Genomic DNA, 112441 nt, shown 5'->3' with positions numbered 1-112441 from the left:
GATGCAATTTATTGCGATGATGCCGCCGAAAAGGTGATAGAACTTATAGAGCGGGGAAAAGCAGAGACTTTTGTATTAAGGAGCAATTGCAAGGATAATTGGAGATCGTGTGCAGAATTATTGGGGATGTCCTTGCCAGAAAGCCTGCAAAGCAACGACATAATATATGAAAGATTACAGATTGAATCAGTAGTAGCATCAGTTTCGAATAAGGAAGGTATTGCTAGGCAGAGACGCTCTGCGATTCGGACGATTTGCGAAGCATGGAATTTATAACGTCTATAAATTATGGAAGAAGAAAGCTGCCTGGGAACAGGCAGCTATTTATTTTGGTCCAGCTCCACAAGGAAAGCATTCGGGAATAATATTGCAAGGGAAGCATCTGTGAATAATCCATCGCAGAGACACAAAGGAAAGCTTCCGTGAATGAGCATCGCAGGGACAGAGATGGAAGCATCTGTGAATAATCATCGCAGAGACAGGCGAGTTTGGCCTGTCGCGAGCCGTTCTTTGCTTGTCACGAAGGAGCTTCCGCTTTAGCTCTTCCAGATTTGCTGGATCTGAGGGTAGACTTTAGATATAACAGGTTTTAGTTTTTCAGCTGAATCAGCCAGCTTATCGATAACATCTAAAAGAAGGGCGTAATCAATTGAATTTTTGCTGTGAGTACCATTAAGGATCTCGAAAAGAGGATTCTCCTGTCCTTTTTCAGGTTCGGGGTTTCTTCTCGCTCCGAACATCATTTTTGAAAAGCGATCTTCCTTTTCCGTCAGTTTCTCATCCATTTTAGACCTCCTTTCAAAACAGCTCTCTCCATATTAATAATATGTTGCAGTGGAGTAAGTGGATGGACAAATGCGGAGAAACATAGGATTTACACGTTAATCTGCCTATATGTGTTAGAGGAAGATAAATCTAAGCTTCACTTTGCCTATTGCCAATATCAATTTGAATTGATAAAATTAGTACCAAGTCATAATAATTGATAATAGTATATGGATAATTTTTATAATAAGGAGTTGGCCGCCATGCGAGCTGGCATTATTGGAATAGGTAAATATGTTCCCGAAACAGTTGTTACAAACTTTGACCTTGAGAAAAGGATGGACACATCGGACGAGTGGATCCGTACCCGGACAGGAATTGAGGAAAGGCGGATTGCCGATGCCTCAATCAATACTTCGGACATGGCTTATCAAGCGGCGCTTCAGGCGTTGGAGACGGCAGGAGTAACGGCGGAGGAGATTGATATGATCCTGGTCGCAACGGTGACACCTGACAGGCCGTTCCCTTCAGTAGCTTGCATGCTCCAGGAAAAGCTTGGCGCAAAGAAAGCTGCTGCCATGGATGTTAGCGCTGCTTGTGCGGGATTCATGTACGGCATCATTACAGGAAAGCAATTTATTGAAACAGGTGTCTATAAGCACGTATTAGTAGTTGGCGTAGAAAAGCTTTCAAAAATTGTTGATTGGGAAGACCGCAATACAGCCGTCCTCTTTGGTGATGGAGCTGGGGCTGTTGTGCTTGGACCGGTAAGCGGGGACAGAGGAATCCTGTCCTTTGAATTGGGAGCAGACGGTACCGGTGGGAAACACCTTTATCAGGAAGAAAACATCATTATGAATGGCCGGGAAGTATTCAAATTTGCTGTTCGCCAAATGGGCGAGAGCAGTCTGAATGTCGTGAAAAAAGCAGGGTTGACGAAGGAAGATGTCGACTATCTTGTCCCTCATCAGGCAAATATCCGGATTATTGAGGCAGCACGCCAGCGGCTTGAATTGCCAGTTGAAAAAGTGTCCTATACAATTAATAAATACGGGAATACATCTGCAGCATCGATTCCCATCTCGATTGTAGATGACATTGCGGCAGGCAAGATCAAGGATGATGATATCGTAGTTATGGTCGGATTTGGCGGAGGCCTCACCTGGGGTGCAATCGCGATAAGATGGGGAAAATAAAACCTTTACAATAGTGTAGAGGTATTTTTCCAAGGATTTAGATTCAAATCAAATAATTAGGGCAGCTTGCCCTTTTAAGAAGAAACCACTGTAAAGGAGTTGTCTCTTGAATGGCAAATCGTAGGGTAGTTGTAACAGGTATTGGCGCAGTGACGCCGCTTGGCCTCGATGCGGAAACCACATGGAAGAATATTGTTGCCGGTAAATCCGGTGTTGGGCCTCTTACAAGGGTGAACGCAGATGAATATCCAGCCAAGGTTGCCGCACAGATTAATGATTTCAATCCGGAAAGCTACATGGAGAAAAAAGAAGCAAGGAAAATGGATCGTTTCACACAATATGCCATTGCAGCCTCGAAAATGGCAGTTGTAGATTCCGGACTGTCGATTGTGGATGAAAACGCACATCGAATTGGCGTTTGGATAGGCTCCGGTATAGGTGGAATGGAGACTTTTGAAACACAGTTCGAAATCTTTCAGAACCGGGGTTATAAGAGGGTCAGCCCGTTTTTCGTACCAATGATGATTCCTGACATGGCTGCAGGCCAAGTATCCATTATGCTTGGTGCAAAAGGCTTTAACTCCTGTACGGTAACAGCGTGTGCAACCGGGACGAACTCGATTGGCGATGCGTTTAAGGTCATCCAGCGCGGCGATGCAGATGCCATGATTACCGGGGGAACAGAAGCTCCAATCACAAAAATGGCTGTTGCTGGTTTCTGTGCAAACACAGCATTATCAACTAATCCGGATCCAGGAACTGCTAGCCGTCCGTTTGATAAAAACAGGGATGGCTTTGTAATGGGAGAAGGAGCAGGCATCCTCGTACTTGAGGAGCTAGAGCATGCAAAGGCGCGAGGAGCAAAAATTTATGCCGAAATCGTCGGGTACGGTGCAACCGGGGATGCGTATCATATTACGGCCCCTGCTCCTGGTGGAGAAGGCGGCGTGCGGGCAATGAAGATGGCTATTGAAGATGCCGGCTTGAAGCCTGAAGAAATTGATTATATAAATGCTCATGGAACTAGCACTGAGTATAACGATAAATACGAATCATTGGCAATCAAAGAAGTGTTTGGACCACATGCATATAATCTGGCTGTCAGCTCGACAAAGTCGATGACAGGACATCTTTTAGGTGCCGCTGGCGGTGTTGAGGCTATCTTTACAGTTCTTGCAATGAGGGATTCAGTGCTTCCTCCGACCATCAATTACGAAACGCCTGACCCGGAATGCGATCTTGATTATGTCCCGAATGAAGCCAGGACAAAGGAAATCAAGGCGGCAATCAGCAATTCACTTGGATTTGGCGGTCATAATGCAACACTTGCTTTTAAAAAATATGAGTAACAAAAGGCTTTAATAAGATAAACCCTGTGGGGTAGAAACCTGAAAAAGGTGTCTATTCTACAGGGTTTTTTATATTTAAACGTATATATATAGCTTAAACTTAAGTTTTTCTGTAATTTCGCTACAGGTACTTCGCTTTCCACGGGTGGCCTGGGAGCTAGTTCAGCTTCAGCGCCTAGCCCCTCGAGGTCGCTTCAGTCCTTCAGGTGAAGTCAAAAAACGACTTCTCCTTCAGGCCCCCCACAAGAGTATGCTTCGGAAGCTTAAGCATCGCTCGAAGAAAATGCGTAGTTTGCATTTTCGAGGAGCGCTTGTCGGGGCTGACCAAGGCGCTAACGCATTTCATTCTCCTCGTCGTTTTGCTCCTGCGGGGGTCTCCCACTGACCTTTTCTCCCGCTAGGACGTTGAATAACCTTCAGCGAAAAGACATCGCAGGAGAAAATGCGTCTTTTGCATTTTCGAACGAGTCTTCGTGCCTTCCGCTTCAATCAATAAAACGCCTAAGCTTCTAAAATTTTTTAGTTTAACTTATATAGATTAATCACTTTTGGCACTCGTACTGCCTTTCCTGGTTTTCAAGGTTTTCTCAACATAAAGATAGAAAAGCAGTGTAAAGGGCAGCACCCCTAAATAGACGGCAAGCGAATACACCGTATTCCAGTGGATATAGGTGAATACCCCTAATTTTGTAAGCAGAAATTCAAGTGCCGATCCTGTAAGGGACCAGGCGAGTAAATAAAGAATTAGCCCATAGCCCCTGGGTTTATAGAAATCATAAATGTAAATAAAGAGATATCCAAATGCAGGATATACCCCATAAAGAAGAAGATCGAAGTATTCAAAATGGACGCTGTCATTAATGTTGTAAAAATTGTACGGGGCTACCGCAATCGTATGATCGAATAATTTCGGGAAAGAAATACTGATCAGTACAATTAGCGGGATTGAAGCATAAGGAAGCCGCTTCGGAAGTCCTGCAAAAATGGCAATATTAAAGCCAATGGCGAAAAGGATGAACCATTCATTCTTATCAAAGTGTTCCGGTGGGTACAATAACATCTTACAACCCCCGCATATATTTCTTTCTATACAAATACCAAACACCAATTGTCAATCCAATCGTGAATATCCATTCCAGTATTGAATACCCCCACTTATACCCCTTTGAATAAAGAACTCCTATTTCAATAAAAAGGTACACAAGGAGAGTCATTACGAACACATTCACAAGTGCTATCGCAATTTTGGCAGCAATTGATTTAAAACGTAATGAAAAATCAATAAAATGAATGATTACTAAAGGATACAGCAAAAACCGCTTTAGAAAATGAATGCTAAATTCTTGAACATTTCTTGAAATGGCCAAGCGCTCAACATTCACTGTCAAAATAGATGAAATGGAATGAGTAATCAACCAGACAATCATCCAAATAACCATCATTTCAAGAATATGAAGTCTTCTTTTGACTGCAAAGGTATAAATTAAAAGTACATTCAGAATAGAAATGAATATAGCTAGTTTCATTCAATCACCACTTTTGAAAGTGCCCTAGTTGAACTAGTTTTCCCGAGTGTCCAATAAATATGAATCAAAGGCAAAGGGGCAGGAACCGTATAATGGCCATACACTGTTAAAAAACACAGTGGAGGAACAAAGATGGGAGTAATCAATACAAATGAGTGGCATGAAGAAAACGGGAATGACCTCAGTAAAATCTTAACCAAGCTTCAAGGCTATTTTCCGGGTGTGGAGCGTGAAAGGATTTATAGGGAACTAGCCTATTTTGGCATGTTTGGTAGAAATACCGGCATCAAGCGTGATCTTTCCAGGCTAATCGAAAGAAAAGAGATCTGGGAGTGGACAAGGGAGTTGATAAATACCTATAAGGAAGAATGGAATGGTCCAGATATCCCCGTTTTCATTTTTCCGATTGCTAGAAGCAATTCACTCTTCAAAAAAGACACCCTCCGGAAGTCCGGAGTTGCATACAAGGATAAGCTTTTCCTATTCCTGCCGTCTGATATTGGGAAAAAAGAATTAAGGGCACTTTTTGTTCATGAGTATCATCATGTTTGCAGGATGAATCGAACAGAAGAGGAGATTGAAGAAAATACACTTCTTGAATCGATGGTGATGGAAGGGCTCGCTGAATATACAGTTTTAGCGGAATGTGGCAAGGAATTTATTGCTGAATGGTGCCATAAATATCCGGAAAAAACACTGGAGTCTTTGTGGAAAGAATTTTTTCGGGATAATCTTGAAGTCAAAAAAACAAAAAGAACACATGATAAACTTCTATTCGGCGGGGGAAGAATTCCTGCCCTTGCCGGCTACTCAATTGGATTTTGGCTGGTCCAAAACTATTATCACAAATGTAAATTTGACGTAAAAAGTTCATTGAAAATTAAAAAAAATCTTTTTTTAAATAATATTAAAAGCTAAAAAAAGGGAGTAATCCCACTCCTGCCAACGGTGTAAACAATTTCCAAGGGGTAAATAGGAAAATTTAAAAAAATCTTGCAATTGTAACAATTTTGTAATAGTATTTTATTTAAATATAGTGAATTGGCAGAATAATTGAAAAGTAAGAGGGTGTCGTATGAGCGCGAAAATTTCCCAACAAGGTGGAGCACCATTACTGGAAGTAAAGAATTTGGAAACAGCCTTCGATATCGATGGTACATTTTATAATGCGGTTGATGGTGTGTCCTTTAAGGTCAAGCCCCGGCAGATTGTCGGAGTAGTAGGTGAGTCGGGCTGCGGTAAATCCGTTATGAGCCTTTCGATTATGAAGCTTCTTCCAAAGGGAATCGGTAAGATAAATGCCGGAGAAATCATTTTTGATGGCATCAACATAGAAAAGCTGAACGAGAATGAAGTGAACAAAATCCGCGGAAAAGATATCTCGATGATCTTCCAGGAGCCAATGACTTCTCTTAATCCCGTTTTTACAATTGGTTATCAAATTCAGGAAGTTCTTTTTAATCATCAAAAAATTGATAAAAAAGAAGCTCGCCTTAAATCTATTGCACTTTTAAAAAGTGTAGGCATTTCCCGTCCAGAGAAAATTGTGGATGAATATCCTCACCAGTTGTCTGGCGGTATGAGACAGCGCGTCATGATAGCGATGGCAATTGCCTGCCAGCCTAAGCTTTTGATTGCTGATGAGCCTACCACAGCCCTAGACGTTACGGTCCAGGCACAAATTCTTGAACTGCTTAAGGAAATTCAGGAAGTAAATGATATGTCGGTCATCCTGATTACACATGACCTTGGTGTCGTTGCTGAAATGTGTGACGAAGTAATCGTCATGTATGCCGGAAGGATAGTGGAGCGTACTGATGTGGAAACGCTTTTTTATAACCCACAACATCCATACACCACACTTCTTCTCGGAGCTATTCCGAAGATGGAAGATGAATCTGAACGATTAAGCACAATAAGCGGTATCGTCCCTTCACTGACTAACATGAAGAAAAATGGCTGCCGATTTGCAAACCGCTGCCCGATGGCGATGCCGGAGTGCCAAACAGTCACTCCAAAACTTGCCGATACCGGCGGCGGGCATGATGTTGCCTGCCTGCTCTTCGAAACATCAAGACCCAAGGAAGGAGTGGCTAACCGATGAGCGGTACATTGACTGCGGATGTAAACCGAATACATAGGTCTCCCAGCGGGGAAAATTTGCTCGAAATTAAGAATCTCAAAACCTACTATCCTGTCAAGGGCGGATTTTTCAGAAGGACTGTTGGTAACGTAAAGGCAGTCGACGATATATCCTTTGAAATTAAAAAAGGTGAAACCCTCGGACTCGTTGGCGAATCCGGTTGCGGGAAATCCACAGCTGGCCGCACCATCCTCAGGCTCTTAAAGCCTACGGATGGAAAAATCCTTTTTGAGGGAAAGGATATTACAAATGTTACTGGAAAATCACTTCGCGAAATCCGCAAAGATTTGCAAATGGTCTTCCAGGACCCCTATGCATCTCTAAACCCGATGCAAATGGTAGGTGACATTATCGCCGAACCAATCTATAACTTTACGAAAAAACCGAAGGAAGAGCTGAAAAGAGAGGTCATGGACCTTCTTGGAAAGGTTGGCCTTCCGGAAGATGCGTATTACAAGTACGCTCACGAATTTTCAGGCGGCCAAAGGCAAAGAATCGGGATTGCGAGGGCCCTGGCTCTCCGCCCTAAACTTATTATCGCCGATGAGCCAGTGTCAGCTCTTGATGTATCCGTTCAATCCCAGGTCCTGAACTTGCTGAAAGACCTGCAGGAGGAATTTGATCTTACTTTCCTGTTCATCGCCCATGATTTAAGTGTCGTCAAGCATATGAGCGACCGTATCGGGGTTATGTACCTGGGGAACATGGTTGAAATTGCGGACAAGGACAGCTTGTATGCCGAGCCGCTTCATCCATATACCCAGGCATTAATATCCGCAATCCCAAGTCCTGACCCAAGGAAGAAAAAGGATCGGATTATCCTGAAAGGCGATGTGCCAAGCCCATTGAATCCTCCAACCGGATGCCCGTTCCACCCGCGCTGTCCGATGGCAATGGAGCAATGTTCCGTTACAAAACCGGAATTAAAGGAGGTGAAGCCAGCGCACCGAGTGGCTTGCCACCTGTACTAGATAGGAGAATGGCGCAAGCGCCCGATTTGCAGCTTAACTGCTATCGAGCTTTACAAATTTTATAAAACACGGCTAAGCCGCGTTTTAAATGCGCCCAACTATACATATCCCGGGCGCTTGCAGTGCAAATACTTAACTGGGGGGAAAGAAATGAAGAAGAATTGGTTATGGCTGTCTGCTCTGGTCCTTGTTTTATCAATGTTCTTGGCAGCATGCAGCGGAGGAGAAAAGGCTAACAACGACAAAAAGCCACAGGGCGGAGATGGAAAAGATACTGAGGAGTCTAAGCCGAAAGATGGCGGCACACTCAATTACTCACTTGACTCAGCTCCAGAAGGCAAGTTCAATATCAACTTCTATGGCACACAGACTGATGCTTATGTAATTGATTTCTTCGATGAAAACTTGATCGACTTTGATGAAAACCTGAAGCCACAGCCACACATCGCTTCTTGGGAAACATCTGATAACAAAGTCTACAAGTTCAAAATCAAAGAAGGCGTAAAATGGCATAACGGTGAAGAACTAAAGATTCAGGACTGGGAATTCGCAATCAAAGTTCTTGCTGACAAGGACTATGAAGGCCCGCGTTATGTTAACGTCCAAACTGTAGTAGGTGTTCCTGAATACAAAGATGGCAAAGCAGACTCCATTTCCGGTATCAAAATCATCAACGACTACGAAATGGAAGTTACTTTTGACAAAGCCCGTGTAAACAACCTTGAGAACTTCTGGACATACGCAATGTCCCGTAAAGAATTCGAAGGCGTAGCAGTAAAAGATATGATGAAGTCTGAGCAAGTACGTACTAAGCCAGTTGGTCTTGGACCATTCAAAGTTACAAAAGTTGTACCAGGCGAGTCCGTCGAGCTTGAGCGCTTTGATGATTATTTCCTAGGCAAGCCTCATATCGAAAAGGTTGTCATGAAGGTTATCGATCCTTCCCTGACTGTCGGGGAACTCCAGAACGGCACTCTTGACATGACTTCGTTCCACCCAAGCATCATCGATCAAGTCTCTGCACTTGATACAGTAAATGTTGTGAAATACCCAGGCCTTTCCTACTACTATGTTGGCTTTAAACTTGGTAACTGGGATGGCAAGAAAAACGTTATGAACGAGCCTAAGTATGCTGATAAGGCACTTCGCCAGGCAATGTACTATGCAATCAACCGTGAAGAGTGGGTTAAAGCATTCTTCTATGGCGTAGGTAAGCCGGTTAACCGCCCAATCCCTACAAGCCACTGGATTGCAGCTGACAACAGCGAGCTTGAGCAATATGCATTTGATCCAGAAAAAGCAAAGCAAATCCTTGAAGATGCTGGCTGGAAAGATGTTGATGGAGACGGATTCCGTGAAGATCCAAAAGGCAAGAAATTCGAAGTAAGCTTCGCGCACTATGCAACTCAAAACCCTACTTTTGAAGCTCGTGCTAAAGCATTGACTCAGTACTGGGAAGCAGTTGGTTTGAAGTCCAAGCTTACTATGACTGATGCTACACTGTACTACGACATGCTTGAAAAGTCTGATAAGAAAATGGAAGTATTCTTCGGCGGCTGGTCTACAGGTGCGGATCCAGATCCATCCGGCCTTTGGAAAACAGATGCACTTTGGAACTACCCACGCTGGTCTAGTGCAGAAGGCGACAAGTTACTTGAAGACGCTCTAGATGTATCAATTGTTGGAACAGACCAGGAAAAGCGTAAAGACCTTTATGTTCAGTGGCAAAAACACTTCATGGATGAGCTTCCTGCACTTCCAATCGCTGAACTCGAAGAAGTTGTAGCCCTTAACAAGCGTGTACAAGGCGTTAAATACGATGTTTCCGGTTCTAACCGTCCACACGAATGGTGGCTGGAGCAATAAAAGAAGTAATATCATTAGTGAGGCATCTGCATCCCTGATGGTTTGGAAAACCGCTGTAAGCTGCAGCGGGAACCAATTATAGTACGAATTATGTGAAGGACAGCTGGCTTCCACCTAAGCCTAAGGGCAGTGGTGGGAGCCAATATGTCCTTTATGAAGGTTAAAAAGCGCGGCTAAAGGCGCAGCTTAGGTAAGGAGAATGCATATGTTGAAATATTCGCTCCGAAGACTGTTGGGCATGCTCCCAATGTTACTCCTTATCTCCATTGTTGTATTCACACTTGCAAAATTAATGCCAGGTGATGGTCTCAGTGGAGAAATTGACCCAAACAACACGGACCCGCAATATATTGAAGAAATGCGGCAGAAACTGGGCTATTATGACCCGCTACCAGTTCAGTACTTCAACTGGATTTCAGACTTTGTCCAGGGCGACTTCGGGCAATCGACCCGTTTTAAGATACCGGTTGCGGATGTAATCATGGAGAAAGTGCCAAATACCCTTATGCTTGGGGGTACGGCGATTCTTATAACTTATATTCTGGCATTTATAATGGGGACATTTTCCGGAAGAAAACCGTACACTCTAGGGGATAACCTGATTGCCGGGGCTAATTATCTGGGTCTCTCGATACCTTCATTCATTGCCGGTGTATTCGCGATCTATATTTTTTCATTCTCGCTTAACTGGTTTCCGTCAAACGGATCTGTAGATATTACTATTGATGATGGAACCTTGGATTATTATCTAAGCAAACTTCATCATGTTATACTTCCTGCACTTGTTCTAGGTTTACTCAGTACAGCCAGCTATACCCAGTTCTTGCGCAATGACATTATTGAAAATAGCCGCAAGGATTATGTTAGGACAGCCAGGGCAAAAGGAACACCGGAAAAAAAGATATACAATGTACATATTCTCCGGAACTCCATTATTCCTTTGATTACTTTCCTGGGTTTTGATATTGTTGCTATCATCAGTGGAGCTATTATTACAGAAACAATCTTTACCTATCCCGGAATTGGCCAGCTGTTCCTTCAGTCAGTAAGGACAAATGACTATCCGCTCATGATGGCGCTGACTATGCTATTTTCATTCCTGACATTGATTGGCAACTTAGTAGCGGACATCCTGTATGGCGTAGTCGATCCGAGAATCAGGCTGGATTAGGGGGGAACAAATAATGGAAATTGCAACTCAAAAAGACACAGAAGTAAACGTAGCGCCCCCTAAGAGAAGCTTGTCTCCGTTGGCGCTCGCTCGTAAGAAGTTCCTGAAGAACAAATTGGCAATGACCAGTCTTATTTTCCTGCTTATTGTTTCAATTGTGTCGTTTTTGGCACCATATATTACAACTGCAGATATTACGAGGATCAACATTGGTGAAATGTCCTTGAAACCTTCCGCCGACCACTGGCTGGGAACAGACAAAAGCGGCAGAGATGTATTCACTAGACTGCTATACGGCGGGCGTATATCCTTAATGGTAGGAATATCATGTACTATTTTTGTAGTTTTTCTTGGGACACTGGTTGGTTCAATTGCCGGCTACTTCGGCGGCTCAATTGATAATTTGTTAATGAGGTTTACAGATTTCGTTTTAAACTTCCCATTCCTCGTATTTGTTATTGTTTTAAACGCTATCCTTATGGGAGTTGTATCCGGTGTCTGGGTATTAATTGGCACAATCAGCCTTCTTAGCTGGGGCGGTGTTGCAAGGATAGTCCGAAGTAAGATTCTTGCTGAAAAGGAAAACGAATATATAATTGCAGCAGTATCAATAGGGTGTTCACCGTTTAAGGTTATAACGAAACATCTTTTACCGAATGTCATGTCGACAATCATTGTACAGGCTACCATCCTGTTTGCGAGTATGATTGTTGCTGAGACAGGGCTCAGCTACCTTGGATTCGGGGTACCGCAAGAAACTCCAAGCTGGGGAAATATGCTTTCAAGTGCAAATGAACCAGATGTGCTTCAAGGAAAGCTTTGGATCTGGGTACCGCCAGCTTTGATTATTACCATGACAATTCTATCAATTAACTTCATTGGAGAAGGATTGAAGGACGCATTTAACCCTAAATCACGCAGATAAAATCTACCATGCCTACATGGTAGATTTTTTTGTGTCTTGTTTTGGGTTAATTAATTATCAAATCTAGTCAAAAGGTATCAAATGATGCCTTCCTTTAGTTTTTATTGAAACTCATAAATTTTCATAGTGTGACATATCCATTAAGAAAGGACAGGCCGGCTTAGTTTTAAAAAGGGGACATGCCATGGTCATGAGGGCAATTTTTTGGGGAGTTGGATTTGGTCTTGCGGTATCAGGGGGAATAAGTATCATTGCCTATTTAAATGTGTTAGCTGTGGGAGTAAACTATGGCGGCTATCTAGAATATATTATACAGCGTCCAGATTGTTATCTGTTTCCTATTGGAATCTTAATCATAACCTTGAGCATATTTTGGCCGTCCACCCTAAAGGAGTAAATGGAATTTGAGTGTTTCATAATCAGGATTACTCTTGACTAAATAGGAAGGCCTAAATAAGAAAACTGAAATTGATAAGTGGAAAGAAAGGAATAATTTGACTTACGGCTGCCTATACTGATTGACAAATGGATTCTTGAAGTGAGGGGTCGAACAATGCTATATCTTCATGATGTCTGGGTAAACTGGTTTGAAGGCGAGGAAAATGGCTACAATGTTTGCCATTTTCATGAGTGGAGAAAAGATGATGGAGTTGAATTACTTGACCAGGTGCCCCTTTTAAAAGTTGAACCAGTCCTTTTTCATTACATTGAAAATGACCTGGCACCACTGCCTCAACAGCTCCTTGATGATGTATTCCAAAAAGCTTACTTAAGGAAGAATCACGAGCGCATCCAGCTGGAATACTGCTTCATTGTTACAGATGGAAACGAAATTCTAGTCGTTGATACGATAGGGTATAATATACCTGTCAGAAAAAGCAGATTAATTCCCAGACAAGAGCAGCTAGTATATGAAATGGTTGAAAATCATGATTCTTTCCGGTATTCCTTTAAAAAGGAGCAGGGTGTAAAGGAGTTTCATATTCTTTCCCCTGAACCCGAGCTGATGACTGGCCTAACACGTAAGGAACGTCAGCTTAAACAATTGCTATTTATGGCACTGGACCAGCTCCAATCGTCAGGGAACGATGCGGAGGTAAGATATTGGTATACAGAATGGTGTCCTGAACAATATAATGTGATACAGAGTTTGACATTCGATGAGGCCTGGAGACAGCTTTTCGCAAATGTGAAGCAGGGGTGGAGTGAAAAGCATGAACATTTTTGCGAAAACCTGATTAAAGGGCAACCTTTCTTTGAGAAGCTCTGGGAAATGGAAACCGGACCTAAAGTCAATTAAGAAGGTAATTTAATTATTGAAACCGGTTACGTTTCTTCTATTATATAGTCGAAATTTTGTAACCCGAAATATTTAAAAAGGCATTCAACCCAAATCAAGGGAGTGAATGCCTTTTTACTTGGAATTGAGTAGCTTAGGCTTAGCGTCTTTTTCTGCCGAGGCCCATCGCATTTTCCATTTTCTTAAGCATTTTTGTGGCAGTTCTATTTGCTTTTTCTGCGCCTCGGTCGAGGATATCATCAAGTTCCGAGGATTCCATTAACTGATTATATCTATCCTGAATCGGTTTAAGTATACCAACTACCACCTCAGCCAAATCTGCCTTAAATTCGCCATAGCCTTTGCCCTCATAAGCATTTTCGAGTTCAGCAATTGTTTTTCCGCCAAGAATAGAGTAAATAGTCAACAGGTTGGAAACGCCTGGCTTGTTTTCCTTGTCAAAGCGAACAATGCCTTCTGAATCGGTTACAGCGCTTTTTACTTTTTTCTCAATTTGTTTTGGTTCGTCCAGGATGGAAATGAACGATTTTGTGTTTGGGTCGGATTTACTCATTTTTTTGGTTGGATCCTGCAGGGACATAATCTTTGCACCGACTTTAGGAATCCGAACCTCAGGAATGGTAAAGATTTCATTGTACTTCTTATTGAATCGTTCTGCGAGGTCCCTTGTTAGTTCAAGATGCTGTTTCTGATCTTCGCCGACAGGAACCAAATCGGATCTATAGAGGAGAATATCAGCTACCATAAGCGGAGGATAAGTAAGCAATCCTGCCGAAACAGCGTCCTTGCCAGCTGATTTATCCTTAAATTGGGTCATCCGTTCTAGCTCACCAATGTAGGACACGCATTGCATCATCCAACCAGCCTGAGCATGTGCGGGCACTTCGGATTGAATGAACAATGTCGCCCGTTCAGGATCCAGGCCGACTGCCAGATACAGTGCAGCAAGGCTTCTAATATTTTTCCGGAGCTCCATCCGATCCTGAGGTACAGTAATTGCATGTTGGTCAACAATACAAAAATAACAATTGTATTCTTCCTGCAGCTCGACGAATTGCTTTAAAGCTCCAATATAATTCCCAAGAGTAATCGTTCCACTAGGCTGAATCCCTGAGAAAATGGTTTTCATAAATCAAGCCTCCTTATCTTTTTATCAAATGGGTACGTCTAGCTCCAGCGCCTACGCGTGCGCAAACTTCAGGTCTCCTCCCTACGATAAGTCATACACGAATGCTCATTCGCTCTTCGTGATTCCTTTATCCCACCTTAAATGTCAGTAAGCCCCCTTCGTGGCAACTGACACTAAAGGTCCGATTGCTTCATCTAACCATCAGTGGAAATTCACCACTGATGGAAGATCCATCGTATCTCAGTCGAAGCCCCTCCATTTTGTACGGCGATGATCGAGGCGCTTGCGCTTTTGCAATAAAAAAAGACCATTCCTCCCCATGTAGATAGGGACGAATGGTCCGTGGTGCCACCCTAATTGCTTGTTCAAGCCGCTTAGTCCCCTTGGTAAAGGGGAGCCAATCTAACGTCTGGCATACGCCGGGACATACTTGCTGTTTCCTTCCCGGGGCTCAAAAGTCCATTCCAAAAGCCTGGCTGTTTGTTCGCACCACCCACAAACTCTCTGAAAGCCTACGGCAAATGTACTATTCTTTCTCATTGCATTTATCATTATCATTTTAAAATTTAAATTTATTATAAGTATTCTTTTTTTGATTATCAAGTTCTCTAGCATTTACAAGTAAAATAAAATCAAACTTCCTAGCATAAAGAGCAAATTAACCACGCCAAGCTGTGCAAACGGTGAAATATTTAAATTGATAAGCTCTGAAAGCTGCGGTTTATCTGCTTTTGATTGCTCTTCGCTTTTTTCTTCTTTGGTAAAAAGAGTCCTGAATGAATGAAACACCGTGTCAAAGAATCCCGAGTGGATGGTATAAAACAGCAGGGAGAGGAAAACCATGGTTCCGGACAGATAAAAGGATATATTTATATAATAAAGCAATGTGATTTTTTTATAAAAAATAAAAGAAAGCATAAAGATAAAACCTTGGCAAATTAAGAAGGCAGAAACCATTTTTTTGCTGAAAATGTGCACTTTTTCTCATCCTTTAATCATTTGCATTAAAAAATACATAGTAAAATCATATTTCAAAGTATAACACATTAAATTATTGCGTGAAAAATATTAGCTTATCTTTAAAGCCCAAAAATTTCTTGTAAAAAAAGATTGTACATTTTATTAAATTTTTATATAATTAGTTTTGAAAGTTTTCAGAAAAATTACAAAAGGGGGAACTTCTTTGAAAAAGTCAAAATGGACACTGCTTTTAGTTTTAAGTCTAGCATTCTCTCTCCTTTTAACCGCATGTAGCGGTGGTGGAGAAACCGCAAATGAAGGAGACAAGGACAAGGACAAGCCAGCTGAGCAGGATGTCCCACAGGAACTTAGGATGTTGGATTCTTCTGAAATCCCAACAATGGATACTGTGCTTGCTGAAGGTTCAACAAGCTTTACTTACATCAACAACGTTGGTGAAGGCCTTTACCGCCTTGATCAAAACCACAAGCCGGTACCAGCATTGTCTGACGGTGAGCCAAAAGTGAATGAGGACAAAACTGTATTCACTTTCACACTACGTGATACAAAATGGTCTAACGGAGACCCTGTAACAGCACATGACTTCGTGTTCGCGTGGCAGCGTGCAATTGATCCGAAGACCGCTTCCCCATACGGTCCATATATGATGGGTGGAAAAATTAAAAACGCTGAAAAAATTACTCAAGCAGCAGCAGACAAGAAGCCTTATGATGTCACTGAACTTGGTGTAAAGGCTCTTGATGATAAAACTCTTGAAGTAACACTTGAAAAGCCGGTTGTATACTGGGAAGACCTTTTTGCTTTCCCAACATTCTATCCGCAAAACAAAAAGTTCTTTGAAGAAAAAGGCGAAGCATACGCTAGCAATGCCGAAAACCTTCTTTACAACGGTCCGTTCAAAATGACTAAATGGGATGGAACCGAAGCAACTGAGTGGGTACTTGAAAAGAACCCTGACTACTGGAATGCTGACAGCGTAAAGCTTGAGAAGATCACTGTTAACGTTGTTAAAGATTCCAACGCAGCAGTAAATGCTTTCGAAGCAGATGAAACTGACATGACAGGTCTTCTATCTACTGACATTGTTCCTTCTTATGAAGGCGATGACCGTATGGTAAGCTGGCTTGAGCCGACTGTATTCTGGATCAAATTGAACCAGAAGAATAAAGCACTTGCTAACGAGAATATCCGTAGGGCGATTGCAACTGGATTCAATAAGGAAGACCTGACTGCAAGCATCCTGAATAATGGTTCAATTCCTGCAGACTACATTGTTCCAAAGGATTTTGTTGAGCATGATGGAAAAGACTTCCGTGACAAGCATCCTCAATTGATTTCCTTCAACGCTGAAGAAGCGAAGAAGTCTTGGGAAGCTGGACTGAAAGAACTTGGTGTGGACAAACTTGAATTAAGGTACCTTGGTGGGGATACTGAAGCTGCCAAGAAGACTGATGCATATATCAAGAACCAGCTGGAAACAAACCTTCCTGGTTTGACTATCAAGCTTGAAAGTGTACCATTTGCAGTCCGCCTTGAGCGCGACAATTCAATGGACTATGATCTTCAATTCGCAGGCTGGGGACCAGACTACGGTAACGCTCTTTCCTTTACGGATCTTTGGATCACAAATGGAGGAAGCAACCGTATGGGCTACTCCAACCCTAAATACGATGAGTTGATTAAAAAGGCTCAAGGTGAACTTGCTACAGATCCTGCAGCCAACTTTGAAGCACAGCAAGAAGCTGAAAGAATCATGCTTGAGGAAGATGCAGGTATTGCTCCTGTTTACCAGCGCGCAGCTAATATCCTTCTGAATCCTAAAGTTAAAGGTCTTTCTATCTACAATTACGGCCCAGATTACTCATTCCAATGGGTTACAATTGAAGGGGAATAAATAAATAATAATAGTTTCTAATTTAGAATTGCATACTATTTCTAAAGCGGAAAAGAGAGTATATAAATTGATATACTCTCTTTTTCCCTGTATAAAAGTTATCGAAAAATAGGGAAAATTTATAGGAGGTGTACAAATGGCGAAATATTTACTAAGAAGGGTATTTTATATGTTTATCACCCTCTTCATCATCGCATCATTAACATTTTTCTTAATGAAAATAATTCCTGGAACTCCTTTCGCCAGCGCTGCAAAATTACCCCCCGCACAATTGGAAATTATGAAGGCAAAGTACGGCTTGGATCAGCCAGTGCCAGTCCAGTATGCTAGATACATGTGGAACCTGGTTCAAGGCGACCTTGGAATTTCATTCCAATTCAGCAATACACCTGTTAGCGATTTAATGTTCAAACGTATTGGTCCATCTGCCCAACTAGGTCTCCAGGCAATGGTGGTTGGGGCGATAATAGGACTGTTACTTGGTGTTATTTCTGCACTCCGTCAAAATACTTGGATCGATTATAGCTCCACTTTTGTTGCGGTAGTTGGTAAGTCTATTCCTAACTTCGTTTTTGCCGGTTTGCTGCAATATTTTGTTGGTGTTAAATTAGGATGGTTTCCGGTCCTTTTCTGGAAGGGGCCTGAATACACCGTGCTGCCTACGATTGCACTTTCCATGTTCCCAATTGCTATTACTGCAAGATTCGTAAGGACGGAAATGATTGATGTACTGGGCTCGGATTATATTACGCTAGCGAGAGCAAAAGGGGCTAGTTATGGCCAAATCATTTTCAAGCATGCCTTAAGGAATGCTCTTATTCCGTTGGTAACTGTACTCGGTCCGCTAGCAGTTTCACTAATGACTGGATCACTCGTTATTGAAAAAATATTTGCAATCCCAGGACTTGGTGAACAATTTGTCAAAGCAGTAACGCTTAACGATTATCCTGTTATTATGGGTACGACAATACTATTTGCTTTCTTATTTGTAATTGTCATACTTGTGGTTGATATTCTGTACGGAATTATTGACCCTCGCATCAGGCTGTCGGGAGGGAAAAAATAATGTCTAACCATGAAATTCATATTCCAAAGGAAAAGTTCCAGCCAGCAGTTATTGATGCTTCAAAAGGTGAAGAAATTAATAGGCCAAGCCTAAGCTTTTGGCAAGATGCCTGGCTTCGGATAAGGAAAAATAAAGCTGCTCTAATAAGCATCGTGGTCATGGCTATTATTATCATTATGGCTTTTATTGGCCCTCTTATTAGTGGAAAAGAGTACGATACACAAAATGTAAGGCACAACAATTTACCTCCAAGGGTACAAGTATTGGAAAATATAAGCTGGCTTCCTTTTGATGGTGTAAAAGAAAATAAAGCCGGTAAGGAAATCAATGTATATGAGCAGAAAAAGGTCGATGAATATTACTGGTTTGGAACAGATGCACTCGGTCGGGACCTATTCTCCCGAGTATGGAAAGGAACCCAGATTTCCTTATATATCGCTCTCCTTGCTGCTGCAATTGATATGGTTATAGGGGTTGCATACGGAGCAATTTCAGGTTATTTTGGCGGACGACTTGATAACATCATGCAGAGGATTACCGAAGTTCTTATCGGTATACCATTCCTTGTTGTTGTTATACTGATGATATTAGTTATGGAACCCGGTATCCTATCAATTACCATTGCATTGACAGTCACAGGATGGGTAGGGATGGCACGTGTGGTCAGGGCTCAAGTCCTGAAGCTAAAGGAACAAGAATACGTCCTGGCTTCAAAAACACTTGGAAATTCCCATATGAAAATCATTTTTAAACATTTATTGCCAAACCTGGCTGGAGTCATAATTATAAATACAATGTTCACAATTCCAAATGCAATTTTCTCTGAAGCCTTCTTAAGTTTTATTGGTTTAGGCTTACAGGACCCGCATGCGTCATTGGGAACATTAATTGATGAAGGATTTAAAGTGATTCGTCTACATCCACATGAAATGATTGTGCCGGCCATTATAATAAGTGTCATTATGATCGCATTCAACATGTTGGCAGACGGTTTAAGGGATGCGCTTGATCCAAAAATGCGCGATTAAAAGGGTAGGTGAATTTAAATGGATAAAGTACTTGAAGTAAAGGATTTAAGTATTTCTTTTCATACATTTGGCGGTGAAGTCCAGGCAATCCGCGGAGTAAGTTTTGATTTGAAACGCGGTGAAACTCTTGCCATTGTTGGTGAGTCGGGTTCAGGGAAATCGGTCACGACAAAAGCAATTATGAGTCTCTTACCAGCAGGGAATTCAGAAATCAAAAGTGGACAAATACTATTTGATGGTAAAGACTTGGTAAAATTAAGTGATAAGAAAATGCAAAATATCAGGGGGAAGGATATCTCGATGATTTTTCAGGATCCGATGACATCCTTGAACCCTACCATGACAGTTGGTAAGCAAATCATGGAACCACTGATCAAACACCAGAAAATGAGTAAGGGTGCTGCAAGGGAGAGGGCACTTCAACTTCTTCAGCTGGTTGGTATTCCGAAGCCAGAACAAAGGGTTAAGCAATACCCGCACCAGTTCTCAGGCGGTATGAGACAAAGGGTAGTTATTGCCATTGCATTGGCCTGTAATCCTAAAGTGCTAATAGCTGATGAACCAACAACAGCTCTTGACGTTACCATACAGGCTCAAATTCTTGAATTGATGAAAGACTTGCAAAATAAGATTGACACTTCCATAATCTTTATTACACACGACCTTGGTGTAGTTGCAAATGTTGCAGACCGGGTTGCGGTTATGTATGGAGGAAAAATTGTAGAAGTCGGAACCGTTGATGAGGTATTTTACAACCCGCAGCATCCATATACTTGGGGATTAATCAGTTCAATGCCAAGCTTGGATGCGAAGGATGAGGAATTATACGCTATTCCCGGGACACCGCCTAATCTTTTGAATCCTCCAAAGGGTGATGCATTTGCCCCTAGGAATGAATATGCAATGCAAATAGATTTAGAAGAGCAGCCCCCAATGTTTAAAGTATCGGATACACATTATGCTGCTACTTGGTTATTGCATCCGGATGCTCCTAAGGTAGAACCGCCAGCTGCAGTAAAAATGCGAATGAAAAAATTCATGCGTTAAAAATGGTGGAGAGGAGGAAAAGGTATGGAAAATAAGGAAAAGCTTTTAGAAATCAGCAATTTAAAGCAATATTTTAATGTTGGTAAGCCAAATGAAGTAAAGGCAATTGATGGCATCTCATTTGATATTTATAAAGGGGAAACCCTAGGTCTTGTAGGTGAATCCGGATGTGGGAAGTCAACTACGGGGCGAACGATTATAAGACTGTATGATAAGACCGATGGTATCATTAAATTTAAAGGCGAAGACGTCCACAACAAAAAGTCACGAAATGAACTTAAGAAGTTCAATCGCAGTATTCAAATGATTTTTCAGGACCCTTACGCTTCATTAAACCCGAAAATGAAGGTTGCGGATGTTATAGCAGAAGGTATTGACATCCATGGCCTTGCCAAGAATAGAAAAGAACGAATGGAGCGGGTTTACACCCTGCTTGAAACAGTAGGCCTAAACAAGGAGCACGCGAACCGCTATCCACACGAATTCTCGGGTGGGCAGAGACAAAGGATTGGTATCGCTCGTGCATTGGCTGTTCAACCTGAATTCATTATTGCGGATGAACCTATCTCCGCACTCGATGTGTCAATCCAGGCTCAGGTTGTCAATCTTTTGAAAAAGCTGCAGCGTGAAAAAGGGCTGACGTATTTGTTTATTGCCCACGACCTTTCAATGGTTAAATATATCAGTGATAGGATTGGTGTTATGTACTTCGGGAAGCTGGTTGAATTGGCACCGGCGGAGGATTTGTATAAAAATCCGCTTCACCCATATACTCAATCTCTGTTATCTGCAATTCCACTTCCAGACCCGGATAGTGAGCGTACACGAAAGCGTAAAACGTATAATCCAAGTGTTCATGATTATGATGACAACGAGCAGGTGGAAATGCGCGAAGTAGCTCCTGGCCACTACGTCCTTTGCTCCGAAAAGGAATTCCAGCAATACAAAGCACAGTATAAATAAGCTATAAACAAAGGCTCCTGAATGAATCAGGAGCCACCTTTTTTGGATAAAAAAAACTGCAGGCCCAATGGGGGTCTTCTGCAGCTTTCATTTATAATTATTTCCTTTTGCCGCCCACTTGCTTCCAGCCCTTTTGATTACCGGCTATCTGGTCAACAAACTCATTCTTTTTTCCTCTTGCAAATAAGCTAGTACCAATTCCATTGGTTAAGACACCCATGACAGCTGTAATTCCAACAATAAGGATTGTGACCATTGCAAAATCGAGTAAATATTCTCCCATCCTTCTTCCCCTGCCCCTCCTGATTGTATAATAGCTATGTATCTACCTTCTATTTTAAAAGAAAGCTAACATTATTAAAAGGAAAACAACAGGTTCTAGAGATGAAATTTATTTTCTCTTACCCGGCTGCTAGAAACATTGGAATTCCCTCAGATGCTTTAACATTAAGCCCAAGGGCATCCGTGAGTTTTTCAATTAAAAAAATTCATTGAGAAAAAAAGTTTAACAAAAAATGTTTTAAACTTGAAAAAAAGGGTAAAAGTTTATATCTTTAAATATTTTGCCGCAATACGTACATAAAGAGGTAAAATTATTCGAATCTTATATCGATTTAAGGGGAGATGAGGGAAAATTAAAGATTAAGATTTTAAAAAAGTGAAACTTTTTCTGCTCTAAATCGTCTATAAGAAGGTATGAACCTAAAGTTGAAATGAATACAAAAAACTATATCGTTTTAATCTGTCATATTGTATAATAAATAATATAAATTCCTTATTTATAATTATTTTAATTTATTACTATAAAAATAGTAATTTCTTATACCACCATATAGATGGTCTTAAATCTGAAGGAGTGTGAAAAAACAATGGTAACGCTATACACTTCACCGAGCTGCACATCATGTAGGAAAGCAAAATCATGGTTGGAAGAGCATGAGATTCCGTACAAAGAAAGGAATATCTTCTCTGAACCATTATCAATCGATGAAATTAAGGAAATCCTTCGAATGACTGAAGATGGGACAGATGAGATCATCTCAACTCGCTCGAAAACATTCCAGAAGCTTGATGTCAACCTTGAAGCCATGCCTCTGCAGAACCTGTTTGAATTAATTAAGGAAAATCCGGGTTTGCTTCGCCGCCCGATTATCCTGGATGAAAAAAGGCTGCAGGTAGGCTATAACGAGGATGAAATCCGCCGCTTCCTTCCACGGAAGGTCCGCACCTTCCAACTTCGGGAAGCTCAAAAGCTTGTCAATTAGAATATACCTTGAAACCCCCATGAAAGTGGGGGTTTTTTTGTTTAAAATTTAATGGTTTTTCCAATTAAATTTTATTGTATTGCAACCAAGCCTTTGCTAAACTAGAAGGAAACTTAAAAAGCCAGCATACTGAATCCGCTTTCTATATATGGAGATTCTTACTCACTTACATTTATAGTGCAGGTGATAAATTGGACTCTTAAATGTAGGCAGTGTTATAGAAAGTTGTTGTTTTTTAACAGAATGGATTGAAGCGGAAGGCGTGAAGACTCGTTCGAAAATGCAAAAAGCGCATTTTCTCCTGCGGTGCTTTTTCAGGATGATTATTCAATGTCCTACGGGAGAAAAGGTCAGTGGAAGACCCCGCAGGCGCTTGCGCCGAGGAGGCTCCCAGGCCGCCCGTGGAAAGCGAAGCGCCTGCAGCGGAAAACTACAGGAAATGGTTCTGTATGACTGTGCTAAGGGCATATGCTCATTTTTCAAGAATTGGTATCTTTTGTTTCCCTAATTCCCTTGATTGTCATAAAATAAAGGTACAAGGCTGTACAAAGAATAAACAGTCTTCATATGGGTAATAGATAAGCAATACCGTCTGCATGGGGGTAATCAGTCCCTTCACTCTTGCTGCCGGAAGGGAGAGTTAAATATGGAGATAGAACGTATTAACGAAAATACAGTCAAGTTTTATATTTCGTATATTGATATAGAAGAGCGTGGTTTCGATCGCGAGGAAATCTGGTACAACCGGGAACGCAGCGAGGAACTTTTCTGGGAAATGATGGACGAAATCCATCAGGAAGAAGAGTTCACTGTCGAAGGCCCGCTTTGGATACAGGTTCAAGCGCTTGATAAAGGGCTCGAAGTTTTGGTCACAAAGGCACAAATGTCCAAGGACGGACAAAAGTTTGAATTGCCGATTCCTCATGAAAAAGTGAAGGACCTGCCAATAGATGATCAACTCGAAGATATCCTTGAACAACATTTCACTCCAGGGGATGAAGATGGGTTTGGCGAAGAGGAAGGCATGGATTTCCTTCTTTCATTCAGAGACTTTGAGGACATCATCCAGCTTTCAAAACGGGGCGGTTTGGATGAAATTGATACAAAACTGTTCCATTATGAAAACAAGTATTATTTATACATCGAATTCCCGGAAGGAAAATTTGAGGAGGATAAAATTGACGACCTGCTCAGCATTCTCCTGGAATATGGGGAGGAGAGCCAGCTAACCATTCATCGATTAGAGGAATACGGGAAAGAAGTTATCAATCAAAATGTCTTTGCCGAATTGCGCAAGTATTTTTAATTACTAGCCGACCCAGGTCCATCAGGCTCTGAGGCCGGCTTTTTTTATGTGGTTTTGAATGGGTTTTTTAAAAAATGCAGTGGATTTCCTCTTCTATTAGGGGAGTTGAATTCCCGTAAGGACTAATTAATTCATTTATATAGAAACTTTTCTCAACTGAAGAACGTATTGTAGGATAACGGCGGTGATAAGAATTGAAGAACACAGTAAGAATTATCGTTTTTGCTTTAATCTTGTCAGGCGGCATCTACCTGTTCAAGGATTACCTTAAATGGGATATTTTTGGTATTATAAGCGTTTTATTCTCGTTATCTGTCATTTTTATAGGTCTTGTTATCTTCCTGGAAAATAGGCATCCTACCCAGACCATTACCTGGCTGGTCGTCCTTGGCAGCCTGCCTCTTCTCGGATTCATTTTTTATATCCTATTTGGAAGGAATTACAAAAAGGAACGAATGTACCGTAAAAAGTATATCCTTGATAAGCAGGTATATCTGACAGTTGAGGGCGAAGTTGTCCCTGAGCCTAATAAAACCCCTTCAGAATTTGTTGGGCAGCAGCATAGGCTGGTTTCACTTGCACAAAAGCTTGGGAACACCCCCATCTCGTTTACAACTGAAACGAAAACGTTGGCAAATGGAGAAGAAACATTCGGCCACATCCTTAGGGAATTAAAAAAAGCAAAACATCATATCCACCTTGAGTATTATATACTCCGGGACGATGAAATTGGCAAAGAAATAAAGGCTGTACTTGCGAAGAAAGCACGCGAAGGTGTCAAGGTAAGGGTAATGTACGATGATGTAGGATCATGGAGGCTGTCAAAGAAATATATCAATAGCTTGAAAAAGGCTGGCGTTGAAATTGTAGCCTTCGGGCCGGTAAAGCTTCCTTTCCTGAGCAGTAAATTCAACTTCAGAAACCACCGGAAAATTATTGTGATTGATGGAATTGTCGGCTTTGTCGGCGGCCTGAATATTGGCGATGAGTATCTGGGCCGGGTCAAGAAAATCGGTTTTTGGCGAGATACGCATTTAATGCTGAAAGGGGAAGCGGTAAGAAGCCTTCAGCTCATCTTTGCACAGGATTGGTACTATATGACCAATCACAGTCTTCTAACCGAGGAATACCTTCCACATGTTAAAGGAAGCAGATTCCACGGTGGCGTTCATTTAATAGCGGGAGGACCGGATAATGAACATACGACAATCAAGAATATGCTATTCTCGATGATTACCGCTGCAGAAAAATCAGTCTGGATTGCCTCGCCTTACTTCATTCCGGATGAAGATATTTTTTCTGCCCTGAAGATTGCTGCGTTGAGCGGAATTGATGTCCGGATTCTTGTGCCGGATAAACCTGATAAATGGATTGTTTTCCATGCATCACGTTCCTACTTTCCAGAGATGCTTGAAGCTGGCGTGAAGGTGTATGAGTATAAGCGGGGCTTTATGCATAGTAAAATAGTCATTGTTGATGGCGAGCTAGCTTCGATTGGAACTTCCAATATGGATATGAGGAGCTTCCATCTGAACTTCGAGGTAAATGCCTTCCTTTATCGTACAGAGAGTACAAGGAAGCTGGTAGCTGAATATGAGAATGATATTAAGGAATCAAAAAAGCTGGAACTCAACAGCTTCAATCAGCGCCACTTCGGAAACAGACTTCTTGAATCGACCTCAAGGCTCCTCTCACCGCTGCTTTAGTTGTTAGTTGGGGGAGGCTTATTAAGGCTATTAAGGCGTGGTACACTGTTCCTTTTATAAATGAATATTGAGTTATTACCGAAAACCCAGCCGCTTACAAAGCAAACGGCTGGGTATTTTATTAATTTTGAAGATGCTTACTGTTTCACACATTTAAAAAGTTTTACCATATAAAAGGAGTTGGCCCACGGAAAGAGAATTTAATATAGAGAAAGAAAAAGGAGGAGATAGCATGTGCTGACCGCAAAATTGAAAAACGGCCAGACCCTTTGCCTTGCCCATGGCTATAGCAGGGAAGCGTTGAAACAGCTTCGGGACGATGAGGAATTTCTTTGTCCTTCCTGCGGAGAGCAAGTCATCCTGAAATTAGGAACAAAAAGGATTTTTCACTTTTCGCATCTCAAGGACGGTTGCGAGGAGAGCAAGTATGACAGAGAATCTGAGTACCATCTGGCAGGAAAGCTTGCACTCTTCAACTGGCTCAGACGTCAGGGCATACCAGCAGCAGTCGAACAATATGACCCTTACATCCGTCAGCGCCCCGATATTACCTTTCTCCATCAAAACCGTCATTACGCCCTCGAATTTCAATGCAGTACAATTCCGGAAGAATGTTTTATTAAAAGAACACAGGGATATGAGAGCAGGGGATATATCCCGCTTTGGATTCTTGGTGCGACCCATCTGCCGAAATATTCCGGAAAGACAGTCCAGCTTTCAGGCTTCCATTATTTATTTTATCGGGACGCACTTAATGGGCCCGGCTTTATTCCTTTTTTCTGTCCAGATACAGGGAGGTTCACCCTGTTGCACAGTATATCCCCATACTCAACTTCAAAAGCGTTCGCATCGAAGGCACAGATTCATTTGAATCGCGCCCGTCTCAGAGATGCTCTAATTCCTCCATCATTACAACAGGTTCCTGGATCCCTATGGAGGCGAAAGCTTGTGCAGAGCAAGTTGTTAATTGGCGCAAACCCGGCAACAATCCACACCAAATTCCTCAATGATCTGTACACAGCAGGAAAGAATTTGTTCCTGCTCCCACCACAAATTGGCCAGCCTGGTTTCTTTTCTGTTTCAGTTACTGCATTCCCAATCATTTGGCAAACCTATCTTTTTATAGATCTTCTTTTTAAAAAAACACCAGGCAGTTTTGTGACGGTCGAGGAAATCGTTCAAAGTTTAGAAAAGCGTTGTGCCCGGGGAGATATCCGGTTGCGCGTGCTGCCGCTTGCTAAAGATATGACATTGGGAGCGTTGGCTTATGAATACTTGTCGCGTCTCGCCGCGCTGGGTTTTCTTGTACATAAACAAGACGGCGTCTTCCTTTTACAAAAAGAAATGCTCTTTCCTGGATCAACAGCGGAACAAATGGCGATGGAAGATGAATTTTACCGGAGGAATACCTGAAATTTCAAGCTTGGGGAATAATAGAGATGAAAATTTGTTATTCAAATTAATTGCAGGAATTTTTTAAAAAAGCGAGAATAGTATTAATGGTATTACTTCGAAAGTCGAAATGTCGAATGGAGGATGAATTATGACGAATGAATCTACGGTAAAAAAATTGCCAGCGAGAAGTGAGGTTGCTGTTGAGGAGACATGGCGCCTTGAAGATATTTTTGCATCGGATGATGAGTGGGAAAAGGAATTCCAAGATGTTAAGGCGCTGATTCCCGGCGTGGCGGCACATCGCGGCAAGCTGGGTGAGAGTGCTGAAAGTTTGTATACCGCATTAAAGGAGCAGGACCAGTTGCTGGAAAGGCTTGGCAGGCTGTATACATATGCGCATATGCGTTATGATCAGGATACAAGCAACTCCTTCTATCAGGGTCTTGATGACAGGATGAAGGCACTGTATTCCCAGGCAGCAAGCCAGTTGGCTTATATTGTTCCTGAAATCCTGGCGGTTGACGTTGAAAAGATCAATGGCTTCCTGGAAGAAAAGCCGGAGCTGAAGCTGTATGAACATGCCCTTGAGGAAATCAATCTGCAGCGGCCGCATGTTTTGAGCGCGGAGCAGGAGGCACTGCTTGCTGAAGCCGGCGAAGTGATGGGGGCATCTTCAAGTATATTTGGTTCACTTAATAATGCAGACCTTGAATTCCCTGCAATCAAGGATGAAAACGGCGAGGAAGTCGAAGTAACCCACGGCCGCTATTCGCGTTTCCTGGAAAGCGCTGACCCGCGTGTCCGCCATGATGCCTTCAAGGCTGTCTACGATACGTATGGGAAGTTCCGCAATACATTTGCTTCGACGCTTGGGGCACAGGTTAAGAAGGATAACTTCTATGCCCGGGTGAGGAAATACGATTCTGCCCGCCATGCTGCGCTTGCGGCTAATAACATTCCTGAAAGTGTCTATGATAATCTGGTGGGTACTGTCAATGACAATCTCAATTTGCTGCACCGCTATGTGAAGCTGCGCAAAAAGGTGCTCGGTGTTGATGATTTGCATATGTATGATCTTTATACTCCGCTTGTTAAGGATGTTAAGATGGACGTCTCCTATGACGAAGCACGCGAGTATGTGTTAAACGGGCTTGCACCGCTTGGTGAGGAATATCAAAACATCTTGAAGGAAGGCTTCGAGAACCGCTGGGTTGATGTCCACGAAAACAAAGGGAAACGGAGCGGAGCGTATTCGTCAGGTGCATATGGCACAAACCCATACATCCTGATGAACTGGCAAAACAATGTCAACAATCTGTTCACGCTTGCCCACGAATTCGGGCATTCGGTCCACAGCTATTATACAAGGAAGAACCAGCCGTATCCGTATGGAAATTACAGCATTTTCGTTGCCGAGGTAGCTTCTACATGCAACGAAGCGCTGCTCAATGACTATTTGTTAAAAACAATTGACGATGAGCAAAAGCGGTTGTACCTGCTGAACCACTTCCTGGAAGGCTTCAGGGGCACGGTGTTCCGCCAGACAATGTTTGCCGAGTTTGAGCATCATATCCATGCCAAGGCCCAGAACAATGAGCCGCTGACAGCCGAGTCATTGACAAAGGATTACTATGAGCTGAACAAGAAATACTTCGGCGGCAAGGATATTACGATTGATGAGGAAATCGGGCTTGAGTGGTCCAGGATCCCGCATTTCTATTACAACTATTATGTATACCAGTATGCGACTGGCTACAGTGCTGCTACTGCGCTCAGCAAGCAAATTCTTGAGGAAGGCGAGCCGGCTGTTAAGCGTTATCTGGACTTCCTGAAGGCAGGCAGCTCCGATTATCCAATCGAAGTACTCAAGAAGGCGGGCGTCGATATGACCAGCCCAGAGCCTGTCAAAGGTGCCTGCAAGGTATTTGAAGAGAAGCTGAATGAAATGGAACAGCTGCTAAGCTAACGGATCTGAGGACCGTTACAACACATGAAGATGGGGCGCTATTTAATAAAAACATAAAAATGCTTGGACATGTCCAAGCATTTTTATGTTTATTAAAAGAGAACAGAATATTTCTTGCCGTTTTATTTCTCTGCTTCAAAATTAAATAAGTTGGCAAGCTGGATTAGTTCCTCGCTGTTTCCTTGCTTTTCATCGTATAATCCAGAATTTGATAGGTAGTAAACATATTTCTTGGTGACAATATACAACTCAGTAACGCCGTACTCTGTTGTGGGTTCGTAAAGTACAGCCCGCTGCCCAGCAACACTTACTTCTTTAACATTATGACCATAAAGGGGGGAGTCTGGCAAAAATCCTTTAATTCTTTGTTCCACTGACCCGCTTATATGCATTCAAAAAGGTTTCCTGGGTTAGGTCCTCTGATTGTTGATAGTCTTTTGTAAGCATAAAGATGTATTTGAATATCGTTTGATGATAATGGTCAAACCAATCTTTTATTTCGTCCTCAACCATTCTTTTCTCCCCCATTTTGGAATCCTACTGTTTAGACGTTTGAAATCAAAAAGGGTTCTGGTTTTTTGTAAATAAATTCTATTTCAACTATAAAAAAGACTGCCCTATTGGCAGCCGCTTTTCTTCGTTGTGATACGGTTCACCTTAATGCATCAAATGAGGAGATAGAGATAAAAACACTCTCTTTAAATAAGTTGAGTAACCAGCCGAAGTAAAATAAGCGGAGATTTTCCGGTTAAATGGTGAATGGAGTTCGTATCGGTGAGAATAAGGGGAGGTTTTCCGGTTATACAAAGTAAAAGCCCCCATTTTCATATGTTTTGAGTCAATAGACGGAATCTCTCCGTCTATTTAAGCGATTTTAAATGCTTTTCACTAATTAAGCGGAATCCTTCCGTCTATTTATCAGCTCGAGGGCTTAACCTGATTCCTCAACCCAAAAAGAAGCACTCGAAAACGGAACCCTTTGTTAAAAACCCCGGAAGCGGCGGCGGTGATTAAACATTGATATGAGAAAGAAGATAGAGATAAACAGAAGGGGGGCGCTGATTAGAAAGGGAAAAATATTCATAAGCCCAAGGAAATTCAGAAATAGGGAAAAGATAAATAATAGGATAAGGATCGCCAGCTTGAATCCGTTCATCTCAAAGCCTCCAATATGTAAGCATTATTTTTAATTTATTGTCCAAGTTGTCAATTCATGAACGAGCAAGTAGAAATTTTTTAAATATCAAAAAGTATATCTTTTCTTTGAGAACTGTCTAGCTCCACAGGGAAGGCTTCGGCAGCATAGGCTTCGCACGAAATTACGCGATAGCGTAATGAGGAGCGCCTAGCGCATAGTGTACTTCGGTCCCCTCGTTACGATAAGTCAACATCGATTCGCTTGAGCTCATCGTGTTTCCTTTATCTCCTTCGAGGCCCTCCACAAGGAAGGCTTCGGCAGCATCAGCATCGCACGAAGAAAAAGTGATAGCTTTTTCGAGGAGTCCATACGGCGCTTCCGCTTTTCCTGTTGTCAACTATCGTGCTCCTCTGAAATCGCTTACTGGAAAGGCTTGGTCGGAGAATATGACAATTATGTGAAAAAAGGCACATTCATATTGAAAAAGTACAGCTACCCATGATATATTTTATACGTGAAGTTGATCACAACAAACATATACCCCTTTGTTTGAACCGTGAAAAATTTCTCCCATCCCCTTTGTTCGTATTTTATAGAAAAATGCCCTGCCGCAGCGGGGCATTTTTCATTTTCATGAAGAAAATGATATAAGAAAAAGGCCATCCCGATTCACAGCCGGGATGGCCTTTTGGTGTGGAAAATAATATGTGTCTATTGATTTACATACTTCCAGAACGTTCCGTACTTCACAGGTATTTGCTCAACTTTTTGTTTTAAGAGCAATTTTTTCATTTCGCGGTCGACCTGGGGGATCGACAGGTCATAAACGACAGCGATTTCCTTTGAGGCAACCAGACGGAAAAACTTCATGAAGGTTTCCAATGGCGGCGGAGGGGATTGCTGTGGCACCTCGGGAAGCATTTCCTGAAGTACCTGGACATACACTTCATAAGGATAATATCCGGCAATCTTGATGCCTTCCTCATCGGAGTTCTGATTAAAGAAAACCAGGGTAGGACTCTCCTCGACTTCCATTTCAGCTGTGATCTTTAAATCCTGCTGAAATGCCTTTGCTGCTGTTTCGGAATGGATATCCGTTATAAATTCCTCGACATCAAGTCCGACGGTACGAGCGACCTCCTTCAGGACATCGAAATTCGAGATGTTCTGTTTTTCGAGGAAAAGCACTTCCTGAAGCCTTCTCAGAAACCTGGCGCCGGGTTTTCTTCCTTGAAGTTCTGCTGCCTTGATGGCAATGGATGCAATATATGGGGAGATAACGGGATTCTCGTGCCATAGGGTTGCATCACATGACATACCGGAGCGGCTGGCGGTTTTTTCCCAGAGCTGGGCAATGCTTTCGAATTTCTTCTTTTTACCCATATTCAGCATGGTAAGCTTTCCGCTTAAGACAGTCTTCATTGAAAAATAACGTCCATATTCAATTTGCAGTTTTTTTATAATCGGCTCCATTGCCCAGCACTCCGGGCATAGAGGATCGATAAATATATAAATTTCGAGCGGTTTCTTCTCAGTGCCGTGGCAATGATGGGGTAATTGGCTGTTCATGAAGCGTTTATCGTATTCCATCATGCCTGCTCACCTATAGTTTCTTCGCCGTCAGGCGTATTGATCATGTGCTGGGCTGTCAGCGTAAGCCGGGCGTAAAAGTCCTCCCGCAACGGACCTTCCAGGCCAACTTTATCCATTGCCTGGCTCATGCAGGAAAGCCAGGCGCGGGCACGTGTAGGAGTTATTGGAAAAGGCAAATGCCTTGCGCGCATCATTGGGTGTCCATGTTCCTCAGTATAAAGGGGTGGCCCTCCGAGATACTGGGTCAGGAATTGCTTTTGTTTTCTGGCAGTTTCAGTTAAATCATCTGGAAATATAGGGGCAAGATCAGGATGCTGTCTCACGAGTCCATAAAATGCATCTACAAGCCGATGCAATGTTTCTTTTCCGAGGGCCTCATAAGGCACAGGCATTTTCCCGGTCATGTTGACAACTCCTTTGAATTGCTTGTTTTCATATCTATCCACTGTTTCTATGTGGAATGTCTCTTTATTTTAGCAATGCCCTATTTATATCTCAAATAAATCGCTCTGTAAAAGGAAACACCCTGCCATTTTTGGCTTTAACTTGATAATTGAATTCTTCTTTTATCTGAATTTCCGTTTCATATATGGATGATACAAAGGTAATCATCGAGGGACACTATTTAAAGTTTCACGAGGCAGGCTTTTGACGTCTGCTTAACCTTAAATTATGATGGCTCGTACTGATGGCTTCTTTTAATTGCTTTCAGTCTCAAGTGTAAGCTTTCTTTTATAAAACCGGCGGATTTTATTAAGGGTCTCCCGTTTAGGAATTCCAAGCTGCTTCAAAAGAGCATAAAAGACTTCCTTCCCCTGATGATAATCCTCCACTTCATATTCCAGTTCATAATCCTCTGTACCTAGATAGCTGCTATGATCGAGTACGAGCAGTCCTTCTTTATACTGAGTTTCTGCACGCGATGTTTCCAGTGTGCCAAAATAGGCAAGTTCTTCAAATTGTATCCCGAGCTTTTCAATTTCTGACTGAATCTGTCCCTCGGGGAGCTTGCCAAGATTGATAGCATCATCAAATTCCTTTTCTGAAAGACGCTGATGTGTTTCGAGCAAACCATCTCCATATGGCTGCTTTAAGGTCAGCACTCGCTTACCGTCCTTTTCCCGGATGCGGAGGGCTGAACCTGCATCTTTTAGCCGGAATAAGGATGTGTCAAAATAATGATTGGCCTGATGTTTAAAGTCGGATAGGCCCAGCTTGAATTCCTGGGCAACCTTGTTGAATTCATCTTTTTCCACTATATTCTTAAATTCAATCTCAATATTCTGTTCCATGCGTACACCTGCTTTTCTAATTGCTTATCATTCATTATCCTTTGTTTTTTTGGTTGATGCAATTTTTGGGAGATTGGCTGTGAGTATGCTAAAATAGTGAATTGATAGATGGAGGTTGATTTCGTGAAAACAAAACTTACTGTAACGAATGCAAAGCTTATTCAAGAGGAACTTGTCCTCGAGACTGCTGAAGGAATTGAGGGCCTCGTGCCAAGAGGTCAGATGCTTGTCGATTCAGACAATTTATCGTTTATTTATTTAATGGAAAAGGATGAGGAATATACATACATAAGCCTGCCAGAACAGCTGTGGGGAGAATTAAAACAGGGCTTTGGACAGCAGCTTAAAGTATATTTGCAATTTGAAGGAAGCCGGGTGGAAATGGAAAATTTCTATTCGGAGCTTGAATACCTTATTGAAAACATTAAAGGAAATGGGAATTACGGCGATGAAATGGTGTCACGGGTAGAAAGCATATTCTAAAACATGCGGCAACGCCAGCGCAGCAGCACACGGGGCTGCCCCGCTTTCATGCTTGGGGGGGACAGAAGGAATGAAGAATTGGGAAACGTTCCTCGCACCATATAAACAGGCTGTTGAGGAGTTGAAGATTAAGTTAAAAGGGATGAGAAGCCAGTTTCATCTGGACACCAGCCATTCCCCAATCGAATTTGTGACTGGCAGGGTTAAGCCGATTGCGAGCATTCTTGACAAAGCGAATCAGAAAGGCATTCCGCTTGAAAGATTGGAAGAGGAAATGCAGGATATTGCTGGGCTCAGGCTTATGTGCCAGTTTGTTGATGATATTCGGACAGTCGTCCAGCTTCTCCGCAACCGGAATGATTTTGAGATTGTTGAGGAACGCGATTATATTTCTCATGAAAAAACGAGCGGCTACCGCTCCTATCATGTTGTTATCCGTTATCCGGTCCAAACCATCCATGGGGAAAAGAATATTCTTGCTGAAATTCAAATCAGGACACTGGCAATGAATTTCTGGGCAACCATCGAGCATTCATTGAACTATAAATATAAGGGCCAATTCCCTGAAGATATTAAAAACAGGCTGCAGCGCGCGGCAGAAGCGGCTTTCCGCCTTGATGAGGAGATGTCGCTCATCCGCGGGGAAATTCAGGAGGCCCAGGCTTTTTTTACAAGAAAAAAAGAAAGCCAACAGGATAAAAAAGGGCAATCCTGATCCCCGGCTTGGAAAGGGCAAGTGGAATGTCAAAGTTGAGGAGTATCTGATTATGAAATTTGCGATTACGACAAAGGGAGACCAGAAATCGAATACATTAATGCATAAGATGAGGACGTACCTGCTCGATTTTGACCTTGTTTATGACGAGGACCAGCCGGATATCGTCATTTCGATTGGCGGCGACGGTACGCTGCTTTACGCTTTTCACCGCTACAGCAGCCGGCTGTCCAAAACATCGTTTGTTGGCGTCCATACGGGCCACCTTGGCTTTTATGCGGACTGGGTGCCGGAGGAAATCGAGAAGCTCGTCATTGCGATTGCGAAGACGCCGTACCAGGTTGTGGAATATCCGCTTCTTGAAGTGATTATCCGCTACCAGCATGGCGGCAAGGAATCAAGATACCTTGCACTCAATGAATCAACTGTAAAGGGACTTGAAGGAACGCTTGTCATGGATGTTGATATTCGCGGCCAGCATTTCGAACGGTTCCGGGGCGACGGGCTATGCGTATCGACACCTTCAGGAAGTACCGCCTATAACAAGGCGCTTGGCGGAGCAATCATTCATCCGTCCATTGAAGCACTGCAGCTTACTGAAATGGCGTCTATTAACAACCGTGTGTTCAGAACGGTTGGTTCGCCGCTTATTCTACCTGCGCATCATACGTGCATGCTAAAGCCAGTCAACCGCACCGATTTTGAAGTGACAATTGACCACTTGACGATGCTTCACAAGGAAGTCAAGTCGATTCAATTCCGGGTACCGGAGGAGAAAATCCGCTTTGCGCGCTTCCGGCCATTCCCCTTCTGGAAACGCGTCCATGACTCGTTCATTTCAGATTCGGATTAAATGCTAACAACGAAACAGAGGGTAAACATATGGCTACTGGCCGCTTTAAATTAACCTGGACCATCACAGCCAAAGATACTGGCAAGTTGATCAAGGAATTTTTGAAAGAAAATGAGGTCAGTTCGGCTTCGCTGACAGACATCAAATTCAGGGGAGGCTCCATCCTAGTTGATGAAAGGGAAGTAAATGTCCTTTACCGGCTCATCGAGGGTGATACGCTTGATGTGTATTTCCCACTCGAAGAACCAGCCGAGGGGATGGAGGGCGAAGATATCCCGATTGAGATCTTATTTGAGGATGAGTATTTACTGGTCGTCAACAAGCCGGCCGGTATGAACACGATTCCTTCTAGAGAGCATCCGTCGGGCAGCTTGGCCAATGCGTTAATCGGCTATTATCGTTCTATTGGGCTTGCTGCGACAACCCATATTGTCACAAGGCTTGACCGGGACACCTCGGGGATAGTCCTGGTTGCCAAGCATCGCCATGCCCATCATCTCTTCAGTAAGCTTCAAAAGGCAGGCGGGGTAAAGAGGACATACGAAGCGTTAGCGCAAGGGATTCTTTTAGAAAAAGAAGGCACGATTATTGCTCCGATTGGCCGAAAGTCGAGCAGCATCATAGAACGGGAAGTCCGCAACGACGGGCAATATGCAGCTACTCATTATAAGGTGGTAAAGGAAGTCGATCACGATTTCTCCCATCTTGAGCTAAAGCTTGAAACAGGGCGGACTCATCAAATCCGTGTCCATATGTCTCATCTTGGCCATCCGCTGCTAGGCGACAGCCTGTACGGAGGAACTGTTGAAAAGATTGGGAGGCAGGCACTTCATTGCCGACAAATCAGCTTTTGGCATCCATTCCACCATGAACAAATGAGCTTTCAGGCAAGCATGCCTCATGATATGGCTATATTGCTTGAATAAGAAAATCCGGCTGGGGTTCCAGCCGGATTTTTAACTTTATTAAGGTATTTGAAGACCAATCAGCACCCGAACATAACCTACAGAAATCAGAAGATAGGCTGGCAAAACGATTTAGAAAAAATGTCCAAAGCGTTTTTTAAAAAAAGCACAGTGTCATTCAATCTTCCGGAATTTCTCAGCCAAATACGGCATGGAAGACGGGACTGAAATAAGCTCCATTTCCGGATACCTGAGCGCGGTCAGCTTTCCACCGAATACTGCCCCGGTATCAATATTATACGTATTGTTTAGGATTCTCGGCTCGCTTACTGGTGTATGCCCATAGACAATGACCGCTTTTCCATTGTATTTTGCAGCCCAGTCTCGACGAACCGGTGAGCCATCCGGATGTTTTTCCCCAGTTATATCTCCATAGAGAACAAATGTCTTAACTTTAGAGCCAGTCTTGCCTATATAATCCGCCCTGATTCCGGCGTGGGCAATCACAAGCTTGCCTCCATCGAGGACAAGGTGAAGCTGGCTTCGCTCATAAAGTTCAATAAACCTGTTCCGTGCCTGGTTTTGGGCAGACTTATCGAGCGCCTCAAATTCAGCAACCGTAGTCTCGAGGCCATGCGACACTTGCACCTTGTTGCCTAAGTAGTAGCGGTATAGCTTGTTGCAGTGATTTCCGGGCACATAATATGCCTCGTTCCGCTCAACAACGAGACGCCAAACCAGATCAGCTGTTTTCAGCGACTCTGACCCCCTGTCTGTAAGGTCACCAACAAATCCCAGCCTCCGCCCATCCGGATGCACGGGCACACCTTCAACCCACTGATAACCCAGCTTTTCAGTCAGCTCAACAAACTCCTGGTAACATCCATGTATATCCCCTATGATATCAATACTCATTTGTAGTCCTCCGAAAATAACAAATCTTCCTATAGTTTACCGCATTTTAATGATAAGTCATTCATGGGAGGAGAAGTATGCGTGCAATTAGAGGAGGGGGTCTAGAGCGCCTATGTTACTTAATGTATAGCTTGCTGCTTGATTTTGACACATAGAGAGCGCCTAAGTTACCTAACGGGTTGCCTACAGCTTGGTTTAGTTACATAGAGAACAGCTATGTGATCATTACCCTGCTGAACCTTCAGAGTGGTCACAAACGGGCCATTGTGATAATTTTAAAACCATTGGGCTTCAATTGAGTCATGTATAAACCCTTTAGCACCTCCTTAAACTACTACGTTCATAGTGAATATGACATTTGTCATCTCCAATACTTTTCTTTTTAGAAGAACTAGTGTACAATTAGTACCAACTACTAATAACTTGTATTAATAGGGGGATTTTCTCACAATGTCAATATCACTTAAAGGGAACACATATGTAGTCATGGGAGTTGCCAACAAACGCAGCATTGCTTGGGGCATTGCCCGCTCTCTTCATAACGCGGGAGCGCGCCTTATCTTTACTTACGCTGGAGAACGCCTTGGCGATTCCGTGCGCGAACTTGCTAATTCACTTGAGGCAGAAGGGACAATGGTCCTACCATGCGATATTACCTCTGACGAAGAAATCAAGCGCTGCTTCGATACAATTCGCGCGGAAGTCGGCACCATCCATGGCATCGCTCACTGCATCGCTTTTGCCAACAAAGAAGAATTGACTGGCGAATACCTGAACACAACACGAGATGGTTTCTTGCTTGCACAAAACATCTCCGCCTACTCCTTGACTGCGGTTGTAAAGGAAGCACGCGACATGATCGTTGATGGCGGCAGTATCGTGACAATGACCTATCTTGGCGGCGAACGCGCAATCACTAACTACAACGTAATGGGTGTAGCCAAAGCATCACTTGAAGCAAGCGTCAAGTACCTGGCTCGTGACTTGGGTGCACAAAACATCCGAATCAACTCAATCTCTGCTGGTCCAATTCGCACACTATCTGCAAAGGGCATCAGTGACTTTAACCTCATCCTCAAGGAAATCGAGGAAAAAGCACCGCTCCACCGCGCCACAACAACTGAAGAAGTCGGCGACACCGCTGTATTCCTTTTCAGCAACATGTCCCGCGGCATAACCGGTGAAAACATCCATTGTGACTCTGGATACCACATTCTCTAATATGATCAAAACCTGCCTTTTTCCAGAAGGGCAGGTTTTTTTATACGCCAGCTCTACAAGGAAAGCTTCGGCAGCATTAACATCGCACGAAGAAAAAGCGATAGCTTTTTCGAGGAGCGCCTACGCGTGCGCAAACTTCAGGCCTCCTCCCTACGATAAGTCATCATCGAATCGCTATCGCTCTTCGTGATTCCTTTATCCCAGTCGAAGTCCCTCCATTTTGTACGGCGATGACCAAGGCACTTGCGCTCTGTTGTGAAAAATGGGCCGATACTCTTCGGCTTTTAACGCTTAAGTATGTCCCTGCATACACATGGTTAGTAGAGATTTGCCCAAAAACGAAACGAGGGATGAGGATGGATAAACAGAAGAATGCCAAACCATTGCTATATATCGTACAGCCTGAGTTCACGAACGGTTCCTTGCGCATGCAGGAACGGTTTTTGTGGAGGAGAAGGTTTACTGAAAAGGAGGAAGACCCGACTAATCCAACTTCAGTTAATACAGAGGATAGGGATCTGCGCGGATCCATCCTAAAAGATACACTTTACGGGGAGGTTGCACCAACTGCCACTCGGGAGGAGCAACAAATTATCAAAATAAAACAGGAACCGATTTTACAGAAAGACGCTCCCGCCAACGAACACGATGCTATCACTCATGAGGAGCACCCTATCTCACAAATTGAACCAGGGAAGAAAAAACAAAATTTGATAGAAATGTTTCTAAAACAACTAGAAGAGACCAGTGTCAAGCCATCGATTTCTAAAGAAAACCACTCAGAACAGCCGGAAAAGACTCCTGTTCAGACTAAATTGGATAAGGAGATATGGCAAACAGTAAACAGCCTGGCCAGGTATCCTCATTTCCTTGAAAAGCCGATTGTAAAAGCGATAGTAGCAGGTGAGCCGCTGACCTTCCAGATTTACAGCAAACGAGGCAGCGAATTATTTATTAAAATAAATGGCCGGAATGGGAAAATTAACCTTGGAGATATTTCGGAAATAGAGGTCCTTGATTAAAAGAGAAGGGAGTTGCATTCATGCAGCTCCTTTTAAATGTAACTTGGTAGTCAAAATTGGCCATGAGTTAGCATAAATATGAAAGACTGCAAAAAAAAGACTGTTTCATTTAACGAAACAGTCTGCAAAATTTTTAATCGAATAAGTTTTGCGGGAAGACGCAGGATACGCCGCAGAAGCAGTTAAGGTCAATTGTGATGCATACACCGGTACGCTTAAGCTTATGTGCCTTCTCGAGGTCTTTCACACAGTCAAATGTGTCATCATCATGTTCATGCTTGGATCCTGATCCTCCTGAGGATTTAACCTTTTTCAGGATTTCAAGCGTTGCACAGCAAGTGTCTGGATCCACATCTACTACCCTGAACACACACCCGGTTACGACTTCAAATGGGTGACTATTGCTTCCGCTTCTTTTCACCCCAACAGCCTTGAACGGTTCGCATGTGCTTTTGCAAACCAGAATGACTGGAATAGTGTCATTCATATTGTTCTGTACTCCTTCAACCAGCTCGTGAATAGCCCTTTCGCATCCAAATTCACAATCGTCATCTTCTCTAATTGGATTTACTTTATCCTGGGCTTTCACGATTGCGAGCAGGGTATCACACACACAGTTGCTTGTGAAGAACTCTGAACCACAACTCATGGATTTTCCTCCTTTAGGTAGATAATTATTTGCATTATCAGAGTATGTATGGAGGAGCTTTATGGGTTGGGCCAAAAGCCCAATTTTAGTTATTTTAATCAGGGATACAAGCCTATTAGGCAAAGAAAAGGAGTATGAATATGGGAGATTTTACGATTGAGGTTCTGTTCATCATAGGGCTGGCTTCCTTCCGGCTGACAAGAGTTATTGTATTTGACAAAATAGCTGAATTTATCAGGGCCCCTTTCCTTGAAGAGATTATAGAAGGGGATGAGGTGTATACCATTCCAAAAAAAGGTCCGATCCGCAGCTTGATCGGCGAACTGCTTAGCTGCTATTGGTGCACAGGAGTGTGGGTAAGCGCTGGGCTTCTGGCAGTATATACTTATATACCGTCAATTGGAGTGGCCATTATCCTCATTTTCGCGGCAGCGGCAATAGCCAGTATAATCGAAACAATAATAGGAAGGCTGCTAGGCGACTGAATTAAACAACATTTCTCCTCCTACATATAGTAAAAGAGTAGAATCTTTAAGTCGAGAGGGGAATTTAACATGGATGCGTGGAAACAATATAAAGGAAAAGAGCAGCAACAGGCTGAGCAACAACAAACAGGGCCAACTGAACCAAAGAAAAGAAGGGGATGCGGATGTGGCGGGGGAAGACGGAAACGCCGCAAACGGGGATATGGTGCATAGCAGGGAAAGCTGCCTTCCGGTACGCTTTCTTTTTTTTGGAAAAAAGAAGAAGTTAGCCTGAAAACAAAGCAATACTGCATAACAGCCATATTTTCCTTTTCAAGCTGAAAAGCATAAAAACCCCCTTTGTGCAAACAATAAAAGAACAAATGGGAATAAGCAGGAAGGGTAAGGATCATGAAAAAATTAATGTTTCTTATTATGGGAGTCACATTGCTTCTCGGTGCTTGTGGAGCAAATGAAGGAAGCAGCCGTCTGGCTTTGATGAACAAGACAAATCCGGATCCAGTACATACAGCGGATAACGGTTCAAAGGTTTCTGAAAAAAGTGTGGAAAAGGATGTTGAAGCGCTGCCGGAATTATATGATGTTGCCGTCATCAAAGGAAAGAAGGACTTTCTCGTTGCCTACAAGGTTAAGCATTTGCAGCGTTTCAGGATGAAGGAAATCGAAAAAAAATTGTCTGATAAGCTCGAAAAAAAATACCCAAATGAAAAATTTACAGTTTCAAGTGATTACAAAATATTCCTTGAGGCAACACGGCTGCAAGAAAGGATAAAATCCGGCAAATACAATGACAAGGCTGCGGAAAAGCGCCTGCAGGAGATTATTGAGCTACAAAAAGAGAAAACGTGAGGAGGAATTGGGATGGCCGACAAGAAAAGTGCCGAACAGGAAAAGTATAAGCAGCTTCAGAAAAAGCATGAATTGAAAAGGCCTGTGCTCAAAAATTGCATCAAGGCATTTTGGGTAGGAGGGGTCATTTGTATGATCGGGCAGGCCTTAACCTATTTTTATATTTATTATTTTGATTTTACGGAACAAACCGCGAGCAATCCAACAGTTGCAACAATGGTTTTCTTATCGATGCTCTTGACAGGCTTTGGGGTCTATGATCATCTTGGCCAATACGCGGGTGCGGGTAGTGCTGTTCCTGTAACTGGATTTGGAAATGCGGTCATTTCCGCTGCAATTGAGCACAGAACGGAAGGCTGGGTTCTTGGTGTGGGCGGTAACATGTTCAAACTGGCCGGGTCGGTCATTTTGTTTGGTGTTTTTTCGGCCTTTGTCGTAGCTTTGATTAAAACCTTGCTAACCATGTGGGGGGTTATCTGATGCTTAAGGGCAAACAGACTTGGCTATTCGAAAACCGTCCGGAAATACGCTCTACTGGTGTGACAGGCGGGCCGTTTGAGGCTGCGGGAAATCTGGCGGAAGACTTTGATATTCTTCATGATGATTTGTGGTTGGGGGAAGATTCCTATGAAAAAGCCCATCGAGTACTTATGGACAACGCCATTGATGTTGCCCTCAAAAAGGGCGATGTAAGTGGCAGTGAGGTCCAATTTTTATTGGCTGGCGATCTTATCAACCAAATAACTCCGACAAGCTTTGCGGCAAGGACTGCACAGATTCCCTATTTTGGTCTGTTCGGTGCCTGCTCGACTTCAATGGAAGGATTGGCATTGTCGGCCTTTATTATTAATTACGGCGGAGCTGACTACATATTGACTGGTGCAACAAGCCACAATTCTGCTGTAGAAAAGCAATTCAGGTATCCGACCGAGTATGGGGGCCAGAAGCCTCCAACAGCACAATGGACAATCACTGGATCAGGTGTTGCACTTTTACAGAAGAATGAGGGAAAGGGTAAGCTTCCGTACGTTACCTCTGCCACAATAGGAAAAGTTGTCGACATGGGGCTCTCCGACCCATTCAACATGGGTGGGGCGATGGCCCCTGCTGCAGCGGATACAATTACAGCTCATTTTGTGGATACTGGAAGGGATCCATCCTATTATGACTTAATCGTCACAGGCGACCTTGCGAAAATAGGCAGGAGCGCAGCCATGGACCTTCTTTCACAAAAGGGCTATAAGCTTGAGGACCAAAAATTCAGGGATTGCGGTTTAATGATTTATAAAGATGACCAGCCAGTCCAGGCCGGGGGAAGTGGTGCGGGCTGTTCTGCGGTGGTTACTTACGGACATCTGTTAAATGAAATGAAAAAAGGCACTTACAGCCGCATCCTCGTAGTAGCAACTGGGGCGCTTCTGTCGCCGCTAACCTTTCAACAGAAAGAAACGATTCCATGTATCGCGCATGCGGTTTCCATTGAAATGGATGGGAGGGAATAGGATGCTTGCCATGTTCTTTTGGGCCTTTGTTGTAGGCGGAGCAATTTGTGTCCTTGGACAGCTAATAATCGATATTGGAAAAGTAACACCAGGGCATATGCTCAGCGCAATGGTCGTCATTGGCGCAATTCTTGATGGTTTTGGCCTTTATGAGCCGTTCATGGATTTTGCAGGTGCCGGAGCATCGGTCCCCATCACCAGCTTTGGAAACTCGCTTGTCCACGGGGCCCTTCAGGAAGCCGAACAGCACGGGCTTGTTGGAGTTCTGACGGGAATGTTCGAGGTAACTAGTTCTGGGATTTCCGCGGCAATCATTTTCGGTTTCATCGGGGCATTGATTTTCAAGCCAAAGGGATAAGCAAAAGTTTTTCCTGGCTGGGAGAGGGCCTATACACTTTTTCTTCCCTTCACATACATTAATGGTGAAACAAGAAAAGTGAGGTGACACGGTATGTGCTTCGGTGGTTACGGATACGGAGGCGGCTACGGCGGTGGCGGTGGCTACGGATCAACTTTTGTTTTAATCGTTGTATTGTTCATTCTATTGATTATCGTTGGAGCTTCCTTCTATTAAGATAGAAGATAAAGGCCTGGCCGGGAAATGCCCCGGCTCGGCCTTTTTCCGTTTTGCTTTAAAGTTTCTTCACCAATTCCTTGCTCCTTCATACTATAAGAGTAGCCTATAAAGGAGCGTGACAATTGAATGGATAACGGATTTTTTAAAAACCTTGAAAAAAAGACCGGCGTGAACATGAAGGATATTTTTGATCTTGCCGCGTCCCTGCAAAATGCGAATTTTAAGGACGAAAGAACAGTCCGCAGCGTCATCCAGCGCGTTTCCAAAATTGCCAACAAACCGGTTAACAAAGAAACCGAGGACAAAATCGTTCAGTCGATCGTCAAGGATGGAAAGCAGCTTGATTTCAATACCCTCTCGAACATGCTGAATAAAAAATAGGAAAAGTCCGGCCTCAACTCCCCCTGGGCCGGACTTTTTGCGTATTCTTGGTAACAGAGAAGCCTTATCAGTGGCCGACGGATTGAGGAATAATGTTTTTCTAGACGATACTTGTCATCCCAATCACGGTTTCGTCGAGTAAATCCATTTTTCTAGACGGAACTCGCAATACCGAATACGGTTTTCGTCGAGTAAACCCCTTTTTCTCGACGTAACTCGCAATCCCGAACGCGGTTTCGTCGAGTAAATCCAATTTTTCTAGACGGAACTCATCCTCCAAGCACACTAACCTTAAGTAAATCATTTTCTGGACGGAGCCTCGAATGGAAGAGAGGTTAAATTTTGAAAAAAATGCTTCGCATTGCATAATTTAACTAACAGCCTTTTAAAAATGAAGATAATATCAGGGGGAAGCGGATGGAAATCAGAAGGACTAAACTGGATGATAGAGAGGCAATGAACCAATTTTTCCGGACTGTCATCACAGATACGTTTGAAAAAAACGGGATAAGTGAGCTTGTTTATGATATGGAAGAGGAAATAGAAACCAAGAAAGCGTACCTTGAAGCGGATTTAACTAGTGACGGAGCCGATCGGCATTTCCTGATTGCCGTGGAGAAAAGTACTATAATCGGTACTATTGAATATGGGCCTTCGAGCAATTTAATCAATGAACTCACCAATGGTACACTAAATCAACTAGTGGAAGTTGGAACGGTTTTTGTCCATCCTGATTACCAGGGTAAAGGTATAGGAAACAGTCTGTTGGAAGCAATAATGAAACACCTGAAAAACATAGGGCTAACGGAGTTCTGGCTGGACAGCGGGTATGGAAGTGCCCAGCAAATTTGGAAAAGGAAGTTTGGTCTTCCTGATTATTGGCAGAAGGACTATTGGGGAGAAGGGCATGACCATATGGTTTGGAGAATAACTTTCAAGGAGTGGTTCGATGCAAGATAGTGTAATAGACATCATGCAAAAAAGACAGTCAATACGGACATTCAGTACAGATCGAGTAGAAGAAAAGCATATCCAAAGTATACTGGAATACATAGACAGTGACCGGAGCTTCAGTGGCCCTTTTGGCAAAACAGGCAGGACTGAATTCGTTAGGGTGACCAATAACGTTACCGATAAAGGGCTTAAAGTAGGTACATATGGATTTATAAAAAACCCGCGCGCTTATCTAGTTGGAATCTGTAAAAATGAAAAAGACGATTTAATCGACTTTGGCTATTGTTTTCATAAACTCGTCCTCCATGTATGCGGACTGGGCATGGGGACCTGCTGGATGGGCGGGACGTTCAGCCGGAACTCCTTTGAAAAGGAGCTGTCAATATCATCGGAAGAGTTCATCCCTTGTGTGACGCCAATCGGCTATCCAAAGGAAAAGCAGCGTTTTTTTGATAAAGCTGTACGAGCTGTGGTCAAAGCAGATAACAAAAAGCCATGGGATAAATTATTCTTTGATGGCGGCTTGAAAACGCCTCTAAATAGGGAACAGGCCGGTTTATTCGAAACACCAATTGAAATGGTCAGGTTGGGCCCGTCTGCCTCCAACAAGCAGCCATGGAGAATCGCTGTTTCGGAGGACCGGAAGACATGCCATTTCTATATTGAGCATACACCCAACTATAGTACATCACTTGGTTATGACATGCAGCTTCTCGATATGGGCATTGCGATGTGCCAGTTTGAGCTAGCCTGCAAAGAATTGCAAATTAAGGGCAAATGGGTGAAAGAACAACCTGGTTTTAATGTTCCGAATGGGCAAATAGAATACATCGTTAGCTGGAAGAGTTCCAACTAAACACAAAAGGGCACCCTGCGTTAATACAGGCGTGCCCTTCTCTTTTTATTTCTTCAAATCATTCCTCACTGGAGTCAAGAACCGGGTCGGATGAGCACTCCGGTTCCGACGCATCGACGGAACTGAGATATATAGCCGTTCCATCGCTCGGGTAATCGCGACGTAAAAGAGGCGCCTTTCCTCTTCGAGTGGAGCGGAATCCCCATTTCGAAGGCTTTCTAAAGCATAGTCATGAGGCAGGCTTCCATCGACAGCACCAATAATATAGACGGTTTTATATTCAAGGCCTTTGGCGCGGTGAATGGTGCTCAAGGTAATCGAACTTGCGAAATGCTTGCTGAGGCTCTTAATTTCCTTGTTCATGGCTGTCATGTGGTCCGCATGTTCAAGCAGGGCATGAATATTCCCAAAGCTCTTAGCGGCAACTTTAAGGTCTTTGACATCATCCGAACCTTTTTCGAGCTTGTTGCCTTCACTGCCGCGTTTCTTAAGATAGTCAAGGAACCCAAGATCTTTTTCAATCCGCTCGATCGCAGTGAATGGAGAGATACCCTTCATTCCTTTAATTGCAGTTACTGCAGTTTTGAGTTTTTTCATCTGAAAGGCATGTGCCGTTTTTACCTTGCCTAGCGCCTCAAGCGCACTGCAATCATCAAGGATGCTGGCTGCCTTTATGTCATTTAGAACCTCCTGCTTTAAAAACAGGGCAGGAAGGATGGCCGCGACGGCCCCGATATCATCTTCATCCACCGCAAGCTTGAGAAACCCAAGAACGGTTTTAACTGTGCGCCTTTCGTAAAAAGACTCCGCATCCTGCTCGATTCTGAACGGCAGATTTGAGGAAGCAAGCCTTTCAAAAACCGCCCGCGATCCGGCATGTGTCCTGTAAAGGATGGCAAATTCACTTGGGTCGGAACCAGAAGCAATTTTCTCTTGAATATCCGTCACAATCATCGTGGCCTCTTCTTCCTCATCATGAGGGAAGAAGACGACTGGCGGAAGTCCGATAGACATATTTGCGGCCATTTCTTTCCTTCGCCGTTTTTTATTATAGGAAATAATCCTGTTTGCAGCAGCAACGATTTCATGTGAGGATCGGTAATTTTGATTGAGCAGAATCAGCCTTGTTCCAGGAAAGTCACTTTCAAAATTAAGCAGGAATTCCGGGGAGCTTCCTCGGAACGAATAGATTGTCTGGTCATCATCGCCAACTGCACAAACATTTTTTGATCGGGCAGATAGCATCTTGATTAACTCATACTGGACTTTGTTAATATCCTGAAACTCATCAATCAGGAAATAATGAAAACGTTCCTGGTACATTTGAAGGATTTCCGGTCTAGACTGGAATAGCTCATGGCAGCCGGTCAGCATATCATCAAAATCGAACAAGCCTTGAATCTGCTTGAATTGCTCATAGCGTTCATAAAGGAGCAATGCTGTTTCTTCCCAGTCGGACTCAGCCTTGACATCCTTTGGCGAAAGTAGCGAATTTTTCCAAAAGCCGATTTGCTGGAGTGCCAGGTCATAAGCATAATCCTTTTCGGAAAAGCCGAGTTCCCGGCCGGCGTCTTTAACGATTTTTTCGCGCTGCCATTCCTTCTTCAACAGCTTGTCCTGCCGCCATTTCCCGCCATCGGCATGCATAAGGATCCGGTAAAAGATACTGTGGAATGTCCCTGAAACTAGCTTTGAGAGTCTTTCGCTCCTCATGTTTGGATACCGAAGCAGACGCGATTTCATTTCCTGGGCGGCTTTTGTCGTAAAGGTAACCAGCATGATTTCAGAAGGATCGATCCCGCCAACGTCCATCATATAAGCAGTTCTAGCCGTCAGTACACGTGTCTTTCCGCTCCCAGCTCCTGCAAGGACGAGAATTGGCCCTTCGGTTTGCGTGACAGCAGCCGCCTGATTTCCATCAAGAGTGAATCCTTCCGCTTCTAGAAGCTTTAAGTAGTCGGGAGGATTCTCGAGTGTTGGGATGGTTTCCACCTTTGATCTGGTGCTGATTGCCAGGGCTTGCGCGGCCTGGTAGCCAATTGTGGCAGTTGCTGTTCCGATTGCCCGGCCTTTTGGGAGCCTGAAGCCATGTGACTGTGTCTCTCCAGTATGGCTGGCTTCATGAACGGCTGGAGCCTCCGGGCATTCTTTTGCAGGATGATATATATGATAAAAATGCGGTTCCTTTTCTATTCCGAGATAGAGTCGAACCGGCTCAAGGCAGGAAGGGCAAGACAACTGGCCATTCCTGCCTGAAAGATAATAATGCTGATAACGGTCACGTCCAAGTGTATCCAAATGGACTGTGCTATTTTGGAAGAGCGCTGATTTCATAACATATCCCCATATCTAGTAAAAAGTACACAATCACTATCATACCAGAGAACAGGAACACCCGAAAGTTTCGAATTTCCCAGTTCTATATCAATATGGGGGAAAAACTGATACTTCTATCTAAACAAATAATGAGAAATTCCAACTTTGAATAACCCTCCAAATGGATTAGTCGGATAGGTGGGGAATGAGATTAATGAAGCATCCACAAAAAGGCTTTTACTAGACGGAAACTGTGTAGACGGAGCGAGATTCGTCTAGTAAAAGAGATTTTCTCGACGGAATTAAGGTCGTCACAGTGAGATTCGTCTAGTAAAAGAGCTTTACTCGACGGAACTAGGATCGTCACAGTGAGATTTGTCTAGAAAAAAGGTTTACAGGACGGAACTAGGATCGTCACAGTGAGATTTGTCTAGAAAAAAGGTTTACTAGACGGAACTAGAATTAATCTTAGGTGGAATCTAATATCAGTAAGAGTCGGCATTTCAGGTAACGTGAATCAAAAAAACTCCAGCCTTGTTGGACAGGCTAGAGCTTTTTGCTAGATTGTTTTCATCATCGTTTTATGAGGGATACCGGCATCCAGGAATCCTTCGGATATGACTTCATAGCCGAGCCTGGAATAGAACGGGATAGCGTGAACCTGGGCATCCAGTTTTAGCTTCGATACACCCTGGCTTTTAGCATATTCCTCGATTTTATTCATAATTGCAGACCCGGCTCCTGTACCACGGGCCTCCTGCAACACGCAAATTCGCTGTACCTTCCCATAGCCATCGATCACCCGAAATCGCCCCGCTCCAACAGGCTTTGTCCCATCATAAAGGACAAAATGAGCGCATACGTCCTCGTACTGATCGATTTCTTCCTCTTCCGGAACATGTTGTTCCTCAATAAAAACCGTTCTTCTGACGGAAAAGGCATCTTGCCTTTCCTTTTCACTGCTGACTAAAACGACATCCATCTTCTATTCTGCTTCCTTTCCTAACCGGAATGTTTCATAAACTGTCCACTGTCCGTTCTCTAGCTGATAGAGCAGATGGAAACGATCAACTTCTTCTTCATGAGTGATACCTTGCATTTTTACTGAGTTATATACATCTGAATGTTCAGCATCTGAAAGCTTCTGGCCAATAGTAATGTGCGGGACAAACGCAAATTGCGTCCCTGGAGCGCCGGTGATTTCGTTCAATCCTTTATGGAGGGCTTCAATTTTTTCATCAGGCTCTATTTTTACATAGATAACATTGTTAACAGGATGAAAGGAGCTAATCTTGGATGTCCTGATTGTGAACGGGTTGTGCTGCCGTGAAGTATCGCGAAGATTTACAGCCAGTGAATCCGCCTCTTCTTCTGAAGCCTCGAACGCATCGACCAGTGTAAGGTGTGGGGCAATCAAGGCATAATGAGGGTCATACCGCTTGCGGTATTGATTTACCCAATCCTGAAGCTTTTTAGATGGAAAAAGTACAACTCCGAATCTCATACGACCTACCTCCAAGATCCATGAAGCTTCATTTAGCCCATGGTATTTGTCTTTCTGAATATTATAGCAAATGTACCATGGAAAATATAATTTCAAGCAGCTTTTTACAAAAGTTAAATAATTTTCCCAACATATAACTGTTTTCATTGCATCATAAGTGTTTTTCATCCGTTGGTAAAAAGCATATTTTTGCCACCGCCTCTCCCTTTTCTATTTTCGCAATCTCCTATAAACCGAAAGACCTAAATGGTATATTTGGACATTTTATCGTCTTTAGAGTCACTTTCTCGTCCTTACAATCACTGTTTTAATGATTAAAATATATGTGGTAGTGAATTCTGAATTTTCTCTCAAGCGGCTTATTTTGTTTTTAGTGGAGGTGAACACAACTTATTGAAAGCGCATACATTGAATTTCCTATTTTAACTGTTAATTCAGCATAGCTTATTGCAAGAATGGAATTTGATGTTTGTAAAATACATTGGAGGTGGATTAGGAATGCGTGGAACAAAACGCTTTTCCCTAAAATTTATACTAGCTTTTACGTTATTCGTATTGGTATTTGCTCCTTTGAATCAGGCCGCAGGTAATGATTTTCTATTTCCTGTATATTCACAACCAGAGGAAATTGGTTTTCCCTTAAGTGGTGGTACAACGATTTATGATGGTGCTGTTGGGATTGAAGATGGACATTATGTCATGTACACAACATCGAAAGGTATTCCAGCTCAGTTTAGTGTAATTGATCTCGAGACCAAGGAAACGGTACGTACGCTCTTAATGGAAGGGGCGAATGACTCTTGGCATCATGAAGTTGCACCTGATGGAACCGTGTATGTAGCAGGTGGTCCATATCTTTGGGGATATTCACCAGAAACGAAAGAAATTACTTCTCTTGCTAAAATCCCTGAAGCCTCCTTGTGGGCTTTAGCAGTTGATGAAGATAATAATGCTTATATTGGCACCTACCCTAATGGGAAGGTATTCAAATATGAGAAAGCTACCGGACAATTACATGACTATGGAAAAATGATCGGCGAAATAAGTCAGGAATATGTTCGTTCCATGGATTATCATAATGGTTTTATTTATGCTGGTACGGGTCATGACAAGCTTATGAAACTGAACGTCGAAACAGGTGAAAAAGTAGACATTGCCGATGAATTAAATGAAACCGGTTTTGTTTATGACTTAAATATCGTAGATAACCGATATATTTTTGCTAGATACTCTGTTTCAAAGAATATGTATGTCTACGATATCCAACAAGAAAAATGGTTAGATGTCGTATTAACAAATGTTACAGGTTTACACGTGGCTGATTCGCTTGAAAGCAATGTTTATTTTGTAGCTGACAGTAAGCTAAAATATGTAAATCTTGAAACATTACAAGTTCATGAAACAAAAATGGGATATGGAAGTGGCCTTCGCGGTGCAGACTGGGTAGAAATAAAAGGTGACCCGAATCTTCCAGGAAAAAGTCTTGCCACGATCACGTTTTCTGGTGATGTCGTATTTTTTAATATCGAGACAGAAAAGGTTGTAAATTATCCAAAAATGGTTCCCCCAACAGCAAATGTCACAAATAAATTTTTCGCCTATTCAGAGGATAAAATCTATATGAGTGGTATGACGGGAGCTGTAGGTGCCGTATATAACCCGCTAACAAATGAAATTAAGAATATTTCTTTAGGTCAAGCTGATGTTATGCACGAAATGGATGGAAAAATGTATTTTGGTCTATATCCTGAAGGCAGCGTGCAAGTTATTGATCCAGAGGTAAATCCATATCAAGCACCTACCAAACTATTTGTAATTGGTGAAGAACAGGAAAGACTCCATTCGATGACATCTGGAAATGGTAAACTATTTGTTGGCAGTATCCCAACATATGGTAAATTAGGCGGAGCTCTCACTGTCTTTGATGGGAAAACTCATAAAGTTTTTAGGAATATTGTTCAAGACCAGAGTGTAAACGATATTGTATTTAAAGACGGAAAAGTCTATGGATCTACTTCCATTACTGGTGGTTTAGGAAGTACTCCGACTGCAGAAGAAGCAAAATTATTTGTCTTTGATGTAGAGACTGAACAAAAGACAAAAGAGGTTTCACTCAATATTGACGGTCTGGATAAGCCAACACACATCGGACAATTGAAAGTGGGATATTATGATGACTATATTTGGGGAGCTTCCTCAGGTTTTGTTTTTGCATTGGATCCTGAAACACTTGAAGTCGTAAAAAGTGTCAATTTGGATCCTAACCCTGCAATTGGTGCCTGGAATAACGTACATCTAGAATGGTCAGAAGATGGATACTTATATGCCAATGCTGGTAACAAATTATTCGTTATTGATCCAATTACATTAGCATTTAAACATATTACAAACACAATTACATTTACACTAGGAAAAGACGGGAACATTTACTATGCCCCTATTGAAAATCGTACAAAGTTATTTAAAATCGAAGTAACCAGCAACAATAAAGGTATTGAACTAGATAAAATAGAGGCAAAAATTGAAGCCATGAATAACAACAATTTACTTGAAAATAGCCAATATAAACAAGCAACCAACCAAATCAAGCAAGCTCGACACTTTGAACAAAAAGGTGAACTGGACAAAACAAAGCGTCATCTAGACAAACTAAAAGAACATATCGAAAAGTGGGATATTGACCAAGAGTTGAAAGAATATTTATTGAGATAGCTGTCCAGCCGTGTCCCACCATATTATTTAGATGATGTTGGATAAATCGCAAATAATTAAAGCCGATTTTCCCTAAGATTTTGGAAAATCGGCTTTTATGTTCATTTATCGTTTGCAATTCCATTCTACATCTATAGGTTTAATCCATCCGTTTTACTCGCACAAGCACAAACTATCCACAACGTAAGGTAAAGTTACCTATAATGAAGTCTTAATAAAATCATTTTTTCTCATTTTTTTCTAAAGTGCTGTTCCGTCTATCTATTCTTTTCCGTAAAAATCAATTGTTAGAATAAAGATTTCAGCCCATCGTGAAGCCCCGGCTGCCAGTACTTCCATGTGTGTCCGCCGTCGATTTCCTTATACATATGGTTGATGGACTTTCCAGACAGGGCAGCTTTCAATTCGCGGTTTGGAGTTAGAAAATCAGCAATTTTTCCATTCGGAAGCTCAGCGGCATCTTCTTCCTTGCCGATGGTATGATAGATGTCCAGAGTGAGATTGTTATTAAAATCCCCGGCTGTCTTAAGGACACTTTCATTTACATAAGGAGATTGCAGAAGCACCTTGCCGAACGTGTTCGGATAAGCCAGTGCCGCCATTAGAGATACCGTGCCAGCGAGCGAATCACCCCCGAGTGCCCTGGTCGAACCCATTTGCAAGGTCGGGAATTCCCTGTCAAGGTATGGAGCAAGCTCATGGGCAAGGAAGCGTATGTAAGCACGATGCTTTTCGCCTTCCGGGTGATACTTGCTGCGGCGATCTTCCACATCTTTATACGGAATGCCAATAATAATAAGATTTTCAATTTCTTTTTTTGCTAAAAGTTCATCTGTTATTTTCCCAATCCTGCCGAGCCTGAAATAATCATGGCCATCCTGGACAATTAGCAATGAATATTTGTAGAGGTGTGAGAAGGTGGCTGGCAAATGAATAAGCAGCTTCACTTCCTCGTTTAATGCGGCGCTTTCAATAAGCACCTCCTGAACTGTTCCGCGTGGGTATTCCATGGGATTTTCCTCCGTCTTCTTAGTAGCATCGGCTAACCGTTCAGACGGCGTCATTTAGTCCAGGCTAGCCTATAACACTCGCATTTTACCATATGATGTATAAAAAAGCAGTTCAAAAAGGTTTCACAGTGAAACAGGATTAGCAATGTTATAATAGTGTTATTGTGAGAACGGAGGAGACTTGAATTTGACTAGAGTAAATAGCAAAATTGTAACCGCTGCAGCACGAAATTCTTTGTGTGACCGCGGTGTTTCTATCGAAGCAATAGCAACGATTGTATATGAAATGCAGATTCCTTACCATGAAGGCCTGACGATTGCCGAGTGTATTGATAGTGTTGAAAAGGTACTGTTAAAACGGGAAATTCAGCACGCCATCCTAGTAGGTGTTGAACTGGATATGCTTGCGGAGCAGAAAAAACTGTCTCAACCGTTACAGTCAATTATTGAGAATGATGAAGGCCTTTTCGGAATTGATGAGACGATTGCCTTTGGTGCTGCGTTAGGATATGGAAGTATTGCTGTCACAACGTTTGGCCACCTGGATAAGAACAAAATTGGCATTATCAAGGAGCTTGACACCAAGAATGGCACGGGTGTACATACGTTCCTTGATGACATCGTAGCCTCCATTGCAGCAACTGCGGCATCGAGGCTAGCTCACCATAAGCGCGACCAGGAAGAGGCCCTTGAGGAACTGGCTGAGGTTGAATTAATCGTTTAAGAAAGTCCCATGGCTTCTGGGGCTAAAGTTGTTCTTCAAAATGGTTGCAGTTGAATAAAAAATACACTATAGTCCAATTAAAGCCATATTATTACTATTAATGTAAAAAAGATAGGGGATACCAATACGGACATGGACAAGCTGACTGAAGTTTCCCGTTATATTCATGAAAATGCAAAAGACTTGGCCAACAGGATAGTTGAGTTTAATCTCGAAAAACTTGATTTTGAAGTGCCCGAGGAAATTGTAACCAAATCAATTTCCTATCAAGAGGACTTTCTTGTATTCCTATCGCAGGCAATCACCTATAAAAATGAAGAAGAAGTAGCGAAGGGATTCATTGATTGGAACGAAGCACATGCACAGCGCGAAGAAACGGTGCTTTTGGACAAAGTTTCGAGTCTTATCAAACCATACCCTGAGATCAGACGTCTTTTTACAGAAATCATGTATGAAATCAGCGGGAATCATGGGGTATCGCTAGAAGAGTTCAAACTCATCATATCAAGGATGAATTATGCTTTTGATATAAGCCTGACAGAATCCATCATATTTTATGAGGAATATCGAACCGAGATAGCTACAAAAAACCGGAAGGAATTTCTCGAGCTGTCCGCACCAATTGTACCTGTCCAAAATGGACTCGCGGTTTTGCCGCTGATAGGGACGATCGATTCTGAGCGCGCGGAGCATTTAATGAAAAATGTCATTCCTAAATTTCCGCAGCTTAGAGTAAATGAACTGATTCTCGACTTTTCCGGTGTTGCAAATATTGATGTGGATGCGGCGGAGCATGTTTTTAATATCCATAAGGTCCTTGAATTGCTAGGCATAAAAGCGATCATTACTGGACTGAGGCCCCAGCTGGCGAGGGACATCATTTCAAGAGGCATTAATTTCAATTCTATCAGGACATATTCTACTGTGCAGCAGGCACTGGTTGATTTAAAGAAAGATAAATTTGAATGATAAAAGGACAGAGCGTAACTTCTTAGCTCTGTCCTTTTTTACGCCTAGCTTTTCTCCCCAAGGCGCTTCCGCTTCTGTTCAATTAAACCAATAGGTCCTTATGTTCACCTTTGCCAAGGACATGCTTTGCATAGGAGCATTGAGCATCTATGCGTTTATTTTCCGTCCGTGCAAACTCGGCAATCCGGTTAACCAGTTCCTTGCCTAGGCCCTTGCCGTTATGCGACTCATTTACATTTGTATGAGTGACAGTGATGACACCGTTCTCCTGCGGAACATATTCAATCGTTGCGACTTTCTCGCCGCCTTCTTCAATGTAAAACTCATTATTTCCTGATTTGACTTCAGCCATTGCAAACAGCTCCTTTCTCTCCTATAACGTACCCTATTTTCCTTACAAGTTAACGTTATCACCATAGGTTGGATCAAGGCAAATCCTACTTATTAAAAAAAAGATAATCCCCCGCCACTTCCGGCAAGGGATGATTATCCAATATCTCAACTGACGCGTCTTGGTTTTTCCGGCATGGCAGAAAGGATATTTTCAAGTTTAAATGTTCGCATTTTCCTTCGCAGCAGGCAAAAAGCGTAGACATCATTGCCTTTGACCCCGCGGATAATCATTTTCCGCTGTGTCAGCTCATTTTTCTTTGACAAGTAAATGACTTCAAGAGGCATATTTTCTTTCATCGAACGGAGAAGCATTCCATTCATATCACACACCTTCTTTCTATTCCTATTATACGCGAACAAACGTTCTATATTCATTCATTTTGCTTGAAAAAATGAATTTTTTTCAACATATAAATTTAATGACCCCTTCTGTAGCCAGTTGCCAATTCAAGTGTGTTTGGCCCAAATAGTCGATTAAAGCAACATTATTGAAACACATATCAGCCATCTTATTGGAGAAGCTAAAAAAAAAAGGAGGTTTGAAGGTGAAAAAGTTTTTCTTGATCTTTACACTGGCTTTTTTATTGTTTTCAATCACAGGCTGTGGCAATGATGAACGGCCGGAGGAAGGCGAAAAAATTGAAGACGTCGAGGAAGAAGACGAAATCGGTGATGGCGAAGTGGATGATGAATAATCGAAAGGAGTGCGGTGGCACTCCTTTTAATTATTTTTATACAAAAAGATGTTTAGGTCTCCTTTTTTATCAAGAGTTGCGAGAAGAACGTCATTCACGTTAACTCCATAAAGCTGTTTAAGCCTGTCAACAACCCAGTCCTTATCCCTTGATGCTTGCTGAAGTTCTTCATTATTGAAACGTCCCTCCATAATAATTGTTCGTGGAAGGTCGAAGGGATCTAATTCCATTTTGTAATGAGCAGGGGTAAGTGGCTGATAGTGTGGGTCAACAAAAAAAGATATCTTCCCATCAGCCTCCCAAATCGACAATGCAACTTTCTTGATAGAGTCGATTTGACGCTCGCGCATTTCCTCAAGCAGTACATCCAAGGAAATTCTGGCTTTCTTCATACCGGAATAAATAATTTCGCCGTTCTCTACAATGGTAATTGGAGCATTGTTGATCATTTTCCGAAATCGAGGGGACTTGAGGATCCCGTAAATTCCCATAACGTAAAGAATGACTAGGACAATTGTTGTAACTACAGCCCCTTTCATGCCAAGACCTGGGTCGGAGAGGGGATGGGCAATGATATCGCCAATGACTAGCGCAATGACAAAGTCAAGCAGCCTTAGTTGGGAGATGGCACGCTGGCCCAAAACCTTTGCGATAATAATTAAAAAGAGGAAACCAATTACTGCCCGAAGCACCCATTGGAAAGCCGTAAGAGTTTCCTGGCCATGCAAAAATTCCATAACAAGCACATCCTCCACTATGATGCTTACACTAGCATTGCCTAGTTCAGGGGGATTCAAACAGCCTTGTTGAGCGATTAGGATAAACGGACTGATTGGCTTATATAATGGGTATGGATGAGGTGAGGTGAGGATTGTGAAAAGCAGCAGCCGGACAAAGCAAATTGTTGCAGGGCTGATATCGGGATTCGTTCTGGGGCTATTCCTTAAAGCAGCAGAGGCATTCACTGGGGCAAAGGTGTATATTCTCCTTTTAAACGTTGACTATGTTCCTTTTCTTAATCGTTTAGTCCTCCCTGAGGCAGTGGAGTTTGGGATTCATTTGCTTATATCCATCATAGTCAGCACGGCTCTTGGATCGAGGCGTCGAAGTAAAGAGTTTTACATTATTGCTGGAATGGTGATTGGAATTGTCTTATATCCAACCACACTATTGTCAGACCGAACACCAGGACTGTTAGATTTCCAGGCTATTTTTTATTGGCTGGTGGGTCATGGGATATATGGGTATACATTAAGCATTTTTAATGCAAAAAATAAACATCAAGCTGCCTAGATGAAGGTGGCTTTTTTGTCTCTGTATAGGTAATAAGTATGAAACTATGCATGATTTTGGGTGGAGAATAGGAAATTCCCCCTATTGTGATAAGTTTTCTAAGTTATTAAAATACTAAATGAAGTATAAAAATACATAGTTTTGATTGGTTATACAAAACGGGGAGGTAAGGACATGAAAAAGAAAACGGTTGTGGCCAGTTTACTGACTGCAAGTTTGCTTGCAGCAGTGCCTATTAGCGCACCGCTTGCTAGCCCGGTCAAATGGGTGAATGTTAATGTAAATGAGGAGCAGGACGGGAGCAAATTTAACAACGAAAACTATGATTTTATGAAGTTCTCTGAGGTTGGCAAAAAGCTCGATGAAATTTCAAAGCTGTCAAATCGTGTAAAGGTCGAAGTAAAGGGCGTATCTTCTAAAGGCTATCCATTGTATGTAGTTACGATTGCAGACCCACAAGCGCAGGGGAAGTTTGGGAAAATCCAGTCTCTGAGGAAGCAAATGTTCAAGAATCCCCAAAAGGCACAGGATTGGATTGCTGCAAATCCTGACTTTAAGGTTCCTGTAATGATAAATGGATCGATTCACGGAACAGAGTTTGTCGGCACCGATGCAGTCATGCAGCTGATTGAACGGTTCGCAACCGAAAATGATTCGGTAACAAAAGATATTCTGGCCACCAACATTTTAATCTTCAACGTTGTCCAGAATCCGGACGGCAGGGTAGATGCAACCCGGTTTAACGGTGAAGGCATTGACTTAAACCGCGATTTCATTACTCAGTCGCAGCCAGAAACGAAGGAAACCGTCGCCCTGCTGAAAGAATGGAACCCGATGGTGTTCCTTGATACCCATGGCTATGTGAAAAATTATGGGCCTAACCTGCAAGGCCTGATTGAACCTTGTACGCCTCCGCATAATCCAAACTATGAATATGACTTATATCAAAAATGGGCATTTGGACAAGCCGAGGCAATGGAGGCCGAAATCCTCTCCAATAAATCGGAGTACAGCGGCAATCTATACAAGAGTATGGAAGGCGCGTATATCCCGCAGCGCGATGATGCTGCCGGCTGGGATGATTATCCGCCAGTTTTTACGCCAATGTATGCGATGTATCATGGTGCTTATGGACATACACTTGAAGCACCAACCAATGATGAAGACGGCGTCCGTTGGATGTACGATGCAATCATGGGTGCTTTGGAATTTGCCACTGAAAATAAACAGGAAATGATTGCAGACCAAATCGAAATGTTTAAGCGTGGCATCAACTTCGACCATCCTTATCACGAAGAAGGTCATTTCCCTAATGCCTACATCCTGCCGGTCGATGAAAAAGATCCGACGGTAACAGAAAAAGCAGTCCAGCACTTGATTAACAACGACATTGAAGTTGTAAAAGCTTCGAAGCCATTTACGGCAGGCGGCAAGTCCTATCAAAAAGGAACGTACATCGTCCAGATGGATCAGGCAAAAGCGGGCCTTGCAAATACGATGCTTTGGGATGGAGAAGATATCTCTAACGACACACCAGCCATGTACGATATTTCAGCATGGAGCCTTCCGGAGCTATGGGGCTTTACAGCCGACCCGGTTCATGAAGAGGTTAAGGTTGTTTCTTCGAAGGTCAACCAAGTTGCAAGCCAGGGAGCGGTTTCTGGAAAAGGGCCTTTCTTAATTCCGAATAGCTCAGTGAAGGCGGTAAAACTTGTTAATGACTTGTTGAAGCAAGGTGTTGAGATTAAGCGTGATGCAGAAGGCAATTTTTATACGGATGCTTCAGCAAACACGATTTCAGCTGCAGTCAAGGAATCAGGGTTTCAAGTCAGTTCAGCCAGTTTCCCTGCTGATGCAGAAACAATCGAAAATCTGAATGTAGCAATCCTTAAGGATGGCGGAATGGGTAAAGCACAATCACATTCCGGTACTAAACTAGCGTTGAAGCGTCTTGGCTTTGGCGTAACCGAGTTAACACCAGTCGAAGTTGCCAAAACAGGTTTATCCGGATTTGATGTTTTTGTCTACAGCGGCACGGAAAGCTTGATTTCTACAAATCTAAGTGCGGCAAATAAAGAATTTGGCTTTGAAAATGCTGAACAGTTGGAAACCTTTAAAGCAAATCTAAACAACTTCCTTTCCAATGGCGGAAAGTACATCGCGGTTGGTGCAGGTGCATCAAGAGCAACAAAGACGCTTGGATTAACTGATAACACTATCAATACAGGCGGGGGCAACAGTAACGGTATTGTAAAAGTTGATTATGATGGAACTGGATTGACAGCCGGGTACAGCCAGGACGATATTGGCTTTGTTTACCGCCCAGCCTGGTATACAGTTTCAGGCAATGATGAAGTTGCGGCAACCTTTGACAATAATCAGGACTTCTTCTTAGCAGGGCACTGGAGGAATCGTCCCGATGTGTCAGGCCAGCCAGTTGTCCTGAAGGAAGAAAATAAGGATGTAACCTTAATTGGACTTGAAGCAGGATTCCGGGATCACACCGATTATCTATTTAGACTCCTTTCAAATGCAATTTTTACAAAATAAGCTTGTGAAAAAGCCTGGAGGCATCAAATTGCCGCCAGGCTTTTTGTCTTGTGCAAATGGATTTACCTTTCGATGCTTTGCGGCCACGAGCAACAACGCTTATACTTGGGAAGAATGTTTGTAGTCAAGGAGGAAGTTAGATGAATAATGCGGAGTATTGGATAAAAAAGCTTGAACTGGAGCCACATCCAGAAGGCGGATATTTCAAGCAAACCTTCAAATCGGATCAAGTGTTGGAAGGAACAGAAAAAGCACTATATACAAGTATTTATTTTCTGCTCAAGGCGGGTGATATTTCGCATTTGCACCGCTTGAAGTCGGACGAACTATGGTACTTCCACGCGGGAAACGCGTTATCCGTCCATATGATTCATGAAAATGGCGAGTATGAGGAAGCAAGGCTAGGCCTGAATGCTGAAAAGGGGGAAGTTCCACAGGTTGCAGTTCCGAGACACACAATTTTTGGATCATCCCTTCTTGAAGAGGATGGCTTTGCACTAGTTGGCTGCATGGTCTCTCCAGGCTTTGAGTATGAAGAATTTGAGTTATTCACCCAAGCCGAACTGCTCAGGGACTATCCGCAGCATAAGGACATTATTGAAAAAATAGCGTATGAAGAACTACCTGAATAAAAATTACGCGTAACAAATAAGGATGGAAACATTATGATCCTTTTGCATTTAGAACAAAAAAGCTTCAGAATATAAAAACAAAAAGGCTGTAATCGCTTTAATTTAATTAGAGCAATTACAGCCTTCAATTATTTTTTAAGCATTATGTGCTTCTATCCACTCTTCCGACCATTTTTCTATTTCTTTCATTAAAGGCTGGAGTGAGCGCCCTTTTTCTGTCAACGAATATTCAATGCGGACTGGTGTTTCCGGAAATACTTCGCGTTTAACAATTCCTTCTGACTCCAGGTCTTTCAGCCTCTCGGAAAGAACCCTGCCACTAATACCGATTGTAGATTCTATATTACAGAAGCGTTGCGGCCCGTTCAGAAGCTGGTAGATAACCAATCCTGTCCACCTTTGGCTCAACAAACTCATTGCTTTTTCAAATCTTGGGCAAACTTGTTTTGGGTCCATGTCACCACTCCTTTCTATATATTATACCCCCAATCTAATAATAATTAAATATTTATTTGAAATTAAATTACTTGACATACATAAGTATTATAAATATAATTACTTACATAAAGTAACTTACTTGCGATGTTAAATATCGAACCACATTTATGCAAATGCCTATTTAAAACACTTTATTTTGCATTGTGGTTAGAAATACATCGTTACTAAAATAGGTGGTGTAGGTATGGGTCTTTTTGACAAATTATTCGGCAAACAGCCAAAGGAGGAAACATCAATGACAACAGAAAAACTCAACATTGGTATTATTCTTGGAAGTACTCGTGAAGGCCGCGTTAGCCCGCAGGTTGGCGCATGGGTGAAAGAAATCGCTGATAAGCGCGGAGATGCAAACTATGAAATCGTAGATATCGCAGACTTCAAATTGCCATTCCTTGGCGAAGCGGATGCACCTGGAATCGCACAATGGAACGAAAAGCTTGCAAGCCTTGATGGCTTTGTATTCATCGTTCAGGAATATAACCACAGCATCACTGGCGCTTTGAAAAATGCTCTTGACCTTGCTCGTGAAGCTTGGAACAACAAAGCAGCTGGTATCGTAAGCTACGGCTCTACTGGCGGTGCACGTGCAGCTGAGCACCTTCGTGGAATCATGGGTGAATTGATGATTGCGGACGTTCGCACACATCCAACATTGTCCCTGTTCACTGATTTCGTAAACGGTGCAGAATTCAAGCCACAAGACATGCACCTTGACAACGTTAACCTAATGCTAGACCAAGTAAATGCTTGGAGCAAAGCTCTTAAAACTGTACGCTAAGAACAAAAGCGCAAGCGCCTGGTCATCACCGTATGGCCTGGAGCCTCTCCAACTGAGATAAAGGAAACACGAAGAGCCGGAGGCGATTCGATGTTGACTTATCGTAGGGCGGAGAGCGAAGGACACTAGGTGTTAGGTGCTGAAGCTAGACGTACAAAAATGAGTAAATATATAAAAGTGGCTGCCCCGTCATGTGATGGGGCAGCCTATTTTGTGTTTGGAAGACTAGGGTCGATGAATGACAACTCTAGTGTGGTTTGCTATCAAAATGTCATTCATAACCATGATGAATGACAACTCGAGTGTGGTTTGCTATCAAAATGTCGTTCATAACCATGATGAATGACAACTCGAGTGTGGTTTGCTATCAAAATGTCATTCATAACCATGATGAATGACAACTCGAGTGTGGTTTGCTTCCGAAATGTCATTCATAGCCATGATGAATGACAACTCGAGTCCGCTTTGCTGTCAAAATGACAATCATAGTCTTGGTGAATGCCAGTTCATGCAGGGTGAAATTTTCCCAATATTTAATCCCGGAATTCGCCATTAAAGTTTCAGATAATTGTGCAAAGGGATGGTATAATTAGGGAAATATTGGTGAAAGGATGAAACAATGAAGGCATGGAAAAATCCGATACTTTTGTTATCGGGAATAGGGATCTCGTTTCTAGGCAGCTGGATTTACTTAATTGCACTAAACATATCAATCCTGGATATTACGGGATCAGCGGCAGCGGTGGCAGGGCTTTACATCATGCGGCCGATCGCTTCATTATTAACAAATACATGGTCAGGAAGCATCATTGACCGGGCAAATAAGCGGAAACTTATGATACTGGTCGATGTTGTCAGGGGATTTCTTGTTCTGCTCCTTCCTTTTACAGACTCTTTGTGGTTTATATATTTTCTCTTACTTCTGACCCATATTGCAGGTGCATTTTTTGGCCCATCTTCATCTGTGTATATTACTAAGCTGGTTCCTGAAGAAAACAGAAAACGCTTCAATTCGATTATGACGATGGCAAGTTCGGGCGCATTCTTGCTTGGACCGGCAATCGCAGGTTTTTTAATTATGAATTGGGGCACCGACTTATGTATTTTTATTAATGCGATTTCTTTCTTCGTTTGTGCATTGCTAATTTATTTTTTACCTGATGTTGATGAAAAGACAGCCGAGATTCGTGAGCCAATCAGTTTGAAAACACTCATTACAGATTGGAAAGCCGTTAATGCATTTGTTAAAACAGCAAAATTTTTTATACTGGTTTATATCTTATACCAGACAGCCACTTTAATAGGCTTTGCACTGGATCCACAAGAGGTTACCTTTATTAAAGAAACCTTGAATTTATCGACACGGGATTATGGCCTTATAGTCAGTATTACCGGTGCTGGTGCACTGGCAGGGTCTTTTACTGCGGCGCTTGTTACAAAAAAAGTTCCATTGAAGCTTTACCTTGGCGGCGGAATGATTCTTACGTCAATTGGTTATGTTACGTTTTATTCGTCGTTTAACTTCATAACCGCAACCGTTGCATTTGTATTTTTGGGCTTTTTCATGGCTTTTGCGACAACAGGCTATGCAACTTTCTTTCAAAATCATGTACCGGTTGAACTTATGGGCAGATTCGCCAGCCTGGCAGATATGGTGCAGGGTATAATCCAGATCGGTCTGACGTTACTAGTCGGCTTTTTAGCAGAGGCAATTTCCGTCCAACTGGTTACTGTTTCGTTTGCTGTAGCAGGAGGATTAATCTCGAGTGTATTGTTATTAGCAATCATCAGGCCGTCCAGGGCGAATTTTTTTCGGGAAAAAACGAGCAGTGCCGTGGCTGATTGACGATTATAAAGTAGAAGGGAGGCACCTGTAAAAGGGCCTCCCAACTATGATACTAACCTTTATTAGAAAGAGTGCGAACATCCTTTACACTGACATTTTTCAAAACGTTGATGACAAAGAAGAGAACAGACAGGACCAACACATTCGGGAATATCATCAATAAAAACATGAGGGATTCATTCCCCAGAAGTAAAAACGATAGGCCCAGCATGAATAATGGCAATGAAATGTTATAAAGCCAGAAATGCAGTTTTGCTAAAAGTGTTTCACCAGCCCTTGGAAAAAGAACATAAATAAGACCGAATAACCCCATTGAAGCCCAGCCAACCAGGTTAATATGTGCGTGTGCTCCCATCAGCCTGTGATCGCCGGCTATTTCCATACCCACTCCCATAACGACCCCGACTAAAAAATATACAGATGCAACCTTTAAAAAAAGTGCTCCCAGTCTCATTTCCCAACCCCCTTAAAAATTTTTCGAAACTTTGTCACAGTATAAATATACTGAAAACGTTTTAAGTATATGTATGGGTAAAAGGTAATGATGAAAAAAGTCCCGCTGCTTTGAGCGGGACTCTTTTATAGTTTTGCCTGGTACATAATCGATGCTAAAGGGAGGGGAGGATAAGTCTTATCTTACGAGCCAATCTAACAGGCTTCGAGTGGGACGTTCACGGCGTTTGTCCTGTTTGCTTTCCTGAGTTAGCTTAAGAGATTTTTTAATATCAATCATCCCACTGCCAAACTGGGTATCCTTTCCCTTAGAGCCAAGATCGATAGCAGAACGCTGCATAATCCTGATGACCTCACGATTTGAAAGCTTCGGATTCTCGGAACGGATTAAGCCTGCCAGCCCTGCGACATGGGGGGCGGCCATGGAAGTCCCGGACAAGGCGGCGTAACGATTAAGGAAATATGTGCTTGGGATGTAAACACCAGGAGCAGCAATATCTACATAAGGGCCGTAATTTGAAAACTCCGCTAAAGCCCCTTCATGGTCAACCGCGGAAACAGCCAAAACCTCGGGGTAGGAAGCAGGGTAGGTTGATTGGCGGGAATTGTCATTTCCCGCGGCAGCTACAAGAATAACATCCTTTTTGTACGCATAATCAATCGCTTCCTTCAATACCCTGGAGGGCTGATAGTTGCCAAGGCTCATATTAATAACTTGGGCACCATGATCAACCGCCCAATAAATTCCCTTGGCAATATCAAATGTGGTTCCATAGCCTTCTTTCCCCATTGCCTTAATAGGCATAATTTTATTATACCAAGTGATACCTGCAACGCCTTGACCGTTATTGGTCTCAGAGGCGATGATGCCTGCCACATGCGTACCATGACCATTGTCATCATCAGGATCCCTGTTTTCGGCAAGTACATTATACCCCTTGACTAAACGATTCCTGAGATCCGGGTGGTTGAGATCCACACCAGTATCTATAAAGGCAATCGTAATATCCTCCGAACCACGGGAAATGGACCAGCCGGATTCAGCTCCAATCACCGGCAAATTCCATTGATATTGCTCCCGGTAGAACACATCATTCGGAACTGGGACGTCATTTTGCATGAGGAAATATTTCGGTTCAGCAAACTCAACATCCTTCCTTGCTGAAAAATAAGCAAGAAGCTGGCTGGTTTCCATGGAAGCTGATTTAAAAATGTAGGTTGAGCCAAGCTTTTTCAGCATAGTTCCATTAATTCCCTTGTTGATGGCAGTAATTGTCTGTTGTGTAGGCTCAGTTAAGAAATCAACGACCACCTCATCATGCACATAATGGCTCGCATCTTTCTCATTATGGTAGATCATCGCAACTTCCGGATCCTTTTCAAGTAGAATCCGCGTCTGCCCGCCATTCCAAACATTATCAAGCTCTGTTATTCTGAGTTGATGGCCATCTCGTTCCCCTAAGAGCTGCAAGCCATCAGTCGTCTGCTGAACACGAGATTGTTCATTCCGATTAGGCTCACCGTCATCCAGATAAAAAGCCCCGGCAGCAAAAAGCCCGACAGCAACAATCCCGCTAACAATAACATATTTGTTTACCAAGACACGTCACCCCGTATTTCATCTATAAGATTAGGGTGGATTTGGGAGGGGATAATTAATGGAGGAAATTAGAGGAAAAAATAAAAGCTGCCGAATTGGCAGCCAGTTTACTAAAAGAATGGATAAAAATATAGCCCGATAATCGAGACAATAAGCCCAATACCTGAAAAACTCTCTAACAGGGTATTGTATCGTTTATTGGATGAAACTTGGTCAGTTTTTCCATAGAGGAAGAAGAAGAGCATAATAACCACGGACAAAAACAAAATAAAGGCAAACAACACAGATAGTAAGGTCATTTTATCACCTCCAGTAAGTCTTTAATTGTCGGATAATCACACCTTTATTATAGCAAAATGGATTGCCCCTAAAAGTGAACAATCAATAACAAAGTACTGGGCAATAGTGTAGAAAAAAAAGCCCTTCTTGTTAGAAGGGCCATCTTTATAGTATCAGAAAGTATATCTTTTCTTTAAGAACTGTCTAGCTTCAGCGCCTAGCGCCTAGTGTACTTGGGTCCCCTCGTTACGATAAGTCAACATCGATTCGCTTGCACTCATCGTGTTTCCTTTATCTCCTTCGAGGCCCTCCACAAGGAAGGCTTCGGCAGCATCAGCATCGCACGAAGAAGAGTGATAGCACAAGGAAAGCGCCCCCGAAATTACATCGCACGAAATTACGCGATAGCGTAATGAGGATTTTCGAGGAGTCCATACGGCGCTGGGGCACTAAGGAAAGCTCCTTAGATTAATCATCGCAGGGACAGGCGATTTTTGCCTGTCACGAAGGCGCTTCCGCTTTTCTCGGAGGAGGAGGGCTCCACCCTAGTTCTGAGTTTGAGTTTTTTTGATAGTCAGTTTGTGGATGTAAGGAAGCACATAGTGATCAAGGCCGTATTTACCAGCGTTTGCACCAGCTGCAAGAATGATGAATCCAAACAAGATGTCAGTTGGGTTGTGGCTGACTGTTCCGGCAAAGAAGAACGCGAAGTTCATTACTAAACCGAAGAACATTGCAGCAGTAGTCAAGCAGCCTAGCATAAGTCCAAGACCTACAAGAAGTTCGCCCCAAGGAACAAGAACGTTGAACAAATCGATATTTGGAAGTGCTACGTTCTGCAGGAAGTCTACATACCATTGGTACACGACGCCGCCGTCTGGGCCTTTTACTGGATTTGCAATCGCACCTTTGATAAAGCCGCTTGCGTCGAATCCGCCCTGAATTTTTCCAAGGCCTGCGCTGAACCAGGCATAACCGAGGTAGACACGAAGTACAGCGAGGAGAGCAGCAACAACTTTGTTTTCACGTAAGAAAGTGTTAAACATGAATAATACCCCTTTTCGTTTTGCTTTATTTTTAAAGTAAGTTAATTAACTTGTTTACACTATAAATATACGATGGAAAACACTTGCCGAATAGAGGGTAAGCAGACTATTCAAAAAGCTGTCAAAGCTTTTTGTCTAAGGTGTGAAACCATACACACATAGTGGAAACCAAGAGGGAGATAAATAAGATTAAAACCTAAACAGGTGGTTTTTGCTTAGGGTGGGCAGGTAAGCTATTCATGCCTCGCTGGCGTGTTACGTATGCATAAAGGCCATTCCCAACTTGTTTGGAAACGGCCTTCGTTTTGTTATTTCTTAGTATTCGTCTTCTTTATATTCCAAACTAAAAATGCTCCCAGGAATCCTATTCCTATAACAGATAAAGAGAAAGCTGTAGTAGAAGATGAGTTGCGATCATCCTTAAAGTTTTTAGTTAGGTCGATTTTCTTTCAGGTAAAGTAGGATTGCCCAGTAATTTCATATCATCCTCTGCTGAAGCGGCTTCTTTTGTTCTGTCACAAATGGTAGTCACCATAAAGGAACCATCGCCATAGATCTTCCCAAAGTTCTCGCTTGCATAGACCAGGTATTCCGTTCCTTCATGGAAAGTGAATCCGCAATCCCCGCTACCCTGGCCAGTATCAAGTATAACCTGTGATTCATTTAAACCTTTCCACGTTTTTGTAACCTCAAAGAGGACTTTTTTTCCATACTGTTTTTCATGATCCTTTACGCCAATTCCGGCAAAAACGGCTTTAGATGATTGTAATTCTTTCTGGACTGTCGGAGGATACGCACATTTGCATGCATAGCCAGTTAAGGGGAAGCCAAGTATAAATAAACTATATAACACTATAGCAACGGCAATCTTCCTCATTCAGAATCCCATCCTTATAGTAAATTGGCGATTATTTACTAAATAGACGAATACAAATCCATTTTGTGGCAATCAATTTTATCGATCCCCGCAGCAGATAACCACTTCATTTGGAGAAATAAAATACGGGTTTGTTGAGTAAGCCTCGCAATATAAATCAAATAAAAAAGCCCTCCATTGTGGAGGGCCCGTTATTAAAGGGGAGAAGGGGGAGGACTCCGCCTTTATATTAGTTTTGAAGCTGTTCTTTTTTGAAGACAGCTTTGTTGATGTATGGAAGTACCCAGCGATCAAGGCCGTATTTCCCAGCGTTTGCACCAGCTGCAAGGATGATGAATCCGAACAGGATGTCAGATGGGTTGTGGCTGACTGTTCCGGCAAAGAAGAATGAGAAGTTCAAAACTAAACCGAAGAACATTGCTGCAGAAGTTAGGCAGCCAAGCATTAGGCCAAGACCGACAAGCAGTTCGCCCCAAGGAACAAGAACGTTGAACAGGTCAATGTTAGGAAGTGCTACACTTTGCAGGAAGTCAACGTACCAGCCGTAGACTACACCGCCGTCTGGACCTTTAACCGGATTGGCGATTGCACCTTTGATGAAGCCAGATGCATCGAACGCTCCGCTCTGAATTTTACCAAGACCTGCACTGAACCATGCATAACCGAGATACACACGAAGAACAGCAAGAAGTGCAGAAACAATATTATTTTCTCGTAAGAATTTATTAAACATGAATGATTCCCCGTTTCAATTTAGTTTTTATAAAGTTAATTAACTTGTCTACACAGTAAATATACTCCGGATAACACTGTATGAATAGTGGTTATGAAGACTGTTCAAAAAGCTGTCAAAGATTCTTGTCTAATATGTGAACTTATTCACATTTAGTGAAAACCGTTAGGAAGGAGACCATTTTTTTTATATCCATATACATATAGACACAAAAAAGACTGCTTAAGAATAGTCTCTTAAGCAGCCTTTTCATTATTTATTTACTTGGGTATCTCCGGGCAATGAATAGTCGTATTGGGATGGATCGATTGGGGTAAAGCCTTTAGGTTTATAAAAACGAAGCAAATCCCCGTTTACCACTTTATCTGATAGCTTCAATTTATGAATTGCGTTCTCTCGTAAAGCTTTGGCCTCTTCCAGCCGAACCTCATCCAATTTCATGCCGGTCCTTGAGTCGTAGTACTTGCCATCAATGGCTGTAATGTCCGGGCTTACAAAGTCACCATTCCGGAAAGGAATCAATTCATCATGATCTTTGGATAACAAGTCCGTACCAAACTGTACATAGTCTTTTGTATTGATGCCCAATAGGTGGAGCAATGTAGGCATCAGGTCGATTTGGCCACCGTATTCGTGATTTATTCCACCTTCAATACCAGGAACTCGAATGAATAATGGCAATCGCTGTAACCCGGTGTTTTCAAATGGTGTAATTTCTTTTCCAAGTACCTGTTCCATTGCCTTGTTATGATTCTTCGAAATTCCATAATGGTCACCATACATGATTATGATTGAATTATCATATAGGCCGGATTCTTTCAGATAATCAAAGAACTCCTTTAATGCCTCATCAGCGTAACGAGCGGTCTGGAAGTAGTTATCAACTGATTTGTCGCCAGTAGTATGCGGCGCAATTGAAGCCTCTTCCTGGTCCATTGTATACGGATAATGATGTGAAACAGGAATGAACTTTGCATAAAATGGCTGAGGTAATGTTTCCAGGAGCGGGATTGACTGCTCGTAGAATGGTTTGTCCTCAAGTCCATAATCTGCCTTGTCTTCCGGTTTGATTTCATAAAAACGATCATCAAAAAATTTGTCATAGCCAAATGATTTATAAATTTCATTCCGGTTCCAGAACGAGCCGCCATTACCATGGAAGACTGCCGATGTATAGCCTTGTTGGCCTAATATACCGGGTGCGGACTGGTACGTATTCTTGCCCTTCGTTGTAAAAGCAGAACCCTGAGGCAATCCATACAAGGAATTCTCAATGATAAACTCCGCGTCAGCTGTCTTGCCCTGTGCAGTTTGATGGAAGAAGTTATCAAAGTAAAGGGTGTGCTTTTCATTCACCAAGGAATTAAGGAATGGTGTAACCTCTTCACCATGCAGCTTGTAATTAATCAAGAAGTTTTGGATCGATTCAAGATGCAAATAAATTACGTTCATACCTTTCCCGGCCCCGAAGTACTGCGGATTTGGTTCAGCATGATTCGACTTTGTAAAGTTGATAACCTCGGTTATTTCATCGCTGTCAGCCAATACCCTTTGGGCGGAGGATTTTGAACTTTGAACAGCATCATAAATCGTGTAATTGTACATTCCCAGGTACTTCACGATGTAGTTTAGGTCAAATCCCCTGGTCAGTAATTGCGGACGGTCCATTTCTGCTAAAGCCAAATTTATTCCTGAGACGAGTAATGCAAAAGTGAAAAGTGCAGCTATTTTTTTGCGGCCCATATTCCCAACTTCGATTTTAACAATCTTGAACGCATATAGTGCGATTAATAATGCAATGTCAATAAAGAATAAAACATCATATGGCCTTAAAAGGGAGCTGATACTGCTGCTCACATCACCAAAGTTTTCTGTCTGAAAAATTGTCGGCAGTGTTATAAAATCATTAAAAAAACGATAGTACAAAACATTGGCATATAGAAGGAAAGACAGGATGAAGTAGATGCTCAACAGCACCGTATACTTCTTTTTTCCTTTAAAAAAGAAAGCTAGTCCCAGAAAAGCCAGGGAAGATCCTAAAGGATTAAAAAACAATAGAAACTGTTGCAGGGCATTGTCTATACCCAGATCGAACTGGGTGAATTGAACTACATAGGTTTTTATCCAAAGTAAAACGACTGCTAATAAGAAAAAGCCACTATACTTATCAAAAATGCGACGGGCTCCCAAAGTGAATTTATTCATTCTGTTTACACCTTCCTTTTACTGCACATAATCCTATACAAAAATTATGACCAAATTATGAATAAACATTTGTGCCATTTAATAACTTACTCTACTATTAGAAAAAATATAAGCCTGACTCAGGCTCCTGTGGGGTAGTGGAAATGTTCAATATAGCACAAACTGGCATGCAGGAACAAGGGAAAATGTTTCCACAGGGATTTTGTGGATGCTTTGCAAGGAGAATGGTATGGGAATTTCGATCTATAACAGTGCTTGAGAAACGCCCAGACTACGAAGACATAACGAAAGAGCCAGGCCCTATGAATTTCGCAGGATATCGCTTGTCAAAAATAAAAAAGACAGGTGCCCTGTCTTCTAAAGTTTCCGGTCCAGCTTTTCTGATATGGTTTTAAGAATTGAGTTTCGTTCCTGCTGTACTTTAAGGAATTTTAACATGTACCAAATGATAAAAACAATTGGAACAATATAAAAAATTAACGCCAGAATTGGAAGAAACGTAAATGCGTTATTCATCAAAAACTAATCCACCTTTTTTGGTAAGTATACCATAGAATGTTAAGCTGTCATGAGGTCTTCTAAAAAAGTAAAGAGCCCTCCAGGAAGCTGAAAGGCTCAATATTTGAAAGGGGAGAAGGGGGGAGGACTCCGCCTTTACTTTAGTTTTGCGGCTGTTCTTTTTTGAACACGGCTTTGTTGATGTAAGGAAGTACCCAGCGGTCAAGGCCGTATTTACCAGCGTTCGCACCAGCTGCCAGGATAATGAATCCGAACAGGATGTCTGTTGGGTTATGGCTGATTGTTCCAGCAAAGAAGAACGCAAAGTTCATTACAAGACCGAAGAACATAGCAGCAGTTGTCAGGCAGCCAAGCATTAGGCCAAGACCGACAAGCAGTTCGCCCCAAGGAACAAGAACGTTGAACAGGTCGATGTTAGGAAGTGCTACACTTTGCAGGAAGTCAACGTACCAGCCGTACACGACACCGCCGTCTGGTCCTTTTACCGGATTGGCGATCGCGCCTTTGATGAAGCCGCTAGCGTCGAATCCTCCAGTTACTTTACCAAGGCCAGCAGTGAACCAGGCATAACCGAGATACACACGAAGCACAGCGAGCAGAGCAGCAACAATATTGTTTTCCCTTAAAAAATTGTTAAACATGAATGATTCCCCATTTCCTAATGTTTTTAAATACGTTGTTTACACTGTAAATATACTCCGGTAAACACCGTGTGAATAGGGCTTTAGCGGTCTATTCAAAAAGCTGTCAAAGCTTCTTGTCTAAGATGTGAAAACACATACAAATAGTGAAAACCTATTAATAGTTTTTTTGCTGGATAAAGGATTTTAGGATTAATGGTAGAACTATGTAGTAAGTACTGCCTTTAATGTTTTTTGAACGAAACGGCCCTGACTTAAACGAAACTGCCTTTAAGTGCAGCCAATGAAAAACAAAATTTATAAGGAGACCAGCAATGACCAAATCCACCATACACGTTAATACCAATGAGTTAATCTGGGATGAAACAAATGGTTTGCTCACGTTCGATGGCGCTCCAGCACTAGTATTCTGGGACAATGCAATCGAGTTGTTCTTAAATACGATAGAAGAAGTATCCGGAAAGAATGTTTCAAAAGCGGTATATGAGGCAACTGGTTATCGGATGGGCCAAATCGTGAAAACGTATTATGAGGGTCGAAATGATATTGAACAAATCCTTGCTGAATACAGGAATATATATAAAAGTTCCGGATGGGGTGACTTCAAAATTACATACCTCTCACTTGAAGAAAAGCGGGTAGTGGTGCAACTTTTCAATGGCTGGGAGCACAGGATTTTTAAAGAAGGCAAAAATAAACATGCCAATGTTTTAATGCCTAGCCATTGGGCAGGAATATTTGGCGGGCTTTTTCAAGAGGATATGTGGTATGAAGTTAAAAGCAGCCAAAGGGACGGCTACGACTATGATGAGATAGAGCTGTTCCAATCTAACATTACTTTCAGCAAAAATATCCACAATCTGGCCAGACAGAAGGAGCTGGAAAGCATTTCTGAATTGGAGGAAAAAGTTAAGGGAAGGACAGAAGAACTATCTGCTCTAGTAAAAGAACTGTCATCTCCAGTGATTCCTGTGCTCGAGGGAATATTGGTTATTCCGCTGATTGGAACCTTTAATGAGGAAAGGCTATCTGATCTTGTTGAAAGGGCCTTATTCGAGTTATCCACCCGCAAAGCGAATTACATTCTGATAGATGTTACGGGAATGACACAAATCAATGAATATACGATTTTCGGATTGCAAAAACTGATCAAGGCCATTCGCCTTTTAGGAAGCGAATGTTATATTGTGGGTGTTACTTCGGAACTGGCAGGCCAAATGATCCATTCAAACGTACAATTGAAGGGTATCCAATCATTTTTGAGCCTGCAGCAAGGGGTAGAGTTTGCCATCGGGGAAAATGGATATGAGCTTGTGAAGAAAAACAGCCTGTAAGTTTTCTGAAAAGGGATGGAGCCATTAGCGCTGGCAGCTGTCCTTTTTTATTTTTGTTAAGAGAACTGAGGAAAATATCACCTTGAAAAATATGAAAAATCAATGATAGAATCATATGTCTGGAGTATGAGAGGAGAATTCACGTGAACAAAAAGGATGTAAGCACAGTTCGGAAGCAATTTAAGACCGATAACGACAAGCTAGAAATCACGGATATTTTCAATGTATATGTCCAAAAGGAAACTTCTGAAATTTATCATTGGCAAAGCCAGCCATTTGGGATGCTTGAACAGTTCCAGCAGGAGTTGTTTATGGATAATTTCAGAAAAGTGCTTGCAGGGCAGCTTGATGCCAAGCTGTTTGATTTGAAGTTTAAGCGCGGGGAAGAAGGCAGTACGCAAACAATCCTTTATGATAACCTTAAAACAGAAGACGTTGAAACGTGGATGCAAAACATGCTTTCGATTGTTGAAAAAATGTTTGATGGCCTTGTCTACGAAATGGATACAGTGGTCACATTTATCCGTGGAGAATTCAAAGTGGCGACCAGGGCACGCAACGAGGAAACGGAAGAAGGCGGAGATGATGAAATGTTTTCACACCGCTTCATCCTTTGCAGCCTGAACCGGACGGACCAGCCCAAATCCTCGCTCGTATTTGATTACATTGAGAAGGAATTCAAAGCGAATACTGCTGTAGACCCGATTATCAATTTAACGGCGCCTATGTTCGGCTTCCTTTTTCCAACATTCAATCAAGGTGCAGCTGATGTGAACCATATCCTTTATTCTGCCGGGAAAGCAAATCAGCCTAGTGACCGGTTCATTGAAGAGGTCTTGACCTGTGAACCAATCCATACCGCAAAGGAAGAAAAGGACAACTTCGAACAAGTGCTTCAGTCTTTAATTGGTGAAAAGGTCGAAACAGACGTGCTTGCAAACATTTACAGTGAAATTAACAAAGTCGTCGAGGAAGCCGAGGACTCCGAAGCGCCTATGCTGGATTACCACGATGTGGAGCGGATTCTAGATGAAAGCGGCGTGAAGGATGTCACAACCGAGAAAGTCGAATTCGCTTTCAAAAACGTCCTTGATAACGAGCAAAAGGAAATCAAAGCCACAAGCCTTGTGCCGAAAACGGTAAAAATAGAGACCAAGGTTGCCACTGTTACAGTCAATCCGGAGGATCTAAAAAATGTCCGCTATGTCACCATTAATGGAAAGCGCTGCCTGTTGCTTGAAATTGACGAAGCGGCGGTCGTTGAAGGCTTTCAATTGGAAACTGTGGAATTATAATTTTTATTGTGTGAAGATGAATTTTTTAGTGCTGAGCCCTGTTGGGTTTAGCACTTTTTTGTTAAAACCACATGGGAGGCTAGTAAAAAATAAGGCTGCCTATCCGGCAGCCTGTTTATGTTCATTTACTTATGTTGTTGCGAAGCTTGCTAAAATCATTGTCCTGATAATAGCTATTCTTGACTAATATATTCGGTCCGAGGCACGAAACAGCCGGGCAGTGGCAGCTAAGGCTCTTAGCCAGGTTGGTTGTCTGCCATTTTTCAAAGGCAGCAGGAAGGCTGTCAGTCTGGATATTGCCAAGCGGCGGAGTATCGCCGAAATCTGTCACGATAATATCGCCATTAAAAATATTCACATTCAGTCTTGAACGGCCATCAGGGTCATTCCGGACCGTTACATTTTTGCTCTTATATATGCGTTGTAAGAGGTCAAGGTCATCCTGATTTCTGCTGCACGCATAGAAGGGCAGTGTCCCAAACAGCATCCAAACATTTTCATTGCGGATATCAAGCAGATGATGGATGGATGAACGGATTTCATCAAGCGACAATACCTCGAGATTGCTTGCGAAATCGCTAGGGTACATAGGATGCACCTCATGCCTCTGGCAGAGCATCTCCTCAACAATCTGCTTGTGGATGCGTTCAAGATGCGGCAGTGTCCGCTTGTTTAGCATTGTCTCTGCAGATACCATGACCCCAGCTTTCACCAGTGCCCTGCTATTTTCTATCATTCTTTTAAAATAGTTCTCTCGCTGCTTGTAATCCGGTTTCCTGTCCATCCGGGCAAAGCCGCCCTCAACAAAATCATCAACCGTCCCCCAATTATGAGAGATATGTAGAACATCCAGATACGGGACAATTAGCTCGTAGCGGGCCAGGTCAAGCGTCAAATTCGAATTAATCTGTGTGCGTACGCCACGTTCATGTGCGTATTTTAATATCGGCACGACGTAATTTTTGACAGACGAAAGGGAAAGCATCGGCTCCCCGCCGGTAATGCTCAGCGATCGGAGTGCAGGAATCTCCTCAAGCCTTTGCAAAAGAAGCTCAAGCGGCAAAGCGTTCGGGTCCTTTGGCTGAAGCGTATAGCCTACCGCACAATGTTCGCAGCGCATATTGCATAGAGTCGTTGTTGTGAATTCAATGTTGGTAAGCTTCGGCATTCCATACTGTTCAATGTCCATATACGCTTCCCATGGGTCATAGTCAGGGGTAATCTTGGGCTTTGTAGTTAACATAGGTACCTCCTTTTAGAAAAACCATTTTATTATAGCATAGTGGACGAAAGGGATTACTAGTAATGAAAATGAGATTTTTACAAATCAAAAAAACATCATTCGTATTGGGAAATATTCAAGACCGAGATAATCCTCCCATAGACTCTTTTGTTTAAATGGAACTGCCATTTTTAGACAAATAGAACTATATGGAATGAATAAAAAAACAGTACATATTGGTCATTTAAAGAGACGGAATATTCATTATAATTTGAACATCATATATAAACTCTTTATCGGTTTAATGTGATACCCAGCACGTTATACATAATCGCATGAAAAAGTTGACGAGAGGGAGGAATGTAAAATGAGGAAAAGGATTCTGATTAACACCGCCTTGGCTGGAGTATTGGTTTTTTCAGCCGGAGGTACATCGGTATTTGCCCACGATGAGTTTGGGGGCGGAGTAGAAAAGGGAGAAAACCTGGCAGGAGTGGAACTGACTGTCCCGCTGCTTGAAGGCAGCAAAAATGTAGGTGCGCTTAAAGAAGTGGCAGCTGTTGGATTAAAACAGATTCGTGAAGGGGTCAAAAATACAACAGGGGATGTCTACGCCTATAAAGGCTTTGCCTATCTTGGAACACACTCAGCCAACGGCGGCGGGGGCGGTGTCCGCGTGTTTGATATGAAAGATCCGTCAAATCCGGTTGAAGTTTCCCACTTTGCGGCAATTCCGGGGACCTGGCAGGAAAAAGTGATTGTCAAATCTGTCAACACACCAAACTTTAAAGGGGACCTTGCTGCCGTAAGTGTACAGAAGCTAGACCGCAATAACCCGAATGCAAAAGGCGGCTTTGTCCTGTATGATGTCACAAACCCGCGGAACCCAAAGGAGCTCGGTTTTTGGGAAGACACTTCAGGCTCACGCGGTACACATGAGCTTTATTTAACGGTTCAAGGAAATAACGTCTATGTATTGACAGCGAATTGCTATGCGGACCTCTACTCCCATGGTGAAAAAATGGATGTAAACATTGTCGATATAACCAATCCTGCTAAACCGAATACAGTTTTTGAGTTTGATCCGCGCGATCATATTGCAGAAATCAGTGACTCAAACTATGATGGCTACAATTGGACGGATGAGTCTGGAGTGAAACGGACTGCTTTTGCCCATAGTGTAAAAACCGATGGTACCGGAAAAACTGCTTTCCTTTCTTATTGGGATTTAGGAACAATTATCTTGGATATCAGTGATGCAGCTAACCCTGTTTACTTGGGAAGGACGGATTTCGCGAACAATGTTCAAGGAGCAGCCCATTCCATGGATTTAGCAAAAGGTGGCACAGTCCTTGTTGAAACAAGGGAGGTTTTTGGGCCAACACGCGATGGCTTTGAATCGGCTTATGGCTATACGATGATCTATGACATTAAGGATAAAACGAAGCCGAAGCTCTTGAGCACTTTCAGGACAGATTTTACTGACAAAATTCCTGGTGGTGCAACGGTCCATGACCCTAAAGTCCATGGAAACACGTTGTATCTGTCCCATTACTCAGGCGGAGTACGGACTGTTGATATCACGGACCCATCTTCACCAGTTGAAACTGGTGTCTACATCCCAAGCAAATCGAATATCTGGGGAGTGTTTGTAGACCGTAATTATGTCCTCGCGTCCGATATTGGATCAGGGTTGAAGGTTTTGCAAAAGAATAACTCAAACTCACCAGGTGAAATAGAATAATAATAGTAGCGTGCAGGAGTGCTAAAAGTGCTCCTGTTTTTTTCGCTTTTAAAGTTAAGCGGGGATTGAGACTGACAAAATTTGAACCTGCAGTTCCATTCCCAACCATGCTAATCCCAATAAAGGATGGAAACCTGCCAAGCGGCAACGTGGTTATTGAAAAAAACCCTCATTTCACATGAGGGGTTCATTCTATATTAAAGCGGAGAAGGGGGAGGACTCTCCTTTTATATTAGTTTTGAAGCTGTTCTTTTTTGAAGACTGCTTTGTTGATGTAAGGAAGTACCCAGCGATCAAGACCGTATTTACCAGCGTTTGCACCAGCTGCCAGCAGGATGAATCCAAACAGGATATCAGTTGGGTTGTGGCTGACTGTTCCGGCAAAGAAGAACGCGAAGTTCATTACTAGACCAAAGAACATTGCAGCAGTTGTCAGGCAGCCGAGCATAAGGCCAAGGCCTACAAGCAGTTCGCCCCAAGGAACAAGAACGTTGAACAGGTCAATGTTAGGAAGTGCTACACTTTGCAGGAAGTCGACGTACCAGCCGTAGACGACACCGCCGTCTGGACCCTTTACTGGATTTGCAATCGCACCCTGGATGAATCCGCTGGCATCGAATGCCCCGCTCTGAATTTTGCCAAGACCTGCACTGAACCAGGCATAACCGAGATACACACGAAGCACAGCAAGCAGAGCAGCAACAATATTGTTTTCCCTTAAGAATTTGTTAAACATGAATAATTCCCCATTTCCTAATGTTTTAAATACGTTGTTTACACTTTAAATATACTCCGGTAAACACCGTGCGAATAGGGGATTAAGCGACTGTTCAAAAATGTGTCACAGCATATTGGCAAAAGTGTGACGAACGCAACAGACAGTATTGAAAACCTAAAAAAGACAGCCAATGAAGGCTGCTTAACGAGCTTATTCTTTTGCCAAATCCCTGCGATTTGCTGATAGTGGAGGTTGCTCAAGCCATTGGTTAGCAATCATGATATTAGCCCCATCCTCTGAGAATTTAAGAATTTCCGCGGTAAGGCGGGCATAATCATTAATTAAATCTGAACGCTGTGTTTCTGATATGGATAACCCGTAATTGCCTATGCCGGCATAAATCATCAGGCTGAAATGAAACATAAGCAATTTATCCGAGAACGTTACATCGGTCGATTTCGTAACTTCATGGTCATAAGACATTGGAACCGGCAAAGAGGCCATTTTCAAGTAACTGCCTAATACGTTTATGTGCTTAAGAGCAATTTCCTTTCCTCGTAAAAGATAATCCCTTACCTTATAAGATTGGGCAACCTGGGCAAAGGCGGTGGCCAAACAGCTTCCAAAATAATTAGTGGCAATGTTTGCTGATAAATTGGTTACTTCTGTACCGGTTAGAGTTTCCCGTCTGCCCAAGCCCTCCAGGATAAACGACTGTTTATGTACAAACTCAACCTGATCAGGGTAAGGAATGGAAGGCGGCCTGACGGCAAGTCCTTTTTTCAGCAAAAGGCTTACAGCTGATGTATCCAGCTCGATAGTATCGGTCAGGCATTCATTATAAAAAGCGCGGATATCCTCGCGATAAACATTTTGAAGAATCCTGCCGTATGTAACCAAACCACCTTTTGACATGTTCCGGATATAATATAGGTAAAATGAATTTGAAAATAACGGCGCAGCATTTAAATTCACATCAGAATGCGTATAACCAACCGGGATTTGAATGTTCTCTCCCGTAAATAATGTCTCTATAAAGTCAATATGCTGTTCTGATAATTTGAGGGCATGAGCAGCAACTGATTGGATTGCCTCATCCTCGACATGTTTTAGAAAATGTTTCAACATGCAAGCCGACATTCCATCTGATAAATACGTTGTCCATAAATAGGCCAATTCAGCAGATGTAAGTTTTACATGGCTATGATGATCTTCCATGACAACATCCTCCTATCAAAAATACTATTCCCAATATGGCCATTAATTATCGAAACACAAATTATCTCTATCGTGGACATTTTGCTAGATCATCCATTGTTATAAAAAGCTTTTTCCAGCTTGGTTTTTTAAACGTTATAAATGAAAGGCGATGTCATGTAGGAATAGTCCGCAGCCATAACGAAGCAGGAATCCGTGACTTCAGTGCAGAACAATACTAATCTGGGAACAGTTAAAAGGGGGAGAAAGAGTGTTAAAGGATTGGACAGTATTTGAAAAAGTATGGCTGCTGGCATTCACGGCAATCAACATTTTTCTGTTTTTTGCATGGGATGACACGTTGATCGGGTTGATTAGTTCAATTACTGGGATGCTGTGTGTCGTGTTGGTCGCAAAGGGGAAAATCAGCAATTACTATTTTGGGATTATCCAGACAGGTACATATGCGTACATCTCATACACGTATGGCTTGTATGGGGAAGCGATGTTGAACGCATTGTTTTATTTTCCGCTGCAGTTCATCGGAATTTATTATTGGAAAAAGAACCAAGTCGGCCAGGGAACTATCGGTGAGGATGTTGCTGTAAAGAGGCTGACAAGGAAGCAATGGATTTGGCTGATTGTCATCATGGTCATCTCCTCGGCAGTCTATGCGGAAATCCTTCACTTGATTGGCGGCCAGCAGGTTCGTATCGATTCGGTGGCAGTTGTATTGTCGATAATCGCGCAAATCCTGATGGTAAAGCGGTTTGCCGAACAATGGGCGCTGTGGATCATGGTCAATGTGCTCTCGATTTTACTTTGGGCAATTACCTTGTTCCAGACAGGTGGAAATGACTACAACATGCTTGTGATGTGGAGCGCGTTTTTAATTAATAGTATTTATGGATACATTAATTGGATTAAAATGTCCAAGAATCAGGGAGTGGTCCAGGCATGACCACAGGCAAAATCGGCATGTTCGGCGGGAAATTCTATCCCGTCCATATGGGCCATGTATACGCGATGATCAAGGCAAGTACTATGGTCGATGAATTGCATGTGATTGTTTCGTATGATGACAGTTATGAGCGAAATGTTATTCTGAAAAATGCCAGGATCCCGCACATTCCCTACCAAATCCGGCTTCGCTGGTGGACAGAGCTGACAAAGGAGTTGCCGCATGTTTTTGTGCATGCTGTAGAGGAAATCCAAACCGGCCAGTTTTCAGATTGGGAGCGTGGAGCTGAACTGATCAATGCTGCTGTCGGGAAGGAAATCGATACAGTATTTAGCTCGGAGCCTTCATACGGTGCTTATTTTGAAAAATTGTACCCGGGAGCCCAGCATGTTGTAATTGATTCAGAGCGGCGGGCTTATTCTATTTCCGGGACAATGCTTCGTACTGAAGGAGCCATAAAGCATTGGCAGTGGCTCCCCGACTGTGTGAAACCGTACTTTGCTAAAAAGGTTGTCGTTGTCGGTACGGAAAGCTGCGGCAAATCAACTCTCGTCCGGAATCTGGCTGCATTATACAATACTGCGTTTGTAGAAGAATATGGACGGACTTTTTATGAAAAAGTAGGTGGCTGTGAAGGAATAACGCTCGATGAAGATTTTTCGCAAATTGCTTTTGGGCATAAATGCCGGGAAGAGGAAAAGCTTCAACAAGCCAATAAAGTGTTGTTTGTCGATACGGAAGCTATTGTCACCCAATACTTCTCAATTGCTTATCAGGGAAAAAGGCAGGCGATTCTCGATGAAATCGCAAGAACACAAACCTACGATTTATGGCTGCTGCTTGAGCCGGATGTAGAGTGGGTCGATGATGGCACCCGTTCATTTGGCGAGCAGGAAGTTCGGGAGCGGAATCATATGATTCTCAAAGGCTTGCTAGATGAACATGCGATTTCGTATCAAACCATCAGTGGCAACTATCAGGAAAGGCTCGAAAAGGCTGTTCGGCTAGTTGAGGAACTGCTTAACGAGTAAAAGGTGAGATATGGGATACATAGAAGAACTGAGAGAAGTAACCGGACAGCGTCCGCTCATTCTTGTTGGATCAGCGGTGGCTGTTTTTAATGAAAAAGGCGAGCTTCTTTTGCAAAAAAGGCCGGACGGACAATGGGGTGTGCCAGGGGGCTTGATGGAGCTTGGCGAGTCGGCTGAGGACACCGCCCGCCGTGAAATACTAGAGGAAACAGGACTGGAAATCGGTGACCTTGACTTGGTCACAGTACTATCAGGCAACGAATACTTTGTTCACCTCCCAAATGGGGACCAGTATTATGCTGTCACGGTTGTGTATAGGACAGATGATATCAAGGGTGGAAGGCTTGGGCCAGATGGAGTGGAATCGATTGATGCAAAGTTTTTCCTGCTGGATGAATTGCCTAAAAAGCTCACACGGATTATAACCTCATTGATAAAAAAGAGTTGGTTATAGTTGGAGATAAAGTGACGACCTGAAAAATGAATGACGGTTTCAATCAAGTCTATTGGTTACATTTTGACCTGCAGAAGAGGATGAAACGGTACCAATCAAGCCTATTGGTTACATTTTGACCGGGTGGAGAGCGTAAAACGGTACCAATCAAGTCTATTGGTTACATTTTGACCTGCCTGAGAGCTTGAAACGGTACCAATCAAGCCTATTGGTTACATTTTGACCTACCGAAAAGCGTGAAACGGTTTCAATAATTATCCATCCGCTGATGGCAAAACTGGCATTTCGAAGCTGCAAATTGTTATTCATAAACAAAAAATTGCTTAAAAGAAGATGGCCCTTCGATTTGAAGGGCCATTCTTTATAGTAAAAGGGGAGAGGAGGAAGGCTCCACCCTAGTTTTGAGTTTGAGCTTTTTTGAAAATTGCTTTGTTGATATAAGGAAGCACATAGTGGTCAAGGCCGTATTTACCAGCGTTTGCACCAGCTACAAGGATGATGAAGCCGAACAGGATGTCTGTTGGGTTATGGCTGACTGTTCCAGCAAAGAAGAACGCGAAGTTCATTACAAGACCGAAGAAAATTGCCGCAGTAGTCAAGCAGCCTAGCATAAGTCCAAGACCTACAAGAAGTTCTCCCCAAGGGACAAGAACGTTGAATAGATCGATGTTTGGAAGGGCAACGTTTTGCAGGAAGTCGACGTACCAGCCGTAGACGACACCGCCGTCCGGGCCTTTTACCGGATTGGCGATTGAGCCTTTAATGAATCCGCTGGCGTCGAATCCGCCTTGAATTTTTCCAAGGCCTGCACTGAACCAGGCATAGCCAAGATATACACGTAGAGCAGCAAGCAGAGCAGCAACAATTTTATTTTCCCTTAAGAATGTGTTAAACATGAATGATTCCCCATTTCCTAATGTTTTTAAATACGTTGTTTACACTGTAAATATATTCGATTTTACACTATTAAAATAGTGGTTTTGGTGCATGTTCATAAAGCTGACAAAGCTTAGTGTCAGACCTGTGACAAAAATCACTGCATGGCGGTATATGAGGAAGTCAGCACAACTTCAACCCAATTGGAGGAAGGAATTTGTTTGGAAGCTGTCACCGGGTAAACAGCAATATGTTGGCAGGATTCATGGCATTCTTTGTTGAATACATTCATATCAAGAATTTTCCAAATGGGAGATCCCTATGAAATCTGACTTGAAAAAGCGAGAAATCCAAAATAACTATCGTAAGTCGCTTCAACAAAAGAGGGAAAATAAGAAACACACATTGGAAGCAGCGTTTGTCATTTTTGCGCTTGTTGTAATTGGATTGTATTTTTTACCGGATAATTTAATAGGCACGAATACCAATTTCAAGGGGGAAAACCCTGAATTGAAATGGTTCCAGGGTGCATCTGCTATTGATCAAGAGTTTAAAAAGACTAGTGAGCATTATAGAGGAATTGCGGTAGATAAGAATCCAAAGCCTTTTAAGTATTTGATTAAAACGAATATAGAAGATACAGATCCCGCAGCGGAGGAGGCAGCGCTGAAGTTGGCTGATCGGGCAGCTGATGTAATAGAATCACTTCAATTGCCTTCGTTTTTAAAAGAAGGGGAAACGTACGAAATCATTGTATTGGGAAAATATAACGAAGAATTGCTGCGGAAGGAATTTAAGTAAATCAGATAGGCTGATGAGGGGGAAAACGGAATGTATCGTACTATTTTCGAAGAAATAGTTTCAATAACCAACAATGATTATGCCGGCTGTCTTGATAAGAAAGGTTGGGATAATCCTGATTCATACAGAAATATCCTCTCGGCTCTAGAGGAGCGAAATGAGCTTGTTCCAGAGAGGTTTGCGGACCTCGTCTCGGATTATTTGCTAGACTTCAAGGATTCCCATATGTATTTCAAGCTTATACATAGTAAAGAAAACAAGGTTTATGACAATGGATTCCGAGTCAGGAGATACCGGGACAGGCTGTATGTCACCGAGGTATGGGCAGAGGGTGGATTCGAGGTTGGCGATGCGATTATCACATTGGACGGAATGCAGGTCCCTCATCTTGTTGGAAAGCATAAACGGGAGCTGATGACAGACGTTGCTGAGCGGGAGCATTGGAGGCAGGTTATAAAAAACTACTCGATTTGCCACGTTCTAGATACATTTGGCCGACTGAAGGAAGTGGAACTCCATCGGTACGAGGTACAGCCTTCAAAGCACCAATTTTCAGTTAAGGTACTTGATAAGGATACAGTATTGATTACGCTGCCAGACTTCAGCGACCTTCACGCGGTAGGGAAGCTGATTCATCAGCACGAAGCACAGCTGGCGGCTATTCCAAACTTACTAATTGATGTCCGCAAGAATAGCGGAGGAAGCGATAGTGCGTTTGCTGAACTGGTACCATACCTCTTTGAGGAGGGCGGGATTACAATTGAGCTAGACAGTTACAGGATGAAATATAATTGTACCGGGCGGAACTATAACCTTACATCCCAGTTTATGAATGGGTTCCTGCAAGAAGTGAGGGACGAACGGCTAAAACAGAAGTTTAGTGATTTCATGATAGCCTTTAGTAAAAATAGAGGCAATGGTTTTGTTGACATGAATGGGGAACTGCCGGCGATTACATTTTCAGGCAAGAATTATCCGAAAAACGTCATTGTTCTATCGGATACCTACACCGCAAGCGCGGGCGAAATGTTTGTGGACCTTTGTAAAATGTCTTCAAAGGTCACAGTCATCGGCAGACCAACAGCGGGTGTGAATGACTATGCAAATCTGGTTATCCAGGAGTGGAAAGGATTGTTCGAACTATGGTATCCGACCTCCAGAATGGATAGTATTGATAAAGGAAATGGCACCTCCGGTAAAGGGATTGCACCTGATATCTATATTCCCTGGACACCGGAACATACAAAAGAGGATGTTGATCTGAAAATGGCTTTGAATATGCTGAGAAATGGATACAAGGTACCTCGCTAGGAGCTGGTATGGTGATTGTTTACAGAAGATTTGCAGTTTCGGATATTGTAGGGTTAGAAGAGTTAATTAATGAAAATAGTGAGTTTTTTAGCAAGGGAAGTAAAACAAATGTTGAACAGCTAAATGAATGGTTTAACGACCCTGAAGAAGATATAAAGGAAAATACTTTCGTGTCACTTGCCGAGGGAAAAATCATTGGCTACCAAGCCTTATGCCTCTTAAAAAGACCTGAAAAATTAAATGTGTACGCATATGGGCAGGTCCATCATGCCTGGCGAAGAAAAGGCGTGGGGTCAGAGCTAATCAGGCAATCGCTTAAGTCACTTACACACTTAAAAAAAGAGTTCCCAAACGTTATATATAATCACCTTGTTCGTGTTCCTTCCGGCCAGGAATATGAGCTGGCAGAAAAGTTCAACTATCAAATTTTGACCAGGTTAAATAACTATTATATGGACATCAAAAAGGCGGATAGCCCTCGATTGCCAGCAGAATTCACATTTTCTCCCTTTAGGAAGGAGTTTGCAAGTACATTGGCTTCACTATATAATACTGCCTTTTCCTGGCATCCGAACACATCCGGATTAACCGCCAAAGGGATACTTTATGAAATGAACAATCGAGATTTTGAGGCGGAGTTCAACATTGCGTGCCTGAACCTTTTGGGAAAGGCAATCGGATATATTTCAGGGCATAGAGAAGGAGAAAATGCAGGAGTCATCTCTACAATTGCTGTAAACACGGACTCACAAGGAAAAGGCATTGGAAAAGCGCTTTTGCAAGAGTTGATTCTGCGGATGAAGCTAGCTGGAGTGAAAACGATTCGTCTTACGGTTGACGCCTGCAATCCAACAGGCGCAATCCCATTATATCAAAAGCATGGCTTCAAAATTGGGGAGACCATCATTCATTACACGGTGGAAATTTGAAATTGGATATTCCGGCCTTTTTTTTAAAATAAGAAAAAGCCACCTTGGCGGGTGGCTTTTCATCTATAAACTCGGAAGGGGGCTGCCGAGTTTATTATTGTTGAGTTTGTGCCTTTTTGAAGACTGCTTTGTTGATGTATGGAAGCACCCAGCGGTCAAGGCCGTATTTACCAGCATTTGCACCGGCTGCAAGCAGGATGAATCCGAACAGGATGTCAGTTGGGTTGTGGCTGACTGTTCCAGCAAAGAAGAACGCGAAGTTCATTACTAGACCGAAGAACATAGCAGCAGTTGTCAGGCAGCCAAGCATGAGGCCAAGACCTACTAGAAGTTCGCCCCAAGGAACAAGAACGTTAAACAGGTCGATGTTAGGAAGAGCTACACTTTGCAGGAAGTCAACGTACCAGCCGTACACGACACCGCCGTCTGGACCTTTAACCGGGTTAGCGATAGCACCTTTGATGAACCCGGATGCATCGAATGCACCGCTCTGAATTTTACCAAGACCTGCACTGAACCAGGCATAACCAAGATAGACACGGAGAACAGCAAGTAGTGCAGAAACAATATTGTTTTCCCTTAAGAATTTGTTAAACATGAATGATTCCCCTCTTCTTTTTTAAGTTGTTTTGTAAAAGAAAATGATTACACTGTTAATATAATCCTTTACTTACGGTACGGATAGGGGATACATGGCTTATTCAAAAAGCTGTCAAAGTTTCTTGACGAAGATGTGACAAACGGCACAGAATGTATGTAATGGAAAATTTTAAGTTGACTACTAATGAAATGAGTGAGGGCAATGGACACGAAAGTAACAGCTAAAATGAAAATTCGAAAGCCAGCTAGCGAAGTGTTTGAAGCGATTGTGAATCCCGAAAAAATGGGGAATTACTGGTTCTCAACAGGGACGGGGAGATTGGAAGAAGGCCAAACCGTTACCTGGAGATATGAGGAATACGGTGCTGAAGGAAAAGTGCATGTCCTTGAGCTGGAGACAGCCAAGAAAATCGTCTTCAATTGGGGTGAGCCCGAAGCAGAGACGACAGTGACCATGAACTTTTTAGAGGAAGATGAGTCGACGATTGTTGAAGTGATTGAAGCTGGATTGAAGGAAGACGATCCGTATCTTGTTCAGAAAATGATGGGACAAACCGGCGGCTGGATCTACATGCTTACTTGCCTGAAGGCGTACCTGGAGCACGGAATTTCGGATTTAAGGGCATCGCTTGTTCATTAAAAAGAGAAGGATGGGAATTAATTCATCCTTCAAGCATCTTTTGCAAAATCCAGGCCCTTTTCTGCAAGAGCCTCTTTTAGTATCCTTACTGCTTTTGGCCCAATGCCATGCAAGTTGAGGAGATCTGTTTCAGAAATTGTTGTTAACTGTTCGAGCTGTGTGAAACCTGCACCAGCCAAGGCTCTTTCAGCCGGCTTTGAAGTTTTTGGGAAATCATTGGATTCAGGCATTTTAAAGAGTCCTTTCTTTAATAAATCTATTTTAAGCATTTTTTATAAAAAAATAAAAGATTGGGAGTAAAACAATGCAAAGCACGATTCAGGTAAGACAAGCAGACAGTAGAGATAGTACTCAACTATACGGCCTTATGAGGGAATACATAGTAGATTTCTACAACCAGCCTGAACCTTCCGAGGAGGAGTTAAAGGGCTTGATTCGTCATCTTCTTGAGAACCCTTCAAGCGGTGTACAATTTGTAGCTGAAGAAAATGGAAAGCTGATTGGATTTGCCACCTTGTATTTTACCTTTAGCACACTCAAGGTTAAGAGGCAGGCAATCCTAAATGATTTATTTGTCCACAGAGATGTTCGTGGTAAAAAGGTTGGAGAAACTCTTTTCAAAACATGTCTGGACTATATCCGGAAGCATAACTTTGCGGGAATGACATGGGAAACAGCAAAGGACAATGTTGCAGCCCAAGCGCTTTATAAAAAAATGGGCGGAGAGATTTCGAAATGGGTTGTGTATGAAATAAAATAGAATTGCGCCTTGGTCCTGTTAGGATTAAGGCGCTTTTATTGTTTTCCACGCAGGAGTTAGCTGCTGATGAACGGTTCAATGATCTTGCGCGAGGCATGTTGTTAACCTGGCTCCTGTGCCGTTTGTTCAAAAGAAGGATTTCACTTAGATTTAGCGAATAAAAGGAAATAATGACCATTTTTAGGAGTTGAATATATGAAGATTCAAGTAAGAACACTGCCGGATTTAGAAGTGGCATATATCCGGCGGGTTGGAAGCTATTTTGGACCACAGGAACACTGGGGCAAATTGATGGAGTGGGCTGCAGATAACGGCTTATTTCCACCTAAACATGAGTTTATAGGAATATCATTGGATAATCCTGACCTTGTTGGGGCGGATGAATGCCGGCATGATGCCTGTGTTACGATTCCAAAAGGCTTTTATAAGGAAAGCCATCAGGAAATTGATTATAAAACATTGAAGGGCGGATTGTATGCCTTGTATTCGTTCTATGATAGCCCAGAAAAGCTGAATGAAGCTTACCAATTTTTGTACGGAACATGGTTGAGGAACAGTGAATATGAGGCTGATTTTGATCGATTCAATCTTGAGTTCAGCAGGAATAATCCAGCAGAAGATCCGGACGGGAAATGCAAAGTCGATTTATATGTCCCAATAAACGAGAGGAGGTAAAACATGTATCAGTATTTCAATGGACTGGTTATCCGCGAGGGGACAGAAGGTGTTCCAGCTGAACAAGTTGAAGTTCTTTTCAAGGATGCTGGATGGGTACGAAATACGCCTGAGTGGCAAAAGGAAAAATTCACACTAATATTCTCAAACTCAACATGGGCCTTCACTGTTTGGGATAACGAAAAGATAGTCGGAATGGTGAGAGTCATTTCAGACCAAATCATGGCAGCGAACATTATGGATTTGGTTGTGCTAACTGACTATCGTGGAAAAGGGATTGGCCAAAAGCTGGTTGAGCTCTGCGTACAAAAGCTTCCCCATGGCGATTGGTTCGCGCATACCTCTGCAAACAATTTTAGTTTTTACAAAAAGTGCGGTTTTGAAGTGAGGGATTTATCCGAAAATGGGACCTGTACCTATTATGGATATATACAGTCAAGGAAGGATGGACACAGAGTCTAGTATAAGCGCATTAGGTTTCCAGCAGATTTAATCTTCATAATTCAGTAATAATTGGATTTCGATTTAAGCAGAACAGTATAGAATCTCCACTCGTTAATATGATGTAGTAAAGGGGTGAGAGAATGACTGTTCACATTGTACGTTCTGGTGAAAATCTCTGGTTCATTTCGAACCTGTATGCTGTCCCAATTGCCACTGTTATTTCAGTTAACGGATTAACTTCAACAAAGCTAGTGCCTGGCCTTGCTCTTTATATTCCAGACAATAACCAGCACACCAGAAGCTACCAGATAAAACCAGGTGATATGCTTTGGCGGGTGGCGCAGCAGTTTAACACAACTGTTAGTTCAATCATTGCTGCAAATCCAGGCATTGATGTTAGTAAACTTCGAATTGGCCAAGTTATTACCATTCCCTCACCGATAAAGATGGCCTTGCGCACTGTAGGTTTTTTTATTCCCTCAGGCGCATCAACAAATTTCTCAACACTAGATTCCTTAGCAAATCAACTAACTTATATAGCGATAGTAAACTATTCATTTACGGCGCAGGGATGGGCTTATGCCCAATTTGACGATTCTGCGATTATTACAAGATCCAGACAGCTGAATATTTCTCCATTACTAATGATTCGAAACTTCGCTTCAAGCGGATTTGATGCGGGGCTGGCAGGCACGGTACTGGGAAATGCAACATACCGGCAGAATTTAATAGCGAGTATTGTCAATCTGGCAAGGAGTAGAGGATTCGAGGGTGTAAGTCTTGATTTTGAATTTATTCCCCCGGCAAACCGAAATGATTTTACCCTGTTCCTTCAGGCCTTAAAGCGGCAATTAGGCGATTTGCAATTGCATGTTAACGTCCACGCCAAAACAGAAGATTTGCCAACAAATCGAATTGTCGGGGCATATGATTATGCTGCGATTGGAGCAATTGTTGATTATATGGCGGTCATGACAATTGATTATGGCTATCCCGGCGGGCCGCCCGATCCAATTTCACCAATTAACTGGGTGGAACAAGTGATTAAGTATGCGCGAAGTTTGGTCGATGCGAGGAAACTGGTAATGGCAATGGCTTTATACGGTTATGACAGTGTAGCTGCGACGAAAACAACCCGGGGCATATCCGTCCTTACCGCCCAGAACAATGCCCTATCGTTTGGTTCGGATATTCAATATGATCGAACGTTTCAATCCCCGTGGTACCGTTATTGGTCTGGCACGGTGGAACATATTGTTTGGTTTGAGGATATCCGAAGCTATACGGAGAAATATCGGCTAATTGATTCCTACCAATTGGCTGGAACTACCTTTTGGCATATTGGCCTCCCCGCACCACAGAACTGGGCATTCTTAAGGGAAGAGGCAACTGTCATAAAAAAAAGCCGCTCGGGATTATGATCCTGAGCGGCTTTGCTTGTGGCAACCATTTTGGAACCATCTCTCTTTTACCAATCTTCGAAAAAATTTCATAATGTGGGGCGATCGCTAGGGGACAAACGGGTCAGTAAGAATTAAGTCTGAATGAATGAAGCAGACTCAATCCATAATTACTTGGAAGGAGTCCGCTTTTCTTTATACAATTCATACCCATATTGGAATCCGTAAAGAGAAAGAGATTTTATTAAAAATAGGAGCGACAGTCTGAACCTATTCAGCCTGACTAAAGAGGCATACCCCATCTTTTTAAAAATATAGACCATAACATAAGTGAAAAAGGAATCAACAATAAGGTTACTAATGAAATATTTTCTAAAATTCCCGTATGTCAACTTTAGTGTCCAAAACGTTCCGACCACAAATGGGCCTAGAATAAGCGGCACTTCCCCCAGCATGTTAGGGTTCTTTTTATGGAAGAACCACCACCATTTATTTTTCTCCGCCAGCCATCCTTCAATTGTCACATATACAGTAATAAACAAAGTCCCGGGAAGAAATCGTTTTAATGTTTTGTTGCCTAAAAACGGAACAGAAATCCACGGAAGGACTGCCAGCAAAATGATAAGATTCTTGTACCTTCGCATAACCATCACATCCTAAAATAAGGCGTTGGTCATAGTGTGTCCTGAAGAGTTAGGTTTATTAACTGCCATTGAAATGTATGGTTAATTTTCACTAGCCATTCTCAGGCACCTATTAGTGAAGATGCTTAGGAAAGGTAGTAAGGCTTGAAGGTTTACTACTGATAACTATTCTTTTTGCTAACGCTATAATAAATGTAGTGAATTTTCACTAGCCATTCTCAGGCGCCTACTAGTGAAGATGCTTAGGAAAGGTAGTGAGGCTTGAAGGTTTACTACTGATAACTATTCTTTTTGCATCACACTTTTTTGCCAATCCTAAAATAAATTTAGTAAATTTCCACTAGCCATTCACAGGCACCTACTAGTGAAGCTGCTTAGGAAGGTAGTAAGGCTTGAAGGTTTACTACAAATGACTATTCCATATGCATCACACTTTTTTGCTATTCAAGTAAGAAATTTTATTTATTTTACTAGTTATTTTTTATGTAATTACGGATGACTTAGTTGTCCCACATCCCAGTAGCGATCATAGTAAAGGAGTGCACTACAATAGGAACACAATTTTCTTCTTTATATAAAAAACCCCTCAAACTCATTGAGGGGCAGAATTTATGATAAAGGGGGACTCCTCTTTACTCTTGAGGTTGTGGCTTTTTGAAAACAGCTTTGTTGATGTAAGGAAGCACCCAGCGATCAAGACCGTATTTACCAGCGTTTGCGCCAGCTGCAAGCAGGATGAATCCGAACAGGATATCAGTTGGGTTGTGGCTGACTGTTCCGGCAAAGAAGAACGCGAAGTTCATTATAAGACCGAAGAACATTGCCGCAGTTGTCAGGCAGCCAAGCATTAGGCCAAGACCTACAAGCAGTTCGCCCCAAGGAACAAGAACGTTGAACAGGTCGATGTTAGGAAGAGCTACACTTTGCAGGAAGTCAACGTACCAGCCGTACACGACACTGCCGTCTGGACCCTTTACTGGATTGGCAATCGCACCCTGGATAAAGCCGCTGGCGTCGAATCCGCCCTGAATTTTACCAAGGCCTGCAGTGAACCAGGCATAACCGAGATACACACGAAGCACAGCGAGCAGAGCAGCAACAATATTGTTTTCCCTTAAGAATTTGTTAAACATGAATGATTCCCCATTTCCTAATGTTTTTAAATACGTTGTTTACACTGTAAATATACTCCGGTAAACACCATGTGAATAGGGCTTTTAAGCACCATTCAAAAAGCTGTCAAAGCTTCTTGTCTAAGATGTGAATTGCATGGCAGAAAAGATCCAAAGTACAAGCAGCAGCCACGTTTTAAAGGATCACCGAGAAATTTTGCTAATCAAGGGGACAAAGCGTGGCTGGGAGAGCCTGGCGGGCAGGTTGAGGAGGGAGATGCTAAAGGCTGCGGCCATCAGGGGAAAACGAAAGAATAATTCATGAAAGCCCTCAACCTTTTTGTGTTGCGGTTAAATCGCAAGAATACTGAGGAAGAAACGTTACAGTTAATTCCGATTTGATAAAAGGCCTAAAGGGTCTTTTTTTTGCATAAATTAATCCAATGTTCTGTAGTGAAAAATAAAGTAATCGGACATGTTTTCATACCGGCTAGTATTAACTTTATAGTGATAAAAATAGGGCCTTACTATTTTGATATTCCAATTAATTACTTGTTTACCACTTTAAGATATACATTAATTTTTGTTTTTGCTATAATATTCTTACTATTCGATATATTCCAATATCATAAGTGTGGCTTTATTAATCTAATAGTAAAACAAAGCAGGTGAGACGTATGACAGAACCAATTTTGCGGATAAAGGATTTAAGGGTTTCCTTTCAAACGGATAAAAAGGTTGTCCCTGCCGTCGATGGTGTAAGTTTTGATTTGAGGCCAGGTGAGATTCTTGGGATTGTAGGAGAATCGGGGAGCGGGAAGAGTGTGACTTCCCTGGCAGCCATGGGCTTGATTCCTTCGCCACCCGGTAAAATCGAGAGTGGTGAAATCGTTTTTGAAGGAAAAAATTTAACGAATCTTACGGAAAAACAATGGCGGCAAATCCGCGGTAATCAAATTTCGATGATTTTTCAAGAACCGATGACTTCCCTGAATCCGTTGTTTACAATTGGCAACCAGTTAATGGAAGCGATACGCTTACATACAAAACTACCCAAAAAGGAAGCAAGAGTCAGAAGTTTAGAATTATTGAAACTGGTCGGGATTCCAAGGGCGGAAGGGATTTTAAAAGAATATCCCCATCAGTTATCAGGCGGAATGAGGCAGCGGGTAATGATTGCGATGGCGATGGCCTGCAACCCCAGAGTCCTGATTGCTGACGAACCGACAACAGCGCTTGATGTAACCATTCAGGCCCAAATTCTTGCCTTGATGAAGGACTTAAACCAAAAAACCGAAACAACGATCATTCTAATTACTCATGACTTGGGCGTTGTTGCCGAGGTTTGTGAGCGGGTGATTGTCATGTATGCGGGTCAAATTGTTGAGCAAGGCGATGTCAGAAAAATATTAAAGGACCCACAGCATCCATATACGAAGGGGCTGTTAAAATCAGTTCCAAATATACGGGAGAAAAAGGACTGGCTTTATAGTATTCCTGGTTCCGTACCGGCGCCGGGAACTATTGTAAAGGGCTGCCGCTTTGCTGACAGGTGTTCAGAAGCATTTGGGCCTTGCCGGGACGCGGTGCCTGAACTATACCAGTCTGAAAAAGATGGACATGAAGTTCGCTGTTTCCTGCATAAAGTGAAGGGGGGGATTGAAAACCATGTCGGAGTTACTTCTTGAAGTCCAGGGCCTGAAAAAATACTTCCCGATTACCGGCGGACTATTTGGCAGAAAGCGTGGAGAGGTCAAAGCAGTCGATGATGTTTCATTTTATGTTAAAAAAGGAGAAACGTTAGGGATTGTCGGGGAAAGCGGCTGCGGCAAATCGACAACAGGAAGATTGCTAATGCGCTTAATAGAAGCGAGCGACGGAAGGGTTACCTTTGAAGACAAAGAGATTACGAGGATGTCGAAAAGCGAACTCAGAAAAATTCGAAGAGATATCCAAATGGTTTTCCAAGATCCGTATGCATCCTTAAACCCTAGGAATTCAGTGGAACAAATTTTGGAGGAGCCATTGATAGTCCACGGAATCGGCACAAAAGAAGAGCGGAAAAAACGCGTCAAGGAAATGCTTGAGGTTGTCGGGCTAAGCAGCTATCATGCGAAACGCTATCCGCACCAATTCAGCGGCGGCCAGCGCCAGCGAATTGGAATTGCCCGGGCGTTGATGACCAAACCGAAATTGGTTATTGCAGATGAACCTGTGTCCGCTTTGGATGTTTCCATCCAGGCACAAGTTCTTAATTTAATGAAGGAAATCCAAAAAGAGTTTCAGCTCACTTACATATTTATTGCCCATGATCTCGGAGTAGTGCGCCATATCAGTGATCGGGTCGGTGTCATGTATTTGGGGAGATTAATAGAGTTGGCAGACAGCGAGGAACTGTATGAAAATCCGCTGCATCCATATACACAAGCATTATTGTCGGCCGTTCCAATACCAGATCCGGATTTGAAAAAGCAGACGAATCTGATTGAAGGTGAACTGCCAAGCCCATCAAATCCGCCTTCAGGCTGTGCATTTCATACAAGATGCTCACAATGCATGGATGTCTGCAAAACGGTCAGGCCAGAAGAAATCAATATGAATGGTCATGTTGTTGCCTGCCACTTATATAACAAGTGAGCGGGAGCATTTATGATAATCAACAAAACAAATGGGGGGAGAAAATGATTATGAAGAAAAGGTCAATTAAACTGCTTTTGATTGGACTGTTGGCCATTTTTATGTTCTTGGCAGGCTGCAACAGTAGCAATGAAGGTGGTGGTACTAAGAAGCCTGCAAGCGGGAATGAAGGAGAACCTAAAAAAGACACGCTTGTTTATGGCCGTGGCGGTGATTCCACATCACTCGACCCGATTACCACTACAGAAGGGGAAGCGTTCCGCGTAACCGAAAATATTTTTGAAACACTGGTCCAGTATGGCGACCAGGATACCACCATTAACCCTGGCCTTGCTGAAAAATGGGAAGTGAGTGACGATGGTTTAACATACACGTTCAATCTTCGCCAGGGGGTTAAATTCCATGACGGTACAGATTTCAATGCCGAAGCGGTCGTATTCAACTTTAACCGCTGGATGAACGGCGACGATGAAAAATTCCCTTACTATTCGATGTTTGGCGGCTATAAAAACGATGAGGGCCATGTCATCAAGGAAGTTAAAGCAGTAGATGAACATACCGTACAATTTGTCTTGAAGAGGTCTCAGGCGCCATTCCTGAAAAACCTGGCAATGTCTCCGTTTTCAATAGCCAGTCCTGCAGCTGTTGAAAAGTTTGGGGACGATTTCCGGAACAATCCTGTTGGAACAGGTCCATTTAAGTTCGTAGAGTGGAAGCAAAACGACACAATCACACTTGAAAAGAACCCAGACTATTGGCAAGCAGGACTTCCGAAATTAAATAAAGTTATTTTCCGTGTCATTCCTGAAAATACCGCCCGCTTAAATGCGCTCGCAAATGGCGAAATCGATATTATGGATGGATTGAACAACTCTGATGAAGCAACAGTTGCAGCAAATGACAAATTGCAAGTCATTGAGCGCCCGTCCAATAACGTTGGTTACATTGGCATGACAAATACCCGCAAGCCATTCGATAATAAACTGGTACGCCAGGCCATCAATCATGCGATTGACAAAAAGGCGATTATCGACGCGTTCTATGGCGGAAAAGCAGAACCTGCTATCAACCCGATGCCGCCATCACTTGAAGGGTATAACGACCAAATCAGTGATTATCCATTTGATTTAGAAAAAGCTAAAGCATTATTGAAAGAGGCCGGATATGAAAAAGGCTTCGAGATTGACTTATGGGCCATGCCTGTAGCCCGCCCTTACATGCCTGAGGCACAGAAGGTTGCAGAGGTAATTCAGGACAGCTTAAGTAAAATTGGAGTAAAAGCCAATATCCAATCCGTCGAATGGGCGACGTATCTGGAGAAGGCGGCCAAAGGCGAGTTTGATATGTTCATGCTCGGCTGGACAGGCGACAACGGGGATGCTGATAACTTCTTATATACCCTTTTGGATAAGGACAGCATCGGCAGCAACAACTATGCCCATTATAGCAATGATGAACTTCATGACATCTTGATTCAGGCCCAAACCGAGCCAGATCAGGAGAAGCGGAACGAACTATACAAAAAAGCCCAAGAGATTATCAAAGATGATGCTCCGTGGGTACCGCTTGTCCACTCAGTGCCGCTTCTTGCCGCAAGTAAAGATGTAGTGAACTACCTGCCGCATCCGACAGGTTCAGAAGCTGTCACGAAAGTTGAATTTAAATAACGAAACTTGAAAGGGGAGGAGCTTTGCCTCTCCTTTCGTTTAATAAAAGGATAAGGGGTGAAAAGGGTGCTAGCTTATACTGCCAAGCGTATTTTAGCGTTATTTCCGGTTTTATTTGGAATGACCCTTGTTGTTTTTGCAATCATCCATGCCATTCCTGGAAACCCTGCCCAGGTGATTCTTGGCCAAAGAGCAACAAAGGAGGCAATTGCTGAAGTAACCAAACAATTGGGGTTGGACAGGCCATGGTACGAACAATACGTCGATTATCTTAATTCCTTGCTGCATGGGGATTTAGGTACTTCTCTAAGGACAAGGGGGGCCATCAACGAAGAAATTTGGCCATTCTTGACTGCAACACTGGAATTGACAATTGTGGCAATGCTGATTGCAGTCTTGATTGGCGTCAATGCCGGCATTATCAGTGCCTGGTTTTCAAAGTCATGGTTTGATTATGTTGCTATGGTACTGGCTTTAATCGGGGTATCGATGCCGATTTTTTGGCTCGGTTTAATGGAACAGTGGGCATTTTCAATTGAACTTGGTTGGCTGCCAACAACCGGGAGGGAGAATGTCAGAGACCCTGTAACAGCGATTACAGGCCTTTATTTAATTGATACATTGCTTCAAGGCAGAACCGACCAATTCGGGACAGTGATTCAGCATCTTATCTTGCCGAGCATGGCGCTGGCCACGATTCCAATGGCCATCATTGCGAGAATGACTCGCGCAACAATGCTTGAAGTCATGAAATCGGATTATATTCGGACTGCAAGAGCAAAAGGGCTTGGAATGTTTTGGGTTGTGTATAAGCATTCGTTGAAGAACGCGATTATACCCGTGTTAACCGTAATTGGCCTCCAGGCTGGCCTTTTGCTGGGAGGAGCGATATTAACAGAAACGATTTTCGGCTGGCCGGGAATTGGCCGGTACTTGTATGACGCCATCGGCTACCGTGATTATCCGGTAATTCAGTCAGGCATCTTAATTATTGCCGCGATTTTTGTTTTCATCAATTTAATAGTGGATTTATTATATGTCTTTATTGATCCAAGAATTAAATATACATAATAAAGGAGGTTTCCACTATGGCAGAATTGGCAAAAAATATAGCTGACATCCCAAAGATCGCCGAGGAGGATAAGTTGGTACCTCCATGGAAGGAAGCCTGGCAATCCTTTTATAAAAATAAATTGGCTATCATCGGCTTAAGCATTGTTGTATTTTTTATTCTTATTGCTGTCCTTGCGCCTGTAATTGCGCCGTATAGCTTTAAGGATCAAGTGTTAGCGGAGCGAATGCAAGCGCCGTCTAGTAAGCACTGGTTTGGAACCGATGACTTTGGCCGTGATATTTTTTCTAGGGTCATCTATGGGGCAAGAATCTCTCTATGGGTGGGATTTTCCTCGGTATTGGGTTCTGTAGTCATTGGTACACTGCTCGGGATTGTATCCGGCTACTATGGACGCTGGGTGGACACGATTATTTCACGGGTATTTGATATCATGCTTGCTTTTCCAAGCATATTATTGGCTATTGCCGTCGTCGCAATTTTAGGGCCGTCTTTACAAAACGCCCTAATTGCGATTGCGCTCATCAATATCCCAAACTTTGGACGGATTGTGCGCTCCAGGGTACTTAGTGTCAAACAGGAAGAGTATATCATTGCAGCCCGGGCGATTGGGATGAAGGATTCCCGAATTCTTTTAAAACATGTGTTGCCAAACAGCATCTCTCCGGTAATCGTCCAAGCGACATTGGCGATTGCAACTGCGATTATCGAAGCGGCAGCCCTTGGGTTTTTGGGAATGGGCGCACAGGCCCCAACACCCGAATGGGGAAAAATGCTCGCCGATTCGAAAAATTATTTGATGCAAGCCCCATGGACCTTATTCTTTCCGGGGATTGCCATCATGCTCACCGTACTCGGGTTTAATTTAATGGGTGACGGATTAAGGGATGCCCTTGACCCGAAAATGAAGAACTAGTGCTTCAGTTTGCCCATACATCAGAAAGCGTTGGTCAATAATACCGACGCTTTTTCTATGAGTTTTTTCAATATGAAGGAACTTTTCTAAAAAGAAGTGTAGAGGTGGTGAAAGAAACCAAATTTGGCTACAAAAACAACCCTCCATTTTTGAAGGGTTGTTAAAGGGGAGAAGGGGGAGGACTCCTCTTTATTCTTGAGGTTGTGGTTTTTTGAAAACAGCTTTGTTGATGTAAGGAAGCACCCAGCGGTCAAGGCCGTATTTACCAGCGTTTGCACCAGCTGCAAGCAGGATGAATCCAAACAGGATGTCTGTTGGGTTATGGCTGACTGTTCCGGCAAAGAAGAACGCGAAGTTCATTACGAGACCGAAGAACATTGCCGCAGTAGTCAAGCAGCCAAGCATGAGGCCAAGTCCTACTAGCAGTTCGCCCCAAGGAACGAGAACGTTGAACAGATCGATGTTAGGAAGAGCTACACTTTGTAGGAAGTCAACGTACCAGCCGTACACGACACCGCCATCAGGGCCTTTTACCGGATTGGCGATTGCACCTTTGATGAATCCGCTGGCATCGAATCCTCCAGTTACTTTACCAAGACCAGCAGTGAACCAGGCGTAACCGAGATACACACGAAGCACAGCGAGTAGAGCAGCAACAATATTGTTTTCCCTTAAGAATGTGTTAAACATGAATGATTCCCCATTTCCTTTTGTTTTTAAATACGTTGTTTACACTGTAAATATACTCCGGTAAACACCATGTGAATAGGGCTTTAGCAGTCTATTCAAAAAACTGTCAAAGCTTCTTGTCTAAGATGTGAAAACATGCTCAGATAGTGTTAATAATAAAAACAAAAACACAAAAAAAGCAGCATCCATGAAGGAATGCAGCCCATTCATCATAATATTCTTGCATGAAAAAAGCCCGTACCGGCCTGGTGCAGGCTTTCTCCATCCCCGTCCTAACCGGGAATTTGAGGAGTAGACTTGCCCTATTCAGCAGTCATACCCTGCCCTTATTTAGCAGCCACCGCTAAATATACCTTAGGCGGACCCAACTTCGTCCGCCGGGCGAACAACTAACCCTGCGCCCGAGAAAAGCAAATCTTTCTCCAAAGTAAACGATCGCAACAACATTAGATAACCGTTGTCAATGTATTGCTATCATTAACCATCACATTCCCGGCTATCCCTGTCCTGCGTCGCTACATTACCTATTTTCCCTCCTCAGCCAATTTTCAAACCATATTTTTGAAAAAAATATAAAAATATAATAAGAAATTTTAAGAGTGAAAAATCAAATATTGATGCCATTGTTTACGATAACGAGGCCTTTATTTTAATCACACTGTGCTATTACTTCGTGTGGCAAAGCGCCTTCCAGTATCCACTTTTCTATCATTTGATTAAAAAAAGCAGGGTTCACGAGGGATATTCCGTGACCAACCTTAGGGATTATGATTCCTGTACAATTCGGATTACTGGAAACTATATCTTTTGCTGATTGTTTCATGACTGCTTTTTCTTTTTCACCGACTGTCACTAATATCTTGCCGGTTGCCTTATTAAAATCTTTTGGTATTTCAAATGACATGTTTTCCTCTAAAATTCTAATAAGTGTATCTGGTTTCATTTGAGAACTTTCCTGGTAATAAGTTTCAAAGTTTTCTTCATCAATGTAGAGTGTTTTAGCTTGAAGTTTTGAAAAAGATTTATTTTTAATTAATGGAAAAGTTAATTTTATAGATAGTCTGATCATTTTTTTAAAAAAGGAATTTGGTCTGACTAATGCACTGTTTATTACTGCGTAATCAACCAAATTCGGATTCAAACTTAACATTTGAATTGTGACTTGCGCACCCAATGAAAATCCAATTACAGTTACAGTTTTACCGTTAGCTATTTTTTCAATTAATTCAATTATTCGTTGTGCACTTATTTGAATAGAAAAGTGTTCAGTTAAATTGCTTTTCCCTTGTTCTGGCAAGTCTATTGTAATGCAATGAAAATGACTGAAATAGTGAATTTGTTTATCCCACATCCAGCTAGATACTCCGCCACCGTGCAAAAATACTAGTAATGGAGCGTTCTTATCGCCATACTCTTGATAATGTAAATTCAAGCAGCTCACCTCTTATAAAGTCCCGTTTTTAAATGCAATGTTAATGATTACGATAGAAAACGGAATCCATTAACCTTTTTCTTATATAAAGAAGAACCGCGAGTGCGGCCGCCAGGGAGATATAGCTGGCCAGGAAAAACAGCGGAGAGATGGTGCTGCCAAAGGCGATTTTATTTTGTAAAAATACTACATCATCATACTTGGCCGCAATGTCAGGTTGATAGGATATTGTTTTTAGGTAACCGATGGCAATTACCCATACAAAAAATAGCAGATGTAAAACTGCTGACCAAACGAGAGCGCGAAACACTTGTTTCATTTTTTCCTCCTGGACGTTTCCATATTATTTCTAGTTTAGTATAATTGACGCAAAATTAAAATAGTTGCGGAGGGTTCGCCATGAAAGAGGTCCCGCGAAAGATTCATATTATCGGTTCGGTGGGGAGCGGAAAAACGACTTTAGCTAAAAAGTTATCCCGGCAGTTAAACATTCCATTCTATGAACTTGATAATGTAGTACGCGAGAGGAGCGCAGCTGGTGACCGAAGGCGTTCTGCAGCAGAAGCAAAAGATATTCTAGGAGACATCCAACAACACGATACATGGATAGTTGAAGGTGTCCATAATGAGGACTGGGTATCTGAGAGTTTCGAACGGGCGGAAGTGATTATCTTTTTAGACCCTCCCAACATGGTTAGAAAATGGAGAATAACCAAAAGATTCGCCCGGCAAAAGCTTAGGCTGGAACAATTTCACTACACACCGACATGGGAAATCTTTTTTAAAATGTTTAAATGGAACAAACACTTCGACGAGGTTGGAAAACCGAACTTTTTCACCAAATATGCCAGATATAAAGAAAAGGTATTTGTCGTAAAGGATTCAAAAGAGGTAGGGGAATATTTTTTTAAAATTGTCTAGCTCCAGCGCCTAGCGCCTAGTGTACTTCGGTCCCCTCGTTACGATAAGTCAACATCGATTCGCTTGCGCTCATCGTGTTTCCTTTATCTCCTTCGAGGCCCTCCACAAGGAAGGCTTCGGCAGCATCAGCATCGCACGAAGAAAAAGTGTTAGCTTTTCGAGGAGTCCATACTGCGCTAACCAGGCGCTTGCGCTTTTCTTGAAAGGAGTGGCGGTTCATGACTCAATACATTTATTTAGCCTCACCGGTAAAGCTGCCCCGGGGTTCCTATGGTCAAGATCCAGTTTATCCGGGAAATCCTATTATCTTTAAAACAGAACTGGATTTCATCCATTTAGCCTTTGAAAACAATTATGACCCCAGACTGAAGCAAAAGTTTTCATACAGCCAGCACTTTTCCTATGACTATCAAGTGTCCGCCTATGCAAGCTGTATTCCATTCAAGTATCGGCTTAAGGGGACGCCCGGCGAAGAGAAGTGCCTGAGGATTCTGTATGATTATATGGAAGAAGCAATTCAAACAAGCGGCACTCTGGAATATTTCACATCCCTGAATGGGAGGGAGAATAAGCCGTTAGAGAAAAGAAGATCCGTTCGCTGGACAGATATAAAGGACCCTTATGATTTGGTACTCGAGGATCGGGAATTTTGGGAGATAACAGTATAGGAGAGCCTGGTTTGTTCCGTCTGGCAGCAGGATGTCGAATTCCTCGCCTCCATAGCGGGCAACTGTACTCGAGTCCCCAACAATCTTCTCAATTCTTAAAGCCGGTTGCCTCAGTACCTCATTTCGGCTTTGATTTCATTCGTAAACCGTTTCAGCAAATCATGGAGGAGGTTCTAATTGTTCTTTTAATAGAACGATTTTCTGGTTTATCGGTCTAATAAAAAATTTATCGGTCCAGAAAAATTTTTTCGGTCTAATTAGAAATTTATCGGTCAAACCACAGCCACACAATTAAAAAGCACCGCTAGCAAGTAGCGGTGCCTCAAAAATCAACGGCCAAAAAGTAGCTGGGTTCGAACACTATACTCCGGACTGCCTATTGTAATTTCGTACCATCATCCCGGTTGCAGGCCTCATTCCAGCCGATTCATAAAATGGCTGTAGTTCCGGATCACACAGCAAATCAATCATATAAATCTCACCAAGCTCCTCCAGCATATGCTTGACTAATTCCTTTCCAACGCCCTGTCCCTGGTAATCAGGCAAAACTTCAAGTAATGGAATATAGGCTGATAAAACCCCATCGCTAATGGCGGTGATGAACCCGACCACTTGGCCCTCATCGATTGCCACGACAACCCGGTAGCTGTTCTCAAGCAATTTTAAAAAAGTCGGCACTGCCGGCGGATTAGGCCAGCCGACGAAAAATCCGCCGATCATGTCCCGACTGATTTCCTCCGATGACGTTTTATACTGCATATATATCGCTCCTCCAAATTACATCAAAAACATTATTCTTATAAAAATCATTTAGAATGCCAGGCGAGAGCAATCCTACTAAATCATTCTTTTCCGCCCAAAGAAAGTTGCTGTGCTCCCCGGAAAGGAAGACCTCGCCCGTCGTGCTTCTGCACAAATAGGTGAGAATGACTACTTGACGGGTTGAATTCGTTTTGAAAGTGGCCGCATAGAGCAATTTTTCAACAGAAACGGCCATGCCGGTTTCTTCATGGATTTCGCGTTGCAAGGCCGACTCCAGTTCCTCCCCAAAATCGAGCTTACCACCCGGGCATTCCCACGTCCCCGCGCCTGCCTCGTCATATGCTGAACGCTGGACAATCAGCACCTTGCCCTCATGGACAATGACACCTTTTACAGCTACGACAATCGTATTCATCGAATCAACTCCAGCGCTTTTTGCAAATATTCATCGGTTCCCGCCTTGACGCCTTCCAAAGTCCGGATGACCGTGATGTCTTCTTTAATCCCGACCCCATAAATCGGTGTCCCGTCGGCCTGGCTGATTTCAACTCCAGTCATAATTCCTTTAATATTTCCGGGGATAGGATAAGTTTGCACTTCGCCAGGCATCCCGGCAGTTGGCTCCCCAACAATTTTAGCAAGCCTGTTATTTTTTACAAAAGAAAGCAGTTGCTCTGTGGGACCGTAGGATTTCTTTGATGCAAGGAAGATGAGTTTTCCTTGGAAATATGGCTCCAACGGCTGGGTGGTATCATGGCCACCATCAAATGTTGCCATATTCTCACCGGGGACGGTCGTTTGGCGAATCTTCCACTGTGGGCCTCGAGCAGTTTTTCTTGTAAGGTGGCCAATAAGATCCTTCAATTTATCTTCTAGGAAAATTCCTTCGCGCGCATCAAATACAATGCCTTTTGCTTTGCTCAATTTATCCAGGTTCTGCTCAATTTCATGGAAAACATTGCCCGCAAGGTGAATATAAAAGATACCAGGCTCGATTTCCTGAAAGGGATTGTGCCCGTATTCATCGACAAAACCGCCATTTCCTGAGCTGACAGCCGTTTCATGGATTGTCCCATTACGGTTAACGGTTATTTTAAGCTCTTCAAGGAACAAGAGGGAGTCCATCGCCATCCATTGCTTGAACTGAGGGGAACCTGGTAATTTGGCAGCTTCTTTTTCGATAAAGGGGATTGCCTCATGGCCATTGACTGTTTCAACAATGTCCCCAGCTTTTAAGTCAATACCTTCACTGGCGGCAGTAATCGTAAGTTTCCCCTCTACAATTTCTAATTCCAAAGGAATCCGTGAACCGACAATCCTGGACTGGACAAGAGAAGACATCGCGTGACCATCCTCAGTCAGTTCCATCAACTGGGCTAACGTTGTGATATAGTCCTCCCGTGTCTTGTCGTCAAAGGCGTCCTTTAGGGATATGCCGAAATCCTCGAGATTTCCAGCAGCTCTTCCAACGTGCGGATGGAAGTAACTAAGCTGATTCCAAGTAACAACTACCCCGGCCAAGCGGACATCCTCATCAGCACTTGTCATGTTTGGGTCCAAATCATTGATTTTATTCTTCAAGTTCTTGAAACCCTGCCTGCTCTTGGTCGTACTTCCGACTGTCTTGCCATCCTTCTGATAAAGGACGACGGGCAGCGAGTACCGCAGCCCTTCACTCATACGGCGGTCAATTTTCTTGTTGACGGGCGGGTATTCTCCAAACAGCTTGTTATCGCCTGTCACAGGTTCGCCTTCAGAAATTACGGCAGGTACACGCATACTCGAAAAATGCGTGGTGTCAAGACCTGGCGGGCCATAATGCTGCCAGGCAAGGATCTGGAGTGATTTCTTTATTTTGGTATGCTTGGGCTTTTCACCTTTTTCATAGATAACAAGGGTCGGCGCAATTGGCAAGAACAGTTCCTCAAGTACTTCCTTCAGCTGCGTTTCGTTTCCGGCAACCTTCACTTTTCCTACACCATATATTGCAAATCGGGTCCAATCAATCTCCACTGCTTCATCGCTGGGATGGAAAAAGCGGACAGCGCCATACAGCCTCCCAAATGCTTCGATATTTTCGAGCTGCCGGCTTTTTACGGGCTTCCCGGAAACTTCTTCGGAATCCTTATTTAAAAACATCATCCCTGCTGCAAAAAGGGCAGCAACCACAATCATCCCTATGTATTTGCTTACGTTCTTATCCATCACGTTCCTCCCCCGGGAAGCAAAACATTTCTGCATCATATTCCATTATAATCCAATTCGTGGTATCTTGGAAGAAGGTTCAGTATTTTCAGAATAGGATAGACGGGACTCATTTTTGAGGTTGATTCGCTATCTCCATACCAGCTCTACCGTAGTGGTCATCGCTTGCTTTTTCTGTAGTCGGGGTATGGGTGATGTTCCATGGCTATATTTAAAGGTACCAAGAATTGCTTCAGGTTTATGGCGTTATTGCAGTTGTACCGTTTGGACTGGCACTTTGGACAAAGGTTGAACTAATAACAATTATTAGGAGGGATTTCGAATGAGGAAATACATAGCTTTTTATTTTGGCATTCTAATGGGGATTTTCATGTTCTCCCTCTTTATTGGTGCGGCGTTTAGCAGTGCAGGAGTTGAAGGAGAGGGAAGTGGCATTGTTTTTATTGGTATTATCGTCATCTTGCTACTCGCATTGATTTTAACTGTAATGATTTACATGATTGACATTTTAAAAAAAGATCTCCGCGACATCCGTCTCCTAGTCCATAGCATCAGAAAGGATACGAAAATCAAGAAAGAGGGAGCTTAATACTTAAAATTCCAAATGAGTTTCTAGGAGGAGTATTTGATGGAACCAATCATCCTCATCCGTCCTGCCAAACTAGGGGATGCTGAAACAGTCCTTAACATACATAAATCCGTTATTGCAGAAGGACTTTATCTGACGCCTGCTTCCGAAGAGTTTACAAGAACGGTGGAAGAGCAGCGGGATAGTCTGAAGAATCTCCTTGCCAGTGACCGGGAAATTATGTTTGTTGCCGAGGCCGCTGGTGAGGTGGTAGGCTGGGTGGTCTTTTATGCCCATGAAAGGAAGCGCATGGCACATACCGGCTATATGGGAATTGTGATTCAGGACGGCTACCGAAATCTTGGCATAGGTAAGCTGCTCGTCAAAGAGCTGCTCGACTGGGCCGAACAGAACCCAATGATTGAAAAAGTTAGTTTAGCGGTTTTTTCAACAAATCACCAGGCTATCTCCCTCTACAAAAGCATGGGCTTTATTGAGGAAGGACGAAAAATCAAAGAATACATGATGGATGAAACCACTTATGTAGATGACGTCCTCATGTATAGGTTAGTAAACTGACGTCTTATATCGATAGGCAGCAAACCACGGTCCATCTCGGGAAAGCAGAATGGGGGCATACTTAGATGGAATTGTTAACGAGATTAATTTATAAGGATGTTGAAGTTGAGGAAGCTGAAGACATGGGGAATCCGCTGAGGAGGCGGTGGGAGGAACAGTTTGCCGGACATTTAAGCTTTCAGGAAAAACGCTCGATTCATTTGTACGACAAAGGCAATTCAAGCGGCTTTCTCTGGCACGTTTTTAGCTATGGAAAACAAGCTTGCCTGGAAGGCCGTGCAGCCGAGGAAGCCTTCAATGCTGAGCGGAAATATGCCTGCTTTGTATTTAATCAGGACTCGGAGGATGCATTGATTTTAAAAAATGCAAAGCGTTTCAGCGCTGACGACCTGAAAAACGAATACGACGTCTATGTAGCCGATGAGAATTTCAGGTGGACATATGTAAAAACCCATGAAACCGGGTGGCACGGGCCTTATTTTTATAAAAAAGAAACGACCAGGCGGCATATATGACCACGTCCATAAAGCAGGAGAGATGATAATGAAATATGGAAAAACTGCTATCGTAACAGTACTCCTATTAATACTTGGCGGCTGCCTCAGGGAAGCCTTCCTGGAAGAGAAAAGGATTGATGTTCTTAAGCACGCAGATGGAGAGATTGACTCTGCCTATGAGAACTTTAGAGAAGAATCTGAAAGCGAAAAAGTAAAAAGGGTGAGGGAAATACTTGATGAAGCAGATTGGAAGAACGCCAAAGTCAACATGGTCCGCCCTGCTGACTACATGTTTGCCTTCGAATATGATAACGCAGATGCGAAAGTGCAAGCCTATATGGTTTGGATCAGCCCTGGCAATGATAGGCTAGAACTGACAACCGATTCAAGCAAGTACGTTCACCTGCCTGCAAGTGATTCAACTGAGCTTTACGAAATCCTCACCGGTGAAAAATTAGCTGACCTAGACAAATAAAAAAACGCCTTTAAAAGGCGTCTTTTACTGTTCGTTGTTGTTTCTCATCATGTTACGTGCGTTCTCGGCAGTATTGTTCACTGCATTGGCTGTAGCATCAACTGCATTCATTGCTGCATCCTCGGTTGTTTCAAGTGCACTGTGAGCAGCGTGGAAAGCAGCCCCAGCTGTATTTTTGATTCCTTCAGAAATCTGATTGTCCTGATTTCCTCTGTTCTGTTGGTTCGCCATACCTTCACCTCCTAATACTGGTAGGTTGTGTAAGTTCCGTTTTTTTATTCCAACAAAAAACGCCACCCAGTGGCGTTTTTGTATAAACGGTTAGCGGTTTTGGTTGTTGTTGCGGTTCTTTTGTCCGCCGCCTTTGTTTTCATCGTTACCTGTAATTGCATCGACGACATTTTCAAATCCCTGGCGCATCTTATCCATAAGTCCGCCATTTTGTTCGTTGTTGCCATTGCCTTGTCCGCCGCCCTGGCGATTTTGTCCGTTTGTCATCTCAATCACCTCCACGTCAATAGCGTGTGCAAGAATAGGCAAACTATGCAAACTGTCACAATAATAGAAAACAACTAGAACTAAACAGCAGGCCCATTCAGGAACCTGCTGCTTAGTTAGTGGTTATTGTCTTAATAAATATTCGTTATCGTCTTCGTCCTTGAAGGATACGAAGGTGCCCCATTGCATCGTTTGGGGCTCGCCAAGAAACTCGACGCCGTTCGCTTTCATTGTTTCATAGGTGGATGTGATATCGTCGCATTGGAAGACAATCGATGCTTTCATGGATTCTGAACCCTTCATCATCGATTTTGGATAAATAACCAGGCGGGATTCGGCACCCTTTGGGGCAACCTCAAGCCAGAATGCGTTTGGCCCCATTGGATGTTCGGCAATGATATCAAAGCCGGCCTTTTCAGACCAAAATGCTTTAGCCCTCTGCTGGTCTTCAACGTACACAGCAACTGTTGCAATTTGTTTTATCATTAAAATTCCCTCCCAGAATGTACATATATATTATAATTACATTTACAAGCTGTATCCAATGGTAACATACTTTTAGAAGAGGTGATGGAAATGAAAAGCTGGACGAAATCTATCGAAATCAATGCACCAATTGAGCAAATATGGTCATTCCTGAACGGATCCCTGGAAGATATGCAAAAAATTATGCCCCAAGTGGTCGAGAATACGCCAATTAAGGTCACTGAAGAAGGTGTAGGGAGCATTTACCGCCAAAAGTATAAGGAAGGAAACCGGGTCATGGAATACGACGTGGCGACCCTGGAATACAAGAATGGGGCAGACCACAAAAGGCTAAAGGTTGGTTTTAACCTTGGAAACATGTTTGATATCACCGCAGCTTATGAATTGAAAAAACTCAATGGGAACCGGACTTCGTTTACATACACAACCACGAATAATCCGCTCAAGTGGTATGTCAAGCTCTTCTTGTTATTTTCCAGTGATAAGGTTGTTGTCGAATTTGTTGAACGTGTTAAAAAAGCTGCAGAGGAGACTCAGCCTGTTGTAATGTAAAAACGTACAGACTCCAGGTTCATACAAACAACGAAACTTCATAGTTAAAGGAGATCCCCAAAATGATTGCACCATTGGACATCTCATACTTACCGAAAATCCTCCAGGCCCAAAAAGAACTTTACAGAATGAATTTCAGGAATATGGTTTTTGATAAAGAATTTTTCGATATTATCCTGTCGTGGTATGAGGAAGCTTTGTTCAATCCGGAGTGGAGGTCGTATGTCCTTCTCGAAGAGGGGGGAGTATCCGGTTTTTACCTTGCCCAGTACAAGGAATCCAGTGCTTATTTGTCGCAAATGTACGTTGCCAAAGAGTTGCGCGGAAACGGATATGGCAAGTTGCTCCTTGACCACTTTGAACAAGGCCTGGATGCACCTGGATTTTTTGTTCTCCAGGCTAGCGGAATGAATTACGAGGCAGTTACATTTTACCTGAAGAACGGGTATGAGATCCTTCGCAATGAAGCTGACCAGAATGGCGACCCCCGCCATGTCATGATTAAACATAAACAACCAACATGAACCGACCCGAAAGAATCCTTAGGAGATGGGTTATTATGAGAGCAATAACCATAAAAGTGTTAGTTATTATCTTTTCCTTTTTAATTCTTACCGGCAGTAGTAAAGGGGTTATTATTAACGGCGATGCATACGTTACGGAAGAAATGCATGAAGCGATATCGGAGTATATCGTAAATAAATACGCTTCTGTCTATTTGGATACCGAAAAACAATTTGAGGTCCATAAAATATATGGTACAAGGGAAGTTGCCGGAATCACACATGTCTATATGTGGTCGCTGTACGAAGGCTTTAACAAAGCGACAGGCAGCGAAGGACAGGCTGGCCATTCCCTGCCCGCATTAATCAAGCTGAAAAAACAGGGAAACAAGTATAGTGTAACGGATTACAAAGAACCAGAGGACGGGAGCTATTACTACTCATCCTTGAAAAAACTCTTTCCACCCGCCTACGTAAGGCTCGCCAGCAATGACGTCATGCATTCCGCAAACCTCCAAGACAAAATCAAACAAAAAGCAGAAACATGGCTTCATGAATAAGATACCCCTTGGGGTAGGGGTCAGACCCCTAAATCTTTTTGCGAGCAATCGTGTTTATGATGTAGGCAATTGTCCGTACGGCTAGGAAAGTGCCGAATATGGATGCGTATGAATGCCGCCAGTTCCAGCCCTTTTTGTATTTGATCAGATTTGTGTGTTTTTCGAGCCATGTTTCCGCTAGGACCATTGGGGTTGTGAACAGTACATTTTTAAAGAGAACAACTAAAATATTCGACTGTTTGGTTGCCTTGATAAAATACACGCAAATAACAGGATAGAGAAGGTAGCCGAAAACAGCGCTTATGTTAAAGGCCTTAAATAGCTCACATAGCCTTTCTTTACGACAATTACGTCCAGGAATGAGGAAATATATCCTTTTAGGAAGAATACAATCAGCCAATCTTTTATTGGCGGTTTCCTTAAAATGTTGAAAAAAGAAGCTATCCCCAACACAATCAGTGTTTTAAGGAAGGTGCAGTTCATATTTCTTTTTCAATTTGTTTTCTCCTTTAACATGTTTTAAGTTTAGAGTGTCCATTTTCTATTTGAATACTTCATTCATTGGTTAGTTGAGTAAAAATCGTGTTCCATATTATCCAGTTCAAATTAAAAATGGGAGGTCATCCAGTAGGAAAGACCGATATCGATAATTAAAATAGTCGAAGAAATGTATTATCAAACTACTTCGAAGGAATAGATCCCTATATACATCTGAAAAGAGAAGAATAAAAGGAGGTTGGACACATGTACGAGCTTAAAACGAAAGAAACGGACAGCAGTGTCATTGAATTTATTGAATCTGTAGACAGCCTGAAAAAGCGTGAGGATGCCTACAGGCTTCTTGACATTTTCACAGAAACGACTGGGCATGAGGCGAAAATGTGGGGGCCGAGCATTATTGGCTATGGGAGGTATCATTATAAATACGCAACTGGTCATGAAGGCGATGCACCACTCGTCGGCTTCTCGCCGCGTAAAGCAAAAATCAGCCTCTATTTCGCGCCTGGTGAAACGAAGCGTGATGAACTGCTTGGAAAATTCGGTAAACATACATCCGGGAAGGCCTGCGTGTACATCAACAAAGTCGCTGATATAAACACGGATGTGTTAAAAGAACTAATTACTGAATCTGTAAAGTTTTTAAAAGAAACGTATCCAGAGCAGTAGGCAGAATTCTTACGAAAAAAAGACAGTCAAACACAACCAGGGTGTTTAAAAAGGAAATTGAAAAAAGACAGGAAAAACCTCCTGTCTTTTTTATCGACTGTTGGTTGTGAAACAAGAAAAAGCGAGGAGTGACAGGCCCTGTTCGACTATTCCCACAATACCTTCACAACTGCTTTTCTAATTGGCTCCGGCTGGACCGCGCACATGCCTGGCCTGTGTGCATCTTCTGGTGTGAAAAATGCAAAATAGCCTTCTTTGATCAGGAAAGTTTCTCCTTCTGCTTCCAGGAACATTAAATCTTTCTCTTTGTCAGCTTCAATCACCTTGGTTTCACCAATGTGAGTGTACTCCATTTTTTCCTGTCCCCGAATGACATATTGAATATCCGCGTAACGATAATGTGCTTCAAATCGGCATACATCTGGTAATTGGGTCTCATATTCTTGGATCATCACAAACACTTTGTTTTCTTCAATCGGATATGTACCAACTTCAAGGGATGTTAAATCATTTTCAAGCAGAAAATGAAGTCCTTTTTTTAATCCGGGATGTAAATGATCATACATTTTCGCATTAGACAGTTTATCAAGTATCAAGATCTTTACCTCCATTATTTTTAGGCTCAGTTATAGCTTAATGTTGATTAAAAATAAGGGGAGAAATTCCGATTAAGTCGGGAAATACCCATATTCCACTTATAATAAGGGGAGTTTTTCCGCTTATCATCCCGGAATCTATGAATTTTGACTTATTTTGAGAAGTTAAGGGGAATTTATCCGCTTATTTTCGCTTCTTCAGGTACCCGTGCGTACAATAGGCGGAAATTCTCCTCCTAATAATTCTCATATCTCAACAAAAAATCAACAATGAATACTAACAGAGCTAATAAAGGAATCAACCAACTCTATTCCAAACAAAGACAACTATGTTGTCCCCAAATTTAGGTTTATTCTATACATTCGGACAGAATGATAGTTTACGGAAAAAATCAAAAGAAATCAACTAACAACCAGGGGGTTGCTTCAATACCAAAATATTTTTAAAATAATTTAATAATTGCGAATACTATACATTGAAATAATATTCTGAAATTTGTATAATTCTAACTAGCATAAAAGACTCATAAACTTAAACAATACGAAAACGAGGGGGATTTTCATGTCCAAAAAGAAAGGTATACTGTTAACCATCTTGCTGGCAATATCACTGATTTTGGCTGCATGTGGGACCAAGGAGTCAGCTACATCCGGGTCTGGCGGTAAAAAGAAGCTGGCTGGTGGAACAGAAGCCGCTTTCGCACCATTTGAATCGATGAATGACAAAGGGGAAATCGTTGGAATCGATGTGGACGTGCTTAAGGCTATTGCCGAAGAGGCGGGTTTTGAGTACGAATTGAACAATGTTGGCTGGGAGCCGCTATTCCAGCAAATCACCAATGGTGAGCTCGACTTTGGTGTTTCAGGTATTACGATTACAGACGAACGGAAAGAAACGTATGATTTTACGGAGCCATACTATCAGGCTAACCTTGTCATTGTTGTTAAAGAGGATTCTGCCGTTCAATCAGTCGCAGACCTTAAAGGTAAGAAGGTTTCCGTACAAATCAATACAACAGGACACAAAGCCGCACAGAAGGCACTCGGTAGAAGCAACCCGGACATTCTTGCCTATGAAAGCCAGCCGGCAGCAATGCAGGAGGTCATTAACGGTTCAACGGAAGCCGCTATCGGTGACAACGCGGTTGTCTATGAATATTTGAAAAACAATAAAAATGCGAAACTGAAGGTTATTGAAGATCCTAGTTTCGAAAAAGAATT

128 protein-coding genes and 1 other annotated feature (2 of these 129 running past the window's edge) are annotated in these 112441 nt (G+C 42.7%); of the genes, 77 read left to right on the top strand and 51 right to left on the bottom strand.

The features are described 5' to 3' along the window. On the top strand, positions 1-276 hold the final stretch of the coding sequence (locus tag TY16_RS25330) for a hypothetical protein (protein ID WP_052342777.1). It extends 498 nt beyond the left edge of the window; 276 of the gene's 774 nt are visible here — the last part of the coding sequence; the start codon falls outside the window, past its left edge; the stop codon is at positions 274-276. Positions 277-536: 260 nt separating this feature from the next. Here TY16_RS25330 and TY16_RS17250 read toward each other — a convergent pair whose 3' ends face one another. Next, positions 537-785 (bottom strand): hypothetical protein, encoded by a 249-nt coding sequence (locus TY16_RS17250; protein WP_043933063.1) that lies wholly within the window; start codon positions 783-785, stop codon positions 537-539. A gap of 243 nt (positions 786-1028) precedes the next feature. Between TY16_RS17250 and TY16_RS17245 the strand changes: the two genes are divergently transcribed. Further along, entirely contained in the window at positions 1029-1961 is a 933-nt protein-coding gene (locus TY16_RS17245) for a beta-ketoacyl-ACP synthase III (RefSeq protein ID WP_043933062.1), read from the top strand. Between the two features lie 110 nt (positions 1962-2071). Beyond that, positions 2072-3310 carry a beta-ketoacyl-ACP synthase II gene (gene fabF / locus TY16_RS17240; protein WP_043933061.1) on the top strand — a complete coding sequence of 413 codons (1239 nt, stop codon included), beginning with the start codon at positions 2072-2074 and terminating at the stop codon, positions 3308-3310. A 538-nt stretch (positions 3311-3848) separates the two neighbouring features. Here the strand turns inward: fabF and TY16_RS17235 are convergent. Both TY16_RS17235 and TY16_RS17230 read right to left on the bottom strand, forming a co-directional pair. Continuing rightward, entirely contained in the window at positions 3849-4370 is a 522-nt protein-coding gene (locus tag TY16_RS17235; protein WP_043933060.1) for a hypothetical protein, read from the bottom strand. A gap of 1 nt (position 4371) precedes the next feature. After that, entirely contained in the window at positions 4372-4836 is a 465-nt protein-coding gene (locus TY16_RS17230) for a hypothetical protein (protein WP_043933059.1), read from the bottom strand. A gap of 132 nt (positions 4837-4968) precedes the next feature. Between TY16_RS17230 and TY16_RS17225 the strand changes: the two genes are divergently transcribed. The 7 genes from TY16_RS17225 to TY16_RS17190 all read left to right on the top strand — a co-directional run bounded on the left by TY16_RS17225 (position 4969) and on the right by TY16_RS17190 (position 13212). Beyond that, positions 4969-5754: a DUF2268 domain-containing protein gene (locus TY16_RS17225; RefSeq protein WP_043933058.1), complete on the top strand. Its 786-nt coding sequence runs from the start codon at positions 4969-4971 to the stop codon at positions 5752-5754. A gap of 157 nt (positions 5755-5911) precedes the next feature. After that, entirely contained in the window at positions 5912-6940 is a 1029-nt protein-coding gene (locus TY16_RS17220) for an ABC transporter ATP-binding protein (RefSeq protein WP_043933057.1), read from the top strand. Next, on the top strand, positions 6937-7950 hold the full coding sequence (locus TY16_RS17215; RefSeq protein WP_043933056.1) for an ABC transporter ATP-binding protein: 1014 nt from the start codon (positions 6937-6939) through the stop codon (positions 7948-7950). Before TY16_RS17220 ends, TY16_RS17215 begins: the two co-directional genes overlap by 4 nt. Positions 7951-8100: 150 nt before the next feature. Further along, complete coding sequence (gene opp4A / locus TY16_RS17210; RefSeq protein ID WP_043933055.1) at positions 8101-9816, top strand: oligopeptide ABC transporter substrate-binding protein; 1716 nt, start codon at positions 8101-8103, stop codon at positions 9814-9816. Positions 9817-10021: 205 nt separating this feature from the next. Beyond that, positions 10022-10987, top strand: a complete 966-nt coding sequence (gene opp4B, locus TY16_RS17205; protein ID WP_043933054.1) for an oligopeptide ABC transporter permease — start codon at positions 10022-10024, stop codon at positions 10985-10987. A gap of 13 nt (positions 10988-11000) precedes the next feature. Beyond that, positions 11001-11912, top strand: coding sequence for an oligopeptide ABC transporter permease (opp4C, locus tag TY16_RS17200; RefSeq protein ID WP_043933053.1), 912 nt, complete (start codon positions 11001-11003; stop codon positions 11910-11912). Between the two features lie 553 nt (positions 11913-12465). Next, on the top strand, positions 12466-13212 hold the full coding sequence (locus tag TY16_RS17190) for a YjbA family protein (protein WP_043933051.1): 747 nt from the start codon (positions 12466-12468) through the stop codon (positions 13210-13212). A 139-nt stretch (positions 13213-13351) separates the two neighbouring features. Here TY16_RS17190 and trpS read toward each other — a convergent pair whose 3' ends face one another. Together trpS and TY16_RS27325 are read right to left on the bottom strand one after the other, a co-directional pair. After that, positions 13352-14341: a tryptophan--tRNA ligase gene (gene trpS, locus TY16_RS17185; RefSeq protein ID WP_043933050.1), complete on the bottom strand. Its 990-nt coding sequence runs from the start codon at positions 14339-14341 to the stop codon at positions 13352-13354. A 324-nt stretch (positions 14342-14665) separates the two neighbouring features. Then, positions 14666-14890 (bottom strand) — a binding site (T-box leader). Between the two features lie 66 nt (positions 14891-14956). Further along, positions 14957-15184 (bottom strand): DUF3899 domain-containing protein, encoded by a 228-nt coding sequence (locus TY16_RS27325; protein ID WP_442853253.1) that lies wholly within the window; start codon positions 15182-15184, stop codon positions 14957-14959. Between TY16_RS27325 and TY16_RS26955 the strand changes: the two genes are divergently transcribed. The 6 genes from TY16_RS26955 (at position 15122) to TY16_RS17150 (ending at position 21320) form a co-directional block, all read left to right on the top strand. Beyond that, positions 15122-15283, top strand: coding sequence for a hypothetical protein (locus TY16_RS26955; RefSeq protein ID WP_231505641.1), 162 nt, complete (start codon positions 15122-15124; stop codon positions 15281-15283). The two genes, TY16_RS27325 and TY16_RS26955, sit on opposite strands and share 63 nt — an antisense overlap. A gap of 241 nt (positions 15284-15524) precedes the next feature. Beyond that, the gene (locus tag TY16_RS17170; protein ID WP_043933048.1) at positions 15525-17216 is read left to right on the top strand and encodes a peptide ABC transporter substrate-binding protein; all 1692 of its coding nucleotides are present in this window, start codon (positions 15525-15527) and stop codon (positions 17214-17216) included. A 136-nt stretch (positions 17217-17352) separates the two neighbouring features. Next, positions 17353-18282 carry an oligopeptide ABC transporter permease gene (gene opp3b / locus TY16_RS17165; protein WP_043933047.1) on the top strand — a complete coding sequence of 310 codons (930 nt, stop codon included), beginning with the start codon at positions 17353-17355 and terminating at the stop codon, positions 18280-18282. Then, positions 18282-19310 (top strand): oligopeptide ABC transporter permease, encoded by a 1029-nt coding sequence (gene opp3C / locus TY16_RS17160; RefSeq protein WP_043933046.1) that lies wholly within the window; start codon positions 18282-18284, stop codon positions 19308-19310. The genes opp3b and opp3C overlap by 1 nt, the downstream gene beginning before the upstream one ends. An 18-nt stretch (positions 19311-19328) precedes the next feature. Continuing rightward, the gene (locus tag TY16_RS17155) at positions 19329-20357 is read left to right on the top strand and encodes an ABC transporter ATP-binding protein (protein ID WP_043933045.1); all 1029 of its coding nucleotides are present in this window, start codon (positions 19329-19331) and stop codon (positions 20355-20357) included. Positions 20358-20381: 24 nt separating this feature from the next. Continuing rightward, the gene (locus TY16_RS17150) at positions 20382-21320 is read left to right on the top strand and encodes an ABC transporter ATP-binding protein (protein ID WP_043933044.1); all 939 of its coding nucleotides are present in this window, start codon (positions 20382-20384) and stop codon (positions 21318-21320) included. Positions 21321-21417: 97 nt separating this feature from the next. Here TY16_RS17150 and TY16_RS17145 read toward each other — a convergent pair whose 3' ends face one another. Next, positions 21418-21603: a hypothetical protein gene (locus TY16_RS17145; RefSeq protein WP_043933043.1), complete on the bottom strand. Its 186-nt coding sequence runs from the start codon at positions 21601-21603 to the stop codon at positions 21418-21420. 586 nt (positions 21604-22189) lie between these two features. Here TY16_RS17145 and spxA point away from each other — a divergent pair. From spxA to pepF, 5 genes are all read left to right on the top strand, one after another. Beyond that, positions 22190-22585 (top strand): transcriptional regulator SpxA, encoded by a 396-nt coding sequence (gene spxA / locus TY16_RS17140; RefSeq protein WP_043933042.1) that lies wholly within the window; start codon positions 22190-22192, stop codon positions 22583-22585. Between the two features lie 646 nt (positions 22586-23231). Next, a complete protein-coding gene (gene mecA / locus TY16_RS17135; RefSeq protein ID WP_043933041.1) occupies positions 23232-23891 on the top strand; it encodes an adaptor protein MecA in 660 nt (219 codons plus the stop codon). Positions 23892-24085: 194 nt separating this feature from the next. After that, positions 24086-25597 carry a cardiolipin synthase gene (cls, locus tag TY16_RS17130; RefSeq protein WP_043933040.1) on the top strand — a complete coding sequence of 504 codons (1512 nt, stop codon included), beginning with the start codon at positions 24086-24088 and terminating at the stop codon, positions 25595-25597. A 234-nt stretch (positions 25598-25831) separates the two neighbouring features. Further along, positions 25832-27010, top strand: coding sequence for a competence protein CoiA (locus tag TY16_RS25320; RefSeq protein ID WP_052342775.1), 1179 nt, complete (start codon positions 25832-25834; stop codon positions 27008-27010). Between the two features lie 130 nt (positions 27011-27140). Further along, positions 27141-28958 (top strand): oligoendopeptidase F, encoded by a 1818-nt coding sequence (gene pepF, locus TY16_RS17120; RefSeq protein WP_043933039.1) that lies wholly within the window; start codon positions 27141-27143, stop codon positions 28956-28958. A 122-nt stretch (positions 28959-29080) separates the two neighbouring features. On the opposite strand, the gene TY16_RS17115 is transcribed toward pepF, so the two are convergent. From TY16_RS17115 to TY16_RS17095, 6 genes are all read right to left on the bottom strand, one after another. Beyond that, positions 29081-29332: a hypothetical protein gene (locus TY16_RS17115; RefSeq protein WP_043933038.1), complete on the bottom strand. Its 252-nt coding sequence runs from the start codon at positions 29330-29332 to the stop codon at positions 29081-29083. After that, positions 29316-29471, bottom strand: coding sequence for an RNA polymerase sigma factor (locus TY16_RS25815; protein WP_081773023.1), 156 nt, complete (start codon positions 29469-29471; stop codon positions 29316-29318). Before TY16_RS25815 ends, TY16_RS17115 begins: the two co-directional genes overlap by 17 nt. Positions 29472-30277: 806 nt before the next feature. Further along, on the bottom strand, positions 30278-30493 hold the full coding sequence (locus TY16_RS17110) for a hypothetical protein (RefSeq protein WP_043933037.1): 216 nt from the start codon (positions 30491-30493) through the stop codon (positions 30278-30280). A 314-nt stretch (positions 30494-30807) separates the two neighbouring features. Continuing rightward, a complete protein-coding gene (locus tag TY16_RS17105; RefSeq protein ID WP_269320350.1) occupies positions 30808-31686 on the bottom strand; it encodes a ClpXP adapter SpxH family protein in 879 nt (292 codons plus the stop codon). After that, positions 31686-32093, bottom strand: coding sequence for a globin domain-containing protein (locus TY16_RS17100; protein WP_043933035.1), 408 nt, complete (start codon positions 32091-32093; stop codon positions 31686-31688). The genes TY16_RS17105 and TY16_RS17100 overlap by 1 nt, the downstream gene beginning before the upstream one ends. Positions 32094-32387: 294 nt before the next feature. After that, on the bottom strand, positions 32388-32981 hold the full coding sequence (locus TY16_RS17095) for a CYTH domain-containing protein (RefSeq protein WP_043933034.1): 594 nt from the start codon (positions 32979-32981) through the stop codon (positions 32388-32390). A 123-nt stretch (positions 32982-33104) separates the two neighbouring features. Between TY16_RS17095 and TY16_RS17090 the strand changes: the two genes are divergently transcribed. The 4 genes from TY16_RS17090 to TY16_RS17075 all read left to right on the top strand — a co-directional run bounded on the left by TY16_RS17090 (position 33105) and on the right by TY16_RS17075 (position 35958). Further along, positions 33105-33464, top strand: a complete 360-nt coding sequence (locus TY16_RS17090; protein WP_043933033.1) for a hypothetical protein — start codon at positions 33105-33107, stop codon at positions 33462-33464. 70 nt (positions 33465-33534) lie between these two features. Further along, positions 33535-34179 carry a GTP pyrophosphokinase gene (locus TY16_RS17085; protein ID WP_043933032.1) on the top strand — a complete coding sequence of 215 codons (645 nt, stop codon included), beginning with the start codon at positions 33535-33537 and terminating at the stop codon, positions 34177-34179. Between the two features lie 52 nt (positions 34180-34231). Further along, a complete protein-coding gene (locus TY16_RS17080; protein ID WP_043933031.1) occupies positions 34232-35032 on the top strand; it encodes an NAD kinase in 801 nt (266 codons plus the stop codon). 29 nt (positions 35033-35061) lie between these two features. After that, positions 35062-35958 (top strand): RluA family pseudouridine synthase, encoded by an 897-nt coding sequence (locus TY16_RS17075; protein ID WP_043933030.1) that lies wholly within the window; start codon positions 35062-35064, stop codon positions 35956-35958. Between the two features lie 153 nt (positions 35959-36111). On the opposite strand, the gene prpE is transcribed toward TY16_RS17075, so the two are convergent. After that, a complete protein-coding gene (prpE, locus tag TY16_RS17070; RefSeq protein ID WP_043933029.1) occupies positions 36112-36852 on the bottom strand; it encodes a bis(5'-nucleosyl)-tetraphosphatase PrpE in 741 nt (246 codons plus the stop codon). Between the two features lie 450 nt (positions 36853-37302). Here prpE and fabI point away from each other — a divergent pair, with 450 nt between their 5' ends. Beyond that, positions 37303-38073 (top strand): enoyl-ACP reductase FabI, encoded by a 771-nt coding sequence (gene fabI / locus TY16_RS17065; RefSeq protein WP_043933028.1) that lies wholly within the window; start codon positions 37303-37305, stop codon positions 38071-38073. Between the two features lie 356 nt (positions 38074-38429). Continuing rightward, a complete protein-coding gene (locus TY16_RS17060; protein ID WP_043933027.1) occupies positions 38430-39095 on the top strand; it encodes a hypothetical protein in 666 nt (221 codons plus the stop codon). A 133-nt stretch (positions 39096-39228) separates the two neighbouring features. Here TY16_RS17060 and TY16_RS17055 read toward each other — a convergent pair whose 3' ends face one another. Then, positions 39229-39744: a CotY/CotZ family spore coat protein gene (locus TY16_RS17055; RefSeq protein ID WP_043933026.1), complete on the bottom strand. Its 516-nt coding sequence runs from the start codon at positions 39742-39744 to the stop codon at positions 39229-39231. Between the two features lie 140 nt (positions 39745-39884). Here TY16_RS17055 and TY16_RS17050 point away from each other — a divergent pair, with 140 nt between their 5' ends. The 10 genes from TY16_RS17050 to TY16_RS17005 all read left to right on the top strand — a co-directional run bounded on the left by TY16_RS17050 (position 39885) and on the right by TY16_RS17005 (position 45348). Further along, positions 39885-40229, top strand: coding sequence for a DUF1360 domain-containing protein (locus TY16_RS17050; RefSeq protein ID WP_043933025.1), 345 nt, complete (start codon positions 39885-39887; stop codon positions 40227-40229). Between the two features lie 69 nt (positions 40230-40298). Next, positions 40299-40442, top strand: coding sequence for a hypothetical protein (locus TY16_RS17045; RefSeq protein WP_155922275.1), 144 nt, complete (start codon positions 40299-40301; stop codon positions 40440-40442). Positions 40443-40619: 177 nt separating this feature from the next. Next, positions 40620-41078, top strand: coding sequence for a YhcN/YlaJ family sporulation lipoprotein (locus TY16_RS17040; RefSeq protein ID WP_043933023.1), 459 nt, complete (start codon positions 40620-40622; stop codon positions 41076-41078). A gap of 12 nt (positions 41079-41090) precedes the next feature. Beyond that, complete coding sequence (gene spoVAC, locus TY16_RS17035; RefSeq protein ID WP_043933022.1) at positions 41091-41558, top strand: stage V sporulation protein AC; 468 nt, start codon at positions 41091-41093, stop codon at positions 41556-41558. Further along, positions 41558-42580, top strand: a complete 1023-nt coding sequence (gene spoVAD / locus TY16_RS17030; RefSeq protein ID WP_043933021.1) for a stage V sporulation protein AD — start codon at positions 41558-41560, stop codon at positions 42578-42580. Before spoVAC ends, spoVAD begins: the two co-directional genes overlap by 1 nt. Position 42581: 1 nt before the next feature. Continuing rightward, positions 42582-42938, top strand: coding sequence for a stage V sporulation protein AE (spoVAE, locus tag TY16_RS17025; protein ID WP_043933020.1), 357 nt, complete (start codon positions 42582-42584; stop codon positions 42936-42938). 93 nt (positions 42939-43031) lie between these two features. Next, entirely contained in the window at positions 43032-43154 is a 123-nt protein-coding gene (locus TY16_RS25810) for a YjcZ family sporulation protein (RefSeq protein ID WP_043933019.1), read from the top strand. Positions 43155-43283: 129 nt separating this feature from the next. Continuing rightward, positions 43284-43538 (top strand): stage VI sporulation protein F, encoded by a 255-nt coding sequence (locus tag TY16_RS17015; protein WP_043933018.1) that lies wholly within the window; start codon positions 43284-43286, stop codon positions 43536-43538. Positions 43539-43955: 417 nt separating this feature from the next. After that, positions 43956-44498, top strand: a complete 543-nt coding sequence (locus TY16_RS17010; protein WP_043933017.1) for a GNAT family N-acetyltransferase — start codon at positions 43956-43958, stop codon at positions 44496-44498. After that, entirely contained in the window at positions 44488-45348 is an 861-nt protein-coding gene (locus tag TY16_RS17005) for a nitroreductase family protein (protein ID WP_043933016.1), read from the top strand. The genes TY16_RS17010 and TY16_RS17005 overlap by 11 nt, the downstream gene beginning before the upstream one ends. 45 nt (positions 45349-45393) lie before the next feature. Here the strand turns inward: TY16_RS17005 and TY16_RS17000 are convergent, their stop codons facing one another. The 3 genes from TY16_RS17000 to TY16_RS16990 form a co-directional block, all read right to left on the bottom strand. Next, positions 45394-47682 carry a UvrD-helicase domain-containing protein gene (locus tag TY16_RS17000; protein ID WP_043933015.1) on the bottom strand — a complete coding sequence of 763 codons (2289 nt, stop codon included), beginning with the start codon at positions 47680-47682 and terminating at the stop codon, positions 45394-45396. 541 nt (positions 47683-48223) lie between these two features. Next, a complete protein-coding gene (locus TY16_RS16995) occupies positions 48224-48646 on the bottom strand; it encodes a GNAT family N-acetyltransferase (RefSeq protein WP_043933014.1) in 423 nt (140 codons plus the stop codon). A 3-nt stretch (positions 48647-48649) separates the two neighbouring features. Next, the gene (locus TY16_RS16990; protein ID WP_043934810.1) at positions 48650-49168 is read right to left on the bottom strand and encodes a 2'-5' RNA ligase family protein; all 519 of its coding nucleotides are present in this window, start codon (positions 49166-49168) and stop codon (positions 48650-48652) included. Between the two features lie 498 nt (positions 49169-49666). Here TY16_RS16990 and TY16_RS16985 point away from each other — a divergent pair, with 498 nt between their 5' ends. Further along, entirely contained in the window at positions 49667-51880 is a 2214-nt protein-coding gene (locus tag TY16_RS16985; protein ID WP_043933013.1) for a WD40 repeat domain-containing protein, read from the top strand. A 287-nt stretch (positions 51881-52167) separates the two neighbouring features. Here the strand turns inward: TY16_RS16985 and TY16_RS16980 are convergent, their stop codons facing one another. Continuing rightward, positions 52168-52890, bottom strand: coding sequence for an alpha/beta hydrolase (locus TY16_RS16980; protein WP_043933012.1), 723 nt, complete (start codon positions 52888-52890; stop codon positions 52168-52170). A gap of 187 nt (positions 52891-53077) precedes the next feature. Here TY16_RS16980 and TY16_RS16975 point away from each other — a divergent pair, with 187 nt between their 5' ends. Both TY16_RS16975 and TY16_RS16970 read left to right on the top strand, forming a co-directional pair. Continuing rightward, on the top strand, positions 53078-53614 hold the full coding sequence (locus tag TY16_RS16975; protein ID WP_043933011.1) for a phosphatidylglycerophosphatase A family protein: 537 nt from the start codon (positions 53078-53080) through the stop codon (positions 53612-53614). A gap of 132 nt (positions 53615-53746) precedes the next feature. Further along, on the top strand, positions 53747-54583 hold the full coding sequence (locus tag TY16_RS16970; RefSeq protein WP_043933010.1) for an STAS domain-containing protein: 837 nt from the start codon (positions 53747-53749) through the stop codon (positions 54581-54583). Between the two features lie 82 nt (positions 54584-54665). Here the strand turns inward: TY16_RS16970 and TY16_RS16965 are convergent, their stop codons facing one another. Together TY16_RS16965 and TY16_RS16960 are read right to left on the bottom strand one after the other, a co-directional pair. Beyond that, positions 54666-54935, bottom strand: a complete 270-nt coding sequence (locus TY16_RS16965; protein WP_043933009.1) for a GNAT family N-acetyltransferase — start codon at positions 54933-54935, stop codon at positions 54666-54668. Between the two features lie 146 nt (positions 54936-55081). Next, on the bottom strand, positions 55082-55297 hold the full coding sequence (locus TY16_RS16960) for a hypothetical protein (protein WP_043933008.1): 216 nt from the start codon (positions 55295-55297) through the stop codon (positions 55082-55084). Between the two features lie 224 nt (positions 55298-55521). On the opposite strand from TY16_RS16960, the gene TY16_RS26645 reads away from it, so the two are divergent. Further along, on the top strand, positions 55522-55671 hold the full coding sequence (locus tag TY16_RS26645; protein WP_197028414.1) for a hypothetical protein: 150 nt from the start codon (positions 55522-55524) through the stop codon (positions 55669-55671). Positions 55672-55697: 26 nt separating this feature from the next. Here TY16_RS26645 and TY16_RS16955 read toward each other — a convergent pair whose 3' ends face one another. Continuing rightward, entirely contained in the window at positions 55698-56408 is a 711-nt protein-coding gene (locus tag TY16_RS16955) for a DUF421 domain-containing protein (RefSeq protein ID WP_043933007.1), read from the bottom strand. Positions 56409-56535: 127 nt separating this feature from the next. Between TY16_RS16955 and TY16_RS16950 the strand changes: the two genes are divergently transcribed. The 3 genes from TY16_RS16950 to TY16_RS16940 all read left to right on the top strand — a co-directional run bounded on the left by TY16_RS16950 (position 56536) and on the right by TY16_RS16940 (position 60146). Continuing rightward, on the top strand, positions 56536-56964 hold the full coding sequence (locus TY16_RS16950; RefSeq protein WP_052342773.1) for a hypothetical protein: 429 nt from the start codon (positions 56536-56538) through the stop codon (positions 56962-56964). A 174-nt stretch (positions 56965-57138) separates the two neighbouring features. Continuing rightward, positions 57139-59514, top strand: a complete 2376-nt coding sequence (locus TY16_RS16945; RefSeq protein ID WP_043933006.1) for a M14 family zinc carboxypeptidase — start codon at positions 57139-57141, stop codon at positions 59512-59514. A 140-nt stretch (positions 59515-59654) separates the two neighbouring features. Beyond that, a complete protein-coding gene (locus TY16_RS16940) occupies positions 59655-60146 on the top strand; it encodes a cupin domain-containing protein (protein ID WP_043933005.1) in 492 nt (163 codons plus the stop codon). A 135-nt stretch (positions 60147-60281) separates the two neighbouring features. On the opposite strand, the gene TY16_RS16935 is transcribed toward TY16_RS16940, so the two are convergent. Continuing rightward, complete coding sequence (locus TY16_RS16935) at positions 60282-60602, bottom strand: winged helix-turn-helix transcriptional regulator (protein WP_043933004.1); 321 nt, start codon at positions 60600-60602, stop codon at positions 60282-60284. 226 nt (positions 60603-60828) lie between these two features. On the opposite strand from TY16_RS16935, the gene TY16_RS16930 reads away from it, so the two are divergent. Continuing rightward, positions 60829-61422, top strand: a complete 594-nt coding sequence (locus TY16_RS16930) for an NADPH-dependent FMN reductase (protein WP_043933003.1) — start codon at positions 60829-60831, stop codon at positions 61420-61422. Positions 61423-62041: 619 nt separating this feature from the next. Further along, the gene (locus TY16_RS16925; protein WP_043933002.1) at positions 62042-63268 is read left to right on the top strand and encodes an MFS transporter; all 1227 of its coding nucleotides are present in this window, start codon (positions 62042-62044) and stop codon (positions 63266-63268) included. 52 nt (positions 63269-63320) lie between these two features. Here the strand turns inward: TY16_RS16925 and TY16_RS16920 are convergent, their stop codons facing one another. From TY16_RS16920 to TY16_RS16885, 9 genes are all read right to left on the bottom strand, one after another. Then, positions 63321-63722, bottom strand: a complete 402-nt coding sequence (locus TY16_RS16920; protein WP_043933001.1) for a cytochrome-c oxidase — start codon at positions 63720-63722, stop codon at positions 63321-63323. Between the two features lie 177 nt (positions 63723-63899). Beyond that, positions 63900-65321: a S8 family peptidase gene (locus TY16_RS16915; RefSeq protein ID WP_043933000.1), complete on the bottom strand. Its 1422-nt coding sequence runs from the start codon at positions 65319-65321 to the stop codon at positions 63900-63902. Between the two features lie 110 nt (positions 65322-65431). Then, positions 65432-65620, bottom strand: a complete 189-nt coding sequence (locus TY16_RS16910) for a hypothetical protein (RefSeq protein WP_043932999.1) — start codon at positions 65618-65620, stop codon at positions 65432-65434. 525 nt (positions 65621-66145) lie between these two features. Then, positions 66146-66646: a DoxX family membrane protein gene (locus TY16_RS16905; RefSeq protein ID WP_043932998.1), complete on the bottom strand. Its 501-nt coding sequence runs from the start codon at positions 66644-66646 to the stop codon at positions 66146-66148. Between the two features lie 433 nt (positions 66647-67079). Then, on the bottom strand, positions 67080-67523 hold the full coding sequence (locus TY16_RS16900) for a hypothetical protein (protein WP_043934808.1): 444 nt from the start codon (positions 67521-67523) through the stop codon (positions 67080-67082). A 229-nt stretch (positions 67524-67752) separates the two neighbouring features. Beyond that, positions 67753-68256 carry a DoxX family membrane protein gene (locus TY16_RS16895; RefSeq protein ID WP_043932997.1) on the bottom strand — a complete coding sequence of 168 codons (504 nt, stop codon included), beginning with the start codon at positions 68254-68256 and terminating at the stop codon, positions 67753-67755. Between the two features lie 252 nt (positions 68257-68508). Continuing rightward, positions 68509-70461, bottom strand: a complete 1953-nt coding sequence (locus tag TY16_RS16890) for an LTA synthase family protein (protein WP_043932996.1) — start codon at positions 70459-70461, stop codon at positions 68509-68511. Between the two features lie 357 nt (positions 70462-70818). Further along, positions 70819-70977: a hypothetical protein gene (locus tag TY16_RS26640; RefSeq protein WP_197028413.1), complete on the bottom strand. Its 159-nt coding sequence runs from the start codon at positions 70975-70977 to the stop codon at positions 70819-70821. Between the two features lie 143 nt (positions 70978-71120). Continuing rightward, positions 71121-71621, bottom strand: coding sequence for a DoxX family membrane protein (locus TY16_RS16885; protein ID WP_043932995.1), 501 nt, complete (start codon positions 71619-71621; stop codon positions 71121-71123). A 314-nt stretch (positions 71622-71935) separates the two neighbouring features. On the opposite strand from TY16_RS16885, the gene TY16_RS16880 reads away from it, so the two are divergent. Both TY16_RS16880 and TY16_RS16875 read left to right on the top strand, forming a co-directional pair. Next, entirely contained in the window at positions 71936-72955 is a 1020-nt protein-coding gene (locus TY16_RS16880) for an STAS domain-containing protein (protein ID WP_043932994.1), read from the top strand. Positions 72956-73098: 143 nt separating this feature from the next. Further along, the gene (locus TY16_RS16875; protein ID WP_043932993.1) at positions 73099-74250 is read left to right on the top strand and encodes a DUF4317 domain-containing protein; all 1152 of its coding nucleotides are present in this window, start codon (positions 73099-73101) and stop codon (positions 74248-74250) included. Positions 74251-74371: 121 nt separating this feature from the next. Here TY16_RS16875 and yfkAB read toward each other — a convergent pair whose 3' ends face one another. After that, positions 74372-75493: a radical SAM/CxCxxxxC motif protein YfkAB gene (gene yfkAB, locus TY16_RS16870; protein ID WP_043932992.1), complete on the bottom strand. Its 1122-nt coding sequence runs from the start codon at positions 75491-75493 to the stop codon at positions 74372-74374. Positions 75494-75839: 346 nt separating this feature from the next. Between yfkAB and TY16_RS16865 the strand changes: the two genes are divergently transcribed. Further along, the gene (locus TY16_RS16865; RefSeq protein ID WP_043932991.1) at positions 75840-77216 is read left to right on the top strand and encodes an LVIVD repeat-containing protein; all 1377 of its coding nucleotides are present in this window, start codon (positions 75840-75842) and stop codon (positions 77214-77216) included. 232 nt (positions 77217-77448) lie between these two features. On the opposite strand, the gene TY16_RS16860 is transcribed toward TY16_RS16865, so the two are convergent. After that, positions 77449-77952 (bottom strand): DoxX family membrane protein, encoded by a 504-nt coding sequence (locus TY16_RS16860; protein WP_043932990.1) that lies wholly within the window; start codon positions 77950-77952, stop codon positions 77449-77451. Between the two features lie 192 nt (positions 77953-78144). Then, positions 78145-79152: a DUF3231 family protein gene (locus tag TY16_RS16855; RefSeq protein ID WP_043932989.1), complete on the bottom strand. Its 1008-nt coding sequence runs from the start codon at positions 79150-79152 to the stop codon at positions 78145-78147. Between the two features lie 250 nt (positions 79153-79402). Here TY16_RS16855 and pnuC point away from each other — a divergent pair, with 250 nt between their 5' ends. Genes pnuC through TY16_RS16840 form a run of 3 tightly spaced genes read left to right on the top strand, consistent with a single transcriptional unit; the run spans position 79403 to position 81577 of the window. Beyond that, on the top strand, positions 79403-80092 hold the full coding sequence (pnuC, locus tag TY16_RS16850; protein ID WP_052342772.1) for a nicotinamide riboside transporter PnuC: 690 nt from the start codon (positions 79403-79405) through the stop codon (positions 80090-80092). Further along, positions 80089-81123, top strand: a complete 1035-nt coding sequence (gene nadR / locus TY16_RS16845) for a multifunctional transcriptional regulator/nicotinamide-nucleotide adenylyltransferase/ribosylnicotinamide kinase NadR (RefSeq protein ID WP_043932987.1) — start codon at positions 80089-80091, stop codon at positions 81121-81123. Before pnuC ends, nadR begins: the two co-directional genes overlap by 4 nt. A 10-nt stretch (positions 81124-81133) precedes the next feature. Next, the gene (locus tag TY16_RS16840) at positions 81134-81577 is read left to right on the top strand and encodes an NUDIX hydrolase (RefSeq protein WP_043932986.1); all 444 of its coding nucleotides are present in this window, start codon (positions 81134-81136) and stop codon (positions 81575-81577) included. Between the two features lie 395 nt (positions 81578-81972). Here TY16_RS16840 and TY16_RS16835 read toward each other — a convergent pair whose 3' ends face one another. Next, the gene (locus TY16_RS16835) at positions 81973-82473 is read right to left on the bottom strand and encodes a DoxX family membrane protein (RefSeq protein WP_043932985.1); all 501 of its coding nucleotides are present in this window, start codon (positions 82471-82473) and stop codon (positions 81973-81975) included. A gap of 301 nt (positions 82474-82774) precedes the next feature. Here TY16_RS16835 and TY16_RS16830 point away from each other — a divergent pair, with 301 nt between their 5' ends. Genes TY16_RS16830 through TY16_RS16820 form a run of 3 tightly spaced genes read left to right on the top strand, consistent with a single transcriptional unit; the run spans position 82775 to position 85494 of the window. Beyond that, on the top strand, positions 82775-83254 hold the full coding sequence (locus TY16_RS16830; protein ID WP_043932984.1) for a hypothetical protein: 480 nt from the start codon (positions 82775-82777) through the stop codon (positions 83252-83254). Positions 83255-83284: 30 nt separating this feature from the next. Next, entirely contained in the window at positions 83285-84565 is a 1281-nt protein-coding gene (locus TY16_RS16825) for a S41 family peptidase (protein WP_043932983.1), read from the top strand. 11 nt (positions 84566-84576) lie between these two features. Further along, on the top strand, positions 84577-85494 hold the full coding sequence (locus TY16_RS16820) for a GNAT family N-acetyltransferase (RefSeq protein ID WP_043932982.1): 918 nt from the start codon (positions 84577-84579) through the stop codon (positions 85492-85494). 94 nt (positions 85495-85588) lie between these two features. On the opposite strand, the gene TY16_RS16815 is transcribed toward TY16_RS16820, so the two are convergent. After that, entirely contained in the window at positions 85589-86092 is a 504-nt protein-coding gene (locus tag TY16_RS16815; protein WP_043932981.1) for a DoxX family membrane protein, read from the bottom strand. A 204-nt stretch (positions 86093-86296) separates the two neighbouring features. Here TY16_RS16815 and TY16_RS16810 point away from each other — a divergent pair, with 204 nt between their 5' ends. Continuing rightward, on the top strand, positions 86297-86734 hold the full coding sequence (locus TY16_RS16810; protein WP_043932980.1) for an SRPBCC family protein: 438 nt from the start codon (positions 86297-86299) through the stop codon (positions 86732-86734). Positions 86735-86763: 29 nt separating this feature from the next. Here the strand turns inward: TY16_RS16810 and TY16_RS16805 are convergent, their stop codons facing one another. Then, entirely contained in the window at positions 86764-86964 is a 201-nt protein-coding gene (locus tag TY16_RS16805) for a DNA-binding protein (protein ID WP_043932979.1), read from the bottom strand. Positions 86965-87038: 74 nt separating this feature from the next. On the opposite strand from TY16_RS16805, the gene TY16_RS16800 reads away from it, so the two are divergent. The 4 genes from TY16_RS16800 to TY16_RS16785 all read left to right on the top strand — a co-directional run bounded on the left by TY16_RS16800 (position 87039) and on the right by TY16_RS16785 (position 90034). Continuing rightward, complete coding sequence (locus TY16_RS16800; RefSeq protein WP_043932978.1) at positions 87039-87494, top strand: GNAT family N-acetyltransferase; 456 nt, start codon at positions 87039-87041, stop codon at positions 87492-87494. Between the two features lie 195 nt (positions 87495-87689). Next, entirely contained in the window at positions 87690-88169 is a 480-nt protein-coding gene (locus TY16_RS16795) for an AraC family transcriptional regulator (RefSeq protein ID WP_043932977.1), read from the top strand. Between the two features lie 3 nt (positions 88170-88172). Next, a complete protein-coding gene (locus TY16_RS16790; RefSeq protein WP_043932976.1) occupies positions 88173-88631 on the top strand; it encodes a GNAT family N-acetyltransferase in 459 nt (152 codons plus the stop codon). Positions 88632-88753: 122 nt separating this feature from the next. Continuing rightward, entirely contained in the window at positions 88754-90034 is a 1281-nt protein-coding gene (locus TY16_RS16785) for a glycosyl hydrolase family 18 protein (protein WP_043932975.1), read from the top strand. 149 nt (positions 90035-90183) lie between these two features. On the opposite strand, the gene TY16_RS16780 is transcribed toward TY16_RS16785, so the two are convergent. Both TY16_RS16780 and TY16_RS16775 read right to left on the bottom strand, forming a co-directional pair. Continuing rightward, positions 90184-90657: a hypothetical protein gene (locus tag TY16_RS16780; protein WP_231505640.1), complete on the bottom strand. Its 474-nt coding sequence runs from the start codon at positions 90655-90657 to the stop codon at positions 90184-90186. Positions 90658-91289: 632 nt separating this feature from the next. Beyond that, positions 91290-91790, bottom strand: coding sequence for a DoxX family membrane protein (locus tag TY16_RS16775; protein ID WP_043932973.1), 501 nt, complete (start codon positions 91788-91790; stop codon positions 91290-91292). 136 nt (positions 91791-91926) lie between these two features. Between TY16_RS16775 and TY16_RS26345 the strand changes: the two genes are divergently transcribed. The 6 genes from TY16_RS26345 (at position 91927) to nikC (ending at position 98061) form a co-directional block, all read left to right on the top strand. Further along, a complete protein-coding gene (locus TY16_RS26345; protein ID WP_155922273.1) occupies positions 91927-92094 on the top strand; it encodes a hypothetical protein in 168 nt (55 codons plus the stop codon). 352 nt (positions 92095-92446) lie between these two features. Continuing rightward, positions 92447-93457 (top strand): ABC transporter ATP-binding protein, encoded by a 1011-nt coding sequence (locus tag TY16_RS16770; protein ID WP_043932972.1) that lies wholly within the window; start codon positions 92447-92449, stop codon positions 93455-93457. Next, on the top strand, positions 93438-94406 hold the full coding sequence (locus TY16_RS16765; protein WP_043932971.1) for an ABC transporter ATP-binding protein: 969 nt from the start codon (positions 93438-93440) through the stop codon (positions 94404-94406). Before TY16_RS16770 ends, TY16_RS16765 begins: the two co-directional genes overlap by 20 nt. 50 nt (positions 94407-94456) lie before the next feature. After that, on the top strand, positions 94457-96073 hold the full coding sequence (locus TY16_RS16760) for an ABC transporter substrate-binding protein (protein ID WP_043934807.1): 1617 nt from the start codon (positions 94457-94459) through the stop codon (positions 96071-96073). Positions 96074-96139: 66 nt separating this feature from the next. Beyond that, entirely contained in the window at positions 96140-97144 is a 1005-nt protein-coding gene (locus tag TY16_RS16755) for an ABC transporter permease (RefSeq protein ID WP_043932970.1), read from the top strand. A 17-nt stretch (positions 97145-97161) separates the two neighbouring features. Beyond that, positions 97162-98061 (top strand): nickel transporter permease, encoded by a 900-nt coding sequence (gene nikC, locus TY16_RS16750; protein WP_043932969.1) that lies wholly within the window; start codon positions 97162-97164, stop codon positions 98059-98061. A gap of 189 nt (positions 98062-98250) precedes the next feature. Here nikC and TY16_RS16745 read toward each other — a convergent pair whose 3' ends face one another. From TY16_RS16745 to TY16_RS16735, 3 genes are all read right to left on the bottom strand, one after another. Next, positions 98251-98751 (bottom strand): DoxX family membrane protein, encoded by a 501-nt coding sequence (locus TY16_RS16745; protein WP_043932968.1) that lies wholly within the window; start codon positions 98749-98751, stop codon positions 98251-98253. A 649-nt stretch (positions 98752-99400) separates the two neighbouring features. Continuing rightward, positions 99401-100183 (bottom strand): alpha/beta fold hydrolase, encoded by a 783-nt coding sequence (locus TY16_RS16740; protein WP_043932967.1) that lies wholly within the window; start codon positions 100181-100183, stop codon positions 99401-99403. 40 nt (positions 100184-100223) lie between these two features. Then, a complete protein-coding gene (locus tag TY16_RS16735; protein WP_043932966.1) occupies positions 100224-100502 on the bottom strand; it encodes a hypothetical protein in 279 nt (92 codons plus the stop codon). 80 nt (positions 100503-100582) lie between these two features. Here TY16_RS16735 and TY16_RS16730 point away from each other — a divergent pair, with 80 nt between their 5' ends. Both TY16_RS16730 and TY16_RS16725 read left to right on the top strand, forming a co-directional pair. Beyond that, the gene (locus TY16_RS16730) at positions 100583-101104 is read left to right on the top strand and encodes an AAA family ATPase (RefSeq protein WP_043932965.1); all 522 of its coding nucleotides are present in this window, start codon (positions 100583-100585) and stop codon (positions 101102-101104) included. A gap of 218 nt (positions 101105-101322) precedes the next feature. Continuing rightward, positions 101323-101772: a hypothetical protein gene (locus TY16_RS16725; protein WP_043932964.1), complete on the top strand. Its 450-nt coding sequence runs from the start codon at positions 101323-101325 to the stop codon at positions 101770-101772. On the opposite strand, the gene TY16_RS27320 is transcribed toward TY16_RS16725, so the two are convergent. From TY16_RS27320 to TY16_RS16710, 4 genes are all read right to left on the bottom strand, one after another. Continuing rightward, on the bottom strand, positions 101680-101886 hold the full coding sequence (locus TY16_RS27320; RefSeq protein WP_081773148.1) for a diguanylate cyclase: 207 nt from the start codon (positions 101884-101886) through the stop codon (positions 101680-101682). The two genes, TY16_RS16725 and TY16_RS27320, sit on opposite strands and share 93 nt — an antisense overlap. Before the next feature lie 246 nt (positions 101887-102132). After that, the gene (locus TY16_RS16720) at positions 102133-102531 is read right to left on the bottom strand and encodes a GNAT family N-acetyltransferase (protein ID WP_043932963.1); all 399 of its coding nucleotides are present in this window, start codon (positions 102529-102531) and stop codon (positions 102133-102135) included. Continuing rightward, positions 102521-102949, bottom strand: coding sequence for an NUDIX hydrolase (locus tag TY16_RS16715; RefSeq protein ID WP_043932962.1), 429 nt, complete (start codon positions 102947-102949; stop codon positions 102521-102523). Before TY16_RS16715 ends, TY16_RS16720 begins: the two co-directional genes overlap by 11 nt. After that, positions 102946-104739: a S41 family peptidase gene (locus TY16_RS16710; protein WP_043932961.1), complete on the bottom strand. Its 1794-nt coding sequence runs from the start codon at positions 104737-104739 to the stop codon at positions 102946-102948. Before TY16_RS16710 ends, TY16_RS16715 begins: the two co-directional genes overlap by 4 nt. A gap of 322 nt (positions 104740-105061) precedes the next feature. Between TY16_RS16710 and TY16_RS16705 the strand changes: the two genes are divergently transcribed. The 4 genes from TY16_RS16705 (at position 105062) to TY16_RS16690 (ending at position 106858) form a co-directional block, all read left to right on the top strand. Then, a complete protein-coding gene (locus TY16_RS16705; protein WP_043932960.1) occupies positions 105062-105328 on the top strand; it encodes a hypothetical protein in 267 nt (88 codons plus the stop codon). 39 nt (positions 105329-105367) lie between these two features. Further along, on the top strand, positions 105368-105886 hold the full coding sequence (locus TY16_RS16700; RefSeq protein WP_043932959.1) for a GNAT family N-acetyltransferase: 519 nt from the start codon (positions 105368-105370) through the stop codon (positions 105884-105886). 65 nt (positions 105887-105951) lie between these two features. After that, complete coding sequence (locus TY16_RS16695) at positions 105952-106401, top strand: DUF4275 family protein (RefSeq protein WP_043932958.1); 450 nt, start codon at positions 105952-105954, stop codon at positions 106399-106401. 28 nt (positions 106402-106429) lie between these two features. Beyond that, positions 106430-106858 carry a hypothetical protein gene (locus TY16_RS16690; RefSeq protein WP_043932957.1) on the top strand — a complete coding sequence of 143 codons (429 nt, stop codon included), beginning with the start codon at positions 106430-106432 and terminating at the stop codon, positions 106856-106858. Between the two features lie 24 nt (positions 106859-106882). Here TY16_RS16690 and TY16_RS16685 read toward each other — a convergent pair whose 3' ends face one another. The 3 genes from TY16_RS16685 to TY16_RS16680 form a co-directional block, all read right to left on the bottom strand. Then, complete coding sequence (locus TY16_RS16685) at positions 106883-107089, bottom strand: hypothetical protein (protein WP_043932956.1); 207 nt, start codon at positions 107087-107089, stop codon at positions 106883-106885. A gap of 90 nt (positions 107090-107179) precedes the next feature. Further along, entirely contained in the window at positions 107180-107356 is a 177-nt protein-coding gene (locus TY16_RS26340) for a hypothetical protein (RefSeq protein WP_155922272.1), read from the bottom strand. Between the two features lie 123 nt (positions 107357-107479). Beyond that, complete coding sequence (locus TY16_RS16680; RefSeq protein WP_043932955.1) at positions 107480-107842, bottom strand: VOC family protein; 363 nt, start codon at positions 107840-107842, stop codon at positions 107480-107482. 90 nt (positions 107843-107932) lie between these two features. Here TY16_RS16680 and TY16_RS16675 point away from each other — a divergent pair, with 90 nt between their 5' ends. From TY16_RS16675 to TY16_RS16665, 3 genes are all read left to right on the top strand, one after another. After that, a complete protein-coding gene (locus TY16_RS16675; RefSeq protein WP_043932954.1) occupies positions 107933-108394 on the top strand; it encodes an SRPBCC family protein in 462 nt (153 codons plus the stop codon). A 62-nt stretch (positions 108395-108456) separates the two neighbouring features. Continuing rightward, a complete protein-coding gene (locus TY16_RS16670; RefSeq protein ID WP_043932953.1) occupies positions 108457-108918 on the top strand; it encodes a GNAT family N-acetyltransferase in 462 nt (153 codons plus the stop codon). Positions 108919-108953: 35 nt separating this feature from the next. Further along, entirely contained in the window at positions 108954-109457 is a 504-nt protein-coding gene (locus tag TY16_RS16665) for a hypothetical protein (protein WP_052342771.1), read from the top strand. Positions 109458-109485: 28 nt separating this feature from the next. Here the strand turns inward: TY16_RS16665 and TY16_RS27315 are convergent, their stop codons facing one another. Beyond that, positions 109486-109857, bottom strand: a complete 372-nt coding sequence (locus TY16_RS27315) for a CBO0543 family protein (protein WP_442853226.1) — start codon at positions 109855-109857, stop codon at positions 109486-109488. Between the two features lie 344 nt (positions 109858-110201). Between TY16_RS27315 and TY16_RS16655 the strand changes: the two genes are divergently transcribed. Beyond that, on the top strand, positions 110202-110624 hold the full coding sequence (locus TY16_RS16655; protein ID WP_043932952.1) for a DUF1801 domain-containing protein: 423 nt from the start codon (positions 110202-110204) through the stop codon (positions 110622-110624). A gap of 146 nt (positions 110625-110770) precedes the next feature. Here the strand turns inward: TY16_RS16655 and TY16_RS16650 are convergent, their stop codons facing one another. Beyond that, a complete protein-coding gene (locus TY16_RS16650; protein WP_052342769.1) occupies positions 110771-111220 on the bottom strand; it encodes a YhcH/YjgK/YiaL family protein in 450 nt (149 codons plus the stop codon). A 562-nt stretch (positions 111221-111782) separates the two neighbouring features. On the opposite strand from TY16_RS16650, the gene TY16_RS16645 reads away from it, so the two are divergent. Continuing rightward, positions 111783-112441, top strand: partial view of a basic amino acid ABC transporter substrate-binding protein gene (locus TY16_RS16645; protein ID WP_043932950.1) — the 5' portion only. The gene runs 118 nt beyond the window's last position; 659 of the gene's 777 nt are visible here — the first part of the coding sequence; the start codon lies at positions 111783-111785; its stop codon lies beyond the right edge, outside the window.

The organism is Bacillus sp. EB01, from assembly GCF_000613125.1.
GTDB lineage: Bacteria > Bacillota > Bacilli > Bacillales > Cytobacillaceae > Bacillus_D.
The sequence above is the reverse complement of the archived record's forward strand: the minus strand, read 5'-3'. Positions and strand labels throughout refer to the sequence as shown.

Excerpts from the sequence above, each read along its gene's own strand:
- TY16_RS17250 (WP_043933063.1), bottom strand. The coding sequence starts at position 785 with ATGGATGAGAAACTGACGGAAAAGGAAGATCGCTTTTCAAAAATGATG.
- TY16_RS17245 (WP_043933062.1), top strand. The coding sequence starts at position 1,029 with ATGCGAGCTGGCATTATTGGAATAGGTAAATATGTTCCCGAAACAGTT.
- fabF (WP_043933061.1), top strand. The coding sequence starts at position 2,072 with ATGGCAAATCGTAGGGTAGTTGTAACAGGTATTGGCGCAGTGACGCCG.
- TY16_RS17235 (WP_043933060.1), bottom strand. The coding sequence starts at position 4,370 with ATGTTATTGTACCCACCGGAACACTTTGATAAGAATGAATGGTTCATC.
- TY16_RS17230 (WP_043933059.1), bottom strand. The coding sequence starts at position 4,836 with ATGAAACTAGCTATATTCATTTCTATTCTGAATGTACTTTTAATTTAT.
- TY16_RS17225 (WP_043933058.1), top strand. The coding sequence starts at position 4,969 with ATGGGAGTAATCAATACAAATGAGTGGCATGAAGAAAACGGGAATGAC.
- TY16_RS17220 (WP_043933057.1), top strand. The coding sequence starts at position 5,912 with ATGAGCGCGAAAATTTCCCAACAAGGTGGAGCACCATTACTGGAAGTA.
- TY16_RS17215 (WP_043933056.1), top strand. The coding sequence starts at position 6,937 with ATGAGCGGTACATTGACTGCGGATGTAAACCGAATACATAGGTCTCCC.
- opp4A (WP_043933055.1), top strand. The coding sequence starts at position 8,101 with ATGAAGAAGAATTGGTTATGGCTGTCTGCTCTGGTCCTTGTTTTATCA.
- opp4B (WP_043933054.1), top strand. The coding sequence starts at position 10,022 with ATGTTGAAATATTCGCTCCGAAGACTGTTGGGCATGCTCCCAATGTTA.
- opp4C (WP_043933053.1), top strand. The coding sequence starts at position 11,001 with ATGGAAATTGCAACTCAAAAAGACACAGAAGTAAACGTAGCGCCCCCT.
- TY16_RS17190 (WP_043933051.1), top strand. The coding sequence starts at position 12,466 with ATGCTATATCTTCATGATGTCTGGGTAAACTGGTTTGAAGGCGAGGAA.
- trpS (WP_043933050.1), bottom strand. The coding sequence starts at position 14,341 with ATGAAAACCATTTTCTCAGGGATTCAGCCTAGTGGAACGATTACTCTT.
- TY16_RS26955 (WP_231505641.1), top strand. The coding sequence starts at position 15,122 with ATGAAACACCGTGTCAAAGAATCCCGAGTGGATGGTATAAAACAGCAG.
- TY16_RS27325 (WP_442853253.1), bottom strand. The coding sequence starts at position 15,184 with ATGGTTTTCCTCTCCCTGCTGTTTTATACCATCCACTCGGGATTCTTT.
- opp3b (WP_043933047.1), top strand. The coding sequence starts at position 17,353 with ATGGCGAAATATTTACTAAGAAGGGTATTTTATATGTTTATCACCCTC.
- opp3C (WP_043933046.1), top strand. The coding sequence starts at position 18,282 with ATGTCTAACCATGAAATTCATATTCCAAAGGAAAAGTTCCAGCCAGCA.
- TY16_RS17155 (WP_043933045.1), top strand. The coding sequence starts at position 19,329 with ATGGATAAAGTACTTGAAGTAAAGGATTTAAGTATTTCTTTTCATACA.
- TY16_RS17150 (WP_043933044.1), top strand. The coding sequence starts at position 20,382 with ATGGAAAATAAGGAAAAGCTTTTAGAAATCAGCAATTTAAAGCAATAT.
- TY16_RS17145 (WP_043933043.1), bottom strand. The coding sequence starts at position 21,603 with ATGGGAGAATATTTACTCGATTTTGCAATGGTCACAATCCTTATTGTT.
- spxA (WP_043933042.1), top strand. The coding sequence starts at position 22,190 with ATGGTAACGCTATACACTTCACCGAGCTGCACATCATGTAGGAAAGCA.
- mecA (WP_043933041.1), top strand. The coding sequence starts at position 23,232 with ATGGAGATAGAACGTATTAACGAAAATACAGTCAAGTTTTATATTTCG.
- pepF (WP_043933039.1), top strand. The coding sequence starts at position 27,141 with ATGACGAATGAATCTACGGTAAAAAAATTGCCAGCGAGAAGTGAGGTT.
- TY16_RS25815 (WP_081773023.1), bottom strand. The coding sequence starts at position 29,471 with ATGGTTGAGGACGAAATAAAAGATTGGTTTGACCATTATCATCAAACG.
- TY16_RS17105 (WP_269320350.1), bottom strand. The coding sequence starts at position 31,686 with ATGGAATACGATAAACGCTTCATGAACAGCCAATTACCCCATCATTGC.
- TY16_RS17100 (WP_043933035.1), bottom strand. The coding sequence starts at position 32,093 with ATGACCGGGAAAATGCCTGTGCCTTATGAGGCCCTCGGAAAAGAAACA.
- TY16_RS17095 (WP_043933034.1), bottom strand. The coding sequence starts at position 32,981 with ATGGAACAGAATATTGAGATTGAATTTAAGAATATAGTGGAAAAAGAT.
- TY16_RS17085 (WP_043933032.1), top strand. The coding sequence starts at position 33,535 with ATGAAGAATTGGGAAACGTTCCTCGCACCATATAAACAGGCTGTTGAG.
- TY16_RS17080 (WP_043933031.1), top strand. The coding sequence starts at position 34,232 with ATGAAATTTGCGATTACGACAAAGGGAGACCAGAAATCGAATACATTA.
- TY16_RS17075 (WP_043933030.1), top strand. The coding sequence starts at position 35,062 with ATGGCTACTGGCCGCTTTAAATTAACCTGGACCATCACAGCCAAAGAT.
- prpE (WP_043933029.1), bottom strand. The coding sequence starts at position 36,852 with ATGAGTATTGATATCATAGGGGATATACATGGATGTTACCAGGAGTTT.
- fabI (WP_043933028.1), top strand. The coding sequence starts at position 37,303 with ATGTCAATATCACTTAAAGGGAACACATATGTAGTCATGGGAGTTGCC.
- TY16_RS17060 (WP_043933027.1), top strand. The coding sequence starts at position 38,430 with ATGGATAAACAGAAGAATGCCAAACCATTGCTATATATCGTACAGCCT.
- TY16_RS17055 (WP_043933026.1), bottom strand. The coding sequence starts at position 39,744 with ATGAGTTGTGGTTCAGAGTTCTTCACAAGCAACTGTGTGTGTGATACC.
- TY16_RS17050 (WP_043933025.1), top strand. The coding sequence starts at position 39,885 with ATGGGAGATTTTACGATTGAGGTTCTGTTCATCATAGGGCTGGCTTCC.
- TY16_RS17045 (WP_155922275.1), top strand. The coding sequence starts at position 40,299 with ATGGATGCGTGGAAACAATATAAAGGAAAAGAGCAGCAACAGGCTGAG.
- TY16_RS17040 (WP_043933023.1), top strand. The coding sequence starts at position 40,620 with ATGAAAAAATTAATGTTTCTTATTATGGGAGTCACATTGCTTCTCGGT.
- spoVAC (WP_043933022.1), top strand. The coding sequence starts at position 41,091 with ATGGCCGACAAGAAAAGTGCCGAACAGGAAAAGTATAAGCAGCTTCAG.
- spoVAD (WP_043933021.1), top strand. The coding sequence starts at position 41,558 with ATGCTTAAGGGCAAACAGACTTGGCTATTCGAAAACCGTCCGGAAATA.
- spoVAE (WP_043933020.1), top strand. The coding sequence starts at position 42,582 with ATGCTTGCCATGTTCTTTTGGGCCTTTGTTGTAGGCGGAGCAATTTGT.
- TY16_RS25810 (WP_043933019.1), top strand. The coding sequence starts at position 43,032 with ATGTGCTTCGGTGGTTACGGATACGGAGGCGGCTACGGCGGTGGCGGT.
- TY16_RS17015 (WP_043933018.1), top strand. The coding sequence starts at position 43,284 with ATGGATAACGGATTTTTTAAAAACCTTGAAAAAAAGACCGGCGTGAAC.
- TY16_RS17010 (WP_043933017.1), top strand. The coding sequence starts at position 43,956 with ATGGAAATCAGAAGGACTAAACTGGATGATAGAGAGGCAATGAACCAA.
- TY16_RS17005 (WP_043933016.1), top strand. The coding sequence starts at position 44,488 with ATGCAAGATAGTGTAATAGACATCATGCAAAAAAGACAGTCAATACGG.
- TY16_RS17000 (WP_043933015.1), bottom strand. The coding sequence starts at position 47,682 with ATGAAATCAGCGCTCTTCCAAAATAGCACAGTCCATTTGGATACACTT.
- TY16_RS16995 (WP_043933014.1), bottom strand. The coding sequence starts at position 48,646 with ATGGATGTCGTTTTAGTCAGCAGTGAAAAGGAAAGGCAAGATGCCTTT.
- TY16_RS16990 (WP_043934810.1), bottom strand. The coding sequence starts at position 49,168 with ATGAGATTCGGAGTTGTACTTTTTCCATCTAAAAAGCTTCAGGATTGG.
- TY16_RS16985 (WP_043933013.1), top strand. The coding sequence starts at position 49,667 with ATGCGTGGAACAAAACGCTTTTCCCTAAAATTTATACTAGCTTTTACG.
- TY16_RS16980 (WP_043933012.1), bottom strand. The coding sequence starts at position 52,890 with ATGGAATACCCACGCGGAACAGTTCAGGAGGTGCTTATTGAAAGCGCC.
- TY16_RS16970 (WP_043933010.1), top strand. The coding sequence starts at position 53,747 with ATGGACAAGCTGACTGAAGTTTCCCGTTATATTCATGAAAATGCAAAA.
- TY16_RS16965 (WP_043933009.1), bottom strand. The coding sequence starts at position 54,935 with ATGGCTGAAGTCAAATCAGGAAATAATGAGTTTTACATTGAAGAAGGC.
- TY16_RS16960 (WP_043933008.1), bottom strand. The coding sequence starts at position 55,297 with ATGAATGGAATGCTTCTCCGTTCGATGAAAGAAAATATGCCTCTTGAA.
- TY16_RS16955 (WP_043933007.1), bottom strand. The coding sequence starts at position 56,408 with ATGGAATTTTTGCATGGCCAGGAAACTCTTACGGCTTTCCAATGGGTG.
- TY16_RS16945 (WP_043933006.1), top strand. The coding sequence starts at position 57,139 with ATGAAAAAGAAAACGGTTGTGGCCAGTTTACTGACTGCAAGTTTGCTT.
- TY16_RS16940 (WP_043933005.1), top strand. The coding sequence starts at position 59,655 with ATGAATAATGCGGAGTATTGGATAAAAAAGCTTGAACTGGAGCCACAT.
- TY16_RS16935 (WP_043933004.1), bottom strand. The coding sequence starts at position 60,602 with ATGGACCCAAAACAAGTTTGCCCAAGATTTGAAAAAGCAATGAGTTTG.
- TY16_RS16930 (WP_043933003.1), top strand. The coding sequence starts at position 60,829 with ATGGGTCTTTTTGACAAATTATTCGGCAAACAGCCAAAGGAGGAAACA.
- TY16_RS16925 (WP_043933002.1), top strand. The coding sequence starts at position 62,042 with ATGAAGGCATGGAAAAATCCGATACTTTTGTTATCGGGAATAGGGATC.
- TY16_RS16920 (WP_043933001.1), bottom strand. The coding sequence starts at position 63,722 with ATGAGACTGGGAGCACTTTTTTTAAAGGTTGCATCTGTATATTTTTTA.
- TY16_RS16910 (WP_043932999.1), bottom strand. The coding sequence starts at position 65,620 with ATGACCTTACTATCTGTGTTGTTTGCCTTTATTTTGTTTTTGTCCGTG.
- TY16_RS16905 (WP_043932998.1), bottom strand. The coding sequence starts at position 66,646 with ATGTTTAACACTTTCTTACGTGAAAACAAAGTTGTTGCTGCTCTCCTC.
- TY16_RS16900 (WP_043934808.1), bottom strand. The coding sequence starts at position 67,523 with ATGAGGAAGATTGCCGTTGCTATAGTGTTATATAGTTTATTTATACTT.
- TY16_RS16895 (WP_043932997.1), bottom strand. The coding sequence starts at position 68,256 with ATGTTTAATAAATTCTTACGAGAAAATAATATTGTTTCTGCACTTCTT.
- TY16_RS16890 (WP_043932996.1), bottom strand. The coding sequence starts at position 70,461 with ATGAATAAATTCACTTTGGGAGCCCGTCGCATTTTTGATAAGTATAGT.
- TY16_RS26640 (WP_197028413.1), bottom strand. The coding sequence starts at position 70,977 with ATGAATAACGCATTTACGTTTCTTCCAATTCTGGCGTTAATTTTTTAT.
- TY16_RS16885 (WP_043932995.1), bottom strand. The coding sequence starts at position 71,621 with ATGTTTAACAATTTTTTAAGGGAAAACAATATTGTTGCTGCTCTGCTC.
- TY16_RS16880 (WP_043932994.1), top strand. The coding sequence starts at position 71,936 with ATGACCAAATCCACCATACACGTTAATACCAATGAGTTAATCTGGGAT.
- yfkAB (WP_043932992.1), bottom strand. The coding sequence starts at position 75,493 with ATGTTAACTACAAAGCCCAAGATTACCCCTGACTATGACCCATGGGAA.
- TY16_RS16865 (WP_043932991.1), top strand. The coding sequence starts at position 75,840 with ATGAGGAAAAGGATTCTGATTAACACCGCCTTGGCTGGAGTATTGGTT.
- TY16_RS16860 (WP_043932990.1), bottom strand. The coding sequence starts at position 77,952 with ATGTTTAACAAATTCTTAAGGGAAAACAATATTGTTGCTGCTCTGCTT.
- TY16_RS16855 (WP_043932989.1), bottom strand. The coding sequence starts at position 79,152 with ATGGAAGATCATCATAGCCATGTAAAACTTACATCTGCTGAATTGGCC.
- nadR (WP_043932987.1), top strand. The coding sequence starts at position 80,089 with ATGACCACAGGCAAAATCGGCATGTTCGGCGGGAAATTCTATCCCGTC.
- TY16_RS16840 (WP_043932986.1), top strand. The coding sequence starts at position 81,134 with ATGGGATACATAGAAGAACTGAGAGAAGTAACCGGACAGCGTCCGCTC.
- TY16_RS16835 (WP_043932985.1), bottom strand. The coding sequence starts at position 82,473 with ATGTTTAACACATTCTTAAGGGAAAATAAAATTGTTGCTGCTCTGCTT.
- TY16_RS16830 (WP_043932984.1), top strand. The coding sequence starts at position 82,775 with ATGAAATCTGACTTGAAAAAGCGAGAAATCCAAAATAACTATCGTAAG.
- TY16_RS16825 (WP_043932983.1), top strand. The coding sequence starts at position 83,285 with ATGTATCGTACTATTTTCGAAGAAATAGTTTCAATAACCAACAATGAT.
- TY16_RS16815 (WP_043932981.1), bottom strand. The coding sequence starts at position 86,092 with ATGTTTAACAAATTCTTAAGGGAAAACAATATTGTTTCTGCACTACTT.
- TY16_RS16810 (WP_043932980.1), top strand. The coding sequence starts at position 86,297 with ATGGACACGAAAGTAACAGCTAAAATGAAAATTCGAAAGCCAGCTAGC.
- TY16_RS16805 (WP_043932979.1), bottom strand. The coding sequence starts at position 86,964 with ATGCCTGAATCCAATGATTTCCCAAAAACTTCAAAGCCGGCTGAAAGA.
- TY16_RS16800 (WP_043932978.1), top strand. The coding sequence starts at position 87,039 with ATGCAAAGCACGATTCAGGTAAGACAAGCAGACAGTAGAGATAGTACT.
- TY16_RS16795 (WP_043932977.1), top strand. The coding sequence starts at position 87,690 with ATGAAGATTCAAGTAAGAACACTGCCGGATTTAGAAGTGGCATATATC.
- TY16_RS16790 (WP_043932976.1), top strand. The coding sequence starts at position 88,173 with ATGTATCAGTATTTCAATGGACTGGTTATCCGCGAGGGGACAGAAGGT.
- TY16_RS16785 (WP_043932975.1), top strand. The coding sequence starts at position 88,754 with ATGACTGTTCACATTGTACGTTCTGGTGAAAATCTCTGGTTCATTTCG.
- TY16_RS16780 (WP_231505640.1), bottom strand. The coding sequence starts at position 90,657 with ATGCGAAGGTACAAGAATCTTATCATTTTGCTGGCAGTCCTTCCGTGG.
- TY16_RS16775 (WP_043932973.1), bottom strand. The coding sequence starts at position 91,790 with ATGTTTAACAAATTCTTAAGGGAAAACAATATTGTTGCTGCTCTGCTC.
- TY16_RS26345 (WP_155922273.1), top strand. The coding sequence starts at position 91,927 with ATGGCAGAAAAGATCCAAAGTACAAGCAGCAGCCACGTTTTAAAGGAT.
- TY16_RS16770 (WP_043932972.1), top strand. The coding sequence starts at position 92,447 with ATGACAGAACCAATTTTGCGGATAAAGGATTTAAGGGTTTCCTTTCAA.
- TY16_RS16765 (WP_043932971.1), top strand. The coding sequence starts at position 93,438 with ATGTCGGAGTTACTTCTTGAAGTCCAGGGCCTGAAAAAATACTTCCCG.
- TY16_RS16760 (WP_043934807.1), top strand. The coding sequence starts at position 94,457 with ATGAAGAAAAGGTCAATTAAACTGCTTTTGATTGGACTGTTGGCCATT.
- nikC (WP_043932969.1), top strand. The coding sequence starts at position 97,162 with ATGGCAGAATTGGCAAAAAATATAGCTGACATCCCAAAGATCGCCGAG.
- TY16_RS16745 (WP_043932968.1), bottom strand. The coding sequence starts at position 98,751 with ATGTTTAACACATTCTTAAGGGAAAACAATATTGTTGCTGCTCTACTC.
- TY16_RS16735 (WP_043932966.1), bottom strand. The coding sequence starts at position 100,502 with ATGAAACAAGTGTTTCGCGCTCTCGTTTGGTCAGCAGTTTTACATCTG.
- TY16_RS16730 (WP_043932965.1), top strand. The coding sequence starts at position 100,583 with ATGAAAGAGGTCCCGCGAAAGATTCATATTATCGGTTCGGTGGGGAGC.
- TY16_RS16725 (WP_043932964.1), top strand. The coding sequence starts at position 101,323 with ATGACTCAATACATTTATTTAGCCTCACCGGTAAAGCTGCCCCGGGGT.
- TY16_RS16720 (WP_043932963.1), bottom strand. The coding sequence starts at position 102,531 with ATGCAGTATAAAACGTCATCGGAGGAAATCAGTCGGGACATGATCGGC.
- TY16_RS16715 (WP_043932962.1), bottom strand. The coding sequence starts at position 102,949 with ATGAATACGATTGTCGTAGCTGTAAAAGGTGTCATTGTCCATGAGGGC.
- TY16_RS16710 (WP_043932961.1), bottom strand. The coding sequence starts at position 104,739 with ATGGATAAGAACGTAAGCAAATACATAGGGATGATTGTGGTTGCTGCC.
- TY16_RS16705 (WP_043932960.1), top strand. The coding sequence starts at position 105,062 with ATGAGGAAATACATAGCTTTTTATTTTGGCATTCTAATGGGGATTTTC.
- TY16_RS16700 (WP_043932959.1), top strand. The coding sequence starts at position 105,368 with ATGGAACCAATCATCCTCATCCGTCCTGCCAAACTAGGGGATGCTGAA.
- TY16_RS16695 (WP_043932958.1), top strand. The coding sequence starts at position 105,952 with ATGGAATTGTTAACGAGATTAATTTATAAGGATGTTGAAGTTGAGGAA.
- TY16_RS16690 (WP_043932957.1), top strand. The coding sequence starts at position 106,430 with ATGAAATATGGAAAAACTGCTATCGTAACAGTACTCCTATTAATACTT.
- TY16_RS16685 (WP_043932956.1), bottom strand. The coding sequence starts at position 107,089 with ATGGCGAACCAACAGAACAGAGGAAATCAGGACAATCAGATTTCTGAA.
- TY16_RS26340 (WP_155922272.1), bottom strand. The coding sequence starts at position 107,356 with ATGACAAACGGACAAAATCGCCAGGGCGGCGGACAAGGCAATGGCAAC.
- TY16_RS16680 (WP_043932955.1), bottom strand. The coding sequence starts at position 107,842 with ATGATAAAACAAATTGCAACAGTTGCTGTGTACGTTGAAGACCAGCAG.
- TY16_RS16675 (WP_043932954.1), top strand. The coding sequence starts at position 107,933 with ATGAAAAGCTGGACGAAATCTATCGAAATCAATGCACCAATTGAGCAA.
- TY16_RS16670 (WP_043932953.1), top strand. The coding sequence starts at position 108,457 with ATGATTGCACCATTGGACATCTCATACTTACCGAAAATCCTCCAGGCC.
- TY16_RS16665 (WP_052342771.1), top strand. The coding sequence starts at position 108,954 with ATGAGAGCAATAACCATAAAAGTGTTAGTTATTATCTTTTCCTTTTTA.
- TY16_RS16655 (WP_043932952.1), top strand. The coding sequence starts at position 110,202 with ATGTACGAGCTTAAAACGAAAGAAACGGACAGCAGTGTCATTGAATTT.